Source organism: Kocuria sp. BT304, from assembly GCF_003290245.1.
Taxonomy (GTDB): Bacteria; Actinomycetota; Actinomycetes; order Actinomycetales; family Micrococcaceae; genus Kocuria; species Kocuria rhizophila_A.
In genome coordinates this window covers 1,317,377-1,432,719 of record NZ_CP030039.1, presented here as the reverse complement: position 1 = coordinate 1,432,719, position 115,343 = coordinate 1,317,377, and the positions used below count along the sequence as shown (strand labels likewise).

The window sequence follows — 115,343 nt, the reverse complement described above, 5'->3', positions numbered from 1 at the left end:
GCGCCACGGAGACCGTGCTGCGCTCCAGGGGGGTGGCCAGGCGCTGGACCATGGAGCGCAGGCGCGCCACGGCGTCGTGGTAGGCCTCGTCCACGTTCTCGTCCGTGCCGTTGAGGTTCACGGCGTTGGCCACGAGCAGCACCGAGCCGTCCTTGTTGTCGAGCACCGCCATGTCCGAGACCAGGTTCATGGCGAGCTCGGGCACGCGCAGGTCGTCCTCGGGCGGGTGGGGCAGCTTCTCCCAGTGCCGCACGGCCTCCCAGCCCACGAAGCCGACCATGCCACTGGTCAGGGGCGGGACGTCCTCGAACGGCTCGGTGTGCAGCAGCGCCATGGTCGCGCGCAGCGCCTCGAGGGGGTCACCGTCCGTGGGAGCGCCCGACGGCGCGTCGCCGAGCCAGTGCGCCTGCCCGTCCCGCGCGGTGAGGGTGGCCACGGAGCCCGCACCCACGAACGAGTAGCGGGACCACACCCCGCCCTCCGCGGCGGACTCCAGCAGGAACGTGCCGGGCCGCGCCGTCCCGTCCCGGGCGACGAGGGCGCGGTAGAGACCCACCGGGGTCAGCGCGTCCGCGAGCACGGTCATGCGCACCGGGACCACCCGGCGCGTGGCCGCGTGCTCCCGGAACTGCTCCAGGGTGGGGGTGATGGTGCCGAGCTCCTGCAATCTAGACCGCCTGTTCCGCGTGGAGGTCCCGCCCGTCGAAGCACGTGCGCGAACCCGTGTGGCATGCTGCGCCGGTCTGGTCCACCCGCACGAGCAGGGCGTCGCCGTCGCAGTCCAGGTGCACCGAGTGCACCCGCTGGATGTGTCCCGAGGTGTCCCCCTTGCGCCAGTACTCCTGGCGGGAGCGGGACCAGAACGTGACCCGGCCCTCCGTGAGGGTGCGGCGCAGGGCCTCGTCGTCCATCCAGCCGAGCATGAGCACCTCGCCGGTGTCGTGCTGCTGGACCACAGCGGCCACGAGGCCCGCGGCGTCGCGGGTCAGCCGCCGGGCGATCTCCGGGTCCAGGCCGCCGGTGGCGGGTGCGGGGTGCGTGCCGCTCATCAGCGCACCTCGTGGCCCGCGGCGCGCAGGGCCGCCTTGACGTCGCCGATCGCGTGGTCGGGCCCGAAGTGGAACACGGAGGCCGCGAGCACGGCGTCCGCGCCGGCGGCCACCGCCGGCGGGAAGTGCTCGGGGGAGCCCGCGCCGCCGGAGGCGATGAGGGGCACCCCCACCACCTCGCGGACCGCGGAGATCATCTCCAGGTCGAAGCCCTCGCGCGTGCCGTCCGCGTCCATGGAGTTCAGCAGGACCTCCCCCACCCCGCGCTCCTCGGCCTCACGGGCCCACTGCAGGGCGTCCAGGCCGGTGAGCGTGCGGCCACCGCGCGTGGTGACCTCGAAGCCCGAGGCCGTGTTCCCCGTGCGCCGCGCGTCCAGCGAGAGCACGAGCACCTGGCTGCCGAAGCGGCGCGTGATCTCGTCCACCACCTCGGGACGCTCCACCGCGGCGGTGTTGATCGACGCCTTGTCCGCACCGCAGCGCAGCAGCCGGTCCACGTCCTGCGGGGTGCGCACCCCGCCGCCCACGGTCAGGGGCACGAACATGGTCTCCGCCGTGCGCGAGACCACGTCGAACATCGTGTCCCGCTCGCCCGAGGACGCCGTGACGTCCAGGAAGGTCAGCTCGTCCGCACCCGCGAGGTCGTAGCGGGCGGCCAGCTCCACGGGGTCACCGGCGTCCCGCAGGTTCTCGAAGTTCACGCCCTTGACCACGCGCCCGGCATCCACGTCCAAGCACGGGATCACTCGCACCGCCACACCCATGGGCCTCGCCCCTTCCGTCCGTCGTTACTCGCTCGTCGTCCCGCCCGCGCCGTGCCCGGCGCGCGGTGGGGCTCGTCAGATCCGCGCCGCCTGGATCGGGGAGACCAGGATGGCGCGGGCGCCCACCTCGTAGAGCGCGTCCATGACCTTGTTGGTGTCCGCCTTGCGCACCATCGAGCGCACCGCCACGGCACCGTCGCGCCCCAGCGGGGAGATGGTGGGGCCCTCCATGCCGGGGGTGATCTCGGTGGCCGCGGGCAGCAGCTCCTCGCGGATGTCGTAGTCCATCATCACGTACTGCCGGGCCACCAGGACGCCCTGCAGCCGACGCCGCAGCACGCTCAGCCCCTCGGGCTCCGGTTCGTCACCGCGGCGGATCAGCAGCGCCTCGGAGGTCATGATGGGCTCGTCGAAGATTTCGAGTCCCGCGGCCCTCAGGGTGTTGCCCGTCTCCACGACGTCCGCGATCGCGTCCGCGACACCCAGGCGGATGGAGGACTCCACCGCGCCGTCCAGGCGCACCACCTCGGCGTCCACGCCCTGCTCGGCGAGGTGGCGCTCCAGCAGCACCTGGTAGCTCGTGGCGATCCGCTTGCCCTGCAGGTCCTGCACGGAGCCGAACTGCCCGAGCGGGCCCGCCAGGCGGAACGTGGAGCGGGCGAAGTCCAGGCACAGCTCCTCGGCGGCCTCGGCCCCGGAGTCCAGCAGCAGGTCCCGTCCGGTGATCCCGAGGTCCAGGGTGCCGCCGCCCACGTAGATGGCGATGTCCCGGGGGCGCAGGTAGAAGAACTCCACGCCGTTGTCGTTGTCCACGAGCACGAGCTCGCGGCTGCTGCGCCGCTGCCGGTACCCGGCCTCGGTGAGCATGGTGATGGCGGACTCGGACAGCGCGCCCTTGTTGGGCACGGCGACTCGCAGCATGGTGTTCCTCTCCGCGGGAGCGGTGTGGGTGGCAGGACGGCGGGACGCTGCGTCCCGGGGGCTCGCGGGGCGGCTCACAGGTGCGTGTAGACGTCCTCGAGGCTCATGCCCTTGGCGATCATCATGACCTGCACGTGGTAGAGCAGCTGGGAGATCTCCTCGGCGGCCTCGGCGTCCGACTCGTACTCGCACGCCATCCAGACCTCGGCGGCCTCCTCCACGACCTTCTTGCCAATGCCGTGCACGCCCGCGTCGAGCTCCGCGACGGTCTTGGAGCCCTCCGGTCGGCGGGCGGCCTTGGCACTGAGTTCGGTGAAGAGGTCTTCGAAGGTTTTCACCCTCCCAGGGTAATGGGTGTGTCCCCCTGCCCCGAACGCGGGCCCGCCGCCGGGGGATGCCGCTCATTACCCCAGGGTCAGTGCCGTGCTCAGTGCGGCGTGGGCGGCCTCGTAGCCCTTGTCCTCGTGGGAGCCCTCGAGCCCGGCCCGGTCCAGGCCCTGCTCCTCGGTGTCGCACGTGAGCAGCCCGAAGCCCACCGGGGTCCCGGTGCGCACGGACACCTCCGTGAGCCCTGAGGTGGCCGCGTGGCACACGTAGTCGAAGTGCGGGGTGCCCCCGCGGACGACGACGCCGAGCGCGACCACCGCGTCCACGTCACCCGCGAGCCGGCTCGCCGCGACGGGCAGCTCGAAGCTGCCGGGCACGCGCACCTGCACCACGTGCCCGGTACGGGCGTCCGCGAGCGCGCGCCGGGCGCCGTCGAGCAGCCCGTCCATGATGGTGGTGTGCCAGCTGGCGGCGACCACTGCGACGCGCAGCGTCGAGGCGTCGAGGGTCGTGGCGTCTGTGGTGGGTGCTCCGTGTCCGCTCATGAGTTCTCTCCTGGTGCGAGGTGGGTGAGGTGGTGGTGCATGCGGTCGCGCTTGGTGCGCAGGTAGTCGACGTTCTCTGTGCGGGGGCTGACCTCGTGGGCGAGCACGTCCGCCACGGTGATCCCGAGGGCCTCGAGCTTGCTGACCTTGTCCGGGTTGTTGGTCAGCAGCCGGACCGTGGTGAGGTTCATGGCCGTGAGGATGCGGGCGGCGGCCGTGTAGTCGCGGGCCTCGGCGGGCAGCCCCAGCATGGTGTTGGCGTCCACGGTGTCCGCCCCGGCGTCCTGGAGCTTGTAGGCCCGCAGCTTGTTCACGAGGCCGATGCCGCGGCCCTCGTGGTTGCGCAGGTACAGCACGGTGCCGCCGTGGGTGTGGATCCGCTCCAGCGCCAGGTGCAGCTGGGGTCCGCAGTCGCAGCGCCAGGACCCGAACACGTCCCCGGTGAGGCACTCGGAGTGCAGCCGCACGAGCGGCGCCAGCTTCTCCTCCCCCGCGGGCGGGGGCGCGGAGAGGGAGACGTGCTCGGTCGCGGGTGCCCCCGAGCGTTCCGGGACCCGCCAGCCGACCACGGAGAACGTGCCGTGGTCGGTGGGCACGGTCACCGGCTCGGAGTGCTCCAGCACCGGGGCGTGCGTGCCGCCCGGTGCCGCGCCCGCACGACGCCGCCCGCGTTCCTCGGTGCCCCGGCCCACGCCGTTCCGGACTCGGCTCATGCGCCGGCACCCCCCTGCGCACCGCTCACCGCGTCCGCGGCGGCGCGGCCGGCACCGTACCGTGCGTCGGACGCGGCCACGGGCGGGTCCTGCACGGTCGGGCGGGACCGCTCCCGGGCGACGTCGTCCCGGTCCGAGGCGTCCCGGTCGGGCGCGCACTGCTCAGCGGCGCGGCGGTCGGCGGCGTCGAGGTGGGCCACGAGGTCGGCGATGCTGATCATCACGAGTCCGTGCTCGTCCGCGAAGCGGCGCAGGGCGGGCGCGCGGCGGGGCTCACCGGCGTCGTCGACGATCTCGGCGATCGCGCCCACGGGCTCGCACCCGGCCAGGCGGGCGAGCTCCACGGCGGCCTCGGTGTGTCCGGGGCGCTCGCGCACGCCCCCGGGGACCGCGCGCAGCGGCAGGACGTGGCCGGGGCGGGTGAGGTCCGCGGCGGAGGTGCCCGGCTGGGCGAGCAGCCGGGCGGTCAGGGCGCGGTCCCGGGCGCTGATCCCGGTGGACACTCCCACCTTCGCGTCGCACGTCACGGTGTAGGCGGTGCCCTTGGCGTCCTCGTTGTGCGCGGTCATGGGAGGCAGGTCCAGCTGGTCCGCCCGCGGCCCGGTCATGGGCACGCACACGACCCCCGAGCTGTGGCGCACGGTGAAGCCCATGAGCGGCGGGCTCGCGTGCTGGGCGGCGAACACGAGGTCCCCCTCGTTCTCGCGGTCCTCATCGTCCACGACCACCACCGCGGCCCCCGAGGCGATGGCCGCGACCGCGTCCGGGACCGGGTCGAGCCGCACGGCCTGCGCCACCGGGGCCGCGCAGGCCGCGAGGCGCTCGGCGTACTTCGCGAGCACGTCCACCTCCAGGTTCACGGCCTCGCCCTCGGCCCGCGCCCCCAGGGTGGTGACCCGCAGGGTCTCCGGGATCACGCCCACCTCGAACCACGCCGGTGACTCGCCCGGTGCACTGACCGCCGTGACCGTGAGGGACACCCCGTCCACGGCGATCGAGCCCTTGACGGCGGTGTAGCGGGCGAGCTCCGCCGGCACCTCGACCCGCACCGTGTCCCACCCGGTGTGCCGCTCACGGTGGACCACGGTGCCCACGCCGTCCACGTGGCCCTGCACCACGTGCCCGTCCAGACGCTGGCCGGCCGCCGTGCAGCGCTCCACGTTCACGGTCTCGCCCGGGCCCAGCCGGCCCAGCGTGGTCAGGCGCAGGGTCTCCCCCATGACGTCCGCGGTGAACGTGGCCGCCCCCGCGTCCTCGCCGGGCACCGCGGTCAGGCACACCCCGTTCACGGCCAGCGAGCCGCCCCGGGGAAGATCCGCGACCAGCGCCCCCGCGCGCAGGTGGAGCCTGGCGGCGTCCTGCGCGAGCCGCTCCACGCGCTCCACGGTGGCCTGGGTTTCGACGATTCCTGTGAACACGAGCACTCTCCTCGGACCTCGCCGTGCCGGCGGCACGCTGCGGTCCTCCTGATCTGGTGGCGCCGTGGAACGGCGCCGTGGTCGGTGGTGGCGGGGCGGTGCGCACGCCGTCCCGGCGGGGTGGGGCGTCACCGGGGCGCGGCGTCACCCGGGTGGGACGTCAACGGGGTGCGGGGCGCAGGTGCCACCGCAGGTCCTCGCCCACGGCCGCGACGGGACCGTCCTGCACCCCCACGGGATCACCGCGCCACGACGACGCCGCCGCCAGCGTCGCGATGCCCAGCGCACCCACGGAGGCCGCGCCGTCGCCCAGCAGCAGCGGGGCCTGGTGGAGCCACAGCTCGTCCACGAGGTCCGCGGCGAGGAACGCGGCGGCGACCGTGGGCCCGCCCTCCACGAGCACGTGGGCCGCTCCCAGATCCCGCAGCCGCGTGAGCGCCTCCCGGGGGTCGTGAGTGCTCAGGTGGACGAACCGCCCGTCGAGCCCCTCGGCCGGGCCCGAAGTGGCCGGGGCGGAGGCGGCGGGAGTGGCGGTGACGGCGTCCGGTCTCGGTGCCAGGGACGGGGAGCCGGCCCCCGGGCCCGGCATCGAGGTCTCGGCGTCCGGGGCCTGCGCTGAGGTTTCGGTGGCCGCGCCCCACGTCGGGGCTGCGGAGCCCGCGTCCGTGCCCGGGACCGGGCCCCGTGAGGCGGTGTCGGCGGCCGTGGGGTCGTGCGCCGTGCCCACGCGGATTCGCGCCTCCGGGGGCACCGGCCTGGTGGACATCACCGCGCGCAGGGGCTGCCGTGCACACGGTGCCCCCTCGGCGTCGCGTGCCGTGAGGGCGGGGTCGTCGCCGCGCAGCGTGCCGCCACCCACGAGGATCGCGTCCACCCGGGTGCGCAGCGCGTGGCCCTCAGCCCGGGCCGGGAGCCCCGTGATCCACTGGCTCGTCCCGTCCGCCGCGGCCACCCGGCCGTCGAGGCTCTGGGCGATCTTGAGGCTCACGAACGGTCTGGCCTGCTCCCGGGCGCGCAGCCATCGCTCGTTGAGCTCCCGGGCCTCGTCGGCGAGGAGCCCGGCACGCACGTGGACGCCGTGGGAGCGCAGTGCCGCCCCTCCCCCGCGCGCCTCGGCCGTGGGGTCCGCGAGGGCGTAGACCACGCGGGGCACCCCGGCCGCCTCCACGGCCGCCGTGCACGGACCGGTGCGTCCCGTGTGGTGGCACGGCTCCAGCGTGACCACCAGGGTGGACCCCTCCAACGGGGTCCCTGCCGCACGGGCCTGCTGGAGCACGTCCACCTCGGCGTGGAGCGTGCCGGCCCCGCGGTGGTGCCCCACGTGCAGCAGCTGTCCGGTGGGTCCCAGCAGGGCCGCGCCCACCACGGGGTTCGCCCCGCGCACACCGCGGGCGGCCGCGGCCAGGGCGGCCCGCATCCCGGCGGTCTCGGCGGCCGTGAAGGTGGCATCGGACGCGGGGTCCACCGCCCGGTCGCGGGTCGTCCGGTCAGCCGTGGGCAGCACCTCGGGGGCGGCCGAATCAGGCGTCCCCTCCGCTGCCACCCCGGCAGCGGAGGACGGCGCGTGCCCACCCCGTGCGGAACCGCTGGGACCTGCGGGGGCCGGCCCCGCGGCGTCGTCGGCGGCGCTCACGGGCGGTCGTCCTTCACCGAGAGCTGCAGGTCCGGGAAGCCCGTGCCGATCGTGGCCGCCCGGCGCTGGCGCGTGTTGACGCGCCACCACACGAAGAAGCCCGCGAGCGTGAACCCCCCGTAGAACAGGTACATCAGGCCGGAGGCGTAGTAGCCCGCGGAGAACAGCAGGGGCACGCCCACTACATCCACGAGCACCCAGAACAGCCAGAACTCCACCCAGCCCCTGGCCATGCCGAGGGTGGCGAGCAGCGAGCCCATGAAGATCCAGGCGTCGGCCCACACGGGCTCGTAGGAGCCCAGGGCGCGAAACACAGGGGTCAGTGCGGCGGTGCCGAGCACCATGGCACCCACCAGCAGGATGCGCTGCCGGCCCGAGGCCCAGCGCGGGGTCACGGCCTCCTGCTGGGCACCCCGGGAGCGGCGCCACTGCACCCAGCCGTACACGGACACGGCGATGAACATGATCTGCCGCCCCGCCTGGCCCAGGAGGTTCACGGGATTGGGGGTCTCGAAGACCGCCCCCAGGAAGACCGTCAGCAGGATCGCGTTGCCCACGATCCCCACGGGCCACGCCCAGACCTTCCGGCGCATCCCACCCAGTGCGGACAGCAGCCCGAACACGTTGCCGAGCACCTCGCGCCACAGGATGAAGCCGTCGCCCACTCGCAGCTGCGCGTCGAACAACCAACGCAGGACGTCCACGGTGTCTCCTCTCAACCCGCCACGAATCAGTGGTTCCGGGGAGTCAGGAGCACGTGCACGGTGGGAGCCGTGCGGCGGACGGCACCACGGAAAAACCCTCAGGGGCCCACCCGCACTGCTGATGCGCCGCGGGATCGCGGTGCCCACGTGTACCTACCATCCAGACTGTACTGTCGGCACCGGAATTCCACCGGTTCGGCCGTTCACCCCGCACCAGCCGGACCACTGCCTCCTGGACGGAGGGGGTCCCGCGTGCACGGCGTTCACGGTTCGCGGACTGTCACCGCCGGTTCGGAATTGCACCGACCCCGGAACACGTTGCTCCTGCCAGTATGCCACGCGTCACCCACGCGCCGTGGCCGGGGTGGGAGGGGTTCGCCCTCAGCCCATGTGACGCCGTGCGGTGCCGCGCAGCGCCTCGATCGCCGCACCGGGATCCTCCGCGCCGTACACGGCCGAACCGGCCACGAAGGTGTCCGCGCCGGCCTCGGCCGCGCGCACGATCGTCTCCTCGGTGATCCCGCCGTCCACCTGCAGCGCCACGGTGCCGCCGTGCGCGCGCACGGCCTGCGCCGCCCGCCTCAGCTTGGGCAGCGTGACGTCCAGGAACTTCTGGCCGCCGAAGCCCGGTTCCACGGTCATCACGAGCAGCATGTCCAGCTCCGGGAGCAGGTCCAGGTACGGCTCGACGGGCGTGGCCGGGCGCACCGCGAGTCCCGCCTTCGCGCCCGCGGCCCGCAGCTCCCGGGCCAGCTTGACCGGGGCGGCCGCGGCCTCCGCGTGGAACGTCACGGACGCGCAGCCCGCCTCGGCGTACGCGGGCGCCCAGCGGTCCGGGTCCTCGATCATCAGGTGCAGGTCCAGCGGCACGGGCGAGACCGCCTGCAGCCGCTCGACCACGGGCAGGCCCAGGGTCAGGTTGGGGACGAAGTGGTTGTCCATCACGTCCACGTGGGCGGCGTCCGCGGTGCTGATGCGCTGCAGCTCCTCCCCCAGGTGGGAGAAGTCGGCGGAGAGGATGGACGGGTGGATGTCACAGCGGGTCATGGGGTTCCTCCTGCGTGGCGGGTCGAGTGGGCGGGACGAGTGGGCGCGCTGGCCCCCGGTCAGGCGGTGCGGCGCAGCGCGACCATGTACATCGCGTCGGTGCCGTGCACGTGCGGCCACAGCTGCACGCTCGTGCCGCCGCCGGGGACCTCGTGGCGCACGGCGCGGTCGCCGTCGAGGGCACCGGGAAGGGCGGCGCGTGCGGCGAGGTCTGCCGTGTCCAGCACCGTGACGTCCGTGCGCTCGTCCAGCAGGTCGTGCAGGACGTCGTGGGTCTCGGCGGTGTGCGGCGAGCACGTGGCATAGAGCACCACGCCCCCGGGGCGGGTGGCGTCCACCGCGGCGCGCAGCAGCTCCCGCTGGACGGTCGCGAGGTCCGCGACGTCGGACGGTGTGCGCCGCCACCGGGCCTCCGGGCGGCGCCGCAGCGCCCCCAGCCCGGTGCAGGGCACGTCCACGAGCACGCGGTCGAAGCCCCCCGGGTGCCAGCCGGGGACCTCACGGGCGTCACCGGTGCGCATCTCCCAGGCGTCGCGGGGCACGGGCTGCAGGGACTGGCGCACGAGCTCACCGCGGTGCTCGCTCACCTCGTTGGCGAGCAGGTGGGCCCCGCGCTCGTGGGCCAGTGCCGCGAGCAGTGCGGCCTTGCCACCGGGGCCGGCGCACAGGTCCGCCCAGCGCCCGGAGTCCTCGGTGACGTCTGCGGCGGCCAGCACCCGCGCCACGAGCTGCGAGCCGGCGTCCTGGACGCGCACCACGCCCTCTCGGGTGCCAGGGACGCGGTGCACGTCCCCGCCACCGCTCACGGCGCTTCCCGGGACGAGGTCCCCGGGCTCGGCACCGGCCTCGAGCGCACCCTCCAGGGACCCGAGCCCGGGCAGGGCCACGAGGTGCACGCGCGGTGCCTCGTTGTCCGCCTCCAGCAGGGCCGTGATCTCCTCGGGGTCCCGGCCGTTGGCACGCAGCGCGCGGCGCAGGGCCCGGATCTCCCACACGGGGTGGGCGTGGCGGATGCCCATGCGGCGCCACCGGTCGGGCTGCTCGGCCTCCAGGGCCCCGAACCACTCCTCCTGGCTGCGGCGGGCGACCTTGCGCAGCACCGCGTTGACGAGCCCGGCGGGCCCCTGCCCGATCTCCCCGCGCACGAGGCCCACCGTGGCGTCGAGCGCCGCGTGGTCTGGCACGCGCATGGCCAGCAGCTGGTGGGTGCCCAGCCGCAGGGCGTCCAGCACCGCGGGGTCCAGCTGCTCCAGGGGGCGGTCCACGCACTCGGCGAGCACGGCGTCCCACGTGCCGCTGAAGCGCATGGCCCCGTAGCCCAGCTCCGTGGCGAACGCGGCGTCCCGCCGGTCCAGGCGCAGCTCCCGCACCAGCGCGGGCAGCACCAGGTTGCCGTAGGCGTCCTCGGAGGTCACCGCCCGCAGCGCGCGGAACGCGGCCAGCCGGGCCGGATCGGACTGGCGGCGCCGCTGTCCCGGCGCCTGCGCGGAGTAGGCCCGCTCGTGCTGGGCCCGCCGGTTGCGCTCGTGGCCCTTGGCGTTGCGGCGCGAGCCGGTCGACGCCGCCCCGTCACGGTTCTCCCGGCCGCGGCGGTCACCGCTGCGGGCACCGCGCTCGCCGGGGCCGCCGCGACGGTCACCGGGTGCACCGGGGCGGTCCGTGGCGCCGCCCCGCCGGTTGGACGGACCACGACGGTCCGAGGAGCCGCGGCCTCGAGGGTTCTGCGAGCTGCCCGACCCGTGGGTGCTGCGGTCCTGACTCATGTGAACGCCACCTGTTCCCTGTGTTGTGTGCCCCGGGCCCAGTCCAGGGCCGACATGGGCTTCTTGCCGCCGGGCTGCACGCGGGTCAGTTCCACCGCGTAGGACCCGGTTCCCGCGTAGACCCGCTTCTCCCGGATCACCACGTGACCCGGGGCGATGCCCGTGACGCCGGGTGCGGGGACCACGCGGTCCACCTTGAGCCGCTGGCCCTCGAACTCCGTCCAAGCCCCGGGCTCGGGTGTCACGCCCTGGACGTGGTGCGCGACCGCCACCGCGGGGTGCTGCCACGTGATCCGGGCGTCCGCGCCCGTGAGCTTGGGGGCGGCGCTGGGCTCGCCCCGTTGGGCCTCGGGACGCACCGCCCCGGAGGCCACCCCCAGGAGGGACTCCGCGAGCAGCGGTGAGCCCTCGCGGGCCAGCCGCGCGAGCACGGTGCCGGCGGTGTCCTCCTCGCGGACCTCGTCCGTAAGGGTGCCCACCACGGGGCCCGTGTCCATGCCCTCGTCCAGGACGAACGTGGAGGCGCCCACCACGGTGTCACCCGCCATGAGCGCGCGCTGCACCGGTGCTGCCCCGCGCCACTGCGGGAGCAGGGAGAAGTGCAGGTTGACCCAGCCGTGCTCGAACACCTCCAGCGCCGGGCGGGGCAGCAGGGCGCCGTAGGCCACCACCGCACCGATCCGGGCGCCCGTGACCCGCAGGGCCTGCTGCACCTCGGGGGTCACGCGGTTGGCCTTGAGCACGGGCAGGCCCAGCTCCTCGGCGCGCCGCCCCACCGCGGAAGGGGTCATGACCCGCTTGCGGCCCACGGGCGCGTCCTCGCGCGTCAGCACGGCGCGCACCTCGATCCGGGGATCCTCGTGCAGCGCCTCCAGCGGTGCCACCGCGGTCTCCGGGGTGCCCGCGTAGACGATCGGCAGTGCGGTCCCGCTCATCGTGCACCTCCCGGGCGTCGGGTTTGCTCGGCCCCGTGCTGCGCGCGCGGTGCGCCGCCGGACGAACAAGCGCCGCGCCGTGTGCGGGACGCGCCCGGGCCGGAGGCGCGTCCGAACGCGGAACCGGGCCCCGCGGCGTCGTCGGAGGACCGAACGAACGAGGACGCCGCGGCCCCGGTGGCCCGTGGCGCGTCACCGGCGGGACGGGGGGCGACGCCGCGCTGCTCGTCCCGCTCCCGGGCGATCCGCTCGGCGGTGGCGCGGAAGGCCTCCCCGCGCAGCTGCCGCATGGCGTCCCTGCGGTGCTCGCCCTCCAGCCGATCCACGTAGAGCGTGCCCCGAAGGTGGTCGGTCTCGTGCTGGAAGCAGCGGGCCAGCAGACCGGTGGCGTCCCGGCGCACCGGGCGGCCGTGCATGTCCACGCCCGTGAGGGTGGCGCTGTCCATACGGGGCGTCTCGTAGGAGAGGCCGGGCACCGAGAGGCACCCCTCCCCGCCGTCCTGTGGCTCGTGGCCCACGCTCAACCGGGGGTTGACCACGTGGCCCTCGTCCCCCTCGATGCCCCACGTGAAGATCTGCAGCCCCACTCCCACCTGGGGCGCGGCCAGGCCGACACCGCCCACGGCGTACATGGTCTCGACCATGTCCCGCACGAGCGTGCGCAGGGACTCGTCGAACTGCGTGACCTCCTGGGCCGGGGTCCGCAGCACCGGGTCCCCGATGGTGCGGATGCGCAGAATACTCACCGTCTGATGCTCTCCTAGCGTGGATGGGGCGGGTGCGAACAGCGGACCTCAGTCTACGGCGGGCCCGGCCACGGTCCGGGCCGCGGTGCCCACCGGTGCGGACACCCGGCCCGTGGGCCGACCCTCGAGCGGCGGCGGGGCGATGCTGCGCAGCTGCGGGCCGGCCGCCTCCAGCTGCGCGGCGCGGGCCCACACCTTGGCCAGCGCGCAGAACTTGTACCAGTGGGCCGGCAGGTGCTCGCCCACCGCCTGGACGCTCAGCGCCTCCGTCTCGCCGATGGCCACGGCCATCAGGACCTCCGCATCCCCGTAGGGCCACGGCTCCCACTGCCCGGTGGCGGCGTCCACGAGCGACTCCTCGGCCTTGAGGCCCGCGACGAGCTGGGTGACCACCTTGGGGTCCGGGGCCTTCACGCGCCCGGTACGGTCCGTGCCCTTGGTCTTGTAGTCGATCAGGCACACCTTCCCGCCGATCCGCGCCACGAGGTCCAGGGTTCCGGCGTAGCCCACGGCGGAGTTCCACACCGTGATCTCCGCGGCCAGCGGCTCCGGGCGGTAGAGCTCCCACCACTGGTCCGCGCTGTCCGCGAACCGCGCCTCGTGGTGCTCCTCCAGGTCCGCACGGGCCCGCTCCACGTCGTGCTCGCGCCCCATGGCGCGCAGGGCCAGCTGCTCGCAGTAGTCGTGCACCCGGTCACCGCGCTGCGCGGCCTGGTCCCGGTGGCGCTCGGCGGCCTTGGCCGCGTGGTTGACCAGGGCACGGCGGCGGCGTGAGTCCCGCAGGGCCTCCGGCAGCTGCGGGTCCGTGGCCAGGGCCTGGGCCGCGCTGTAGCCGTACCAGCCGCCGAGGTCGTTCGCCTCGCAGCCGATGATCGTGGTGATGGAGGGCACCTCGAGATCCCCGCCCTCCCTGCGCGCGTACATGCGACCGGTGGGCGTGGACTGGGCCAAACGAGGTTGCGTCATGGGATCCAGCGTAGGAACGCGCGCAGACACGGACAGCGCGCAGCCCGGCCCCGGACGACGACGCCGCGGCGCGGGCGGGTGCCCCCGTCACCGAGCGCGCGGGGCCGGCGCAGCGGGCCGGAGCGGGGTGCGGAGCCGAACGGGGTGCGGAGCCGAACGGGGGTGCGGGCACGAAAAAACCCGGCCCCTTCCGGGACCGGGTTTCTCGTCGTTCCGTGCGCGATACTGGGATCGAACCAGTGACCTCTTCGGTGTGAACGAAGCGCGCTACCGCTGCGCCAATCGCGCTTGCAACGTTGAAAACTCTAGAACACATGATCCGGGATCGGCAAATCCGACCCGGATGTCCCACGGAACCCCGGCCGCCCCACCGTCGTCGGCGCGGACCGAACCCCGATTTGCCCGGGCCCCCGGGTGTGGGTAGTGTTCTTCCTCGTTGGCAACGCCCCGCAGGCCAGGCCCACCGGACGGAAACGACCGGAAGTCGCAGCAGGCGGGAAGCGCGAGAACCTGTGATAATGTTTCCGCTCGGAAGAACGGAACACGGCATCGCCGGGGACCGGATGACCAACAATGCGGACGTAGCTCAGCTGGTAGAGCATCACCTTGCCATGGTGAGGGTCGCGGGTTCGACTCCCGTCGTCCGCTCGCAGTTTTCGACCCCTGGTCGAGACCTGAGACCCTGTCCTCCAAGGATCTGGTCCCCGGTGGGGTGGCCGAGTGGTTAGGCAGCGGCCTGCAAAGCCGTCTACGCGGGTTCGAATCCCGTCTCCACCTCGGTGCAACCACCCCGTCCAGTGCACTGGACGGCGAGCGCGATTGGCGCAGCGGTAGCGCGCTTCCCTGACACGGAAGAGGTCACTGGTTCGATCCCAGTATCGCGCACCAGAGAAAAACCCCGGAACCGATGTTCCGGGGTTTTCTCATGCCCGGGGCATGTTCGGCCGCGGTTCCCACGGCCCGGCGCCGCCCATCGAGTGCGATGCGTGACCGAGGGCCCGCAGGATCCGGGTGAGCCAGTCGTAGCCGACCATCCCCAGCATGGCGCGCCGCACCACCACCTCCCTGGAGGGGGCCTCCGTTCCCGCCGCGCTGTTCGACGGCGTGGCCTCGTGCTGGGGCCCTCGCCGGTCACCCCAGCTGAACGAACAGGTCCTGGACGAGGGGTTCCTCGTTCGCCGGCTCCCCGGACGCAGCAGGGCGGTCCGGGCAGGGCGCGGCGGGGAATCCCGCCGAGATCGCCTGCGCAACCTCCAGACAGTCCACCACCGGGCGCCGCGGGTCGTCGATCAGTGTCACCAGGGCCCGCATCGCCGCGCTCGTGGCGGAAGGGCGTGCGAGCATCATCCGGGCGTACCGCAGACCCCGCGCCGCTCCCACCGGGGAGGCGTGAGCGGGGCGGGCACGACGCGGCCCGGCCGCCTCCGGCCGCGGGCGTTCGGTGGCCCCGGCGTCCAGTCGTCAGGCGTTCCGTGGCCCCGCGTCCAGCCGGGCGGCGATCAGTCGGCCGCGGCCTCCAGCACGCCGGCCGCCACCGCGAGGTCCTGCCAGCTCATCCCCACGCACTTGAACACGCGCGGCCGGTCCTCGGCCACGGCCGTGCGTCCCACGACGACGTCCGCGAGCGGCACGAGCGCGTCCTCCTGCAGCGCCCCGTGGGCGACTGCCTGGATCACGTCCCCCGCCTCCCGCAGCGCGGTCCCGCGGTCCTCCACGACCACCTGGGCGCGCTCCATCAGTGCGTCGTCCAGCTCCCGGGCGCCGGGCTCGTGGGATCCCATGGCGACGACGCACGCTGAGTCCCGGACCAGCGTCCCGTCGAACAGCGGCTGGGACGCCGAGGTCGCGCACACCACGATGTCCGCCGAGCCCACCTCGTCCGCGTCACCCGCACGGGCCGTCAGCCCGAGGGACCGTGCGTGCTCGAGGGCCGCCTCGACCTTCTCCGGGGACCGCCCGCACACGACCACCTCGTCCAGTGCCCTGACGTCCGCGAACGCCTCGATGTGGGACAGCGCCTGCGGACCGGTGCCGAACACCATCAGGGTGCGGGCCCCCGGGGCCGCCAGGTGCTCGGCGGCCAGTGCGGAGATCGCCGGTGTGCGCAGCGTGGTGAGCGCGTTGCCCTCCATCATGGCGCGCACGGTGAGGGTGGCGGTGTCCAGCAGCAGGTAGGTCGCCTGGATCCGTGGCAGGCCCCGCTGCGGGTTGCCCGGGGAGACCGAGGCCACCTTGACGCCGCTCCACGGCCCCAGCACGGAGGGCATGAGCAGCATCTGGCCCTCCCCCGCCGCCACGTTGTCACGGGCGGGATCCTCCTCGGGGCGGAAACCGCTCCGCAGGGTCTCGGCCAGCAGCTCGCGGGCCCGCCGCGGACTCACGGCGTCGAGGATCTGCCGGGCGGTAAACCACCGCGGTGTGCTCTCCGAGGTGCTCTGCTGGGGCTGGGTCATGCGGGGTTTCTCCTGAAGTGGTGGGACGGGCGGGCGCGCGCTCGGCGAACCCGGGGACGCCGCTGCCCCGCACGACGGGCCGGTCGAACGGGGCAGCGGAGCAGGGCGAGGCCCCCGGGGGACGCCACGCGGCGGCGTCGTCCCCCGTGCTCACCGACGACGACGGCGCGTCACAGCATGCAGGACACGCAGCCCTCGACCTCTGTGCCCTCGAGCGCCAGCTGGCGGATCCGCGAGTAGTACATGGTCTTGATGCCCTTGCGCCACGCGTAGATCTGCGCCCGGTTGATGTCCCGCGTGGTGGCGGTGTCCTTGAAGAACAGCGTCAGCGACAGGCCCTGGTCCACGTGCTGCGTGGCCGCGGCGTACGTGTCGATGATCTTCTCGAAGCCGATCTCGTACGCGTCCTGGAAGTACTCCAGGTTCTCGTCATTCATGAAGGGCGCCGGGTAGTACACGCGCCCCAGCTTGCCCTCCTTGCGGATCTCGATGCGCGAGGCGATCGGGTGGATCGAGGAGGTGGAGTTGTTGATGTACGAGATGGAACCCGTGGGCGGCACGGCCTGCAGGTTCTGGTTGTACATCCCGTCCGCCATGACCTTCTCGCGCAGCTCACGCCAGTCCTGCGCGGTGGGCAGCGCCACACCGGCGCGCGCAAAAAGCTCGCGGACGCGGGCGGTCGCAGGCTCCCACGTGCCGTCGACGTACTTGTCAAAGTACGTGCCGTTCGCATAGTCGGACTTCTCGAAGCCCACGAAGGACTCCCCGCGCTCCTTGGCGATCAGGTTCGACGCCCGGATCGCGTGGTACGTCACGGCGTAGAAGTACATGTTCGTGAAGTCCACGCCCTCCTCGGAACCGTAGAACACGTGCTCCTTGGCCAGGTACCCGTGCAGGTTCATCTGGCCCAGGCCCACCGCGTGGGACATCTGGTTGCCGCGGCGGATCGAGGGCACGGAGTCGATGTTGGACATGTCCGACACTGCGGTGAGGCCGCGGATCGCGGTCTCGATGCTCGCCCCGAAGTCCGGGGACTCCATGGCCATGGCGATGTTCATGGACCCCAGGTTGCACGAGATGTCCTTGCCCACCTCCGCATAGGTGAGGTCCTCGTTGTAGACCGAGGGCTCGGAGACCTGCAGGATCTCGGAGCACAGGTTGGACATGATGATCTTGCCGTCGATCGGGTTGGCGCGGTTCACCGTGTCCTCGAACATGATGTACGGGTAGCCGGACTCGAACTGCACCTCCGCGACGGTCTGGAAGAACTCGCGGGCGTTGATCTTGGTCTTCGTGATCCGAGAGTCGTCCACCATCTCGTGGTACTTCTCGCTCACGTTCACGTCCGCGAAGGGCATTCCGTAGATGCGCTCCACGTCGTACGGCGAGAACAGGTACATGTCCTGGTTCTTCTTCGCCAGCTCGAACGTGATGTCCGGGATGACGACGCCGAGCGAGAGGGTCTTGATGCGGATCTTCTCGTCCGCGTTCTCGCGCTTGGTGTCCAGGAAATTGAGGATGTCCGGGTGGTGGGCGTGCAGGTACACAGCACCCGCGCCCTGACGGGCCCCCAGCTGGTTCGCGTAGGAGAACGAGTCCTCCAGCAGCTTCATGACCGGGATGACGCCCGAGGACTGGTTCTCGATCATCTTGATCGGCGCACCGGACTCGCGCAGGTTCGTCAGCGCGAACGCCACACCGCCGCCGCGCTTGGACAGCTGCAGCGCCGAGTTGATGTTGCGCCCGATGGACTCCATGTTGTCCTCGAAGCGCACCAGGAAGCACGAGACCAGCTCGCCGCGCTGCTTCTTGCCCGCGTTGAGGAACGTGGGAGTGGCCGGCTGGAAGCGACCGGAGATGATCTCGCCCACCAGACGCTTCGCCAGGGTCTCGTCCCCGTCCGCGAGGTAGAGGGAGACCATGACCACGCGGTCCTCGAAGCGCTCCAGGTAGCGCTGTCCGTCGAACGTCTTCAGCGTGTAGGACGTGTAGAACTTGAACGCGCCCAGGAAGGTCTGGAAGCGGAACTTGTAGCCGTACGCCTGCTTGGACAGCTCCTTGATGAACTCCACGCTGTACTTCTCAAGCACCTCGGCCTCGTAGTACTGGTGGTCCACCAGGTACTTGAGCTTCTCCTCGAGGTCGTGGAAGAACACGGTGTTCTTGTTGACGTGCTGCAGGAAGTACTGCCGCGCGGCCTGACGGTCCGCCTCGAACTGGATGTTGCCCTCGGCGTCGTAGAGGTTCAGCAGGGCGTTGAGCTCGTGGTAGCCCAGACCCCGGTACTGCTCGGGGCACGTGGGATCCTCGTGACCGGGCTCGACGCTCACTCCCGGGGTTTCGTGAATGCTGGCCAAAACTCTTCCAATCCTTGGGTGACTTTTTCGACGTCCTCGTCCGTGCCCATGAGCTCGAACTTGTACAGCAGGGGGACCTGGCACTTGGTGGCCACCTTCTCCGCGGCCACGCAGAACAGCGGCCCGAAGTTGGTGTTGCCCGCTCCGATCACACCCTTGAGGTGGGCCCGAGAGGGGGCGTCGTTGAGGAACTTGACGACTTGCGGGGGGACCGATCCCGCTCCCCCGGGGCGACCGTAGCTGGGCACAGCGAGCACGAACGGCTCCTCGATCCGGGGAGGGGGTTCGGACGTCCTGAGGGGCAGCCGGATGGAGCGCACCGGCAGCTTGGCGATGAAACGGTCCGTGTTGCGGGTGACGGAGGAGAAGTACACCACCAGGGGTGCGTCCTCCCCCGCCGGCGCGGGATTCCGATCGTGTTCCCGCTCCTTCGCCCGGGCGAGAACCGAGGCAAGAGCACTCATGGGCGGATCACTTCGATTCTGGGGGGATCGTGTCCGGGGATCGTGCGTGCGGAGAGCGGTTCCCGGCAGGGTCCTGGAACCGTCTGCCGGGACCGCCTCCCGGGGCCGGCCGGTCTCCGGTGTCCGACCGGGCAACGGTCGGACGGTGACCGGTGAGCCGCCGGTCGGTGCGCGGCCGGTTCCCGGCGACCGGTCCACGAGCGGGCGAGGGAGCTGGATGCGCCACGACCGGCTGCGCGGGTGGCGGCTGGTGCGAGTCCTGCCGGTGAGCGAGCCCCGCCGGTGAACGAGCGCGGGGCCGGTGGGCGGGCAGCCGGTCAGTGGTGCCGCCCGAGGGCCGGGCGGTGGCGTCCGGCCCGGTGCTCGGCTCAGGCGGAGAGCAGCAGGGCCAGGGAGTTGATCTTGTCCGGGCGGAACCCGGACCAGTGCTCGGAACCGGTCTCCACCACGGGGACCTGCTGGTAGCCCAGACCCACCACGTGCTCGTACGCGGCGGTGTCCTCGGTGACATCCACCACCGTGTAGTCGATGCCCTTCTTGGTGAGGGCACGGTAGGTGGCGTTGCACTGGACGCACGACGGCTTGGAATACACGGTGACTGACATAGCCCATTCTCCTTGCGGGAAGTACCTTTTGCTCCGGCGTTCCCGGGGCCGTGGGGCTCGTGAACCGGGTGGTGCGCCAGACGATTGAACATCTGCGTCAATACTACATCTAGTGGCGCACATGGACAGGACACCCAACATGATGTGGTCACGTGTTCCACAGGGGGTCGCGTGTTTTCCCCCGTGTTGTCCACAGGACGGGGCGGCGCGGACCGCGTGATCCCGCGGTCCGCGCCGCGGTCGGTGTGGATAAGAGCTGTTCCGGAACTCACCGAAAAAGTTTTCGGCCGCCGCTGCGGGCGCACGGCCGGGTGGGCGCAGCGGCCCTCCGGACGGGCAGGGCGCACCTGCCGGAGCGGGCTCAGAGCAGCCCGGCGTCCCGCAGCTGGTCCGAGATGGAGGCGCCGTCGTTGGCCTCGAGCCACAGCACGCCCTCGGGCACCGTGACCTGGTGCCGGTCCGAGACGCGGGCGCCCGCGGCGAGCACGGCCTCGGTGGGTGAGAGGTTGCGGATCACGATGGCCGCCACGGACTCCGGGTGGCGCTGGGCGAAGCCCGAGTAGATCTGCGGGTCGTGCTGACCGTCGTCCCCGATGAGGATCCACTTCACGTGCGGGAAGTTGGTGGCCAGACGCTGCAGGTTCTGCACCTTGTGCTGTGCGCCCGAACGGAACCACCGCTCCGTGGTGGGCCCCCAGTCCGTGAGCAGCAGCGCACCCGCCGGGTAGGCGTTGCGGGTGAGGAAGCGGCGCAGCGTGGGGGCCACGTTCCACGCCCCCGTGGAGAGGTAGAGGAACGGGGCGTGCGGGTGGCTCCGTCGCAGCCGGTCCATCATGGTGGACATCCCCGGGGTGGGGGTGCGGGCGTGCTCGTTGGCCACGAAGGAGTTCCACGCCGCGAGCAGGGGCCTGGGCAGCGCCGTGACCATCACGGTGTCGTCGACGTCGCACACGACACCCAGGTGCTGCTGGTCCGAGACCACGGTGATGGTGGCCTCGGTGACGTCCGAGCCCTCCGCCTGCATGTAGATGGTGTGCACCCCCGGGGCCATGGAGACGTTGAGGTCCACGTCGATCACGCCCCCCTTGTCCGCCACGAAGTGGAACTCGTGGTCCCCCAGCCACACGTTCACGTGCGCGAAGGCGTAGGGGACGGAGGAGAAGGAGCGCCACCCGCGGATGGACTCGGCGGCGTCGTCGGTCTCGCCCACCAGCGAGCGGGTCTTGAGCAGCACACGCCCCAGGGCGCGGACGTAGCGGGGACTGCCGTAGCCGTCGAACGCGAGCATGGTGGGGATGTCCCCCCGCTGCACCGCACGCCCCTGCCGCCACCGCTGCAGCTTCTGGTCGAAGCGGTAACCGAGGTTGATGGCCTGCTCCGTGACCTGGTCCACGGACGGCAGCAGCTCCCCTGCACCGGTGTTCTTCGCCATGGCTCTCAGTGTTCCACAGCACTCGCGGTGTGCCGCACCGTGCCGTTGCGCGTCCGCGGTGTGTCATGGGCGGTGTCATCGCACACCCGCCCCGTGCCCGGACGCCTTCTGAGTGGTGGCCCGCGGCCCGCTGCCGTGCCCCCGGGGCTGCCGCGCCCGTGCCGGCCCGTCGCGCCGCGGCGGCCGCGAGGGGGTGGGGCACGATCCCAGCAGCGTGCGGGGGTCGGGGAGGGTCTCCGGGCGGGAGAGGTCCCAGGCCCGGACCGCCTGGATCCCGATCCCGCGGGGGCCCGTGCGTCGTGTGTGGCCGTGGACCAGCAGCAGCGTGGGAGCGAAGAGCACCTCCCCGGAGGCAGCCTGCGCCTCGTCGAAGAACGTGCAGTCCACCGCCCCCGAGCCGTCGTCCAGGGAGATGAAGACCACGCGTCTGCCGCTGCGCATGGGAGGGGTCATGGTGGAGACCCGCACACCGGCCACGACCACCTCGCTGCCGCTGCGCAGCCCCAGCAGGTCCTGCGCCCGTGTGGCACGGTAGGCGCGCACGAGCTCGGCATGGGAGTCCATGAGGTGGGCGCTGACCTCGATGTCCATGGTCTCCATCTCCGCCCGCACCCTCTCCTGCGGGGTGAGCTCGGGCAGCCGGGCTGGCAGGGACGTCAGGTCCACGTCCCCCAGGGGCAGTGCGAGCTGCCCCTGGCCCGGCCCGGTGCGTCCCGCGGACCCCCGGGCCGGGAGCTGCGCCCGGTCCGTCAGGAAGTGGACCATGTCCGCGCGGGAGGCACGGGTCCCGGAACCGTGCAGCAGCCCGTCGAGGGCCCCGGCCGTGGCGAGGCGCTGCAGGCTCCGCCGGGAGGGCCGGGCACGGGCGCGGACCGCGGCGAGGTTCTCGTAGGGCTGCCCCGCGAGGAGCCGCTCGATCTCGGCGGAGCTGACCCCGGTGATGGCACTCAGGGACATCCGGATCCCCCAGGCACCGTCCTGCGTGTGGGGGATCCCCGCGTCCAGGTCCCCGGAGACCACGGTGCCGGGCCGGGGCGTCACCGCTTCCACGCGGTGGTGCTCCCCGCTGCGGTTGACGTCCGGTCCCAGCACGGGGATGCCCATGCGGCGGGCCTCCCCCACGAGCAGCCGCGCCGGGTACATCCCAGGGTCGTGCTCCCACACCCCCGCCATGAAGGCCTCCGGGTGGTGCGTCTTCAACCACGCGGACTGGTAGGTGGGCACTGCGAAGGCCACCCCGTGGGCCTTGCAGAAGCCGAAGCTGCCGAACGCGTGGAGGATCTCCCACACGGTGTCGATGACGGCCCGCGTGTAGCCCCGGGCACGTGCGCCCTCCCGGAAGGCGGTCTCCACCGGCTCCTCGCCGGGGGAGCCCAGCAGGCGGCGCCAGACGTCGGCGCGGCCCAGGCCGCACCCGGTCATCCGGTCCATGATCCGCATGATCTGCTCGTGGTAGACGGCCACGCCGCGGGTCTCGGCGAGGACCTCCTCGAGGTCCGGGTGGGGGTACACGGGGGTGGACCAGCCGTGGCGGGCGTCCAGGTAGGGGCGGACCATGTTGGCCTGCATGGGCCCGGGGCGGAAGAGGGAGATGTCCACGACGAGGTCGTTGAACTCCTCGGGGCCCATCGTGCCGATGAGCTCGCGCTGCCCGGGGGACTCGATCTGGAAGCAGCCCAGGGTGTGGGTGGAGCTGATGAGGCGGAAGGTGTCGGGGTCGTCGCGGGGCATGGTGTCCAGGTCCGGGAGCGCCTCGTGGGGGTGCAGCCGTGCGACCTCCGCGACGGCGTGGGCGAGGGTGGACTGCATGCGCACGCCCAGGATGTCGAGCTTGATCAGCCCCATGGGGTCCATGTCGTGCTTGTCGTACTGGGACATGGGCAGCCCGATTCCGCTGGCCTGCACGGGGGTGCGGTCCAGCAGGGTGGTGTCGGAGAGGATCACCCCGCACGGGTGCATGGAGATGTGGCGGGGCAGCCGGTCGAGGCGCTCGGTGAGGTCCACCAGCAGGTCCATCTGCCGGTTGTCCCTGAGGCGCTGCGCGAGGGGAGCCAGCTCGGGGCGGCGGGAGATCTCCTCGCGCAGCGTGCCCCCCGGAACCCGCCACAGCTGACCCGCCACGTGGTCGACGTCCTGCGGGCCGAGGCCGAGGGCGAGTCCGGCGTCCCGGACGGCACCGCGGGAGCGGTAGGCGTTCTGCATGCTCATGAGGGTCACGCGGCGGGGACCGAAGCGTTCGAAGATCCGGCGGTAGACGTCGTGGCGGCGGGCGCTCTCCATGTCGATGTCGATGTCCGGGAGGTTGGGGCGCAGCGGTGAGAGGAAGCGCTCGAACACGAGGTCGTACTCGAGGGGGTCCGCGGGTGAGATCCCGAGCAGGTGCACCACCAGGGAGGAGACCCCGGAGCCGCGCGCGGCGTGGCGCACGTCCATGGCGCTCATCAGGTCCGAGACCTCTCCCACGGTGAGGAAGTACCCGGCGAACCCCAGCTGGGAGATCACGGACAGTTCGCGCTCGAGCCTCTCGCGCAGGGACTCCCTGTTGAGCCCGGGGACGGTGCGGTCCCAGTCCTCCCCGGCGTGCAGCCGGGCGAGACCGGCGTAGCAGCGCCGGGCGAGCTCGCGGTCCGGGTCCCCGCTGAGGCCGAGGACGGAGGCCTCCGGGATCATGGGGGTCCCGATGCCGAGGTCCCCCTGCGGGTCCAGGCGGCAGCGTTCGGCGAGGTGGTGGGTGTCCACGAGCAGCCGGGCGGGGGTGTCCCGGTCCACGCGGGCGGCGGTGACGATCTCGTGGGCGAGCCGTTCCATGCGCGGGCCGTCCTTGAGCCAGCCCTGGCCGTTGGGCTGCAGCACCCCACGGTCCGCCCCGGCGAGCTCGTCGAGGGACATGAGGGTGCGGGCGGCGTCGAGGACGTCCGCGGTGACGGCCTGCCCCGGGTGGGCGTAGCGCACGGCGTTGCTGAGCACCACGGGCACGTCCGCGGCGCGCCCGAGCTCGTAGAGGCGCACCGCGTGCCCCGTGCTCAGCGCCTCGCCCTGCGGCGCCAGGTGGGTGGTGGTCTCCACCACGAGGGCACCGGGTGGCAGCCGGGCACGCCAGCGGTTCAGGGCCTCCCGCGCGCCCCGGTAGTGCCGCCGGGCCAGCAGCCTGCCGGCGTCCGAGTCCGGCCCCACCAGCACCACGAGTCCGGGCTCCCCACTGCGGGCGGCGCGGTGCACGTGGCGCGCGAGCTGCGCGGCGGTGAGGCCGATGGGGCTGGCCGCGGCGCGGTCGTGGGAGCGGTGGGCGGCCGAGACCAGCCGGCACAGCGCCGCGTACCCGGACCCGCCGTCGTGCCCGGTGGCCAGCACCACCACCCGGCCGACCACCCGCGGCGCCGCCGTGCGCCGGCCCCCACGGGCCGCGGCAGACCCCGGGCGGACCGGGCCCGCACTCCCTGAGCCGGGGCCGCTCCCGTTCCCGCGTGCCGGAACGGGGTTCCCGCCCGGCCGCACGGCGCCGCCGCGCTGCGGTGTGCTCCCTGCACGCGGGCGCGCCCCGCCCGGTGCACCCGCGTGCTGCACGGGTTCCCGCAGCAGGGCGAGGTCCACCCCCAGCACGGGGGCGATCCCGTGCTCCTGACACGCCAGCACGTGCTTGACCGCACCGTAGAGACCGTCCCGGTCCGTGCACGCCAGGATCTCCGCGCCCTGCCCGGCGGCCGCCCGCGCGAGCTCCTCCGGGCGTGCCACGCCGTAGTGCGCACTGAACGCGGACGCCACGTGAAGATGAGGGAACCACATGCCCCTATTCGAAACTGTGTTCGAACATCTGTCAACCGAGGTGGGCACCTCCAACGGCGCCCCGGTGGGCTCCACGGCCACGGGATCACACACTGACACGCAGCAGCTGCCACTGCTCGGTGGCCTGGTTGCGTGTGAGCTCGAAGGTGCGGGCCACCGCCGCGCCCGCCTGGACGGCCTGGACCCGCCAGCGCTCCCGGTCCACCGCGCTGGTGCGGCTCTCGCGGGGCACGCGGGCCTCCACATCCCACCATTTCCGGCGTTCGAACCAGTGGATCACCGGTTCCAGCACGCGCTGCTCCCGGCCGTGGTAGACCAGTTCGCACGGGTTCCCCACGGCGTCGCAGCGCACCGAGACATCCTCCGGGGCAGGTTCTGCCCCCCACTCCCCCGCGGCCCCGGCCGCCTCGGGGTCGAGGGCGGCCCCGATCACGGGAACCGTGTCCCACGGGTCCTCGAAGCTCTCGATCTGCCGCATGTCCAGCACCGTCATGATGCGCCGTCCTCCCCAGGTGTTCGAACCTTTATTCGACTCCTGAGACGGTGCCAAGGCCGTCCGACACGCATAAGCGACCGCGCCCAGGGCATGCCCCCCACTCCCCCGGCCGTGCCATCGTCGGCACGCGCTCGGAGCCACGGTCGGACGTCACACGGAGGGCAGGTCCTCAGCGGGGCGCGGTCGGACACCACCGGGCGGGCACGTCCCCAGCACCGGCACGCCTCGGTGCGACCGACGTGGACGTGCTCAGGAGCGGGGGCGACCCCACCGGGCGGCCAGGTGCCACAGCTGCGTGAGGGGCAGCGGCTCGTACCGACCGCTACGAGCCGCCTCACCGATGATGCGCGCGTCGATGACGTGGCCGCGGGCGCCGAGCCGCGGCAGTTCTCATGGGTGCCGAGGGTCGTCAGGTCGAGGACGCGTCCTTCGTGCCGCTCGAGGGGGATCCGAAGTCGGCGGGCCGCCCCTCGACGCTCAGGGGTTCCACCGTGCAGAGCGGCATGTGCGGGGACCACACGGCATCCGGCGGCGTCCGCAGCATGCGCCCACCCCTGCCCGGATCCGGTCGGGGATGTGGCAGTCACGTCCTACGCGTGGTGCTCCGAGCGCATCAGGGCCACGGCGAGCACGGAGCTGAGGCAGCACGCCGCGAGGAAGGTGGCCGCGCCCCACGTGGCCCCGCCGGACGCGGTGATCAGGGCCGCAGCGACGAGCGGACTGAACCCAGCCACGACCGCCCCGTTGGTCTCGCGCGCCAGGGCGATGCCGCTGAAGCGCTCCGCCATGGGGAACAGCCCGGCCAGGAACGTGCCCTGCGCCCCGGAGGTGCACGCGACCACGAGTCCGTACCCCACGCCGATGGCCACGGTCGCGAGCACCGTGTCCCCGGACGCCAGCGCGCGGAACAGCGGGAAGGCTCCCAGTGCGCCGAGCAGGGATCCCACGGCCAGCACGGGTCGCGCCCCGAACCGGTCCGCGGCAAGTCCCCCCAGGGGAGTGGTCAGCACACCGCACACGGAGCCGATGCTCACCGCCAGCAGCGCCGAGCCGCGCGGCATGCTCACGGCCGGGGAGGTCATGAAGGACAGCGAGAACACGGCCAGGATGTAGTTCAGGGCGTTGTGACCGGCCAGCGCGAAGAACCCCGCGAGCACGGCCCTGGTGTGGTGGCGCAGCAGCTGCAGCAGCGGCACCTTGCGCCCCTGCCCCTGCTGCCGCGCCCGGGCCAGGGCTGCCTCGTACTCGGGACTCTCCTCGAGCTTGGCGCGGATGAACACCGCGAGCGCGAAGAGCACGGCCGAGGCCAGGAACGGGACGCGCCACGCCCAGGCGAGCAGGGCGTCGTCGCCCTGGGACGCCGCCCAGAGGAACGCGACGGACGCCAGCACGATGCCGGCGGGCGGTGCGAAGAGCACCAGGGAGGTGTAGAGGCCGCGGCGCCGGGGCGGGGCGAACTCGGCCACGAGGGTCATGGCCCCGGCGAGCTCGGCGCCCGCGCCCATGCCCTGCAGCAGCCGCAGCAGCACGAGCAGCACGGGGGCGGCCGCGCCGATGGCCAGGTGGATGGGCAGCAGGCCGATGCCCACGGTGGCCACGCCCATGAGGACCACCGTGAGCATCATCGCGGGGCGGCGCCCGTGGCGGTCCCCCACGTGCCCCACCAGGACGCCTCCGAGAGGACGCGCCACGAATCCCACGGCGAAGGTCGCGAACGCGGCAAGGGAGGCGCCTGCGGACGATCCCGCGAAGAAGAGCGGCCCGATCACGAGCCCCGCGGCGGTGCCGTAGAGCGCGTAGTCGTACCACTCGATCACGGTTCCCACGATGGCCGCGAAGAGTGCCCTGCCCGCGCCGGGGCGCGCCGATGTCCGTGCTGTGTCCTGGTTCACGGGCCCACCCTTCGACCCTGCCGGGACTGGGATGTGTCGCGCCTCACGTCAGCGGGCCGTGTCGGGGGACGACGCCGCCCGCGGACCTGACGAGCCCGCCGCGCCAGTCGTCCGCTCCCGGCGAGCCGCACGCCCCCACGGGCCCCGGCTGCAGCACCACATGCTGCGCCACCGCCCTGCGGCTCCACGCCCTTTGCCGTGCCGAGCGGCCGCGCGTCCCCGGCCCTGCGGGCGGCTACGCCTCGAAGATGGCACGCCCGAAGTGGTCCTCCGGGTCCTCCGAGAGCCCCGCCGGGACGGCGAAGAGCCCGGAGCCGGTGTGGCGCAGGTACTCGCTCAGGGCGTCCTGGCGCGCGAGTCTGTTCTGCATGGGCACGTAGCCCGTGGCGGGGTCCTTGACCATGGCGATGAAGAACAGCCCCACGTCCATGTTGCCCACCGAGTCGGTGCCGTCGGCGTAGTTGTAGCCGCGGCGCAGCATCTGCACCCCGCCGTTGCTGTCCGGGTGCGCGAGGCGCACGTGGGAGTCCACGGGGATGATGGGCTGGTGGCCGGATCCCGCCATGGAGAGGTCCACGGGGGTGAACTCCTCCCCGCCGGACAGCGGGGCACCGGTGCCCTTGGTGCGTCCGATGATCTTCTCCTGGCCCATGAGGGACTCCCGGTCCCAGGTCTCCAGGATCATCCGGATGCGGCGGGCCACCAGGTACGTGCCGCCGTCCAGCCAGGAGCCGTCCCGCACCCACACGTGCTGGTCGATCTGGTCGGGGTCCTCGGCCTTGAGGTTGGCCGTGCCGTCCTTGAACCCGAAGAGGTTGCGCGGGGTGGCCTGCTCCGTGGAGGTCGAGGAGGTGCGCCCGAAGCCCAGTTGCATCCACCGGGTGGACACGATCCCGAAGCCCATGCGGATCAGGTTGTGCACCGCGTGCACGGCCACCTGGGGGTCGTCCGCGCACGCCTGGATGCACAGGTCCCCGCCCGTGCGGTGCTCCTCGAGGCGGTCCCCCGGGAAGTGGGGCAGCTCGATCAGGGCCTCCGGCAGGTGCTCGGCCAGCCCGAAGCGGTCCTTGCCGGAACCGTCCCGGAACAGCGAGCGCCCGAAGCCCACGGTCACGGTGAGGTGGGCCGCGGAGAGGTCGTGGGCCTCCCCCGTGTCCTGGGGCGGGGCGTGGTCGGAGCCGCCGTCGAAGCCGTTCTCGGTGACGTCCAGGCCCTGGGTGATCCTCCGGCACGCCGCGGTCCATTTGCGCAGCAGCGCCACGAGCTCCGCGCGGTCCTTCGTGAGCACGTTCAGGGAGGCGAAGCACAGCCGGTCCTGGGCGGGGGTCACGATCCCGGCCTGGTGCGCGCCGTGGAAGGCCACGACGTCGTCGGGGGCCCGGGTGCCGAGGGCGTCCCCGACGGCGGCGACCGCCGGTGGGCCGGCGAGTCCCAGCCCGGCACCCACCGCGAGCGCACCGGCTCCGGTGCCGAACAGGGCGCGGCGGGACACGGCCCGCCGCGCGGGGACGTCCTGGTGCGGGGTGGCCACGGTCTACTCGACCACCTTGTCGGTCACGGTGGACAGCGGTTCGGACAGGGCGTTGACGGCGTCGGAGAGCTCCTTGACCTGGGCCTTGGTGAGCTGGTCGTAGGTCACGAAGCCGTCCCCGCGCCTGTGCTGGTCGAGCAGCTTCTGCAGCTCGGCGAAGCGGGTCTTCAGGGTGCTGTCCAGCTCGGGGTCCCGCTTCTGGAGCAGCGGCGAGAGGTCCTCCCAGGCGATGCGTGCGCCGTCCACGTTGCCCTGGAAGTCCCACAGGTCCGTGTGGGACCACGCCTCCTCCTCGCCGGTGACCTTGCCGGTGGCCACCTCGTCCAGCAGCTCCTTGGCGCCGTTGGAGAGCTGGTCCGCGGTGAAGGTGATGCCGCGGGTGCGTTCGTGGAGGGTCTTCGTGTCGCTCACGAGCTGCTCGCCGAGTGCGTCCCGGTCCTTCTGGGGCAGGGCGGTGTAACCGGTCCGGGGAGGCCAGAGGTCCTTCTCGATGCGGTGCCACCCGGTCCACGTCTGGCCCTCCTCGAGGTCCGCCTCGCGCAGGTCGAGCTTGGGGTCGAGGTCCCCGAAGGACTCGGCCACGGGCTCGATGCGCTCCCAGTGCATGCGCACGGGCGCGTAGAGCTCGCGGGCGCGGGCGTCGTCGCCGGCCCGGTAGGCCCGCGCGAACTCCTCGGTGCCGGAGAGCAGCTGCTCGCTCTGGTCCTTGACGTAGGAGGCGTACTGGGTGGTGGCCTGCTCCTTGAGCTGGCCGTCCTCAGCGTCCGCCGCGGACGCGCCGTCGCCGGCGGTCACGGTGAACTCGTGGCGGATCCCGTCCCCCACCATCCCGGGTTTGCACGCGGTGGAGTACGTCCCCTGGGGTGCGGAGACGGTGAGCGTGCGGTTCAGCCCGGGGGCGATGTTCTCCACCTCCCCCACGATGCGCAGCCCGTCCTTGCCCAGCAGGTAGAACTCGGTGACCTTGCTGCCCTCGTTCTTGACGTCGAAGCGCAGGGTGCCCGAGGGCGCCTCGGTGGCGGAGACCTTGCACTCGTCGTCGGTGCTCGTCACGGAGATCGCGCCGTCGCCCGCGCCGCCCGACGGGTCGTTGGGCTGGCACGCGGAGAGGCTGAGGAGCAGCCCGGTGGCGGTCACCAGGGCGGGAAGGGTCACGGCGGTACGGGGCATGGTGGTCCTCGGTCTCGGCCGTCGGCGACGGCGGGGTGGGTCTGAGATGGATGGGGCTGCGGTGGGTGGTTCCGTGCTGCTGCGGTTCCGTGCCTCTGTGGCTCGGGTGGCGGCCGCGGGGACGACGACGCCGCACGGTCGCCGCCCGCAGGTCACCGCCGGACGGCGCGGGGCCGGCCGGCGGAGGCTCAGGCGGAGGGTGCGGTGGCCGTGGCGGTGGTGTCCCGGGCCACGGCCACCCTGGTCGCGGGGCGGGTGCGGCCACCGCGCGAGCGCACCACGAACAGCGGCATGACCACCAGCACGTAGGCCCACCACACGCCGAACTCGAGCCACGTGGTGGCCGGTGAGAAGTTGAAGACGCCCTTGAGCAGCACCCCGTACCAGCTCGTGGGAGGGATCGCCGCGGAGACGTCGAAGGCCAGGGAGTGCAGTCCGGGCAGCACCCCGGCCTCCTGCAGGTCGTGGAAGCCGTAGGCGAGCACCCCGGCGGCGATGACCACCAGGAACCCGCCCGTCCAGCGGAAGAAGGTGGAGAGGTTGAGCCGGAGGAGCCCGCGGGTGATGGCCCACGCGATGAGCACGGCCACGAGGATGCCGAGCACCGCGGCCAGGGTGGGTCCGAGCATCCCGCCCGCCCCGCCGGTGGCGCGCGTGGCAGCCCACAGGAACAGTGCGGTCTCCAGGCCCTCGCGGCCCACCGCGAGCGCACCCAGAACCGCGATGCCCACGGCGGAGCCCTCGACCGCCACGGCGGCGCGGGACTCGAGCTCGTGCTTCATGTTCCGGGAGGCGGCCGCCATCCAGAAGATCATCCAGGTCACGAAGCCCACCGCCAGGATGGACAGGGAGCCCCCGATCAGCTCCTGGGCCTCGAACGTGAGAGTGGAGGGGCCGAAGGTGAGGACCGCTCCGAACGCGAGGGACACCGCGACCGCGGCCGCGACCCCGAGCCACAGGGGTCGCAGGGCGGCCGGGCGGCCCACCCGGTGGAGATAGCTGATGAGGATGGCCACGATCAGGGCCGCTTCGAGCCCTTCGCGCAGGCCGATCAGGAAGGTTTGGAACATGGCCCCGTCTCGTATTCCCCTAAGGTTAGGCACGCCTAACATCGATGGTGACACGGTAGCACGCGGCGGCCGGGGCGCCCGGGCCCCGGCGCGAGTGCGCGGTCGTGTGACGCGCCGGGGCCGTTCCGTCCGCTGGGCCGCCCGGCTACCCCGCGGCCCGTGCCACCGGGGCGAGCACCGCCCCCGTGACCCGCACGAGGTCCTGCGGGGCGAGCCCGACGTCGAAGCCGCGCCGACCGCCCGAGACGTACATCCGCTCCAGGCCACTCGCGCTCTCATCCACCACCGTGGGCAGCGTGGTGCGCTGGCCCAGGGGGCTGACCCCGCCGAGCACGTACCCCGTGAGGCGGTGCACGTCCGCCGGGTCCGCGAGCTGCGCCTTCTTCGCGCCGAGCGCGGCCGCCGCGGCCTTGAGGTCCGCCCGGGCGGCCACGGGCACCACGCAGACCCCGTGGCCTCCGTGGTCCAGGGACACCACGAGGGTCTTGAACACGCTGGCCGGGTCCAGCCCGAGGGCCTCGGCGGCCTCGTCCCCGTAGGAGCGCGCCGCGGGGTCGTGCTCATAGGGCAGCTCCTCGAACGGGACTCCCGCCTCGGTCAGGGCGTGGACGGCCGGTGTGGCCGAGGACCTGTGCTTCTTCGCCGCCATGCGCTGTGCTCTCCGTCCTCCGCCCCGTGCTGGGGCGGGCTCGGCGGGTCCCGGCTGCTGCGGGCACCCGCGGTGTGTCAGGTGGTGGTCTCCGGTGGATGGCCCCGGTATGTGACTCCGGTGCGTTGCTCCGGTGGGCGGGCCCACCCCGTGCCCCCCGCTCCGCAGGTGGCACGCGGCGTTCCCGGCCGACGACCCCGCAGAGTCCCTCGCAAGGGAACGGTCACGGCACCGGTTCCCGGCGTCGTGACCGGTCGGGCGGGTACTGTGGTGCCAGAACCGCACCGCGGGAAGGCACGTGAACCCGGTCCCCGAGCCTACGACCTCCCCGCGGCCACCGCAGCGGCCCCCGTCACGCAACACCCCGTCAACCACCCCCACCGGAACCTCCGGACGGCCCCCGCCGACTGGAGGACTCCTGCAGATCGAACACCCCCCGGACCGGAGGAACTCCGCCGGCCGGAGGCACTCCGCAAACTGGAAGAACGCCGCAAACTGGAAAACCTCGGCGAGCGGACCAGGCACGACCCCATCGCGCCACCCGAGTGCCGGACCGCCCGGACGGCACCGGGAGGCACGGCACCCGGGACACGCGGCACCGGGAGGCAGTACCTTCGGGCGGGCGCGGCTCCGGGCCCGAGTGCTTCTGGGCGGGCTTGGCGCGGAGGCACCAGCGGTCTCCGTGCTCCGGCGGAGGTCGACGGACGGACCGCCGCACCCGGTGGCGCCGCCCCGCCCGTCGGGGACCTGTCGGTCGGGAACCTGCCCGTCAGGGCTCCCTCCGTGGGGTTTCCGTCCGTGGAGTTCCCGTCCATCGGGGCCCGGGGCCCCGTGCGGAGTCCGGCTGCGGTGCTCATCCCCTCGACAACCCAGGAGGTCCGGGACGTTGGCCACCACCCTTCCCCCCACCACGGCCCTGGCGCGCTGGTCCTCCGGCGGTGCGCTCCCCCGCCGTCGCCTGATCGTCTTCCCCCACGCCGGTGCGGGTGCCCTGTCCGGGCGGGTGCTGCAGCGTCCGGGCACCGAGGTGCTCGTCCACCGCCGCCCCGGGCGCGAGTCCCGGGCGGGCGAGTCCACCCCCGTGAGCGTGGACTCGGTGGTGGCCGAGGCCCTCGCGCTGCTGCTGCCCGTGCTGGACGCGGACAACGTCCCCACCGTGGTGCTCGGCCACTCCTTCGGCGCGCTGCCTGCCGCCTGGTTCACGGCCGCGGTGGAGCGCGAGCGTCCCGCTCGGCTGCAGCGGACCGTGCTCTCGGCCAAGGCCGCTCCGCCCGCGCCGGATCCCGAGCTCGCACGCATCCTGGACGACGACGACGCCCTGGCCGCCTGGGTGGGCGGGCTCGGCGGGACCCCGGCGGAGCTGCTGGACGACCCCGAGCTGCGGGCCCTGGTGCTCGCGCCGCTGCGCGCGGACCTGCGGGCCTCCCTGGCCCACGCGGCCCCTCCGCCGCCGCTGCGCACGCCGCTGCTGCTGGTCCACGCCGAGGGCGACCCCGCGGCATCGGCAGCTGCCGTGGCAGGGTGGGCGCGCGCGGCGGACGCCGCGGTGGACACGCTCACGGTCCCGGGAGGCCACCACGGCCTGCTGGAGCACCCCGAGCTGCTGGAGCGCGCACTGGACGCACTGCCCGGGGGCATCCGGTGAGCGCGGGCACCACGGCGCTGCGGCAGCCCGTGTGGGCCACGCACCGGCGCCGGGTCCCGGGCGCTCCCCCGGACCTGACCCTGCACGTGCTGCCCGTCGCCGAGATCGCCCCCTGGGCCTTCACCGCGCTCGGGTGCCTCGGGGAGGAGGAGACGGCCCGGGCCGACACCGTGCGGGCCGAGCGGGCCCGTGAGCTGTTCCTCGTCTCGCACGTGGTGCTGCGCCACGTGCTCGCCCACCGCCTGGGGTGCCGCCCCCACGAGGTCCCCGTGCACCACGATCCCGTGACGGGCGCACCACGCGCGGTCCACGGCCGCGCGGGCGCGGTCGACGACGCCGCGCGGCAGGGTGCACCCGGCACGCCCCCGGACCCCGCCCCGCTGCAGCCGGTGCGCTTCTCGCTCTCGCGCACCGCGGGGTTCGTGGCGGTGGCGACCGCCCAGCGCCGCGTGGGGGTGGACGTGGAACGTGTCCAGAGCGACGTCGAGACGGACGTGCTGCTGGACGTGCTGCACCCCGAGGACCGCACGCGGCTCTCCCGGCTGCGCGGGCGGCGTCGTGCCGTGGCCGTGACCCGGGCGTGGGTGCGCGTCGAGGCGCTCGTCAAGGCGTGGGAGACGGGGCTGGCCCGGGACCCCTCGGGAATCCACGTGGGCCCCCGGACCCGCGCCGAGTACGGGCGGGACTGGGTGGTGGCGGACGCCCGCACCACCGCGCGCGAAAACACGCGCCTGGCCGTGGCGTGGCAGGCGGACTCCGACTCTCCACGCTGAGACCCGCCGGATAGCGCGCCCCTGCCGGGCCGTGGTCCCGGACCCGCACCACTGAAGCGGGGCCGGGCATGCGCACCACCGGCGAGCCCGGCACGCGCCGGGACCAGCCCGCACGCGCCGGACCCCCGGCACACACCGGGCCCCGGCGGGTGCCGGGGTCGGGTGCCGGGTGCCGGGTGCCGGGTGCCGGGATTGGGTCTACCGCGGCGGGGTCTCCGCCCGGCGCCGCCCCCGGCGGTCCGGGACCACCGCGGCCGCCGCGCCCTTGGACACCCGGGTGACCAGCCGCTCCAACGGTCCGTTGCCCACGGCCTGCTGCCACGCGACCGCGAAGAGCGCCGCGACGGCCACTTGCACCAGGAACCAGAACCAGGGCGTGGTGTCCGTCCACACGAAGGCCAGCAGCACCAAGTGGGACACGTAGAGCGTGAGGGTCATGGAGCCCATGGCCCCGAGCCACGTGAGCCACTTGCCGATCACCCGGCACAGCAGCAGGAACGCCCCCAGGGCCACCATGGCCAGCCCGGCGCTCTCGAGCAGCGCGAACGGGGTGTTCGTGTGCGGCCCGCTCAGCAGCAGCCACAGGTAGGAGGTGTCCGGCAGCTGGGGATCCGGCCCGTAGATCTGGATGTTCCACACGTCGTCCGCCGTCATCCACGGGGTCGCGTCCACCAGGGCGTTCTCGAGGTCGAAGCGCAGGAGCATGAGCAGGGACAAGCCCCGGGCGGCCGCGGCCAGCACCGCGCCCACGATCACCAGCAGCACCTGCACCCGGTCCCGGGACAGCGGCAGCCGGCCCAGGGCCATGCCCAGGCAGATGAACGTCATCCACGGCAGCGCGGGGTAGGTGCCGGTGAGGAACAGTTCCGCGAACACCGCGGTGGGATCCGTGAACAGCTCCGCGAACCCCGGGTTGCCGTACACGTGCGCGGGCAGCACGGACAGCGACCACTGCATCAAGAAGGGCGTCACCACGGCGAACAGCGCCGAGCACGTCAGCAGCCACCGCACGCTGAGCACCGTGAAGGGGATCGCCACCAGGAACATCAGACCGTAGTAGATGAGGATGTTGTAGACCGGCAGCTCCAGCAGGTTGATGCTCAGTCCGATCACGAACAGCACGAGCGCACGCACGAGGATGGACACCCGCGCCCGGGTGCCGTCCCGGCCCCGGCGCGGGTGGCGCCCGCCGGTCATGAACGCGAGGCTCACCCCGGCCAGCGTGGCGAACAGCGCGGCCGAGTGGCCCGCGAACAGCCGCCACTCCAGGGACGCCTCCCCGGTGGCCTCGGACACCGCCGGGAGCACGTGCACCGCGATCATGCCCACGAGCGCGAACCCGCGGGCGACGTCCACACCCATGATCCGCCGCCGGGTGCGGCGCCCGTCCGCGCTGGTCACGTTGCGCGTCACCGCGCCCTGCCGGGGCGCGGTGGTGGAGCGCGGCGGTGCGGTGACCACGGGGGTGGCTGCGGTCCACAGCTCGCTCTCCGCGGCGGTGCGCCCCTCGTCGCCCCGGTCCCCGAGCCACACCTCGCGCGGTGGGCGGGGTCCTGGCTGGGGCCGCTGCCCCGGTGGCAGGTCCCCCTCGGGCACGGTCTCGTGCAGACTCTGCTGGGTCATTCGGTGACTCCCTCGTGCTGGGCGGGGCGCGCCCCCGTGGTCAGGACTTCCGTGGCCGGGCCCGCCGCGCTGGACCCGGCGGGCCGCACGGCGGCAGGCTCGGCTACGGGCCCGGTGGCGGGCTCGGCTGACGACGACGCCGCGTGGGCGCCCCGGCGCGTGGCCGGTGCCGCGGTGGGCACCAACTGCGCGCTGACCACCTGGTCCCCGGGGGCGAGGTGGCGGATGGGGTTGCCGCCCCAGTTGCCGTCCGAGGGCACGGTCTCCTGGCGCATCACCAGGGACCCCGGGGCCACCGTGGTGCGCTCCTCGATGGTGGCACCCGGCAGCACGAAGGTGTTGGGCCCCAGGGTGGAGCCCCGGCGCATGGTCACGGGCTCCATGCGCATGATGCGGTCGTGGAACAGGTGGGTCTGCAGCACGGTGCCGCGGTTGACGGACACGTTGTCCTCGAGGCGGACCAGGTCGAACTCGGGCAGCCACCAGGTCTCGCACCACACGCCGCGGCCGATGTGCGATCCCATCAGCCGCGCCCAGGCGTTGAACATGGGCGACCCCACGCTGAGCCGGATCATGGAGGGCACGGCCAGGGACTCGGCGAACACGTCCGTGAGCTCGTTGCGCCACACGAACGAGCTGAACAGCGGCCGTTCGCCGGCGCGGAAGCGGCCCATCAGGGCCCACTTCACCAGCACCGGCACGAGGCACGCGAGCGTGCTGGCCGCGGTGAGCACCACGCCGGACCACGCGAACGCGGCCAGCACACCGGACCACCCCATCCCGTGGGACATGTAGATGCCCGTGAGCACGTACACGATCACCAGGTCCAGCCACGCCGAGACCATGGCGGGCAGGAAGCGGAAGGCCTCCACGAACGCGCGCGCCGCCTTGAGCCGGCGCTGCGGCTGGAACGTGGACTCCGCGTCCGCGTCCGTCCTGGCACGGGCGATCGGCTCCGCGGTGCGTCCGAGCCACGAGGAGCCGGTGGGCGCCCGGTGCGGCGCGGAGCTGAGCACCGCCACGAGGGCGTCGGCCGGCAGGTCCCGGTCCGGGCCCACGATCCCGGAGTTGCCCACGAAGGTGCGCTCGCCGATCACGGAGGTGCCCACGTGCAGCCAGCCGAAGCCCGCACGGTGGGACGTCACGAGCGAGTGGTCCGCGAGGAACGAGCCGTCCTTGAGGGTCGTGAGGTGGGGAATGGTCTCGGCCGTGGAGATCTCCACGTTGCGCCCCACGTTGGCGCCGAGCAGCCGCATGAACCACGGGGTGATGCACGAGGCGTAGAGCGGGTAGGTGGAGATCAGGGTGCGCTGCATGAGGGTCTCGGTGAGCCACATGGCCCATCCCACGGGGCCGACCTGCGGGAAGTAGCCGGGCACGATCGCGCCGGCCACCAGCCGCACCAGCGCCACCACCAGCAGCAGCCACACCACCGCGGTGACCACGGTGAACACCGGCACCCAGACCGCCACGATCGGGAACACGATCTCGTACTCCTGGATGGTGACCACCCGGGTCAGCACGATCAGGGCCCCGGGGATCAGCGCCAGGAAGGGCAGCAGACCCACCAGCAGCACACCCGCCGAGTACGCGAGGTGGGACGTGAAACGGCCCCACGTGCGCAGACCCCCCACCTGCTCGGGGGTGTCCGCGGGCCACGTGCGCCCGGCGTGGCCGTGGTGGCGCAGCGGGGAACCGCCCCACAGCTCGCCGTCCGGGATGCTGCGGCTCACGTGCGAGCCCGGCAGCACCTCGGCGCCGCTGCCCACCCGCATGCCGGGGTCCACCAGGGTGCGGGTGCCCACGCGGGCGTGGTCCCCGATCTCGATGGCCCCCACGTGGAAGACGTCACCGTCGAGCCAGTACCCCGAGAGGTCCGCCTCGAACTCGACGGTGGCGTGCTCGCCCACGCTCACCAGGCCCGTGACCGGCGGGGTGTTGTACAGGTGGGCGTCCGCGCCGATCCTGTTGCCGAACAGCCGGTGCAGCCCGCGCGCCATGGGCGTGCCCGTGAGCAGGTCGTACTTGTTGTAGACCACCACGCGCTCGGCCGCCCACACGCGCAGGTGGTTCCAGCCGCCGCGCGGGTAGTGCCCGGGCCGCAGACCGGCCGTGAGCAGCCGCACCACGGCGGCACCCACGAGCACCCGCCCGGGCAGGGAGAACATCACGAGCCAGCCCAGCACGAGCGGCAGCAGCGGCGGACGCGGCACCCATCCGGCGTCGGCCAGCACCGCGAGCAGCCAGACCACGATCAGCGAGCCCAGCACGTAGCGGAAGCCGTTGACCACGTTGAGCGCCAGCACGAACAGCCCCTGGAGCCAGCCCGCAGCCGCGGGGGTGGGGCGGGGGTCGCGCTTGACGTCGTGGGACTCCCCGAGGGTGGCCAGGTAGCCGGCCATCCCCTCCAGGGTGGGGTGGGCGTAGATCTTGGCGATCTCGGTGTCCGGGTGGGTCCGGCGCAGGGCCGAGACCAGCCGGGCGAGCGCCACGGAGCTGCCGCCCATGGCGAAGAAGTCGCTGTCCGCCGTGAACGGCAGCGGACCCAGCTGGTCCGCCCACAGTTCCGCGAGCCACGCGAGGTCTCCCGCCAGCGGCGCGGAGCCGTCCTCGGTGGTGTTCGGGAGCGGCCACGGCAGGGCCTTGCGGTCCACCTTGCCGGAGGTCTTCATGGGCAGCTCGTCCATGATGCACAGTGCGGGCACCATCTGCCCCGGGAGCCGCTCCACGAGCCAGCGCCGGGCCTCGGAGAGCTCCACCGATCCCTCGAACTCGGGCACCAGGTAGCCGGCGATCACGCTGCCGCCGCCGGGGGTCGAGTGCACGGCGCACGCGCCGAGCTTCACGCCCGGCACCCGGGTCATCTGGGTGTCGATCTCGCCGAGCTCGATGCGTCGGCCAGAGACCTTGACCTGGTCGTCGGCGCGGCCCGCGAACACGATCCCCTCCGGGTCCGCGCGCACCACGTCGCCGGAGCGGTAGGCGCGCTCCCACCCGAGCGACTCCAGGGGCGCGTACTTCTCGGCGTCCTTGGCGGGGTCCAGGTAGCGGCCCAGACCCACGCCGCCGATGATCAGCTCGCCGGTCTCGCCCCAGGCCACGGGCTCACCCTGGGCGTCCACGACGGCGAGCTCCCACCCGGGCACGGCCAGCCCGATCCGCACGGGCGCCTCCCCCGTGAGCAGGGCGCCCGTGGCGATCACGGTGGCCTCGGTGGGGCCGTAGGTGTTCCACACCTCGCGCCCGGGCCGCACCAGGTGCCGGGTCAGCTCGAGCGGGCACGCCTCCCCGCCGAAGATCAGCAGCCGCACGCGGTCCAGGGCCTCGCTGGGCCACAGGGACGCCAGCGTGGGCACGGTGGAGACCGCCGTGATCTGCCGGTCCACGATCCACTGGCCCAGGTCCGGACCGGAGCGCACGATGCTGCGCGGGGCGGGCACCAGGGTGGCCCCGTGGCGCCACGCGAGCCACATCTCCTCGCACGAGGCGTCGAACGCGACCGACAGCCCGGCCATCACACGGTCCCCGGGGGCGAGCGGGCGGCGCTGGAGGTACATCATGGCCTCCGCGTCCACGAGGGCCGCCGCCGAGCGGTGGCTGATCGCCACACCCTTGGGCTTGCCCGTGGACCCGGAGGTGAAGATGATCCAGGCGTCGTCGCGCGTGCGGGGGGTCTCCGTGCGCTCTCCGGTGCTCACGTCCGGACGTCGGGTCAGTTCGAGGCCCTGTCCGAAGACCGCGGCCACGCCGGCCTCCTCCCACACGGTGTGGGCGCGCTCGTCGGGGTCGTCCCAGTCCACGGGGACGTAGGCGGCGCCGGCGAACAGCGTGGCCAGGATGGCCACGTACAGGTCCACCCCGCCCGAGGGCACGCGCACGCCCACGCGGTCCCCGCGTCCGATGCCCAGGTCCCACAGCCGCTGCACGTGGGTCTCGATGCGGTCCTCGAGCTCCCCGTAGGGCACGAACTCGTGCTCGTCCTCCAGGGCGATCGCGTCCGGGAAGCGGGCCACCGTGTCCAGCACGATGTCCACGAGTGTGCGCGGTGGCGGCGGCTGCTGCACCGGGTACACCGCGCGGTCCGGGGCCGCGGCACCCGGGGCGGGCTCGGGTGCGGGCCCTGCGTTGAGATCATGACGGTCCACTGGTTCTTCGTTCCCCCTCGGCTGAGGACCTGACGCAGGGGGACGCGGACGCGGCCGGCGGAGTGCCCGCACGGCTGTGGCTGATCGGATCGTGTCTGCCGGGTCCCCCGACCCGGTGCGACGGCGCGTCACCCCCGTGCGCGCCCTGGTGCCCAGCGTTGCATCCCCCTGCCGGCCCAGTCTGTGCTCCACAGGATACGGCAGGGCGGAACGGGGGTGCAATGCTTCCCCAGATGCATGGAGATCACGGCGCTCGCGACCCGCGAGTGCGTCGGAACCTGCCCGCCCCGGCGCCGGCCCGTCCGCACCGCGACGTTCCCGTAACGAACGGCGTCAGCTCACCGGTGTCGCACCACCCCGGCGCCGATCGGCGTCGGCCCGTCAGCACCGCACCCCCCGTGCCGAACGTGTCGGCCCACTAGAGCCGCAGTGTCCCGGCTCAGCGCGTGGCCGTGGGAGAGGGCTCCTCCGCGCCGAGCAGCTCGTCGAGGATGGCGGCGTCGGGCATGTCGAAGTGGTCGCGCCCCTGCGCCACGTGCAGCCGGGTGCGCCGGAACCCGCGCTCCTCGTAGAACCGCTGCCCCTCGCGGGCGGCCCGCAGGGCGTCGAAGTCGGCGTTCGGGTCCGTGCCCACGTCGTTCGAGCCCGTGGCCCACCACAGGGGCAGGTCCTTCTTCTGTCGAGCCGTGGCGGGCTGCACCAGCGCGTCGGGCGCGCCGCCGCCACCGATCATCACAGCCCCACCGGTCACGAGGTCGCGGGCGCCACTGAGCACCCCGTAGGTCATCATCTCGGCACCACCGGAGTAGCCCATCCAGGTGACCCGGTCCCGGGCCACGGGAAGGTCGGTGAGCAGCTTCTCCTCCGTGAGCGCGCGCAGCCAGCGCAGGTTGGGCCCGATCTCCTGCCACCACGTGCGGTCCTCCGCGCCGTCCGGGGTCAGGGGCACCGCGAGCAGCGCGTTGTGCGACGCCGCGACCGCCGCGAGGCACGTGGTGCGGCCCCCGGGTTCGTAGAACTCGGCGCCGCCGTCCCCGTGCAGGTCCACCACGAGGCCCACGGGCCGGGAGGGGTCCACCCCGCCGTCCACCACGTGGAAGCTGCTGGTGGTGTCCCCGTGCGTGAAGCTCTGGTCCAGCCGGCCGAGGGCCCCGGCCTGGGTCTGGTCCCCGTCCGTCTCCTGCGTGGCGCGGGTGACGGTGTGGGGGCGGGCCCGGGGGTCGTCCGCGGCCAGTCCGTAGTGGGTGCAGTCGGTGGTGGGCACCGGGTCCGGGGCGCACGCGGTGAGCGCCGTGAGCACGGTGGTGGCCAGCAGCAGTGCCACCGCGACGACCGCCGCACTGCGACGCCTGAGCGGCGCCGCGGCGGACGGCGCGGGTCTTCTGGGCATGGCGGTCATGCTACTCCGCGCCCGGGCCCACCCCGACCGGCCGGCGAGCGTCCCGAGTAGGACGGCGAGCGCCCCGGCCAGCCCCGACCGTCCCCGCGCGTTCCATGACCGCCGTGCGGGCGCGCTGGGGGTCGGCACCCCGGGGTGCCGAGGTCCCCGGACACGGTCGGGCAGCCGGAGCACGGGTGTTCCCCGGGCCGGGTGCTGAGGCGGCGTCGAGCGCGGCGGCGTCCGATACCGTGGCCCGGTGCCCCGTCCCAGTTCCCGCCCCGTCCCCGGAGGAGTCCCGTGACCTCACCGGTGCTCTCCCGCCGGGCGGTGCTCACCGCCACCGGTCTCGTGTTCGTGGGCTCGGCGGCCATCCAGCTGTCCTCGGCGATCTCCTCCACGCTGTTCGCGTCCTACGGCACCGTGGGCACCAGTGCGCTGCGCATGCTGATCGCCGCCGCCCTGCTGCTGGTGCTCGTGCGCCCTCGGGTGCGCCGCCGTTCGCGCTCGGAGTGGCTCGGGATCGTGGGCTACGGTGCCGCGATGGCGGCCATGAACGTGAGTCTCTACGCGGCCGTCGACCGGCTCCCCCTGGGAGTGGCCGTGACGCTCGAGTTCCTGGGCCCGTGCGCGGTGGCCCTCGTGGCGGCCCGCAGGGTCAGGGAGGGTGCGTGCGCGCTGCTGTCCCTGGGCGGCGTCGTGCTGATCTCGGCGGGGCCCTCCGGGTACTTCGACGCGCTCGGCTACGCCGCGGGGCTGCTCGCCGCGGTCTTCTTCGGGCTGTACACGGTGTTCGCCGCGCGGGTCGGCGCGGCAGGGGGCGGTCTGGACGGCGTGGCCCTGTCCGTGGGCGTCGCGGCCCTGTGCACCGCGCCGTTCGCGGTGGCACGGGTCCCCGAGGTCACGGCACCGGACTGGGGGTGGCTCGCGGTCTCCGCCGTGCTCGGGGTGGCCGTCCCGGGCACGGTGGACGCGCTGGCCGGGCGGGTCACCTCCGCGCGGGTGATCGGCGTGCTCTTCGCGTTCGACCCCGCCCTGGGGGCCGTGGTGGGGCTCACCGTGCTGGGTGAGAGCCTGCGGCTCACTGCGCTGCTGGGCATCCTGCTGGTGGTCGCGGCGGGGGCGCTGCTCGTGTGGTTCTCCGGCTCCCCCGACGACGCCGCCGCGGGGCCGACTCCGGCGCCCTGACCGGGCGGGCGTCGGGTCCGCTCCGCCCGCCCACGGTGCGCGGAACCGCACCACCCCGGCCGACGGCCCGCCGAGGGCTGCGTGGCGGCAGGCGGCCCTGGCTGCAGGCGGTCACGCCTTCAGGCCGCACACGCCGGCCCTCCGCCGGGGCCGGACTTCGCGCACGGCGGCGGTCCCGGGCGGGACACGCGGCCCCGCCTGGAGCCCGGGTCCGCCCACGAGCCGGTGGGAGGCCCACGTGCCGCGCATCCGCACGCGCCGCTGGTACCCCTGCTTCTGGAACTGGTCGTGCCGGGAGACGACGAACGCGTCGGAGACGGCCATCTTGTACCAGAACCCGGAGTAGGTCAGCAGGTCGGGCTGGTGGATGGTGACCCTCATGTGCGCACGTGCCTCACGAGGGCGCACTGCTCCGCGTCGGCCACACCGCGCACCCGGCCGAGGCCCGCCGCGAGGTCCCGGATCGCGTTGATGGGGTGGTTCTCCCCCGGGGTCTCGGACTCGTAGCCCCGCCGACCGGGGACCCTTCTCGGCTCGGGGCCGCACGGATCGATCGGCACGGCTGCGCGGTACGGTGGGCCTGGCGTCGTCGTCGGCCGCCCGGGCCCACCGTCCCGGGCGGGGACACGCGCCCGTGCAGTCCGCCGACGAAGGAGAAGCGGTCGGAGATAGGCGAATGGACCTGGCCGCTCGTGATGGGCCTCGCCGGCGGGACGCTGCTGTCGCTGCCGGTGCTCGTCCCGCTGCTGGTCTGGCAGTACCGGCACTACGGCCGTCTGACCGTGCCTCGGCTGCTGGGTGCGCTGGCCGTCAGTCTCTACGCGGCGGGGCTGTTCGCGTACACCCTGCTCCCGCTGCCCGTGCCCGCCGAGCTGGACTGCACCGCGGCCACCGTGGCGTGGGCGATGCTGGTGCACGTCACGGGCTGGTAGCGACCCGGCCACACCGCGGAGGTGCTCGTCACGGTGCTGCTGCCGGGTCTGCTGTGGATCGTGGTCCCGGCGCTGTCCGACGCCGACGCCGCCGCCCGCGCGGCGTCCCTGCCTCCCCGCACCGTGTCCGCGGGGCAGGCGCTGGCCCGCGCCGCGTCGGTCGGCGGGGTCTACGTGGTGGGCCGGACCGCCGAGGCCCTGCTCCCGGCCACTGCGGCGGGGCTGCTGAGTCTGCTGATCGGCCTGTGGCTGCTGGTGGCGGTGGTCTCCGTGGTGCCCTCGCGCAACCACCGGGGTCTGTCCTGCGCGGTCACTGGTGTGGAGCTGGTGGACGCGCGGACCCTCGCCGCGCGGCAACCGCGCGGGCGCGACGCCCGGTAGGAACGGGCGGGCACGAAAAATCCCCTCCACCGTGATCGGTGGAGGGGATTCTTCCTGTGTGGTGGACGCAATGGAACGTTGCGGGAACAGGCGACCTCGGGTTGAGAGGCTGGTCTCCGCGTGGAATCAAGGCATCCGCGAGGATGCAGAGTCCGAGGACGGGGCCGATGACCCGCTGATCGGGGCGTCGGCGGAACCAAAGAAACGAACTCGAACACGGCTCACGGACACCGAAGTGGACGCTACGCGAACAGCCCGTGCGCAGGGCGTGAGCGTGAATGCGCTGGCGCGTCGGTTCGGGGTTCACCGGGGGACGGTGTGAGCGAACACGCGAAACTGGGTTGAGCCGGGCCGCGTTCGGCAGACGACGAGTTCACATGTTGAGCGGTAGCTGATTGTCGGCCTCCTCCTGATCCTCCGCGCCGCCATCCGTGAGTTTGCCGCAGAGTCGCCTGGCGCGCGTGATCGCGACGTAGATGATGCTGTGCTCCTCATCGAGTTCGTGCAGTCCCGACGCCAGTGTAGTGACCTGCGCACGAGACAGCACGACACCGACCCGATCCCACTCACGCCCCTTGGCCTGGAAGATTGTAAGACCGGGAACTACAGTCGGCTGGTTCAAGCGGGCAGCAAGCCGAGCCAGTTGAGCTTCAGCCGCGGCTTCCTTCTCGTCGGATAGCCGATTCGGCCGGCGGGCACCCAACGCCTTGATCGCCTCGCGAAGTTCATCGAGCACGGCAGCCGCCGATCTGCCTTCGCGTAGGCCAGCGATGAGGGGCGCGAAGACCTCCTCCTGCTCCGCAAAGAACCGGTCACGATCGAGTCCGAGCTTCGTGATCGCACCCTCGCGGCCGTAGGACTGAGCCCCCAGCCGTGATCGCGTGACCACATCGAGCAGGAGATTTAGAGCCGCATCTGTTGCGTTGTTCACGGTGTGAAAGGAGAGCGGGAGGATGTTGTCTCCAACAGACCACAGCTGTGTCCAATTCCGGGCGAGCGCGACGTCGATCTGTGAACTGTCGACCTCGGGCAGTGTCGCTCCGAGGCCGGCTCGCAGATCAACCGCGAGTTGAGGCATCTGTTCGCCGCGGAATCGGAATGACTCCGGTTGCTCGTACGCCTTGAACGGGTCGGAGGTGCCGCTCAGCAGCTCCTCGACAACCTCGGGTTTCGCGCCCCGCCACTTGTAGAGTGCCTGCCACGGGTCACCGATGAGGGTCACCGACAGGCCAACTTCCGCAGCAAGGTAGGCGACATAGAGGTCAAGATCATCTGCGTCGTACACCTCGTCGATCACCAGCGCGCGGTAGCTCTCTGACAACCAGTCCGCTGCGACCCGCTGGATATCGTCAAGTTTCAGGGCAGCCCGCAGGACACTGCGAACGTCCTCGTGGCTGACCGCACCGGTGTCGAGGACAGCTCGATGATCGGCCACACCGCCGATCCCTGGGCCGGGCTTCGCCACTTTGCGCCCCTTCGAGACGACATGTCCGTTCGTGTTCAGGCTGGCGAACCGTTCGTAGCTGGTGATCGGTAGGAACCGGTAACCCTTGAAGCCACGGTAGTCATCGCGGACATCGAGCGCCGTGATTCCGTTTGGCCAGGTGAGACGGCCGAGGCGGAGAAGTCGGGTCAGTAGGTCTATGTGGAGGTGATCGAAGGTCACGACTCGATGCGCGGGTCTGATGCAGTTTTCGCCCCAGCGAGCATGAATCCGGCGACGCAGTTCTACCGCAGCCGCGCGGTTGAACGTCAGGCCAAGGACACCACGAGTATCACCGCGCTGATAGCGAAGGTACCCATACCGCTCCGCCGCAATCGTCGTCTTGCCACTGCCAGGTGCGGACACGACGTTGACGAGTCGGTCCGGCGCCGCTGCGGCGAGTACCTGCGCATTGGTTAGTTGCATCATTGAGGAATCAGTCGGTGTCGTCCGCAGGAGTTGATGCCGGCTCCGTGCCGTCATAGAGCCACGCGAACATGTCGGCGATGTGAGTAGGCACCACGACCGTGCCAAGGCTCTTGTCGAGCTCCAGTGCGAGGGCGAGGGCGAACTTGCCCTTGTGTCGAGATTGGCTAACAAAGAACTGATCAACAGCGTCGGCGGTGACGGGGTCCGGCGCGTTGAGCTTGCACCCGAGGAAGGCTCGTTCGATGAGTTCTTCGTTCCCCTCGACGAGTGATGGTTCGAGCGTGGGCTGCGACCAGAAGAAGCGTGCTGAACTTCCATCGAGTTTCGAATGCCACGCGGGTGGCTGAGGATCGGGCAGCGGCGTGCCGCGCAGGTCCGTATCGGCGACAGCGGCGACGCGGGTAGCAAGTTCGTGACCCGGCGTCGCAAGGAGACGGATCGGCCACTGCCCGACCTTGTGACCGACAGGAAGAATCGAGAGTGCGTCTACGAATCCGACCTGGGTGGCATCGTCTCCTGCCCACGCGCGGCCGAGCAATCTGAGGATGCTGGCTTCTGTCACGCCCTCGACCACAAGCACTCTGTCGGCGAACAGGGCTGCTGACCGGGTTGCGTCGAGGTGCAGTCGAGTCTGTTGGAACAACTGAATCTTCAGCGCTTCTTTCACTGGCAGGTCGGCGACTCGGCGTGAGAGGGTGCGGTTCTCGGCGTCCTTTCGTACTACGACAAGTTCTTCGGGATCACAGGCGGCTGCGAGGTCGGCGGAGTGCGTGGTCACGATGACCTGGATGTCTGGGCGGTCGTCGACCAGCCGACGAAGATAGCGGATGAGCCCGTATTGAAGCTGTGGGTGGAGATGCGCCTCCGGTTCCTCAATCAGAACCGTCGCGTGGAAGAGTTCCGGGTAGAAGGAGTCTGCGTCCGCGTCAGCGGCCTCTGCGGTCTGGGCGAGCCTCTCCCGCGCGGCATCGGCAAGTTCGCCGTCGCTCGCCTCAGACGACGAACTTGTTTCGTCGTCAGCACCTTCCTGCGGCTCGTCGGGTAGCGGTGTGCTCCCGGCGTCGGGGATGCCGGCGAGAGTCACCGCGATGTGGAGCAGATTGACGTACCCCAGACTCGACACCTGCAATCTTCGAGCCTCGCCGCGGTCTGGGAGCAGGCCCACAAGCATCTCGAACACTCGGGCCAGGTAGGTATCGTCGACCGTCTGGGTGCCCACGAACGCATGGTGTTCGTGAACCCCGCCGCTGATGATCCGAAGGTTCTCGGCGATACGGTCTTCGACGTTTCCGACAAGCGGGTGCTTGATGAGGGAGCTGAGCATCCCTTCGGCCTGCGCACGTAGGGATCGAAGCCCGCCAGTCTCAGGGCGTCTCCGCTCGTCGGCGCGAAGCAGTTCGAGGAGGATGCGCGCATCGCGGCGAGAGAGATCATCGACCGGATTCCGCAACGCAGGAAGGTGGACAAGTCGAACGCTCTCGTACTCGGTCGCGGGCTCAACGGGTCGGCCAGCTCGGACCTGTCCGAGCGAGCGTTCCAGCGGACGGCCCCACTTCGGAGCGCCAAGACCTTGCCTTTTCCGATACTTGCCCAGCGCACCTTCGCGGGCCGCATCGGCCTCGAACTCATACTCAACGCGAACCGCACGCGGTGTAGCTCCCAACGCCGTTGCGTCTATCGGTGCGAGTCGAGGGAAACTGCGTGGATGTGCCAACGCGATCGCCTCGTTGATCGTCGTCTTCCCTGAGCCGTTCGCGCCAAGGATCAGCGAGAAGCGTTCGCTCAGCTCGCAGACGATTGGTGTGTTCGCGGAGGCGCGGTAACCCTCGACCTCTATCCGCTTCAGATACATACTCTGCGGGCTCAGTTCTTCTCGAAGCCGGAGCTGGGATCGAACTTGAGGACGCGGGCGTTCTCGCTGATGGTGCGGACTTCTGCCTCGTCGAAGCCTTCGGGCTTTGTGGCTTGGATGTCGATGGTGATCTCCAAGCGCGCACCTGCTCCGGAGAGTCGGTCGATGACTTCTCGGGTGACGTTGCCGATGTCGCGGGAGTAGCGGTCGGGGTCGATCTTGACCGAGCCGAAGAAGCGCGCAAGCGCTGCTTCGAGCGCAGACTCGGCCGGAGACAGCGCGTCGCTGTCGGACGCGGGCTGATGGGTTCCAGTCCATGCGAAGTCCACCGGGCCGACACCCTCGGCGCCGTCTTCTGTCTGCCGGGCTGCGGCTTCTCGGGCTGCTGCCCGGTCGGCGTCAATCTGTTCCTGCGCTTTGTCGGCGTCGATGAGCAGGGTGCTGTTCGTGACCTGGATGCTTGCGTTCGGGTCGGGCGGCACGACGAGGCCGCGGTAGCGGCCGGTGTCGGTGTCCTTGCCTGCCGCGATGCCGAAGCGTTCGCTGTCGACAAGGACGGTGGTCAGCGCTTGCTGGATCGCACCGTCGAGCACCTCGCGTCGAACGAGACGAGGCAGGTAGGTGTACCGGGTGAAGTATCCCCACAGCTCGCCAACGCTGATCTCGGCTGTGTCGCGCCAGAGCGCGCCGAGTTCGCCCCGCAGTGTGGCGCCGAGGATCGGCGCGCCGAAGTCGGTGACGAGCTGGTCCTCGCGCCCGAGCTTGGCGCTGACGCGCTCGGCCAGCGAGCGGCCGCCGGAGTCGGGCACCCTGTCGGCGACAAGTTCGAACGGTTTGGTCGGGTCGAACTGCTCAGGGTAGACCGCCCACACGAAGGTGTCGCGGATACGGTCGGAGACGGTCTGATCGAGCCGGGAGACCCAGTCGTCGGTCTGCTTGCGCTGCTGCGCCGAGAGGTTCAGGCTGTCGCTCGTTGCCTGCACACGCTTCCAGCCGAGGTAACTGCGGGTAGCGGCTTCGAGGCTTTCCAGTTCGCTCTTGTCTGCGAGCAGGAAGATCAGCGTGTTGCGGTGGATGCGCTGGCTCGCGCCCTTGCTCTCGATAGCGTCACGGACCCAAGCGTGCGCCGCCGAATCGGCGCCGTCCTGCTTGCGGCGAGCATGCCGCGGATGAGCGATCACCAGGCGCGTGTCCTGAAGATCGGGAATGTCCGCCGAGGACGACGGCGCGATGTGCACGCGGTCGAACACGCCCCGCGCCTTCTCTTCCCCTTGGAGGCGGCGGCTGATCTCGTTCCACACCGTCTCGACATCCTCGCGGAGCCGCTCGGCGTAGTCGTTCGCGGTCTTCGTAACCGACGGTTGGGTGTCGAACCAGTAGTGGCCCTGCTCTTCGTAGAAGTACGTCGAGCGCTGCGCGAGCAGCTCAACGGCACTGCCGAAGTTCCCGAGCGTGTCGCCCGGGATCGCGGTGCCGAGCCAGAGGTACTGCTTGTCGAGCCCCTTGCGGCTGCTCTTGATCCTGGGGGCAGCGCCCATGAAGATCGAGCGCGCGATGCGCTGGGTAACGAACCGCTGGCCCAGGTTCGGGCGGTCGAGGTCGATCTGCTGAGCGGTCGATCCGGGGCCGTCGATGTCGGAGTCGATGATCGGCTTCCACTGGTCTTCGAGGTACTGCGTCAGGTCCGTGTTCACGGTCGTCGCATCCAGGGGCACGTTGCCGGGCAGGATCAGCGGTGAGGTGTCGTTGGATGCCCACAGTTCGTGCACGATCGACGAGACGAGCTTCAGCACACCGCGGGTGCGTTGGAATCGCTCCAGCGTTGACCAGTCCTCATACAACCGGTCGAGCAGTTCGGGATGCAGGGGGTAGGAGGCGCGGATGCGCTTCTCGTAGTCATCGTTCGGTAACGCCGCGTCGCGAGGGAATAGTGCGGTGTTGTTCCGGTAGAGGTTCGCGAAGCTGCGCGCGACGGCAGAGATGGTGGTGAGTCCCTCGGCGTTCGGTGCTTGGAACAGGCGGCGGCGCACGATCTCGAACGACTCGTCCTTGCTCGACGGCCGCCACTGGTCCGCGACGCGGCGGATCACGTTCTGGAGGCGTTCGAGCGCGAGCTGCCCGTTCGCGCCACCGATCTCAATGTCGCTGCCGCGCCCTTCGGTGCCGGTGTCGGAGGCCGGGATCGACACGACGAGCATCACGCCCGGTACCGAGCGCACGATCTCGGTCAGGGACTGCGCGAAGGTGAACTGCGTCTCGAACGACCCCGACGGTAGTTCTTTGTCGGTGACGAGCTGGCGCGCGTAGGCGACCCATTCGTCGATCAGGATCAGCGACGGCGAGTAGCGCACGATCAGAGTGCGCAAGGCCTCACCGGGGTTGGTGCCAGCGCGATCGTCCTCGGCGATCAGGTCGTAGGCTTCACGCCCGCCGAGCTGCCACGCGAGTTCACCCCAGAGCGTGCGAACCTCGGTGCCGTCGTCCTTGATGATCGGCGAGCCGGCCTTCAGGTAGGTGCCGACGAGCGCGACCCGGCGGACATCGAGCGCGCCGAGGTCGGGGTTGCCGTTCGCTGCGATGAGTTCCTGAAGCTCCTGCGGGAAGTCCTTGACCGGGGTGCCGCTGAACAGGTGGTAGAGCGCCAGCATCGAGTGGGTCTTGCCGCCGCCGAAGTTGGTTTGAAGGTTCACCACTGGGCTGGCGCCTGCTTCGCCGTTCAGGCGGCGAAGTGCGCGCGACAGCAGGTCACGCAGCCCCTCGGTGAGATAGGTGCGAGTGAAGAACTCGACCGGATCGCCGTACTCGGGGCTCGTCGCTTGACCCGTGTGGACAAGGTGAAGGTCGGCCGCAAACTCCGAGGCAGTGAACGCGCCGCGCGCCACATCATCGTGAGGCCGGATCACCTCACGCCACGGCCGAAGCCCAGAGCCCGGATCGAGGGACACCTTCGTACGCTTGACCTGCTTGCGGGTCTGATCCTCGAACACCGTGCGCTGGAGATCGACGCGCAACTTCCGCACGTCCTCGGCGGAATCCACCGCGCCGACGGCGTGGAGCAGCCGCTCAATAGTGTCCAGCGCGCGGGCGGCGTCGTCGGAGCTGAAGGGCTCGTTGTGCGCCCACAGGTTCCGGGTCTCCCGCAGCTCGGACGCGAATCCCTGCTGGGCGCGGGAGAGCACGTCCTTGAACTGGTAGCCCTGCTCCGTGATGGCGCGAAGCTGCACCTGTACATCGTGCTTCGTCAAGGTGCGCAGCGGCCCGCCCCGGCGCTGGGCATCCTCCTTCGCCCACGCGGCCGGCCAGTCAGCGGTCTTGTAGGCCCGCGTCATGACCTCATCGACCTCGTCGAGCAGCCCCTCGGAGAGCAGGTCGAAAGCCTTGCCCACTCGATCTCGGTTGTTCATCGCCATCGCTGTCTCCTATGACCTACTGCCTACGACCATCGAGGGCGCTCCCCACAACGGCCAATCCCTGCTACTCATCACTGTCGTCGTCTCCGCCTGCTGCGATCTGTCTACGAGCGAGCCGTTCCTGGGCCTCTCGGTAGATTTCCCTGATCTTGGCCTCAAGCTCGGCCTTTGGCGGCAGGGCCGTCCAGTACTCCGCCACGACAATCCCGTCCTTATGCATCTCCAGCAGCTCGATCTGGTCGCGGCTCGCCTCGGTACACAGGATCAGACCGATGGGTGGGTTTTCATCCGACTGGCGCTCGTGCCGATCCAGCCACTTGAGATAAAAGTTCATCTGCCCCTGGTAGCTCGGCTTGAACTTGCCAACCTTCAACTCCACCGCGATCAACCGGCGCAGCGGGCGCGAGTAGAACAGCAAATCGAGGTAGTAGTCGTCGCCGTCGAACGTCATACGCTTCTGGCGCTCAACGAACGCCCACCCCCGCCCCACCTCCAACAGGAAGGACTCCATGTCACGGCGGAGCGCGGCTTCGAGGTCCCGCTCCAAGAAGGTGTCGGCGAGCCCCAGCATGTCCAGCAGCATCGGATCACGGAAGGCATCGAGTGGCACCGCCGATCCCTCTGGAATCTGCGAGTCAGCGATCTCCCGACGCTCGAAGGCTTTGCGCTCGATGGCCCGGCGCAGATCACGAACGCCAAGTCGGCGCTCGATGGTCTCCTTCACATAGAACGCTCTCGCCTCGGGACTCGAAACCGGCAACAGTGTCTTGAAGTGGGTCCAACTCACTTGTCGCCCCAGTGAGGCGACAAGTTCGACGTCCGGGAAGGCCTGCGAGAACTGAACCATGCGGTAGAGGTTGGCCCGCTCGAAACCTCGACCGTACCGAGCGGTCAGTTGTCGCCCCAGTGAGGCGACAACTTCCTGGTCGTGCCCGGCACGGTCTTCGTGAAGCACGGCCACGTCGATCATCCGCCCGATGTACCAGTTCCGCAGCGTCAAGGTCGCGTTCACCTGCGCGGCCGCGAACGACTGCGCCTGATCGATCAACGCAGACACCCGCTCCACGAGATCGCCGCCTTCGGCGCTGACAGACTCCGCGATGGCACGGAACGGAGAAAGGCCATGGTCAGATTGGTGCCTCAGCGTGGCACCAATCTGGGCTCCGTCCGGGTTCCGAGCCATGACCTAATCCTCGTCCTCATCGAAGTCGAACTCCTCCTGCGACGAACGCGGCGTCGCGGCGAACTTGCGCGCCTGCTCGTTCACGTCGCCCCAGGCGCTCACCAGACCGTTGAACAGGATCGCGTCCTTCGTGTCCTTCTTCTTCTCCGCCTCGTGGAACAGCAGGAACCCCAGCTCCTTCACCGCATCCAGGTTCACGCGCGTCTGCACCGACGGCAGCAGCTCCGCCACCTTGTCGGCACCATCCTTCGCCATCACCGCAGCGAGACGGACGGTCGCTTCCCACACGCTGACACGATCGTCGGAGGTCGCATCCCAGTGTCCATCGAGCTGCGCTGGCGGGAGGAGCCGAGCCTTGCCGCCCTTCGCCTCGAAAATGCCGCCGCGCTCCAGAGCACCGATCGATGTGTCAGAGGAACGCGCCAGCTGGTCGGCGATACCGGAGCTCTCTTGCGTCCAGCCGTACTGCCGGTACCACTTGACCGCGAATCGCGTATCTGGATCGAAGTCAGACTCTTGCTCGCCGAGCACTTCATCCAAAGTGGAATTGATCAGCAGCAGCGCGTCTTTCACGCTCATATCAGAGCCGTCTGCTTCGCGAACCCGTGAGAATCGCGAGAAGACTGCGATGCCGGGACCGATGGCCGCCTGTGCCAGATCGACCGGCGCAATTGAGCCCTGAATAAGCGTGCGGAGCGCCTCCGGTAACTCCGACTTCAGTGTGGCCACGAACGCGCGTCGAGTCGTCGCGCTCGCAGTGGCAGCACGCGGTCGGCAGGCCAAGAGAATCGAGGATGCAAGCGCATTCGTCCCGACACTCACCATACGGCCAGCGCGCTCGCTTCGCATCGGCCACGTTGCGTTGACCTCCCACCCCGACTCGATGAGCCCACTGAGGAGCGTGTGCCAGCCTGTCGAAGATGTTCCCGTGTCTCTGGTGTCCTGCTGCTTATACGCGTAGTAGACAGTCATCGGAATGCCCGGCTCCGCACCTTCTCGGATGCGTCGGAAGACCTGATTGAAGCCCTCGACGAAGAACCTCTCAGCACCGTCACGGCCACCGTGTCTATTGGGGTTCGCGACGAGCTCTCCCTCCTTCGGGGTGAGGAGAGTTCCAAGAACATCCGGGTGAATGTCACCAAGCGACCGACGTAGCCAAACGTAGAAGAAATCCGAAAGGTCGGAGTACCCAATGTTGTCGTAGTAGGGCGGGTCTGTGCTCACAACATAGTTGGCGTAGTCGCGGGTTGCCGCGTTGGCTTGCTGGACGCGCCCCGGTTCGGAACTAGTTCCGATTGGCATGGCTGCCACGCCCGCCGCAACCCAATCGACGTGAGTATAGAAGTGGCCAACAGAGTTCGAGAAGGGATTGATCTCGACATAGTCCCAGACCATAGGGAGGGCTTGTCGAGCGAAGGTGTCTCGAACGCCTTCGATCCCTGAAATCCAACTACAGATCGAAGACGACCAGTCGGATAGCTTGCTAAGAGCAAAGGCTAGGTAGGTCGCAACCGCATCCCCGTAGGCCACGGCCCCGGCCCCGGCCCCGGCCCCGGCGGAGGCAAAGCTCTTGCCCTCCGGCATGCCTTGCGCGAGTGCATCATCGATCGCCTTCTCGCGGGCCTTCGCGATGAGGTCGCTGATGGTGGTGAGAGCAAGCAACTGTCGGTTCGTGAACGCATCCGCCCAGGTGGGCATGCCGTACATCGGCAGCCGATCCACATCGTGGTTCCGAGTTGGAATCAGTTGATCAGGCACGTTATCTGGGCGCCCAACGAGAGCGGCATTGACGTGCTCTTGGCTTGGTTCTATGTAGAGTCGGCGGCGCTCACCCTCTGCGACCACCGCGATCAGGTGCACGCCGAGACGTCCAGCCTTTGCCTCAGCTCGGATGTAGTCGTTGTCAATTACGGTGCCATCACCGAGTGCAACGGCGTTCCCACGCCTCATCGTGCCGTCGTCTTCTTTGGTGGGCCCGTGCTTGTCGTTGCGGATCGTGTACTTTACGACTCCGTCTACGACCTTCGCTTCGATCCAAGCCTCCTTGCCCTTCTTCTTGCTTAGCCACCAAGATCGAACCAAGGGCGTCTCGATTGGATTGAACGGATTCGGGCTCCGTACGGTGCGCGCCCAGAGCCACGCGATGACAGTATGTTCGGTCCCTCCTGGGGCTGTCACCTTCGGATACCTGTCACCGATCTGCGCGAATGCCTCGTCCCTGAGCCAAGCGCCATACTTGCGAACGTCCTCCGCCAACCCCTGCGCGCCGACCCAGTCAACGGAAAGGGCCTCTGCATCGGGATGAACTGGCGGTTGATTGGCGAACCGCGTAGGAATCTCCAGCAGGCCGCGCGTCTTGAGTACCGCGACTGGGTTTAAGTCCGACGCGAACGTGTCTAGCCCGAGTCGCTGGGCCTCTAGCGGGATCGCACCCCCACCCGCGAATGGGTCGAGAAAACGCAGTTGACGATCTGAGGTGGATCGGCGAATCTCACGTCTCGCCTGATCCAGCACGGCCTCGTTGTTCGAGTTCTCCCACTTTGAAAGCTCAGATACCAGAGCGTGGAGTCGAGCTCGCTCAGCGTCCTGCTCCTCGGAGCTCGGAAACTCCTCGGGCCGCGAAGAGGGATCATCCACCAGTTGTGCAAACAGCACGGCGCGCGCAGCCGCAAGCGGCCTTGGTGCCCAATACAGGTGCATAGTCGATGGGTGCCCCTTGCGGGGAACAGACTTCTCATGCTGTGCAGCATCATTGATGGCCTGGAGCGGCAGCGAGACTTCGATGAGCTTCTTCTTCGGTGCGGTCACGGTACTTCTCTCGCTGGCGTTGGTCTGGTTGTCGGTGGTGTGGGTCATCGCGGTGGTCCTCCGCGTTCCCAGTAGTCGCGCCAGACCTCGTTGTAGGAGCGGGTGGTCGCGGATGGTTCGAGGTGCGCAAATGCGTCGGAGACGTAGCGCAGTTGATCCTGCTCCTGGCCGCTGGTCGATACTTCGACCAGCGCGAGTCGGTGCCGGTTTCCCTGGGTCTGGGCGAAGGTGATCTCGTTGGTGGTGATCGTGAAGGTGTCGGAGCCCTCGATCCGTCCCTTGACCTCGATGTAGTGGACGAAGCCCTGGTCGTCGGAGGACTGGATGTCGTAGCCGGGATTGTTGCGCGGCATCTCGACCGGCTCACGTCCGAGCGCACGCTCAGCGGCGAGCACAGCGTCAACGGCTCGGCGTTCGACTTCCTCGGTCTGTCGAGCGAAGGTCTGCGGCACGGGGGCATCGTCGGTGCTAAGGAGGTCGCTGGGGATGACGAGCGCGGCACCACGGATCACGGCGGGCACAGCAACGAGGTTGGTGGCCTCGTCGAGCTGTTCGAGCCGGTGGTTGAGGCGTTCGTCGAGTTGGCGTGCGCGGACGAGTGCGGTCTCTGCGCGGAGTCTGCCGGCGGTTCCTGCGCGTTCGAGTGCTTCGAGTCGGTTGTGTTCGCGGTCCCAGTGGTTGATTTCGGCCAGCAGCCGATCTTTCACCTGTGCTCGGGTTCGCGCGGTTTCGATGTCGAGTCGGGTCTTGATCTCGTCCATGCGGGGCTGGAGGCCTTCACGGTAGGCCCAGGCGCGCACGATCTTCTCGTGGTTCTGCCGCGCCCAGTCACTGCCGACGATCTCGGTGATGGCTTCGGCTTCGCTCGGTTCGGGCCGGTCGTAGTCGAGGTAGGGCGGTGCCGCGGAGACGGTGACGGTGCCATCTTGTTCGAGGAGGGGGTAGTCGAAGTGGTGGGAGACGGTGTCGGCGTCAGCCGCAGTGTTCTCGATGCGCTGCTCGACGCTGAACATCAGCATTGGGGCGTCGGTCTGCTTGGTGCGGCGGTCGACGAGGACGGTGCCTCGCTTGAGGGTGGGGCCGAGGTCGTCGATGGTGGCTTCGATCACGGCGTGCAGCAGTGGGTGTCCGGGGGCGATGAGGGAGGCGTCGGAGAGTCCGTCGGGGTGCATGCGTGCGAGTTCGAAGGTGATGCGCTCGTACTGTTCAGCAACGGGTGCCCACCGATTGAGGCGGCGCGCGGTATCGATCACTCGGGCGGGGACGCGGGTGATCTCGTAGCGGCCTTTCTCGCGCTTGCGGATGCGCCCGCCGAGGCGTGTGAGCGCGGGGATGAAGAATGCGGCGATGTAGCCGGGCTGGAGTCGGCGTTCGCGGGCCTTCTCCATCCGTGCCCGGACTTCGTCGAGGTTGAGCGCGGAGAACATCTCGGGGTGGAGCGCTCGTTCGGCGAGCATCTCATCGAGTCCGTGTGAGACTCCGGCGTCGATGATTCGGTCGAGCTTGGTCTTGACCTGGGGCTGGTCGCCGTAGCGGATCGCTTCGATCAGCAGGTCACGCAGTGAGCGTTCCTGGAAGGCGTCGGTGTCGCCGAGCACGTTGAACAGGTTGCCGTTGTAGGCGATCGACATCTGGTCGATCTTCGCCAGCAGCCGGGTGAACACGTTGCCCTCGCGGGTGTCTCTCGCGACCATGTTCCACAGGTGGCAGACCTCGCGCTGGCCGATGCGGTGGATGCGGCCGAAGCGCTGCTCGATGCGGTTCGGGTTCCATGGCAGGTCGTAGTTGACCATCAGGTGTGCGCGTTGAAGGTTCAATCCTTCACCGGCGGCGTCGGTGGCGAGCAGGACCACGGTGTCGGGGTTGTGGGTGAAACGTTCACGGGCGAGCTTGCGATCCTCTCGGCGGGTGCCGCCGTGAATCGTGATGACCGAGTCCGCGCGCCCGAACTGCGCGGTGATCTTGGCTTGCAGGTAGTCGAGCGTGTCGCGGTGCTCGGTGAAGATGATGATCTTGCGCGCGTCGCCGGAACCGTCGCGGGTCAGGAGCTGCTCGTCGAGGATGGTGCGCAGTTGCACCCACTTCTTGTCATCGTCTTGCAGCCTGACCCGGCGGGCGACCGTGATGAGGTCTTCGAGGATCGCGATCTCAGCCCGCAACTCGGGGATCGTCTGCGCAGCCGTGGCCAGATCGACAACCTGGTCGGCTTGCGCCTCGAACCGGGCACGTTCGTCGTCGGTGGTTTCCTCGTCGAAGTCCTCGAAGTCTTCAATCGAGAACGCCGGGAGAGCAGCATCGTCGATCGGTAGCTGGGCGACAGTGCCGGTCAAGCGGGCCGTTTCGGTGACACGCTGCATCTCGCGCAGCTTCGTGTCGAGGCGCTGTTGGCGTCGTTCCAGAGATCGCAGGATTGCTTCCGGGCTGGAGGCCAGGCGTCGCTGGAGCACGGTGAGCGCGAAGCCGACGTTGTTGCCGCGCTTCTTGTCGCCAGCCTGAGCGATCCGTTCGGCGCGTCCCATCTCGGTGCGGACGTAGTCGGTGACCAGCTCGTAGAGTTCCCGCTCGGCGGGGCTGAGCTCGTACTCGACGGTGTAGGCCTTGCGTTCGGGGAACAGTGGCTTGCCCTCGAACGTGAGCAGGTCTTCCTTCACCATGCGGCGCATCAGTCCGTGGGTGTCGGTGCGGTGCACGCCTTGGCGGTACTGGCCCTCGAAGCGGTCGCGGTCCAGCAGCGACATGAACAGCTGGAAGTCTTCTTCCTTGCCCGCGTGCGGGGTCGCTGTCATCAACAGGAAGTTGTGCGCGGTCTCGGCCAGCAGGCGTCCGAGCTTGAACCGCTTGGTCTCATCGACCTCGCCCGCCCACGACGAGTAGTGCGCCGACATGCGATGGGCCTCGTCCACGATGGCGACGTCCCAGGTGACCTCGCCGAGCTGCTCGATCAGGTCTTCGTTGCGCGATAGCTGGTCCATGCGGGCGATCAGGAACGGGTGCTCGGCGAAGACGTTGCGGCCCTGGGCGTCATCGACCATCTGGCGGCTGAACACCTCGAAGCGCAGGTCGAACTTCTGCGACAGTTCTTCACGCCACTGTTCGACCAGACCACCGGGAGCGACGATGATCGCGCGCTCGCAGTCCGAGCGCAGGATCAGCTCCTTCAGGTACAGGCCGGCCATGATCGTCTTGCCTGCGCCGGGGTCGTCCGCGAGCAGGAACCGCAGCGGGATGCGCGGCAGCAGCTCCTCGTAGACCGCGCGAATCTGGTGTGGCAGCGGGTCAACGTCGGAGCTGTTGACCGCGACCATCGGGTCGTACAGTGCGGCGTACTTGATGCGCAGGGCTTCGGCAGCGAGCCGGAACTCGTCCGGGTCTGCGTCGTAGGCCGGAGCAGAGTCGAAGTCGCCTGCGATCTCGAAGCGCGCCGCGTCGGCATCGGTGATTGCGCGGGCTCCACTGCGGCCGGAATCGTCGCGGTAGAAGACCTCGAACAGTCCGGCGTCGATGGGGTCGATGGCGATCAGCGTGACGGTCTGGCCCGGCACCAGGCCTCGGAGGCGCTGGCCCGCGCGCAGGGTTGCGAGCGTCAACGTCTCATCGGTTGTTGCTTCTGTCACGGGATGCCTCCTTCCGGTTTTGGGCAGTGGATCAGGATATACCCGGCCTCCGACATTCCTGCCGGTCCGGGGCCGTGCCGCTCAGTCAGGCTCCGCATCATCGCGTGCCGCAGCACCACCTCGCCTCACCCAGTCGTCGATCTCGCTGGCTTGGAACTTCCAGAGGCGCCCGATCTTGTGCGCGGGCATGGCTTTCTCGGCGATCCAGGTGTAGACGGTGTCTTTGGTGACCCCGACGTGGGCGGCGATGTCGTCAGCAGACAGCCAAGGCTCAGGCACTCAAGTCCTCCAGAGTGGGATCGACCGGATATGAACGGTTTGATCCGATCCTACTCGGGGAAACCCCGGTCTACATGGAAGAACTCGGCTGAGTGTGGCGTGGAGACGGGTGGCTGTCGGTGTTCTTCCGTAACCTTGTCTCATGGAAGACCTCGTGCTCACCGCAAGCGACGATCACGTCGCACGCCTCGCTCACGAGGGTGACCCTGTACGCGCGATCATCGAGCTGATCTGGAACGCCGTCGACGCTGAGGCGACGAACGTCGTCGTCACGATGGAACGCAGTTCGATGGATGCCATCGATCGGGTGCGCGTCGAGGACGATGGCCACGGCATTACCTCCGACGAGGTGGCCTCGACGTTCGGTCGCATCGGGGGCTCCTGGAAGTCGTTGAGTGAGAAGTCCAAGAACGGAAAGAGGTATCTTCATGGCCAGCTGGGCGAGGGACGATTGCGCGCCTTCGCACTAGGCTCTCGCGTGAGCTGGGTCAGCATTAGCGACAACGCGATCGGACAGCGCGAACAGATCACGATCACCGGCAGCCGGAGCAACCGCGACCGGTTTCGCTGGGAAGCCACACCTTCAATCGCAGCCTCAACCGGCACAGTCGTCACAGCGCACAACGACGAACAGCGGACGCTGAGCGCGCTCGAAGCAGACGACGTGCTCCCGACCCTGCGATCACACTTCGCGCCGCTCCTCCTCAACGACCAGTCGCTGGCGATCACTTACGACGGTTCTGCGCTCGACCCATCGCAAGAAGTGGTCAATGACACGGCATCACCGCTTCCATTCGGAGAGAACGGAGAGAACGAAGCCTTCCTGCGGATCATCGAGTGGCGCTCGGGTAAGCATCGAGCCGTCTCCTTCGGTCCTGATGCAGACCACTTCCCGTTCGAGACCTCCGGCACTGCCTTCGAGAACCAGTTCACCTACTCCGCTTACGTGACATGGGACAAGCTCGGCATCGATGAACTCGCTGCACTCGGGCTCGGCGATATGGCCCCCGACGCCGTTGGGGAACTGTGGACGGCTGCAAGGGAGGCGATCCGCGATCACTTCAACGCGCGCCGTCGCGAACGGCGTCGCGAACAGGTGGAGCACTGGAAGGAAACGGGGGTGTACCCGTACAAGAGTGAGCCAGCGAACGAGACTGAGCGCGCGGAGCGTGCCGTGTTCGATGTCGTTTCCGGCACACTCGTTCCCCACATCTCCAAGACCAAGAAGCAAGCGCAGTTGACGCTCGAACTCCTTCGCGACGCGATTCGTCACGACCCGGGGAAGCTGACAACGATCCTGCATGAGGTCGTCGCCCTCAACGACGCTGACCGTGACACCCTCACAAAGCTGCTCAGCGAGACCACGCTGTCCGCGATCATCCGTTCTGCCAACGTCGTCGCGAGCCGACACAAGTTCCTGGTCGCACTGGAGCATCTACTCTTCGATCCAGACGACTCCGGGAAAGTTGGGGAGCGCGACCACCTCCACAAGGTGCTCGAACACGAATTATGGGTCTTCGGCGAGTCCTACCACCTCATGAGCACCGAGCGAAGCCTGACAGAACTCCTGCGCAACCACCTCAAGCTCGACGGGCTGCCCACGAAGGACATCGAGACGGTTCGTCGCTGGGACGGAAAGACAGGCCGGACCGACCTCCATCTTGCCGCCAAGAACAAGGAGCATGACCGGATCAGGCACCTCGTGGTGGAACTGAAAGCACCTGGCATCACAGCCTCACGCAAGGAACTCGATCAGGTCGAGGACTACGCGAATGCGATCCTGTCCACCGCGGCCTTCACCGGCGACCGGACGAGTTGGGACCTCATTCTGGTCGTCACCGACTACGACGACCTCGTACGGCGACGCATCAAGGGCGATGACTTCGAGATCGGCCTGTTCTTCGACCCCCAGAAGGAACAAGGACGCCCTCTCGTACGTGCCCATGTCCGTCGGTGGCGCGACGTGATCGACGAGAACAAGCGTCGGCTGGAGTTCATGACCAATGCTCTCGAACACGACCCTTCGATCACCGAGGGCCTCCAGTACGTGCGGACGGAGTATGAGGATCTTCTACCCGAAGAACTTCGCGCAACTACGGAAACTGCGAACTGATCCCACCCACGAGGAACTATCAAGAGCCCCATTTCATCCTCTGGCACGCTGATCCCCAACTTGTGGCGGTGCGCTCACCGACCCAAGGATGGCCCCTCGCGGCTCGGACCTCTGTCGTGTGTATGCGATCGAGAATCGAGCTGTCGTTGGCGCTCGTTCAGGGCACGATCTGCTGCTTAGTGCTGTGCCTGCTCGGCAGCACGGGTCTGCACGATGCGGCGAACTGCTTCATCTGGAGTGAGCGCTCGTAGGGTCTGGGACTGCTGCACGGAGAGGTGTCAGTTGCGGTTAGGCCGCCAGGGTGACGGTCGGGTTCATGATGGTCTCGTATTCGATGGGGGTCAACCGGCCCAGGCGGGCCTGCCGCCGGCGCCGGTGGTAGGTCCGTTCGATCCAGGTGGTGATCGCGATGCGCAGCTCATCGCGGGTTCGCCAGCGGCGGCGGTCCAGGACGTTCTTCTGCAGCAGCGCGAAGAAGGACTCCATCGCTGCGTTATCACCCGCGGCCCCGACCTGGCCCATCGATCCGAGCAGGTGGTGCTCGTTCAGGGCGTGCACGAATGACCTGGCGCGGAACTGCGATCCCCGGTCCGAGTGGACGATGCAACCGGCCACTTCACCCCGACGCGTGACCGCGCTGACCAGCGCGTTCACCGCGAGACGAGCCTTCATTCGGGAGTCCATCGAGTAGCCCACGATCCGCCCGGAGAAGACATCCTTGATCGCACAGAGATAGAGCTTTCCCTCCTCCGGAGTGCTCCGTAATGTCGGTGAGCCAGAGCTCGTTGACGTCATCTGCGGCGAAATCGCGTTTCACGAGGTCCTCGTGGACCGGGGGACCGGGGCGCTTCCCGTTCTTCCCACGCTTCTTGCCGAAGACCGACCACCACTGGTTGTCGCGGCAGATCCGCCACGCCGTCCGCTCGCACATCACCTCGCCGGCCGCGTGGGCCTCGACGGTCAGGAACCGCGATCCGAACTCCGGGTCATCCCGGTGGGCGTCGAACAGGGCGTTCGCCCGATACGCCGCCCGGAGTTCCGAGGCTGTGACCCGGTGTTTCCGCCACCGGTAGTACGGCTGACGGGAGAGCTTCAAGACCCGCAAGGACACCGCGACGGGGATCCCGTCACCGGCGAGCTCGCTCACGAGCGGGTAGAACCTTTTCCCGGCAGATTCGCCTGTGAGAGGTAGGCGGCCGCGCGCCGCAGGACCTCGTTCTCCTGCTCCAGCAACCGGATCCTCTTGCGAGCATCACGCAGCTCGGAGGATTCGTCACGGGTCTTGCCGGGACGGGCACCGTCCTCGACATCTGCTTGGCGCATCCAGTTCGTCAGGCACGACTCGGAGATCCCGAAGTCCTTCGCGATCGCCGAGAGCCTCTGGCCAGGTTCACGGTTCCTCGCGACTCGCACGACGTCATCACGGAACTCTTGGGGGTAGGGAGCGGGCATGGTCCACATCCTTCCCTGCAGCGCTCTGAGGCACCACAGATGATGTGACACCTCCCCGTGCAGCAGTCCCCTACGCGGGCGTGATCCGTTACAAGGGTGCGTTGCATCCTGGCGCGCACGAACCGCTCATCGACCCGGCGTTATTCGATCAGGTGCAATCGCTCCTGCACGCACGCCGCGCGAAGATGACCCGCCACGTCCAGCACGCCCACCACTTGAAAGGTCTGCTCTACTGCGGCACTTGCGGGTCGCGGATGCTGCTGGACTTCGCCACCAACCCACGCGGCACAACCTTCGCCTACTTCATCTGCTCCGGCCGCGCCGCGAAGAAAACGAACTGCACCCGTAGGGCAGTTCCCGTCGCGGTCGCGGAACGCCTGGTCGCAGACTCCTACGCCCGAATCACGATCAGCGACGCCACCTATCAACGCCTCACCGCCGACGTAGACGCGGCGTTCGATAAGCGCAACGCTGGCCAGGATCAGGAACTGGCGGACCTGACCGCGAACAGGGCCCGGCTGGAAGCGGAATCCGACAAGCTGTTGGCGGCGCACTTCGCCGACGCCATCGACCTCACAACGTTGAAGCGCCACCAAGACCGCATACGCACCGGCCTTGCCGACGTGAACCGTCGCCTCGCCGAACACAGCGAGCACCACACCGGAGGCCGCGCATTCCTCCACGACTCGCTCCGACTACTCACTGATGCGCACCACGCCTACGCGTACTCCGGTGACGCCGACAGGCGGCTCGCGAATCAGGCGTTCTACACGCGGCTCGACATCACCGACGACGAACAGTTGCGACCACGCCTCGCGGAACCGTTCGCGACGATCTTCCGCGAAGCACACGAGAGCGGCGATGAAGGCAAGGAAGCGAAACGGGAACGCACCACATCTTTCGATGTCGCGTGTTCCCGTAAGACACTTTGGGTGGAGCTAAGGGGACTCGAACCCCTGACCCCCTGCATGCCATGCAGGTGCGCTACCAGCTGCGCCATAGCCCCGTGCGTCCCGCGAAACTCTACCACGCTTCCGTCACTGCCCATTCACCCGGATTCTACGTCCGGGCTGCCGTGCAACGGCGTCTGCGTTTCCGGTTTCCCGTCAACGACTCGATCATCCTAGACAGGATGCTCCGGCGCGTGCAAATCGCCGGAGGCGGCCTCTCAGACCGCGCGCGCGGCGTCGTCGTCGGCCGACCCCGCGGCGTCCGGGCGGCCCGGCGCGGGCAGCTGGACGTCGATGGCCGGGCAGTCGCCCCACAGCCGTTCGAGGGCGTAGAACTCGCGGTCCTCGTCGTGCAGCACGTGGATCACGGCGTCCCCGAAGTCGAGCAGCACCCATCGGCCCTCGCCCTTGCCCTCGCGGCGCAGGGGGCGGCGGTCGAAGCGCTCGATCAGCGCCTCCTCCACAGCGTCCACCACGGCGGAGACCTGGCGCTCGTTGGGTGCGGAGGCGACCATGAACACGTCCGTGATGGCCAGGCTCTCGGAGACGTCGAACGCGACGACGTTCTCCGCCTTCTTCTGGTCCGCCGCCAGGGCTGCGGCGCGGACGAGGTCGATGGATTCGGTGGTGGCAGTCACGGAGGTGCGCTGTCCTTTCGGGGTGGGGCTAGAGAATGAACATGATCAGGACGACCGCCAGGGCGGCGATCACCACGAGCAGCAGGGCCAGCAGCACGCGCGTGCCGGAGGCCACGCGGGTGTAGGCACGGGGCTCGAGCAGGTCGAGGCCCTCGGCGTCCACGGCACGCACCGGGGACGCCGGTGCCGGGTCCGAGGTGGTCCCGCGGGACTCCGTGACGGGGTGGGAGGTCTCAGGCGCTGCAGCGGACCGGGGTTGCCCACCGGTGCCGTGCGCCGGGGCGTCCTCGGCGGGCGCGGACGTCCCGGTCGACGACGCCACCCGTGCGGGGTGCGGGGCGAGGACCGGGATCGAGGTGGTCTCGGTGACGGGTCCGTAGTGCACGGCCGAGGCGGGCAGGGAGGCGGGGTCCGCCAGGCGAGCGCCGAGCTCCACTCCCCCGCCGGCTCCCGCGGCCGCACCCGGGAAGGTGATGGTCACGTACTCGCTCTGTGCGGGCGGCGGGGTGGGCCGGTCGTCGCCCGCGGCACCGTCACCCGGGGCACCCGGGCCCTCCGACTGGGCACCCGGGCCGTCCGGCTGGGCGGCCACGGCACGGTCGGCGTCCCTGCGGTCCTGCTCGTTCGCGGCCGCCGCGCGCACCGCGAGCTCGGCGAGCCGACGCTGCGTGGCGAGCAGGGCGTCGTCGACCTCCGCGCCGCCGGTTCGGCGTTCCGCCTCCTGGACCTGCTGGGCGTGCTCGGCCATCTCCCGCTGCAGGCGCGCGAGCCGACGCGGTCCCAGCGGCTTGACCGGCTGCTCCTGGTGCGGGGTGTCCAGCTCGATCATGGGGGCCGGGGGCGAGATCCGCTCGTGCTCGCCCGTGGCGGGGTGCGTGGTCCAGGGGCAGTCCGGGGTGGTCCCGTCGCCGTTCTCGGGGGGTGTGCTCACGAGGTGCTCCTCTGGTCCGGGCGGGGGTGCCCGGACGGATCCGTGGGGGCGGAAGGGCGCGGCGCGGTGGCGTCCGCAGGGGTGTGGCCGCCCGCGGAGGGCTGCTCCGCGTCGCGGTACAGGCCGTACTTGTTGATGTACTGCACCACGCCGTCCGGCACCAGGTACCAGACCGGTTTGCCCTCGGCCACCCGGGCCCGGCAGTCCGTGGACGAGATGGCCATGGCGGGCACGTTGAGCAGGGACACGCTCTCGGAGCCCACGGGTGCGGAGAGCACGTGGCCGGGGCGGGTGACGCCCACGAAGCAGGCCAGCCGCCACAGCTCCTCGGCACCCTTCCACGTGAGGATCTCCGCCATGGCGTCCGCGCCGGTGATGAAGAACAGCTCGGCCTCGGGGCGCTGGCGGTGCAGGTCGCGCAGGGTGTCGATCGTGTAGGTGGGGCCGTGGCGGTCCACGTCCACCCGTGACACCGTGAATCGCGGGTTGGACGCGGTGGCCACCACGGTCATCAGGTAGCGGTGCTCCGCGTCCGTGACCTGCTGGCCGGCCTTCTGCCACGGCTCACCCGTGGGCACGAAGACCACCTCGTCCAGGTCGAAGACCGCCGCGACCTCCGAGGCCGCCACGAGGTGCCCGTGGTGGATGGGGTCGAACGTACCGCCCATCACCCCCAGCCGGGTCCTGCCCGGGGTGCGCGGGGGGATGTTCAGCTCCGTCTCGGCCGCGACCATCGAGGCATTCGTGGGGTTCACTCCAGCGGGGCCCGGGGTCAGTGGCGGGGCGCGGCGTGCACGCTGTCGAGCATGGCCTGCTCGTCCGCGGGCAGCGCGGCGGGATCGTGGTACTCGCCGACCGCCGGGGCCTTGCCGCGGGACGAGAAGGACATGGCGGCCACGAGTCCCAGCACGAACAGCGCGAACGCCACGGCGCCGAACACCGGGGCCATGGCATGCAGCTGCTCGTTGATGCTGTGGGACTCCTCGGCGGCCACGAGGGTGGCGTTGGACAACAGGGGCAGCGAGCTCATGTGGTTCCCTTCTCGGTCCGGCGGGGCCGGTGTGGTGGTGCGGAGGACGTCTGTGCGGTCACGTCCGTTCCATGGTACGTCTCAGGGGCGCACGTGCCCGTCACCCTGGACCAGCCACTTGGTGGTGGTCAGCTCCTCCAGGCCCATGGGTCCGCGCGCGTGCATCTTCTGGGTGGAGATCCCGATCTCCGCACCGAGGCCCAGCTGGCCGCCGTCCGTGAAGCGCGTGGACGCGTTGACCATCACGGCCGCGGCGTCCACCTCGGCGGAGAAGCGCTCGGCATTCGCGAGGTCGTTGGTGATGATGGCCTCCGTGTGCCCGGTGGAGTGGCGGCGGATGTGCTCCATGGCCTCGTCCAGCCCGTCCACGACCTTCACGGCCATGTCCATGTCGAGGTACTCGGTGTCCCAGTCCTCGTCCGTGGCCTTGAGGTGGTCGGATCCCGGGGGCAGCAGGGCCGCGGCGCGGTCGTCCACGTGCAGGGTCACCCCGGCCTTGTCGAGGGCCGCGAGCACCTCGCGGGAGGCCTCCTCGGCCGCGCCGTGCAGCAGCAGTGTCTCCGCGGAGTTGCACGTGGAGGTGCGGTGGGTCTTGGAGTTCACCACCAGCCGAGTGGCCATCTCCACGGGGGCGGAGGCGTCCACGAACACGTGCACGTTGCCCTCGCCCGTCTCAATCACCGGCACCGTGGCGTTGGTGACCACGGACTGGATGAGACCGTGGCCGCCGCGCGGGATGAGCACGTCCACCTTGCCGCGGGCACCCATCAGGGCGTTCGCGCCCTCCCGGCCGTAGTCGTCCACGGTCTGCACGCAGTCCACGGGCAGCTTGGCGTCCGCGAGGGCGTCCCGCAGGACGCCCACCAGCGCGCGGTTGGAGTCGAACGCGGCCGATCCGCCGCGCAGCAGCACGGCGTTGCCGGACTTCACGGCGATCCCGGCGATGTCCACGGTCACGTTGGGCCGCGCCTCGTAGATCACGCCCACCACGCCCATGGGCACGCGCACCTGGCGCATCCGCAGGCCGTTCGCCAGGGTCTGGCCCCGCACCACGGAGCCCACGGGATCGGGCAGGGTCGCCAGCTCGCGCAGGGCGTCGGCCAGGCCGGTGATGCGCGCGGCGTCGAGCTTGAGCCGGTCCAGCAGCGCGGCGGACGTCCCCGCCTCGCGGCCACGCTCGAGGTCCCGGGCGTTCGCCTCGAGGATGGTCTCGCGACGGGCCTCGATGCGATCCGCCATGAGGTTCAGGGCGCGGTCCTTCCAGGCGCGCGGGGCCTTGGCGAGCGTGCGCGCGGCAACCCGGGCGTCGTCGGCCATGAGACCGACGCCGGTCACGGGGTCGTCGCCAAAGGTCTCCTGCGCGGTCAGTACGGACGTGTTCTCTGCCATGGTTCCTCCTGCGGGTCGGTCGTGGGTGGTCTGCGGCGGTCCCGACGGCGCACCGCGCCGTGGCTGCCGAGCGCTGCGGCCTCAGCCGCAGCGGGTCACTTCAGGGTGGTGCGGGCCGAGCGCGGGCGCAGGTTCACGAGGTTGTCCACGTGCACGAGCTCGCGGGCGTAGTCCTCCCCGAACTCCTCCCCGAGCTCGTACGTGCGCTTGCCGAGCATCCCCGGGATCTCGTCCGAGCCGTAGTTCACGAGCCCGTGGCCCACCTCGGTGCCGGCGGCGTCCACCATGGACACGGGGTCCCCGGCGCTGAACGTCCCGTCCACCGCGGTCACACCCGCCGCGAGCAGCGAGCGCCGCCCCCGGATGGCCTCCACGGCGCCGTCGTCCAGGGTCAGGGTGCCCTTGATGTCCGCGAGGTGCGCGAGCCACAGCAGGCGCACGTTGCGCCGCCCGCCGGTCGTGGCGAACCACGTGCCCACGTCGTCGCCAGCCAGGGCGCTCTCGATGTTCGCCGCGGAGGTCACGAGCGCCGGGATGCCTGACGCCGCCGCGATGCGCGCCGCCTGCACCTTGGTCACCATGCCACCGGAGCCCACGCCGGCGCGGCCCACGGTGCCGATCTCGACGCCCTCGAGGTCCGCGATGGGGTCCGTGACGGTGGCGATCCGCTCCCCGCCGTCCTTGGGCGGGCGGGTGTAGAGCGCGTCCACGTCCGAGAGCAGCAGCAGCGCGTCCGCCTTGATCAGGTGGGCCACCAGAGCCGCGATCCGGTCGTTGTCGCCGAACTTGATCTCGTGGGTAGCCACGGCGTCGTTCTCGTTGACGATCGGCAGGATCCCCAGGTCCAGCAGCCGTTCGATCTGGCGGTGCGCGTTCTTGTACTGCGAGTGGCGCATGAGGTCCTCGGCGGTCACGAGCACCTGCCCCACCGTGACGTCGTAGCGCGCGAAGTGCTCGGTGTAGCGGGAGATCAGCAGACCCTGGCCCACCGACGCCGCGGCCTGCTTGGTCGCGAGGTCCTTGGGGCGCTTGGACAGCCCCAGCGGCTGCAGCCCCGCGGTGATCGCACCCGAGGACACGAACACCACCTCCACACCCTGGGCCTTGATGCGTCCGAGGGCGTCCACGATCGAGCGCAGGGCGTTCTCGTCGATGGAGTTCTCGATGGAGGTCAGGGACGAGGAGCCCACCTTCACGACCACGCGGCGGGCCTTGGGCAGCTCCTCCCGGCTCTCGACGGCCGAGCGCCGGTTCTTGCCGCGGCTCTCGGTGCTGAGCTGGATCGCGGACTTCGAGGCCTGCTGCTCCACGGCGGAGACGTCGATGGTCTCGGTGGGGGTCTTCTCGTGGTGGGTCACTTCTCGTTCGTCTCCTTCGTCTCGGACGTGCGGCGGCGATCTCGTGCGTCCACGGACTCGGTCCAGATCCCGGCGCGGCGCTCCTGCTCGAGCTCCGCGCGGGCCTCGGACTTCGCGTCCATGCGGTCGTAGAACTGTTCCCGCTTCTCGCGGCGGGTGGGGCGGGAGGTCTCCTCGAGGCGCAGGTCCGAGCCGCGGGGCCCGCCCAGCAGCTCGGCGCCGCCCACCATCGTGGGCTCCCAGTCGAAGACCACGCCGTTCTCCTCGGGCCCGATCAGCACGGCGTTGCCCGGCTTGGCCCCGATCCGGAACAGCTCGTCCTCGATGCCGAGCTTGGCGAAGCGGTCCGCGAGGTAGCCCACGGCCTCGTCGTTGTTGAAGTCCGTCTGCAGCACCCAGCGCTCGGGCTTCTCCCCGCGCACGTGGTACAGCGGCTCCTCGGCGCGGTCCTCGCGCGTGATCACGAACTCCCTGCGGTCCCGGCCACGACGACGCCGCACGGGCTCGGGCTGCAGCACGGGCACCGTCTGCCGTTGCTGCTCCCGCTGCTCCTCCTGGGCCCTGGCCTCGGAGACCAGTGCCGCCATCGCGAAGCTCAGCTCCCGCAGCCCCTCGTGGGAGGCCGTGGAGATCTCGAAGACCGGGTAGCCGCGCTGCTCCAGCTCGGCCCGCACGAAGTCCGCGAGCTCCCGGGCCTCGGGGACGTCCACCTTGTTGAGGACCACCAGGCGGGGCCGCTGCGTGAGCGGGATCGAGGAGGGGTCCTCGTCCGCGATGTCCTGAGCGTAGTGGGCCAGCTCCTCCTCCAGTGCGTCGAGGTCCGTGAGGGGGTCCCGGCCGGGCTCCAGGGTGGCGCAGTCGATCACGTGCACCAGGGCGGCGCAGCGCTCCACGTGGCGCAGGAACTCGAGGCCCAGCCCCTTGCCCTCGGAGGCTCCCGGGATCAGCCCGGGCACGTCCGCCACGGTGAAGCGGGTGTCCCCGGCCTGGACCACGCCCAGGTTGGGGACGAGCGTGGTGAAGGGGTAGTCGGCGATCTTGGGCCGGGCCGCGCTCATGGCGGCGATCAGGCTGGACTTGCCGGCGGAGGGGAAGCCCACGAGCGCGATGTCCGCGATGGACTTCAGCTCGAGCTCCACCTCCTGCTCCTCGCCCGGGGTGCCGAGCAGCGCGAAGCCGGGGGCCTTGCGCTTGGGGGACGCGAGAGCCGCGTTGCCGCGCCCGCCCTGACCGCCCGCGGCCAGCACGTACTCGCTGCCCTCGCCGAGCAGGTCCGCGAGCACGTTGCCCTCGCGGTCCTTGACCACGGTGCCGTCCGGCACGGACAGCACGAGGTCCTGACCCTTGAAGCCGTGGCGCATGTCCCCCTTGCCGGGCTCCCCGTTGGGGGCCTTCTGGTGGGGCGCGTGGTGGAAGCCGAGCAGCGTGGTGGACTGCCCGTCCACGCGCAGGATCACGGAACCGCCGTCCCCGCCGTTGCCGCCGTCCGGCCCGCCCAGGGGCTTGAACTTCTCACGTTTGACGGACACGCAGCCGTGGCCGCCGTTGCCGCCCGTGGCGTGGACGATGACGCGATCAATAAAACTGGCCACGTGGCTCCTCGAGGTCGTGGTCGTCCGCGGCGCGGGCGGACCGGTGCTGTGCTCAAAAGACTAGAGGGTGAGCGCGTGACGCGCCCACCCTCCAGTGGTCGTCGCCACGTGGACGTGGCGGCGGGTGGACCCAGGGGTCCGAAGAATCTACTACTCGGCGGTCTGGATGTTGACCACGCGGCGGCCACGACGGGTGCCGAACTCGACGACACCGGCGGCCAGGGCGAACAGGGTGTCGTCCTTGCCGCGGCCCATGTTCAGGCCCGGGTGGAAGTGGGTCCCGCGCTGGCGGACGATGATCTCGCCGGCGTTGACGGACTGGCCGCCGAAGCGCTTGACACCCAGGTACTGGGCGTTGGAGTCACGGCCGTTGCGAGTGGAGCTCGCACCCTTCTTGTGTGCCATGGTGTGTGCCTACCTTCGTTGGAAATGTACGGGGGACCGGATCAGGCGTCGATGCCGGTGATCTTGACCGTGGTCAGCTCGGCGCGGAAACCCTGACGCTTCTTGTAGCCGGTCTTGTTCTTGTACTTCATGATCGAGATCTTGGGACCGCGCAGGTCCTCGATGATCTCGGCCGTGACCTTGACGTCGGCCAGGGTCTTGGAGTCGGAGGTGACCTTGTCCCCATCGACCAGCAGCAGCGCAGGAAGCTCTACGGTGCTGCCTGCCTCGCCGGCGACGCGGTCAAGGGTCACGAGGTCTCCTACGGAAACCTTCTCCTGGCGGCCGCCTGCGCGGACAATCGCGTACACCACTTGGGAACTCACTTCTCTCGACATCTATGGACTGCGTGTATTGGTCGGGTGCACTCCTGGAGGACTGCGAATGTCGAGACATCACGCCGCAGTGGTTCATGACCGACCGCATTCCGCGTGGCTATCGCATCAAAACAGGATGTTCACCCGAGTGTGCCGCTTTCCGTGCGCGTGGGAATGACTACGACGCACTCCGGTGTCCGGCACCGACAGCCCAGAGTACCTGATCCCCGGAAGTCACGCCACTCACGCGCCCTGCCCGCCGCGCTGCGCGGACTGGTCGAAGAACGCGAGTTCGAGCCGGCAGGCCCGCAGGTAGGCGCGTCGCATGGCCTCGCGGGTGGCGGGGTCCGCGCTCGACGCCGCCCGGTCCACGATCTCGCGCACGGCCTCCGTGGCGGCCTGGAAGGCGGGGTCCGCGTAGGTCTGCAGCCAGTCCGCGTACGGGTGCCCGTCCAGCCCCGCGGCCCGGGCCCGCGCCGAGAGCTCCGAGCCCACGTGGGCGTAGAGCCAGTAGCACGGCAGCACCGCAGCGGCCCCCACCGCGAAGCCGTCCTGTCCCGTGCGCGCGAGCAGGAAGTCCGCGTACGCGCTCGTGGTCTCCGAGGGCGGCAGCGGCTTCCGGTCCCCGAGCCGCGCGCGGTGCAGGGCGGACTCCCCCGTGACCACGGCGGCGGACGCGCTCGCGAACAGCTCACGGGAGTCCTCGTCCGGTGCGGAGGCGGCCAGCAGCGCCAGGGCCCGGGAGTAGAACTCGAGGTACTGCATGTCCTGGTCCAGGTAGAACTCGAACGCCTCCCGGTCCAGGGTGCCGTCCCCCAGGGCCACCACGAAGGGCAGCGCCGCGATCCGTTCCCGGACCGGAGCGCTCTCGTCCCACAGCTCGTCCGTGAACGGCCGCCCCTGCCCGGAGCCCAGCCCGGCGGCGTCCTCCGCGCACGCCCCGGCTAAGAAGGTGGGGTCCGTGACGAGGTCCTGGACGTGGTGGAAGTGGTGGACCGGGCCGTTGCCGTGGCCCACGTGCAGGGTGTCCGCCGCGCGCAGCGCCCCGCGCAGCCACTGGCGGGCGGTGTCGATGCCCTGCGCCCAGTCCCCCGTGCGGGCCACCACCGTGGCCACCGCGGAGGACAGCGAGCAGCCCGTGCCGTGCGTGTTGCGGGTGACCACGCGCGCTCCCGCGTACTGCGCGGCGGGTTCGGCCCGGCCGGGAACCACGAGGGCGTCCGGCGTGGTGTCCCCCGCGAGGTGCCCGCCCTTGACGAGCACGCGCGTGCCGAAGGTCTCCGCCACGGCACGGCCCTGCGCGAGGGCCTCGTCCCACGTGGTGGCCACGGGCCGTTCCGCGAGCACGGCCAGCTCGGGAAGGTTGGGGGTGATGAGGTCCGCGTGGTGCAGGATCCCGCGCAGGGCGTCCTCGGCGTCGGGCTCCAGCAGCCGGCCCCCGGCGGTGGCCACCATCACCGGGTCGATCACAACCACCGGGGCACGTCCGGCCGCCAGCCAGCGGCCCACGGTCTCGATGGTCTCCACCGAGCCGAGCATGCCCACCTTCACGGCGTCCAGCTCCACGTCCTGCGCCACGGCGTCCAGCTGCGCCTGGAGCACGGACACGGGCGGGGTGTGCACGTCCACCACGCCCCGGGTGTTCTGCGCGACCACCGCCGTGATCACGCTCAGCCCGTAGCCGCCCATCGCGGCGATCGACTTCAGGTCCGCGGCGTGGCCCGCGCCGCCGGTGGGATCCGTTCCGGCGATCGACAGGACGCGCGGGGCGGGGGCAGGAGACGTGGCGATCACGACATTCCCTTCGCTAGTTCGAGCTAGATCAGGTTCGACGGGTGTGTTCTCAGCCGCTGGGCGGCACCCCGTGTCCGTGCCCGATCATGCCACAGGAGCGCCCGGATTCCTCCGAGCGCTCCTGTGGCCGGGCCGTGCACGACGCCACACGGTGGCGGTCGTCGCGCGGGTCTCAGTCCGCCTTGGGGGTCATGGTGATGTCCTGGGCCTTCACGCCCACCCCCACGATGGTCGGCTGCCCGTCCGAGGGCGCCGTGCGCACCGCGGTGGCCTCGGCGGTGAAACGGCTCGCGGCCCCCGCCGACGCCTCGTACTCGCGCGTCTCCACGCTCGCGGTGCCCGGTGCGGCGGCGGGTGCCACCGCACGGCGTGAACCACGACGCCGCCTGGCCGGGGTGCTCGGGGCGGCCTGCCCCGCGGCACCCGGTGCGTTCTGACCGGCCGCGCTGGGCGCGGTCCCGGCACCACCGGAGCGGCTGCTGCCGGACTGGTCGCGCCCGGACTGGTCTCGTCCGGTCTTGTCGTCCTCGGACCGACCGCTCCCGGACTGGCGGTTGCCCGCCCCGCCGTTCCTGGACCGGCCGCCTCCGGACTGGTCCCGCTGGGTGTCGCTGTCCTGCCCCGCCCCTGACTTTCCGCCCTGGGAGTCCGAGGAGCGGTCGGCGTCCTCGGCGGAGCCGCGCGCGCCCGTGGCGGCGCCGGGGGCCGTGGCCACCCGGCGGCCGCGGCGCTGACGGCCCGCACCACCCGAACGGGACCCGGATCCGGAACGGTCGCCGCCGGAGGTCTCCTCGCCCGAAGTGTCCTCACCGGAGAACGCCGCGGAGAGCGAGTCAAGGGTTAGGGACTCCTGTGCCGTGCCACGGTCCTGGTGGCCCTGCGGGAGCTCGACGACCTCGCCGCCGATGGTCAGCTGCGAGGCGGCGCCGCCGTCCTGGCCCTGGGTGTGGTCCTCGCGGGAGGTCTCCTGCGACGAACCGCCATCCTCACCCTGCTGGGTGCGGCCACGGCTGCGCTTGCCCCGGCGCTTCTTGCGACGGCGTCCGCCCTCGGACTCGCCGTGGCTCTCGTCCCCGGGGCCTCCCGCCGCCTGGTGGTCTCGCGCGGAGTCCGCGGCACCGGACGCGCTGCCCGAGGACGCGGCCGCGTCCCGGGAACCGTGCTGGGCGGCGTCGTCCTCGTGCGAGGAGGCCGCGGCGATGGTGGCGAACGCGGTGCGCGCGGCCTCGTCCCGGGCCTGCTGCTCGTCCGGGCTCTTGGAGCGCGCGGGCGAGGGCTGCTTTTCCTGCGGCTGGTGCTGCTGCTTCTGGCGCGAGCGCTTGCGGTCGTTGCGGTTGCCGCGGTGGTCCGGGGCGGACGCGGTGGAGCGGCCCTTGAGCGGGTGGTCGTGGACCAGCACGCCGCGCCCGGCGCACTCCTCGCACGGCTCGGAGAACACCTCCAGCAGCCCCGTGCCCATGCGCTTGCGCGTCATCTGCACGAGACCCAGGGAGGTCACCTCCGCCACCTGGTGCTTGGTGCGGTCGCGGCCCAGGCACTCCACGAGCCGGCGCAGCACGAGGTCCCGGTTGGACTCCAGGACCATGTCGATGAAGTCCACCACGATGATCCCGCCGATGTCCCGCAGCCGCAGCTGGCGCACGATCTCCTCGGCGGCCTCGAGGTTGTTCTTGGTGACGGTCTCCTCGAGGTTGCCGCCGGAACCGGTGAACTTGCCCGTGTTGACGTCCACCACGGTCATGGCCTCGGTGCGGTCGATCACGAGCGAGCCGCCGGAGGGCAGGAACACCTTGCGCTCCAGCGCCTTCTGGATCTGCTCCTCCACGCGCATGTGCTCGAAGAGGTCCTCGTCCTCGGTCCAGCGCTGCAGCCGGTCCAGCAGGTCCGGGGCCACGTAGGTCACGTAGGCCTCGATGTTGTCCCACGCCTGCTCGCCCTGGACCACCATGGCGGTGAAGTCCTCGTTGAACACGTCCCGGACGGTCTTGATGGTGAGGTCCGGCTCGGCGTAGAGCAGCTCCGGGGCGAGGGTCTTGGTGGAGCCGGCCTTCTCCTGGATCTGCTCCCACTGCGAGCGCAGCCGGTTGATGTCGTTGGTCAGCTCGGTCTCGGACGCCCCCTCGGCGGCGGTGCGCACGATCACGCCCGCGCCCTCGGGCAGCCGGTCCTTGAGGATCTTCTTGAGCCGCTGGCGCTCGACGTCCGGGAGCTTGCGGGAGATCCCGGTCATGGAGCCGCCGGGCACGTACACGAGGTAGCGCCCGGGCAGGGAGACCTGGCTGGTGAGCCGGGCGCCCTTGTGGCCCACGGGGTCCTTGGTGACCTGCACGAGCACGGTGTCCCCGGACTTCAGGGCGTTCTCGATCTTGCGGGGCTTGTGCCCCATCTCGGCGGCGTCCCAGTCCACCTCGCCGGCGTAGAGCACGGCGTTGCGCCCGCGGCCGATGTCCACGAACGCGGCCTCCATGGACGGCAGCACGTTCTGCACCTTGCCCACGTACACGTTGCCGATCAGTGAGTCCTGCGTGGTGTGGGAGACGAAGTGCTCCGCGAGGATGCCGTCCTCGAGCACGCCGATCTGGATCCGGTCCTCTTTCTGGCGGACCAGCATGGTGCGCTCCACGGACTCGCGGCGCGCCAGGAACTCGGCCTCGGTGATCACGTGGCGGCGGCGGCCGAACTGGCGGGACTCGCGGCGGCGCTGGCGCTTGGCCTCGAGGCGCGTGGAGCCCTTGACCCCGGTGACCTCGTCGCTGCTGGTGCCCTCGGACGCACCGCGCGGGGCGCGCACCCGGGTCACGGAGCCGTCGGAGTCGTCCACGAGCTCCATGTCCTCGTCACCACGACGACGCCGTCGGCGCCGCTTGCTCGACACGCTCGCGTCGTCGTCCTCGTCGCGGTCCCCGCGGGCGGCCTCCCGCTCCTGGGCGGCCACGCGCAGCCGGGCCTTCTGGGCCTCGGCGGCACGGCGGATCTCGTCCGGGTCCGGCGCCCGGAACAGCAGGGACGCGCCCGGGCCGAAGGCCCCGAAGTCCTGCTGCGTGGGGGGCTCGGTGCCCTCCGCCGCCGGGGCGTCCTCGGCGGCGGGTGAGTCGGTGCTGTCGGCGGCGGCGCCGTCCTCGGACGCGGCGTTCTGCGGCTCGGGGGCCGACGAGGCGGCGGCCTCGTCCGAGCTGCTGCCCGCTGACTGCGCGGCGGCCGCGGCCGCGGTGTCCGGTGCCGTGGTGGACTCCTCCGGCGGCGTGACGGGCGCCGTGGGGAGCTCTCCGGCGTCGATGGCGGCCGCGATGGCGATGGCGTCGCTCGTGCCGTCGACCGGGGCCGCGGTGGCCTCCTCCTCGGAGGTGGCGTGCGGTGTCTCGGCGTCCGGGGCCGGTGCGTCCCCGTCCGTGGTCGGCGAGGTGCGGGTGCCCTGCGGGTCCTGCACGTCCTGGGCGGCGGGCTCGGTGCCCTGTGCGGCGGCGGGCTGCGCGGCGGCGTCGTCCTGCGGCGACGCGGTGGGGGTCTCACCCGTGGCGGACCCGGGGGTCAGTGCGGAGGTGTCCTGTTCAGGTTCCATGTGAAGTTGTGCTCCTGCTCGGGGCACCGTCCGCACCCGGGCCCGAGGTGTGCTCGGTCGGTCGAGCCGGTGTTCTCCACACGGCCGCCGGAAGTCGGTGTCGTACCCACGGGCGCGGCATGTGTCACGCGCGCCGTCCGCGGGCCGGCGGATGCCCGAGTCGCTGGGTCCGTGGGACCGCGAACTTGAACCGGTGCGGACGCGCTCGATCCTGTGAGAGCCGCGGGTCCGCTCCGATGGTGGTCGGTGCTCCTGCCGGGCCGGTGTCCTCGCGTGCGGGCGAGGGCCGACCACTGGCAGTATCTCACAGTCGTCGCCTGTCACCGCACATCCGGGTGGTCCACGCCACAGCCCGGCCGGTCGCGTCCCGGCCCACCTCGGGGTGCCCGCGATCCGCCCTGCACCGCGCCCGTCCATGCCCGTGGTCTACGATCGGGCGCGTGAGCTCTGCATCCCGACCCTCCCCCGCCGCCCCCTCCGACAGCCACGCCACGGCCCCCGACCGCCCCGCGGCCGACGCCGCCGTGGCACCCGTGACGCGCCCCGACCGCACGTGGGCCGTGCTGACGGTGGTCCTCTCGCTCGTGGGCTTCGCGGCATCGGCCACGCTCGTGGCGGAGCGGCTGGCCATCTTCCAGGACGCCGGGCACCGCGCGAGCTGCGACCTCAACGCGTGGCTGTCGTGCGGGACCGTGATGCGCACTCCCCAGGCGGAGGTGTTCGGCTTCCCCAACCCGCTGATCGGCATCGTGGCCTACGCCGTGGTGCTCGCCGTGGCCGTGGGCGTGCTCGCGGGGGCGCGCTACGCCCGCTGGTTCTGGTGGCTGCTGTGGGCGGGAATCGCGGCGGGGTCCGTGTTCACCCTGTGGCTGTGGTGGCAGACCACGTTCCGGATCAACGCCCTGTGCCTCTACTGCATGGTCGTGTGGTGCGCGCAGACCTACCTGCTCGCCCACACGAGCGCCCGGATGCGCCGCGCGGGAATGCTCGGCGGTGCCGCCCGGGAGAGCGCAGGCTCCACGGCCTGGGCCTGGCTGCTCGGCACGGGGGTGCTCGTGGTCGTCTTCGGCGTGATCGCGGTGCGCTTCTCCACCGTGATCTTCGCCTGACACCCGCCCTGCCGGACCACGAGAACGGCGCGTGCCGAGCCCGGGAGCTCGAAACGCGCCGTGGTCGTGCGGTAGCTCAGGCGAACCAGATGCCGATCTCGCGCTCGGCGGACTCCGGAGAGTCCGAGCCGTGCACGAGGTTCTTCTGGACCTTCTCGCCCCAGTCCCGGCCCAGGTCCCCGCGGATGGTGCCCGGGGCGGCCGTGGTGGGCTCGGTGGCCCCGGCGAGGCTGCGGAAGCCCTCGATCACACGGTCGCCCTCGACCACCGCGGCGACCACCGGGCCCGAGAGCATGAACTGCACGAGCGGCTCGAAGAACGGCTTGCCCTGGTGCTCCGCGTAGTGCTGCTCCAGGATCTCCCGGGTGGCGTGCACCAGCTTGAGCTCGGCCAGGGTGTAGCCCTTGGCCTCGATGCGGGCGAGGATCTGGCCGGTCAGGCCGCGCTCGACGCCGTCCGGCTTGACGAGGACGAGAGTGCGCTGCGACATGGGGTCTCCTTGCGGTAGAGGTGGGGGTGGACGGGCCGTACGAGGGCCGGTCACCGGATTCCGGGTCGAGCCTAGCGAACGCGGCGGGCGCGTGCGGACCGCGCGCCGCGCCCGCTCACGGCAGGGGGTGCTCCGCCTCCCAGCGGCGCTGCTCCTCCGCGCGCTGCACGTTGTCGCGGTCCATACGTGCGCCCTTGACCACGGCGTACCACCACGCCAGCGCGCACAGCGCCCCGATCACGAACATTGCGGGCACCAGGAAACCGGTGGCGATCAGCACGAGCTGCAGCACCCACCCGGCGGCATAGCCCCACGGGCGGCGGAGCATCCCGCACAGCAGGATGAACAGCAGCGCGAGCACCGCCGCGCCGCCCATGAGCCACAGCTTGTGCGCGGTGCTCCAGTCCCGGGCCAGCAGCCCGAAGGCGGTGAGGGCCGCGAAGAACACGATGAACGCCTCGATGCTCAGCACGCTCGAGGCGAACATGGTCTTGACGGACCGCGGCTTCTTGGTCTGCCCGGGGCGCCACTCGCGCTGGGCCTTGGTCATGCGGGCCATGCGGCTCCTTCCAGGGGTGCGGACAGCAGGGGTGCGGTCGAGGGGTCACAGGCCGAGCAGCGCACGGGCCTCACCCACCACGGTGATGGAGCCGGTGACGAGCACCGCGCCGTCGAACTGCTCACGGGCGGCGGCGTCCTGGATGGCGGCGGAGCACGCGTCGTCGAGATGTTCGGCCACGTGCACGGCGTCCTCGTCGAAGCCCATGTCCACGGCGATCTCCGCGAGCTCCGCCGGGGGCACCGCCCGCGGGGAGTGGGACGCGGTGCACCACAGCTCCAGATCGAACTCGTGGTACTCGTCCGCGAGCACCCGCATCATGGTCTCCACGTCCTTGTCCCCCAGCACCCCGACCACCAGGTTGAGCTTGCTGAACGTGAACCCCTCCCGCACGGCCGCGGCGGAGGCCACGAGCCCGTGCGGGTTGTGGGCGGCGTCGAGGACCACGGGCGGAGCCTTGCGCGCGAGCTCGAGGCGACCGGGCGAGGACACCGCGCCCAGACCCTCGCTCACGAGCTCGGGGTTCAGCGGCTTCTCGCCACCGCCGAGCAGCGCCTCCACCGCGGCAATCGCGACCGCCGCGTTCTGCGCCTGGTGCGCGCCGAACAGCGGGAGCATCACGTCCGGGTACTCGCCCGCGAGGCCCTGGACGGTGATGACCTGCCCGCCCACGGCGGTGGTGCGCGCGGTCACGGAAAACTCCACGCCCTCGAAGCGGAAGGGGACTCCCAGCTCCTGCGCGCGCTCGAGCAGCACCTGGGCCGCACCCGGCTGCTGGGCGGAGCTCACGAGGAACCCGCCCGGCTTGACGATCCCGGCCTTCTCGCGGGCGATGTCCTCCACGGTGTCGCCGAGGATGTCCGTGTGGTCCAGGTCGATGGGCGTGACCACGGAGACCGCGGCGTCCGCCACGGTGGTGGCGTCCCACGAGCCGCCGATCCCGACCTCCAGGACCATCACGTCCACGGGCTCGTCCGCGAACACCGCGAACGCCAGCACCGTGAGGGTCTCGAAGTACGTCAGGCGCGGGGCCCCCTCGCCCTCCAGGTGACGGTCCACGAGGTCCAGGTACGGGGCGATCTCCGTGTAGATCCGCACGAAGGTCTCGTCGGAGACGGGCTCGCCGTCGATGCTGATCCGCTCGGTCACGCGCTCCAGGTGCGGGCTCGTGTAGCGGCCCACCCGCAGGTCGTGGGCGAGCAGCAGGGACTCGACCATGCGCGCCGTCGACGTCTTGCCGTTGGTCCCGGTCACCTGCACCACGGGGGCGCTGCGGTGCGGGTCCCCCAGCGCGGAGACCGCGAGCTGCATGGCGTCCAGGCGCGGCGCCATCCTGTGCTCCGGCGCCCGGGCCAGCAGCCCCTGGTAGATCTCCTCGACGGACGCGAAGTTCTCGTGCTCGGTGGCGCCGCTCATGCGTCCACCACCGCCACGGTGACGTCCAGGTTCGTGGCCTCCACCAGCTCCAGCTCCCGGGTGAGGGTCTCCCCCTGCACGAGCTCGCGGTGCGCGTCCACCGCGGCCAGCGTCGCGGCGTCGGCGTGGAGCGTGGTGCGGATCCGGTCCGAGACCACCAGCCCGGCGTCCTTGCGGGCCTGCTGGATCGCACGGACCATGTCCCGAGCCACGCCCTCGGCGCGCAGCTCGTCGGTCAGCTCGGTGTCCAGCACCAGGAAACCGCCGCCGGGCAGCACGGTGACGGCGCGCGCGGAGGACCCCGCGGCGTCGTCGACCACCGTGACCAGCTCGTACTCGCCCTCCTCCAGCGCCACCGAGCCGGCGACCACGCCGCCGTCCTCGGCCACGGACCAGTCGCCCGCCTTGGTGGCCCTGATGACCTGCTGCACCTGCTTGCCGAGCCGGGGACCGGCGGCGCGCGCGTTGACCTTGAGCTCCTGGGAGATGCCGTAGTCGGCGGCCGAGACCTCGTCCGCGTCCACCAGCGTGACGGACTTGAGGTTCAGCTCGTCCGCGACGATCTCCTGGAACGTGCCCGCGAGCGCCTGCGCCCCGGGCACGGCCACGGTCATGCCGGCGAGCGGCTGGCGCACGCGCAGGCTGCTGGCCTTGCGGAGTGCGGAGCCCGCGGAGCAGATGGCGCGCGTGCGCTCCATGGCGGTGAGCAGGGCCTCGTCCCGCGGGAACAGGGAGGCGTCGGGCCAGTCGGTCAGGTGCACCGAGCGCCCGCCGGTGAGCCCGCGCCAGATCTCCTCGGTGACCAGCGGCAGCAGCGGGGCGGCCACGCGGCACACGGTCTCGAGGCACGTGTAGAGCACGTCGAACGCCTCGGTGTCCTCCTCGAAGAAGCGCTCGCGGGACCGGCGCACGTACCAGTTGGTGAGCGTGTCCATGTAGGCGCGCAGGCGTTCGGCGGCGGCCCAGATGTCGTACTCGTCGAAGAGCCGCTTGGCGTCCGTGACCAGGGCGCCGGTCTCGGCCAGGATGTAGCGGTCCATCACGTGCTCGGCCTCGTACCGCGCCTGGGCGTCGTAGCCCTCTCCCCCGCGGGCGGCGTTCGTGTAGAGCCCGAAGAAGTGGTAGACGTTCCACAGCGGCAGGATCATCTGCCGCACGCCGTCACGGATGCCCTGCTCGGTGACCACCAGGTTCCCGCCGCGCAGGATGGGCGAGGACATCAGGAACCAGCGCATGGCGTCCGAGCCGTCCCGGTCCAGGACCTCGTTGACGTCCGGGTAGTTGCGCAGGGACTTGGACATCTTCTGTCCGTCCGAGCCCAGCACGATGCCGTGGGAGATCACGTTGCGGAACGCCGGGCGGTCGAAGAGCGCGGTGGCCAGGATGTGCAGCGTGTAGAACCAGCCGCGGGTCTGGCCGATGTACTCCACGATGAAGTCACCGGGGTTGTGGGTCTCGAACCACTCGCGGTTCTCCATGGGGTAGTGCACCTGCGCGTAGGGCATGGACCCGGAGTCGAACCACACGTCCAGCACCTCGGGAACGCGGCGCATCACGGACTTCCCCGTGGGGTCGTCCGGGTTGGGGCGGATCAGCTCGTCGATCCACGGCCGGTGCAGGTCCACCTCGCCGGCGGCATTGCGGGGCAGGCGACCGAAGTCCGCCTCAAGCTCCGCGAGGGATCCGTAGACGTCGCGGCGCGGGTGGTTGGGATCGTCCGACTCCCACACGGGGATCGGCGATCCCCAGTAGCGGTTGCGGGAGATGGACCAGTCCCGGGCGTTCTCCAGCCACTTGCCGAACTGGCCGTCCTTGACGTTGCCGGGGATCCAGTTGATCTGCTGGTTCAGCTCCAGCATGCGGTCCTTGATGGCCGTGACGCTCACGAACCACGAGGACACCGCGCGGTAGATCAGGGGGTTCCGGCAGCGCCAGCAGTGCGGGTAGGAGTGCTCGTAGGAGGCCTCGCGCAGCAGCGCGCCGCGGGCCCGCAGGTCCCGGATCACGGTGCGCGCCACCTCCTTGTCGAACACGTTGTGCCCGGCGAGCTCCGCGAGCGGCGCCCCGGCGGCCAGGGACTCGTCCGTGAAGAGGTCGTAGAAGCGCCCGCCCTCGTCCACGGAGAGCACCACGGGGATCTCGTGCTCGGCGCACACCAGCTGATCGTCCTCGCCGTAGGCCGGAGCCTGGTGCACGATGCCCGTGCCGTCCGTGGTGGTCACGTAGTCCGCCACGAGGATCTGCCAGGCCTTGGCGGTGCCGAAGCGCTCGTCGTCTGTGAAGTAGTCCCACAGCGGGGCGTAGCGGATGCCCGCGAGCTGCTCGCCCGTGTAGTGGGCGGTCACGGCCTCGCGCACGGCGGCGGCCGGGTCCTCGGCATCCCCGTAGCCGAGGTCCTTGGCGTAGCTGCCCGCGAGCTCCGCGGCCACGAGGAAGCGGCGTCCGGCCAGCTCCCCGGCTCCGGGCACCAGCACGTAGTCGATGGCGGGGCCCACCGCGAGCGCCTCGTTGGTGGGCAGGGTCCAGGGCGTGGTGGTCCACGCGATGGCCTCCGCGCCCGCGAGCTCCGCGGCGACCTCCGGGTGCGCGGCCCACGAGGTGTCCTCGGAGAGGCGGAACGCCACGGTCACGGAGGTGTCCTGGCGCATCTGGTAGACGTCGTCGTCCATGCGCAGCTCGTGGTTGGACAGCGGCGTCTCGTCCTTCCAGCAGTACGGCAGCACGCGGTAGCCGGAGTAGACCAGGCCCTTGTCGTCCAGGGCCTTGAACGCGCCGATCACGGACTCCATGTACTCCGGGTTCAGCGTCTTGTAGTCGTTGTCGAAGTCCACCCAGCGGGCCTGGCGGGTCACGTAGTCCTGCCACTCGGAGGCGTACTTCATCACGGAGGCGCGGCAGGCGTCGTTGAACGTGTCGATGCCCATGGCCTCGATGTCCTGCTTGTCCGTCATCCCGAGCTGCTTCATGGCCTCGAGCTCCGCGGGCAGCCCGTGGGTGTCCCAGCCGAAGCGTCGCTCCACGCGGCGACCCTGCTGGGTCTGGTAGCGGGCCACGAGGTCCTTGACGTAGCCGGTGAGCAGGTGCCCGTAGTGGGGCAGGCCGTTGGCAAAGGGAGGGCCGTCGTAGAAGACGAACTCGTTGGAGCCGTCCGTGCCGCTGTCGCGCTGGTCGATGCTCGCCTGGAAGGTGTCGTCACGCTTCCAGTAGTCGAGGACGCGCTCCTCGACCGCGGGCAGGCGCGGGGCCGCGGGGACGCCCTGGGCGTCGGGGTCGGTGCTCGCCTTGGGGTACACGAATGAGTCGGTCACGGTGCTCCATCCTGAGGTGCCGGTGGTTCAGGATGCGAGGACGCCCTGGCGCACGGGGCGCCGGTGGCGCGGTACCACCTCGCTTGTCCGCCGCGTTGCCGGGGATGCCGACGACGCCGCGAGCCGCTCATTGGGGGCTGTCACGGGCCCGAGTCGTCCGGTTCTACTGAGGCCCGCACGGGCCGGTTCTTCCGGAAGGGCTCCCCGGTGATGGCCGGATCCGCGCCCGCGCGCACGAAGCGCACGGGACCATGGTAGCGCGCCGGGCGGCGTCGTCCCCACCGGTGCCGGGAGATGCCCCTCAGCGTGGGCCCGGGCACCACGAACCCGGGGCCGCTCGCGGCAGGTGTCCGCGGCTGCCCCTGGGCGCGGTCAGGTTTTCGGGTCGGTGCGTCCGAGTTCCGCGACCCGCCCCACGAGGATCACCGCGGGCGCCCGCACCCCGCGCTCCTCCGCCGTGCGGGCGATGTCCTCCAGCGGCGCCAGCGTGGTGCGCTGGGTGGGGGTCCAGCCCCGTTCCACCACGGCCACGGGCAGGTCCCGGGGGTAGCCCGCGGCGAGCAGGGTCTGCGCCGTGCGCGCGAGTCCGCGCACGCCCATCATGAGGATCAGCGTGTGGCCCTCGCGGTACGGGACCTGGCGCAGCTCCTCGTGGGCGGTGATGACCGTGAAGCCGTGGGCCATGTCCCGGTGCGTCACGGGGATCCCGGCGGCCGCGGGCACGGAGATCGCGGAGGTGACCCCGGGGACCACTTCGGTGGCGATGCCGTGGGCGTGGCAGAACTCCACCTCCTCGCCGCCGCGGCCGAACACGTAAGGGTCCCCACCCTTGAGCCGCACCACCCGGCGCCCCGCCCGCGCCTGGTCCACGAGCGTCTGGTTGATCCGGTCCTGCGTGACCTTGTGGTAGCCGGCGCGCTTGCCCACGTCGATGATCTCCGCGTGCTCCGCGAGCGCCGGGAGCAGGTCCGTGGGGCCCAGCCGGTCGGCGACCACCACGTCCGCACCGGCCAGAAGGTGGCGGCCCCGTACCGTGAGGAGCCCGGGGTCACCCGGTCCACCTCCCACGAGGGCCACGGTTCCCGGCTGCTGGGCGTCCGGTTCGAGGTGGTCGCTGGACCGGGAACCGAGCTGCGCAGGGGCGTCGCCGATGCGTGACTCGTCAGCCGGGTCAGGGCGGGGGCCCGGCGCCACCGGGCCGCCGTGGTGCGGGGAGGGGCCCGCGGAGCTGGGGGGCGCGGGCCCGTCGGTCCCTCCTGGCAACGATGCGCCCTCCCGCGAGCGCCGCGCCCTGACCGGGATCTCCCCGGTCTCCAGGCGTGCCGCGATCCACGCGGCAACGCCCTTGGCACGCCGTGGGTCCCCGCCCGCGTTGACCGCCACGGTGACGCCGTGGGCGCGCGTCACGGCAGGGACCCACGCGCTGGACGCCGCGGCGTCGCCACCCGTGACGCAGAAGACCCGGTGCTGCTCGGCGGTGCGGGTCACGAGGTCCTGGACGGCGGGCGAGTCCGTGTGGGCGAGCACGAGCCACGCCCCGGCCACGTCCTCGGGGCGGAAGCCCCGGCGGTGCCACGTGAGCTCCCCATCCTCCGCGAGCGCCCGCAGGTCCTCGTGCGCGTCCGGCGCCACGAGCTCGACCGCAGCGCCCTCGGCGAGCAGCGCGGGGACCCGGCGCGCGGCCACCGGCCCAGCACCCACCACGAGCACCCGGCGGCCGGGGAGGTTCAGACCCAGGGGGTAGGTCATGGGCGGGGCACTCCTGAGGCGATGGCGGAACGGAAACCGCCATGCTACGTGCGGGTCCGTGGCCCCGTACCCGGGCCGTCACGGGGCGTCACACTCCCGCGGGCGCCCTCACTCGGTGGCAGCACCCTGCTTCCAGTAGCCCATGAACGAGATGTCCGCCTTGGGCACCCCGCCGCTCACACACATCCGGCGCATGGACTTCACGGCGGAGGACTCCGCCGCGAGGAACCAGTACGTGCCGCGGCCCTCGGGACGCGCCGTGGCCCACACGAACTCGGACTCGTCCTGCCAGGACGCCAGCTCCGTGTGGCCCACCGCCCAGTACCGGCGGGCGTGCTCCGCGAGCCGCTCCCACAGCCACAGCTCCAGGGCCAGGTTGCGCTCGCGGGTGCCGCGCGGCAGCCAGGTCCAGACCAGCTCGGTGCCGCCGTCCAGCACCACGCGGTGGGCGCCGGGCTCGTCGCACGACGCCGCCCGGGCCAGAGCGCGCGGACCCGCACCCGGGACGGCGTCGGCCTCCGCGGGGACCTCCACGGCCACGGTGATGGAGCTCGGGGGTTCGTACGCGCCGTCCACCGGGCGGTTGACCCGGACCCGCTGCTCCACGCCGTCCACGATCGCGGAGATCGCGGGCAGTGCCGTCTCGTCCCCCGCGACCACCACGTCCTGACCGGCCGCGCGACCGTCGTCCCACGCGGCCCACCAGGCAGAGTCCTCTGAGGGCACGAGCAGCCGCGCGGAGTCCCCGGCGCGGACCGAGTCCCCCCACGCGGCACCCGGGCCCATGCCGTGCTCGGGGTCCCCGTGCAGCACCACGTCGATCGCGAGCTCCGGCACCCGCTGCCCCGCGAGCTCCACCGTGGTGGCGTCCCGCACGGTGTAGGTGCGCATCCACCCGGCTTTCTCGCGCGGCGCGGCCATGAACTCGCGGCGCCACCGGGCCATGTCGGCGACGTCCACGTCCACCGCTCCACCGGCGGGCGAGATGAGCAGCTTGACGTAGGAGTCCGCCCGGGGGCCGGGGCCCTGCTCGCCCCACGGCATGGTCCTCAGCTGCTCCCCCGCCACGTGCACCCGCACGAGGTGCTCGCTGAGCTCCTCGCGCCGGGTGACCGTGGCGTCCACGCACGCCAGCTGGGTCATGCGGGCACCTCCCCGTTCTCCTCGTTCTCGTCCCGTGCGGCCGGGTGCGGCCGGGCCGTCCCGGTCCGTGACCCGGACGTGGGTCCGGTCGTCGTCCGACCCGCCGTTCTTGCCGTGGCATCCGCCGGGGTCTCGGCCCCCGCCATCCCCGTGGCTCGCGACCGGTCCGAGGACAGCGGGATCACCACGCGGGCGTCGGTCACGGGATCGTGCAGCACGCGGGCGGCCATGTCGAACACGCGACCGACCACCTCGTCGGTCATGACCTCCTCCGCCCCGCCGCGGGCCACCACCTCGCCGGCCTTCATGGCCACGAGCACGTCCGCGTAGCGCGCGGCCAGGGACAGCTCGTGCAGCACCATCACCAGGGTGATCCCCCGGGCACGCTGCAGCTCGCACAGGATGTCCAGGATCTCCACCTGCCGGGCGATGTCCAGATAGGTGGTGGGCTCGTCCAGCAGCAGCACGTCGGTCTGCTGAGCCAGGGCCAGGGCGATCCACACGCGCTGGCGCTGCCCCCCGGAGAGGTCCGTCACGTGGCGGTCCATGAGATCGCACAGACCGGTGAGCTCGAGCGCCTCGGCCACGGCGGCGTCGTCCTCCGCGCGCCAGCGCCCGAAGGCACCGCGGTGCGGGTGGCGACCGCGCGAGACCAGCTCCCGCACGCTCACCCCCTCCGGCGCCACGGGGTCCTGCGGCAGGAAGCCCACCGTCTGCGCAAAGCGGGTGCGGTGCCAGCCGCGGACGTCCTCCCCGCCCACGAGCACCTCGCCGGCGGTGGGTGTCAGCTGGCGCGCGCACGTGCGGAGCAGCGTGGACTTGCCGCAGCCGTTGGCGCCCACGAGCGCCGTGACGCGCCCCGCGGGGAACGTGACGTCCACGTCCGTGAGCACGGGCGCGCCCCCGTAGCCGGCCCGCAGTCCGCGCACGGCCACCTCGGACGACGCTGCCCGGTCGGTCCGCGCGGCGCTCGCCGCCGCTGCGGGCCGGGCATCGTGCCGCGGGCCCGTCATGGTCTCCCTGACCTCGTTCTCGGGGCTCATGCCTCCGCCTTTCCACGTCCGATGAGCAGCCACAGCAGCACGGGGGCACCGGCGGCCGCGGTGACGACACCCACGGGCAGTGCCAGATTGGGCAGCGCCTCGGCGGCCACGTAGTCCGAGACGACCATGAGCACCGCACCCACGAGGGCCGCGTGGTGCGCGTGCCCGGCCCCGCCGCCGATGCCGCGCGCAATGGGCGCGGCCATGAAGGACACGAACGCCACGGGCCCCACGGTGGCGGCGGCCACCGCCACCAGGGTCACCGCGAGGGCGAGCGCCGTGAGCCGCACACCCTGCACCCGCACGCCCAGGCCCGCCGCGAGCGCATCCCCGGTGCCGAGGGTGTCCACGGCGGGTATGAGCACCGCGCACACGGGCAGTAGCACGAGCAGGCAGAGCCCCACCTGCGCAATGTCCTGCCACGAGGCGGCGTTGAGCGAACCGGTGAGCCACTGCATCGCGTCCTGCGCGGCGTAGATGTTTGCACGGGTGAGCACGCCGTTGATGGCCGCCCCGGTGAGGGCGCCCCCGGCCACGCCGGTGAGCACGAGCTTGGCGATGCTGGCGTGCGTGCCCCCTGCGGCGAGGATGACTGCGAGCATGAGACCGAAGCCTCCCACGAGCGCGCTGACCGTCACCGCAGCTCCGGAGAGACCCGCGGTGATCGCGACCACCGCGCCGAGCCCCGCACCGGAGGAGACACCCATGATGTCCGGGGAGGCCAGCGGGTTGCGCAGCACGCGCTGGAACAGGTGGCCCGCGAGTCCGAAGGCGGTGCCCGTGAGGATTCCCAGGACCGTGCGGGGCAGGGTGATCTGCCACACGATGTAGTCCGCCGGCCCGTCGTAGTCGTGGGCCAGCACCGCGAGCAGGTCCGGAACCGCCACCACGTACTTGCCGAGCGCGATCCGGGCGAAGGACGCCACGGCCAGGACGAGCAGCAGCAGGAGTGTGACCCGCCGGGTGCGGCGACGCGTGCGAGCGCGGCCCGCGCGGACGGCGTCTACCGTCTGCGCACGGGACGGCAGCTGCAGTGCCGCGCTCATGCCGCCACCGTCTTCCCGCGAAGCACGGCCACGAGGGCCGGGGCGCCGATCACGACGAGGGCGATTCCCACCTGGATCTCCCGGTCCGGGACCAGCACGCGGGCCACGACGTCCGCGAGCAGCACGATGGTCGGTCCCGCGAGCAGGCACGCCGGGATCACCCGCCGGTAGGAGACACCCACGACCACGCGCACGGCGTGGGGCACGAGCAGCCCGCAGAACACGAGCGGGCCCACCAGCGCGGTGGACGTGCCCGCGAGCAGCACCACGGCCACACCGACCAGTCCGCGGGTCAGGGCCGGATGGGTTCCGAGCCCCCGACCCAGGGCGTCCCCGAGCGTGAGGGCGTCCAGGGACCGGGCCAGGCACCACCCGAGCACGAGACCCGCGACGACCACCGGGGCGGCCACCACCAGGAACGTGCCGTCCGGGCGGGTGAGCTCCCCCACCTGCCAGCGTCGGAAGGTGTCGAACGTGGCCTGGTGGCTCAGCAGGATCGCGCTCGTGAGCGCGGTGAGCCCTGCGGACACGGCCGCACCCGTGAGGGCCAGGGTCACGGGACGCGCCCCGCCGCGAGCGGCAGTGGCCAGCCCGTACACCGCGACCATGGCCACGGCCGAGCCCAGCGCGGCCAGCCACAGCTGGTTCGCCACACCCGACAGCCCGAACAGCGCACCCCCGGTCACCACCGCGAACGCGGCACCGGCCGTCAGCCCCAGAATTCCCGGGTCGCCGAGCGGGTTGCGGGTGGCGCCCTGCAGCAGAGCACCCGCCACGGACAGGGCCGCTCCGGTGAGCACCCCGGCGGCGGTGCGCCACACGCGGGACTCCACCACGGCGCCGTCGAGCGGGGGCACACCCGGCACGGCGCCGGGATCACCGCCGAAGACCTGCGGCACCACGCGCCACGTGCTCGCGAGGTCGATCGGGCGGGAGCCGCACGAGGCCGACAGGACCACCGCCACGAGGAGGACGACCGCCATGACGAGCCAGGGCAGGACCCTGCGCCCCGGGCGCCCCGCACGGGAGATGCGCGGGGCGTGGGTACCGGCGGTGGCGCCGGGGCCTGTGAGGGAGGTGCTGGCGGGCACGGAGGCTAGGCCCCCAGGGCGTTCTTGATCGCCGGGACGTGGGTGTCCAGGGCGTGGGGCATGGACAGCGGCGAGGACGAGTAGCCCGAGAGCACGTCCTGCTTGGTGGTCAGGAAAAGCCCGTGGCCGGCGGCGATCGCCGGGATGGTCTTGAGCACGGGGTCCGTGCGGAACTTCTCCGCCTGGGCGTCGTCCTCGGCGGCGGCCACGAACAGGTCGCTCGTGAGCTCGTCCGCGCGCTCCTTGGGCCACTCGCGCCAGAACTCCTTCTCCGAGACGTTCTTGGTGACCACGGGCGCCAGGGCCAGGCCCAGCTCGGTGAAGAAGCGGGGGCGCCCGTCCGAGGGGCCGTAGAAGCCCAGGGACTGCGAGACGTCCCCGTAGATGAAGCTCTTGCCCTTGGCGTCCCCGAGCTCCGCCGAGCGGTCCCGGATGAGCTTCTCCGTCTGCGCCACGAGGTCCTCGCCGGCCTGCGTGCGGCCCAGCGCCTTGGCGGTGAGCCGCTGCATGTCCTGCCACGAGTTCACCCACGGGCCCGTGGGATAGGCCACCGTGGGGGCGATCTTGGTCAGGCGCCCGTACTCCTCCTGGGTCACCCCGGAGTTCACGGCGATGATCAGGTCGGGGCTCAGCTGGGCGATCTCGGTGAAGTTCACGCCGTCGGACTCGTCCATGGTCTTCGGCGCCGTCCCGCCCAGCTCGGAGACCTTGGCGTCGAACCAGTCGGTGGCGCCCTTGTCGTTGCCGCCCCACGCCACCTTGGTCATGCCCACGGGGACCACGCCGAGCGCGGCGACGAAGTCCTGGGTGTTGCTCGCACCCACGCACACCACGCGCTCGGGGGCCTTCTCCACGCTGGTGGAGCCCAGAGCGTGCTTCACGGTCACGGGGAACGTGTCGGTGGGCGTGGAGGACGCCGAGGCACCCGGTGCGGCGTCCGAGCCACCGCCGTCCCGGGAGCCGGTGGAGCACGCCGCGAGCCCCATCAGGGAGGCCACGGCCAGGCCGGATCCGAGCAGGGAGCGGCGGCTGAGCTGACGACGGGTCTGGGAGGGGTCGCTGGACATGGCTCTCCTCGAGCGGTGAATTTGATAAGGCTTGCCTAACCTAATTCACCCGCTCGAAGGCCCGCAAGTGGGCTGTTCGCACCGCCGCGCACGTGCCGCGCATCGGCGCGGAACCACCGGTCAGGAGGTGGCGCGGATCACCTTGTGCGGTGCCGCCTGGGCCACGGGCTTGAGGGTCAGCGTGTCGATGTTCACGTGGTGCGGCAGCTCCACCGCGAACGCGCAGACCTCCGCGACGTCCTCCCCCGTGAGCGGCTCGGCCACGCCCGCGTAGACCTTCTCTGCGGCGGCCCGATCCCCACCCAGGCGGTTGAGGGAGAACTCGGGGGTGTGCACGAGCCCGGGCGCGATCTCCACCACCCGCACGTTGTGCTCGGCCTCCTCGAGCCGCAGCGCCTCGGTCATCGCGCGCTCGGCGTACTTGGCGGCGTTGTACCCGGCACCGCCCTCGTACGCCCGGATCGCGGCCAGGGAGGTGAGGTTCAGCACCGTGCCCCGCCCGTTGGCGCGCAGCGCGGGCAGGAACGCCCGGGTCACCCGCAGGGTGCCCAGCACGTTGACCTCGTACATCCACTGCCAGCCCTCGGGGTCCGCGTCCGCCACGGAGTCCGTGCCGCGCGCCCCGCCGGAGATGTTGAGCACCGTGTCCACCGTGCCCTGCTCGGCGAGCACGCGGTCCCGCAGCGCGTCCACCTGATTCTGATCGGTCACGTCCGTGGGCGCGGCGATCGCCCCGGTCTGCTCCGCCAGCTCGGCGAGCCGCTCCTCGCGCCGGGCCACGGCGTACACCGTCCACCCGCTCGCGCGCAGCCGCCGCACCGTGGCCTCGCCGATCCCGGTGCTCGCTCCCGAGACCACCGCGACCTTGCCCGCCCCCGCCGTGCCGGGGGTGCCGTATGCCGATTCCCTGTTCTGCGTCATGACCCGCAGTCTACGGAGCACGACGCCGCACGGCCTGGTCCGTGGGCCAGCGAGCGTTCCCGGGTCGGAGACCGGGGCAACGACCCGGCAGCGTGTGCCGCACCGCCCGAGCTCGCTCGCCCCGGACCCGGACCCGGACCCGGTGACGGGGACCGGACGGCGTCCGGCGGGCAGCGCCCCGGGCGGTGTCGCGCCCCCGGTGGCGACCGTCCGGCGTCGTGCGGGCAGCGCCCCGGGGCGGCGAGGTGACCGGCAGCGGCGACCGGGCGGCGTCGTGCTCCGCACGGGGCGGGCGGCGTCGTCCCCCGGGGATTCGAAGCGGAGAAAAACCCCGTGAGAGACTGGGCGCATGGCACATGAGACGACGGGTACAGACACGCCCGAGACCCCTGACCACGCAGCGACCACCGCCGCGGTGACCGTTCCCGAGAAGCCGGCCCTGGAGGGCCTGGAGGAGAAGTACGCCGCGCAGTGGCGCGAGAACGGGACCTACGCGTTCCGCGAGGACACGGACCGGGAGTCCGTGTACTCGATCGACACTCCCCCGCCCACGGCGTCCGGCTCCCTGCACGTGGGACACATGTTCTCCTACACGCAGACGGACGTGATCGCGCGGTTCCAGCGCATGAGCGGCAAGAACGTGTTCTACCCGCTGGGCTGGGACGACAACGGCCTGCCCACCGAGCGCCGTGTGCAGAACTACTACGGCGTGCGCTGCGAGCCCGGCCGCCCGTACGTGGAGGGGTACCGTCCGCCCGAGAAGCCCGCCAAGAACCAGCGGGACTGGGACGTGGTCTCCCGCCAGAACTTCATCGAGCTGTGCGAAGAGCTCGCCGTGGAGGACGAGAAGGTCTTCGAGCACCTGTTCTCCACGCTGGGCCTGTCCGTGGACTGGAACCGCACCTACCGCACGATCGACGCGCACTCCCGCAAGGTCTCGCAGCTCGCGTTCCTCAAGGACTACGAGGCCGGCAACGCCTACATGGCCGAGGCGCCCACCATGTGGGACGTGACCTTCCGCACCGCCGTGGCCCAGGCCGAGCTGGAGGACCGGGAGCGCGAGGGCGCCTACCACCGCGTCTCGTTCCACCGCCCGGACGGCGAGAAGGTGTTCATCGAGACCACCCGCCCCGAGCTGCTTCCCGCCTGCGTGGCCCTGGTGGCCCACCCGGACGACGAGCGCTACCAGCACCTGTTCGGCACCACCGTGCGCTCCGCCCTGTTCGACGTGGAGGTGGAGGTCAAGGCGCACCCGCTGGCCAAGCCGGACAAGGGCTCGGGCATCGCGATGATCTGCACGTTCGGCGACCTCACGGACGTGACGTGGTGGCGCGAGCTGGACCTGCCCACGCGGGCCCTGATCGGACGTGACGGCCGTTTCCAGGCCGAGCAGCCCGAGTGGATCGCGGACGGCGCCCCCGCCGAGCGCTACGCGGAGGTGGCCGGCAAGACCGTGTTCTCCGCGCAGAAGGCCGTGGTGGACATGCTCCGCGAGTCCGGGGACCTGGACGGCGAACCGAAGAAGATCATGCACCCGGTGAATTTCTACGAGAAGGGCGACAAGCCCCTCGAGGTGGTCACCTCCCGCCAGTGGTACATCCGCAACGGCGGCCGGGACGCCGAGCGCCGCGACGTGCTGATCCAGCGCGGCCGGGAAATGGCCTGGCACCCCTCCTTCATGCGCTCGCGCTACGAGAACTGGATCGAGGGCCTCAACGGGGACTGGCTGATCTCCCGCCAGCGCTTCTTCGGCGTGCCCTTCCCGGTCTGGTACCCGCTGGACGCCTCCGGCGAGCCGGACTACGAGCACCCCGTGCTGCCCTCCCCCGAGCAGCTGCCGGTGGACCCCGCCGCGGACACCGCCCCGGGCTACACCGAGGAGCAGCGGGACCAGCCCGGCGGGTTCATGGCGGACCCGGACGTGCTGGACACCTGGGCCACCTCCTCCCTGACCCCGCAGATCGCCACGGGCTGGGGCGTCGACGAGGAGCTGCACGACAAGACCTTCCCCATGGACCTGCGCCCGCAGGGCCACGACATCATCCGCACGTGGCTGTTCTCCACCGTGGTGCGCGCCGAGACGCTCGCCGGGACCGTGCCGTGGACCAACACGGCGCTGTCCGGGTGGATCCTGGACCCGGACCGCAAGAAGATGTCCAAGTCCAAGGGCAACGTGGTGGTCCCCACGGACGTGCTCGAGAAGTACGGCGCGGACGCCGTGCGCTACTGGGCGGCCTCCGCGCGCCTGGGCGCGGACACCGCGTACGACGAGGGGCAGATGAAGATCGGGCGCCGCCTGGCCATCAAGCTGCTCAACGCGTCCAAGTTCGTGCTGGCCCAGGGCGTCACCGAGGCCTCCGTGCTGGGCTCCGGCACGGACGCCTCCGTGGTGACCAACGGTCTGGACCGCTCCCTGCTGGCCCAGCTGGCCACGGTGGTGGAGCGCGCCACCGCCGCGTTCCGCGAGTACGAGTACGCCCGGGCGCTGCAGCTGATCGAGTCCTTCTTCTGGACGTTCACGGACGACTACGTGGAGCTCGTGAAGGACCGCGCCTACGGTTCCCGCGGGGCCGAGGCGCAGGCGTCCGTGCACGCCGCCCTGGCCACCACCCTGGACACCGTGCTGCGGCTCTTCGCGCCGTTCATCCCGTTCGCCACCGAAGAGGTCTGGTCCTGGTGGCGCACCGGCTCGGTGCACCGCTCATCCTGGCCCGTGACGGACGGCTACGCCGGTCTCGCGGCCGAGGGCGACCCCGAGGTACTCACCGTGGTGGGCGAGGCCCTGTCCGGGCTGCGCAAGTCCAAGTCCGAGGCCAAGGTCAAGCAGCGCACCGCGGTGCTCTCCGCCACCGTCTCCGCCCCCGCCGCACAGCTGGAGCAGCTGCGGGCCGGACTGGACGACCTCAAGGCAGCGGGCAACGCTGCGGACCTCACGCTCTCCCCCGCCGAGGGTGAGCTCAGCGTGAGCGACGTGGCGCTGGAGCAGACCGAGCAGGCCTGACCCCCGGCGAACGACGTCCGTGTCGACCGACGACGCGTCGGAGAGCGACCCGGTGACCTCGACAGGCCACCGGGTCGCTCTCCGCATGAACCACCGACTCCTCCCCGCGTGGGGAGCCCCCCCCTTACACCAGAAAGCTCGGTCCAATGAAGAAGTCCCTCTCCCTCGCTGCCGTGGTCCTCCTCGCGCTCACCGGTTGCTCTGCCGGTCAGAACGGGACCGGCTCCTCGCAGGAGGCCTCCGACCACGGCACGTACGAGGGCGTGACGAACTGGGAGGGCTCCGGAGACGACGGCGTGGCGTTCAGGGCCACAGCGGACGTGGCAGCCCCGGCCGGGGTCGAGGAAGCACGCACGCTCATGAAGAAGTCGGAGACGCCTCTGCACTTCCTCGCCGTGACAGTGGACAACATCCACGGCACGCAACCGGTCAGTGCCAGCAGCGCCTCCTTCACCACTCCCGAGGGCGAGCTCATCGAATACACGATGGTCGGCGACTACCTCAACGACTACGACGCCGCGGAGAGCGAGAGCGGTGACGCCGAGAACCGGGTCATCGACGTGCACAACGCGTTCTCCAGCGACGAGTACGAGGTGGTCGCGGGACAAAAGAAGACGGTGGTGCTCGCCTCGGACCACGACTACCCGCACGACGTCACGCACGCCACCGTCAACGGGACGACGTCGCTCGCGCCGTCCGAGACCTCTGCCGAGACCGACAAGGCCACGGGAGCCCCCGAGCCCAGCGAGGCCGTGGGCAGCAACGACAAACTGGCCGACCTCAACGGGACCACGTTGAAGGGCAATGACATCAACTTCCGGATCTTCAGCCCCAACGCGCAGAAGGACCTCAACGCCGCAATGCCTGCGCAGCTGAAGGGTGCCTGGGGCGCGCTGTGCTCCAACGCCGCCACCGAGGAGCAGCTGAAAGAGACGGGAGCCACCGCGAACGGGCACCATTGGCGACCCTTCCAGTATGCGGTGTCGGAGAGTGGCGTGGGAGCCCTCAGCGGCAACGCCGACTACAAGGAGTACGAAGCCGCGTCTCTGGCAGAGATGTCCCACGGCGGGGTCTGCGCCGTGATCCAGTCACCCGACGAGTCCGCCGCCGCGGAAACCCACTTGGCGACCGTCGGCCACTACCTGGGCAACTCGACGCTGGAGAGCACTGTCGAGGTGAAGTGATTCCCACACCACTGGACGTGGAAGAACTGCCGGTGCTCAGCAGGGCCAAGTAGCGCCGCCGCAGTACGTTTTCCAGCCCCCCGTAGGTGATGATGAACGGGTGACTCTGCCCTCCGCGCCTCCCCGTTCCGGCGACTGCCGGTTCCTGCGACGGACCGGCCGCATCCTGCGCCGCGCGGTGCAGGTCGGCGTCGTCGGTCTCGTGCTGCTCACGGTTGCCAGCGTGGTGGGCAACGCCGTAACCACCCCGCCCGACGCCCTGGAACCCGACGCCGGGGCGTACACGGACGTGGGCGACGTCGCCGTGCACTACGAGCACTGGGCACCCACCGGACCGCGCCCGTCCGACGACGCCGCTCCCGTGGTCCTGCTCCCGGGTTTCGCCGAGTCCACGGTCGCCTTCCGGGCCGCGGCACCGCTGATCGCCGCGCAGGGCCGGGACGTCTACGCGTTCGACCTCCCCGGATTCGGCTACACCCGCGGCGGGGACACCGAGGACCTGCGGTCCCAGGCCGATCTCGTGGTGGGAACCATCCGTGCCCTGGGGATCGAGCGGCCCGTTCTCGTGGGCCACTCCCTCGGTGCTGCCGTGGCGGGCGGCACCGCGCTGTGGTACCCCGGGGCGGTGGGCGGCGTCGTCTTCGCGGACGGTGACGCCCAGGACCTCGACCTCGGGAACGGTGCGTGGCGGGAGCAGATCGCCCGCCTGCCGTACACCACGAGCCTCTACCGGATCGGCACACGCTGGACGTGGCTCAGCAGGGCAGGTCTGGCCGGTTCCTGTGGCTCGGCATGCACCGCGTTCGACGGCGCGGACGGCGCGAACCTGGCCCGGCAGTGGATGCGCCCGCTGACCCAGGGGGACGTGGAGCACCCGCTGCTGGGCAGCGCGGGGCGCAGCGGCATCCTGCACCTTGAGGAGCGCCAGATGCGCTCGATCACCGTGCCACGCGCCATCATCTGGGGCGCCGAGGACACCCGCTCCGGCGGTTCCCTGCAGGACACCCGGGGGCGTCTCGGCCACCCGCCCGAGCGCATCCTCGACGGCGCCGCCCACAACGTCATGAACGCCCGGCCCCGGGGCTTCGCCGACGCCGTGAGTGATCTCGCGGACGGCATGGCCGGGCGCTGACGGGACGGCCCACAGGGAGGTCCCGGACGCACCCGCCTCGCGCGGTGGGGCCTGCGAGGAACTCTGTCGGCCGGGGCCGTCGGATGCCCGGGCTGGCAACGCCAAGGACCCCGCCCCGGAGGCCGTTGCCGGCCGCCGGGGCGGGGTCCTTCACACGCGGTGCAGAGGTGGACTCAGCTGAAGTCCGGGCCCTTCTCGCGCCCACGCTTGAGCTCGTAGAAGCCGGGGTAGGACGCCAGCGCCAGGGCGCCGTCCCAGACCTTGCCGGCCTCCTCGCCCTTGGGCGCCGGGGTGAACACGGGACCGAAGAAGCCCAGGCCGTTCACGGCGATGCACGGGGTGCCGATGTCCTGACCCGCCACGGCACGGGCCTCGTCCGTGGACGCCCGGATGGCGTCGTCGTACTCGGTGGAGTTCTTGGCCGCGGCGAGGTCTGCCGGCAGACCGACCTCCGCGAGGGACTCGGTGATGATCGCCTCGAGGTCCTCCATGCCACCGGGGTGACGACGGGAGCCCATGGCGTCGTAGAGCTTCTTGTAGTACTCGCCGCCGTGCTGCTCGGCCGCAGCCTGGATCACGCGCACGAGCCACATGGACTCGTCGTGGCCGTGGTGGTGGTTATCGGGGTTGTCCTCGTTGAGGATGCCCAGCGAGATGATCTTCCAGTCCACGTCCACGTCCCGGATGCGCACGACCTCCTCCATCCAGCGGGAGGTCATCCACGCCCACGGGCACAGGGGGTCGAACCAGAAATCGACCTGCTGCTTCTCAGACATACTGAATCCTTTCGTGCGTTCTCCGCGTTCTCACGCGGACTTGTGACGTCGCCGCTCGGCCTCGATCATCTCGTGCGTGAAGATCTCGGGGTCCGCCAGCTTGGCCACGGCGTCCTCGGTGACGAGTACGGCCGTGACATCCTCGCGCCCGGGCAGGTCGAACATCACCGGCATGAGGATGTCCTCCAAGATCGCGCGCAGCCCGCGGGCCCCCGTGCCGCGTTCCAGCGCGAGCTCGGCAATGGCCTCGAGTGCTTGAGGGTCGAACGTGAGCTCCACGCCGTCCAGCTGGAACAGCTTGCGGTACTGCTTGACCAGGGCGTTGCGGGGCTCCGTGAGGATCCGGACCATGTCCGCCACCGAGAGCTTGGACAGCGTAGCCACCACCGGCAGCCGCCCGATGAACTCCGGGATCAACCCGAACTTCAGCAGGTCCTCCGGCTGGACCTGCCCGGCGATGTCCACGTCCGCGGTGTCCCTGATGGGCGATCCGAAGCCGATACCCTTCTTGCCCGTGCGCTGCTGCACGATCTCCTCGAGCCCGGCGAACGCGCCGGCCACGATGAACAGCACGTTGGTGGTGTCGATGTGCAGGAACTCCTGCTGGGGGTGCTTGCGGCCGCCCTGCGGGGGCACCGAGGCCACCGTGCCCTCGAGGATCTTCAGGAGCGCCTGCTGGACCCCTTCGCCCGAAACATCACGCGTGATCGAGGGGTTCTCCGATTTGCGAGAAATCTTGTCGATCTCGTCGATGTAAATAATCCCCTGCTCCGCCTTCTTGAGATCGAAATCAGCGGCCTGGATGAGTTTGAGAAGAATGTTCTCCACGTCTTCACCGACGTACCCCGCTTCCGTGAGGGAGGTGGCATCCGCGACCGCGAAGGGCACGTCCAACTTCTTGGCCAGGGACTGCGCCAGGTAGGTCTTGCCCGAACCGGTGGGGCCCACCAGAAGGATGTTGGACTTGGCCACCTCGATGGCTTCCTCGTCGCCCTCCGCGCCGGCCAGTGACAGCGTGTGCCCCGAGACCCCGGCGCGGATGCGCTTGTAGTGGTTGTACACCGCCACGGCCAGCGAGCGCTTGGCGGGCTCCTGCCCGATCACGTACTCCTGGAGGTGGTCGTAGACCTGCTTCGGGCGGGGAAGCTCCGTCTGGTCCGCCTCGGTGACCTCGGTGAGCTCCTCCTCGATAATCTCGTTGCACAGCTCGATGCACTCGTCGCAGATGTAGACGCGTGGGCCCGCGATGAGCTTGCGCACCTGCTTCTGGCTCTTGCCGCAGAAGGAGCATTTGAGCAGGTCAACGCTCTCTCCGATGCGCGCCATGTTCAGCCTCACAGTTCGTCGTGGCGGATGCTGGGACCACTCTAGGCGAGCCGCTCTCGGCTCGCCCAATCATGCCGTGACGCGACGCGGCCACGGTGCGCACCGCGGGGTGCGCACCGTGGCCGCGGTCGAGTCGACCGGCGCCCGGCTCAGGCCTGGGTGACCGTGGAGGGCTTGTTGATCTTGCGGGAGTCCAGGACCTGGTCGATGATCCCGTACTCCTGCGCCTCCTTGGCGGTGAGGATCTTGTCGCGCTCGATGTCGCGGTTGATGTCCTCCACGTTCTTGTTGGTGTGCAGCGCCATGGTCTCCTCGAGCCACGTGCGCATGCGCATGATCTCATTGGCCTGGATCTCGATGTCCGAGGCCTGACCGCCGCCCTGGCCCTCCATGGCCGGCTGGTGGATCAGCACGCGCGCGTTGGGCAGCGCGAGGCGCTTGCCGGGGGTGCCGCCGGCCAGCAGCACGGAGGCCGCCGAGGCTGCCTGGCCCAGGCACACGGTCTGGATCTCCGGGCGGATGTACTGCATGGTGTCGTAGATGGCCGTCATGGCCGTGAACGAGCCGCCCGGGGAGTTGATGTACATGGTGATGTCCCGGTCCGGGTCCTGGGACTCGAGCACCAGCAGCTGCGCCATGATGTCGTCAGCGGAGGTGTCGTCCACCTGGACACCCAGGAAGATGATGCGGTCCTCGAACAGCTTGGTGTAGGGGTTCTGGCGGCGGTAGCCGTACGGGGTGCGTTCCTCGAAGTCGGGGATCACGTAGCGGCTGGTGGGCAGCTGCGGTGCAGTGGCGTGAGGGAGGTTCATTGATCCGTCCTGAGAAGTCTTTGGATGTGGGGTGGAGGAGCGCACGCCGCTACTGGGCGTCCTTCATGGTGCCGCCGCCACCGGTCACGTTGCTCGCGGACTGCGCGATGTGGTCGAAGAAGCCGTACTCCAGGGCGCGCTGGGCGTCGAACCAGTTGTCGCGGTCGTTGTCGCGCAGGATGGTCTCGAGCGTCTGCCCGGTCTGCTCCGCGGTGAGCTCCGCGAGGCGCTGCTTCATGGAGAGGATCAGCTCGGCCTGCACGCGGATGTCCGAGGCCGTGCCGCCCATCCCGCCCGAGGGCTGGTGCATCAGGATCCGGGCGTTGGGGGTCGCGTAGCGCTTGCCCTTGGCCCCGGAGGAGAGCAGGAACTGACCCATGGACGCGGCCAGGCCGGTGGCCACGGTCACCACGTCGTTGGGGATCAGCTGCATGGTGTCGTAGATGGCCATGCCCGCGGTCACGGAGCCGCCCGGGGAGTTGATGTACAGGAAGATGTCCGCCTCGGGGTCCTCGGCGGAGAGCAGCAGCATCTGCGAGCAGATGAGGTTGGCGTTGGTGTCGCGCACCTCGGAGCCCAGCCAGATGATGCGCTCCTTGAGCAGTCGGTTGTAGACGTAGTCGTCCTGACCACCCGGCGCCATGTCCTCCATACGCGGAGTGGCCGGCGCGGCACCGTACGGCTGAATGGGAGTGGAGGTCATGAATGCCCTCTTTCTGCTGGACGGGTTCCGGTGGCGCACCGGCAACCCATGAACACTTGCTGTCTCAGAAGCGTAGTGGCCGACCCCCGCGCACGCGTCCGGTGGTGCACCCTGTTCGCTCGCGGCGCATGGTGGCACGCGGACAGCGAAACGCCGCGACCACCGCCCCGTGAGGGGTGTGGTCGCGGCGTCGGCGACGGCGTCCGCACGGGGTGCGGCGCCGGGGCTCACTCGGTCGCGGAGGCCTCGGTCTCGACCTCGTCGGTCTCGGCGTCGTCGCCGGTGCCCACGAAGCTGGACAGGTCCACGGTCTCGCCGTTGGAGTCGGTGACCGTGGCGGTCTCCAGGACCTTGGCCAGGGCCTTGCGGCGGCGGACCTCGCCCACCATCATCCCGGCCTGGCCGGAACCGTCGAGCATCTGCGCGAACTGGTTCGGGTCCATGCCGTACTGCTGGGACATGTTGATGATGTAGTCGATCAGCTCGGACTGCTCCACGCCGACCTCTTCGGCCTCGGCCACGGCGTCCAGGATGATCTCGTTGCGGAACGCGTTCTCCGCGTTCTGGCGGACCTCGGCGCGGTGCTCCTCGGTGTCGTGGCCCGGCTCCGCGGAGGCCTGGGCCTGCTCGGAGTCGAAGTGCTGGGCGAGCTGGTCTTCGATGACCTTCTCGGGCACGGGGACCTCGATGAGCTCCACGAGCTTGTCGAGGACCTTGTCCCGGGCCTCGATGCCCTGCTCCACCACGGCGGACTCGGCGGCCTGCTTCTTGAGGTCCTCCTTGAGCTCGGCAATGGTGTCGAACTCGGAGGCCAGCTGGGCGAACTCGTCGTCGGCCTCGGGCAGCTCGCGCTCCTTGACCGCGGTGACCTTGACCTTGACGGTGGCCTCGGCGCCGGAGTGCTCGCCGCCGGCCAGGGTGGTCTCGAACGTGGCGTCCTCGCCCGCGGAGAGGCCGGTCACGGCCTCGTCGATGCCCTCGAGCATGGTGCCGGAACCCACCTCGTAGGAGAGGTCGTTGGCGGCGTCGACCTCCTCGCCGTCCACCAGCGCCTGCAGGTCCAGGGTCACGTGGTCACCCTCGGCTGCCGGGCGGTCCACGGTCTTGAGGGTGCCGAAGCGGGCGCGCAGCTCGTCCAGCGCCTTCTGCTCGTCCTCGGCGGTGGCCTCACGGGCCTCCACCTGGATCTCCAGGCCCTTGTAGTCGGGCAGCTCGATCTCGGGGCGGATGGCCACGGAGATCTCCACCTTGGTGTCGGCCTCGCGGTCGTTCTCCTCGGGCTTGGAGAGCACCTCCACCTGGGGCTGGGACAGCGGGGTCAGCTCGTTCTCGGTGAGCGCCTGCTGGTAGAAGGCGTTGAGCCCCTCGTTGAGGGCGTTCTCCACCACGAAGTCGAAGCCCACGCGCTGGTCGATGAGCTTGGAGGGAACCTTGCCCTTGCGGAAGCCGGGGATCTGGATCTGGTTGGCCAGCTCCTTGTAGGTCTCCTGCACGAAGGGCTTCAGATCCGTGTACGCGATGTCAATCGTGATCTTCGCCTCGGTGGGATTGAGTTTCTCGACGGCGCTCTTCACTTCCGCTGTACTCCTGGGGTCGTTGGGTGCTTACGGCAACGGACCGGGGTCGGTCCGGTGGGTCGACGGGCACTGCGGCACGGGTGCCGCAGTGCCCAGACGTCGGGGTGACAGGACTCGAACCTGCGATCTCCTGCTCCCAAAGCAGGCGCGCTAGCCACTGCGCTACACCCCGTGCTCGCGTGCCCGGGAAACGAGCCGCGTTCGCTCCGCTCTCGGGCGGGACGAGGGCGCCGGACCACCTCACGGCGAGCCGACAACTGTCCACTCTATCGTGTCGCGGGGCCACGCCCGGAATTCCCGGGTGCGCGCGTCCGGTCGGGTGGCACCCCCTGTGGGCCTCGTGTACTCTTTTCACGTCCCCGGGGGCGTAGCTCAATGGTAGAGCCCCAGTCTTCCAAACTGGCTACGCGGGTTCGATTCCCGTCGCCCCCTCCAGACCCTGAGAGAACCCCGCAGCGCCCGTCGCCGCGGGGTTCTCTGCGTCCCGGCTCCGCTTCACGGGACAGTGTCGGGTGGACCCGGGCTCCACACCCCGCTCCGTCTTGCGGAACCGTCCCGGGCTCCACGTCAGCCGAATCCCATGAGCCTCGCACCCCACGGCCAGCGACGCCGCACGGTCACCGCGCCGGGCCCGCCGACTGTGATGCGCATCGTAACGCGGCGAGCTTCCAGCACCGGTATGCGGCGCACTTGGCGGTCTTTGGAAGATGCCTCTTGCCGTCGAGCGCGATGCTGGTGCCTTGGTGTTCGCGCGGATGGGCGAGGAGTTCGTGTTTGCGACGCTCGTGCCGCCCCTACGCGGCCGCGTTCGGTGTCTGCGGGACGTCCCCACTGGTGCATTGATAACCCACGAAAGAAGCGAGGTCGCCTCTTTAAACCACCCGATTTGGTACCTCCGCGACTGCATTCTGGTGCCCGAGCGCCGACGGCACGATACGACCGGCTAGGTGCCGTGGGACCTGACAGTCACGAACTGGCGGCCTAGCACGATCAGGTGCAGGCCGGCACCGCGCGTGGAACGGTTTTCCAGGGACGATTCCGTGGGCGTTCCAGACCTAGCTCCGGTCCCGCTCGGAAGGCCCGTCCAGCGGTCGTGCTCAGGTGACGGTGTCCTCCTGCCGGGCATTACGCAGTGGTGAGAACACAATGATGAGAGCGGCGAGGAAGAATACACCAGCGCCGATTCCGATCGTCAGGTGGTAGCCGAAAAACGTCAGCATCAGACCCGTCAGGAGCGCCCCGAAAAAGAACACGATGCGGTTCACCGTACGGATGGTGGCGTTCATCCGACCCTGGATCCCGTCGGGCACGACCGATTGGCGGTAGGAGATCTCGTTGGTGTCTTCAATGCCCATAGCGAGGCAATACAGGAACTGTGCGGCGACGACGACGGTGAGGGCGATAGCTGTACTGCTCTGGGCCAGCGGCGTCAGCGCAAGCGTGAGCCACGGGATCACGACCAGGATGCGCCCCAACAAGATCGATCGCCCGGCGCCCAGCCAAGAACCAGCACGGGGGGCGATAATAGCGCCGATGAAGCCGCCGACACCCCCGGCCGCCAGGGCGACGCCGAACGCCCACGCCGGGAGGGCCAGCTCACGTAAGGCGTAGACGGCGAACACGGTAGTGACGATGCTGTTGCCGAGGAACCAAACGTGGACCGAGAGCGCGAGAGGTCGCAGAGTCCGGTGTCGGTAGGTGTACTGCATCCCCTCGATGATGTCGTGCCCCACATACCGTCCCGGCGGGCGAGGCTCGGGCTTGGGCTCTTTGACCTTAATCCGCGCCTGCAGCACGGCGGCGACCACATTGACAGCCGTTTCAAACACAAACAGGAGAGGCGCCCCGATGAGGTTCAGGAGCACACCGCCAAGTGGTGGACCGGCAGTTTGCGCCACAGTTCCGCTCTGACCGAGTCGCGCATTCGCCATCACCAGTGACCCACGTGGAACGATGCGTGGGAGCAACGGCTGCGCGGCGGAGTCGGAGAACAGCGTGAGGACCCCTAGAACAAGGATGACCGCGCCCAGAGACCAGAAGTTCAGCGCGCCCGTGAGGAGCAGCACCGGGACCACTGCAAGCGTCACCGCGCGTCCAACGGTCATAAGCACCAGGGTTCGTTGACGACGCCAGCGGTCCATGAGAGCGCCGACGATAAATCCCAACACGAGATACGGTGCAACGCCGAGAGCGTTCAGGATGCTGATCTGCATTGGGGTCGCGTGCACGGTGGTGACGATGAGCACCTGGAACGCGACCCCTGCGATCGCGCCCCCGAAAGTACGGATCGTCGTAGCACTCCAGAACAACGCGAATGAAGGCTGGCGGAGGACCTCCCGCGCCCGTCCGAGGGGCACTGGTGCGCTGGCAAGAACCTCGTTGTTCATGCCCATGACTATATCCGCGGAGTTTTCCCACGGCTGTCGCGCCTTCGCCCGTGCGGAAATTTTCTTGATCCTGACCCGCCACTGGAAACGCCTCAGCCGCGCACTCGACCCCAAGGCTTCAGCGATGCCCAGGCCATCGCCACGATCGAACGCATCACCCAAGGCACCTTCCGCTTCCTCGAACGCATCTTCCCCCAGATCGGACACATCCTGAAGATCAACCAACTCGACACAATCACCGTCGACGTCATCGAGGCAGCCGCCAGCACCCGCATCACCAGCTAACGCCACATGTTCCCACCAGAAGCCCGCCATTCAACGGTCAACTTCACACCCGTCGACCTCCCCGAGCGTCTGGCCCCCGTGCTCACGCCTGACAGCTCGGGCACCAGTACAGGCCCCGCCCGTTCAGGTCCTGCTTCAGCACCGTGGCCCCGCACCGGCGGCATGGTTGGTCTTGGCGGTGGTACACGTAGTTGGCGTGCTCGGGCCACGCCTCGGCCTCCGGGACACCGGGGCGGTCCTCGGGGTCCGTGGTGATGATCCGCCCCAGCCGCACGCCCACGTGCATGAGCGCTACGTTCTCCTCCCACAGCCCCAGCAGGTCCTCGCGGGTGTGCGAGGTCCCGGGGGTCGTGGGGTCCACCCCGCGGCGGAAGAGGGACTCCGCGCGGAAGATGTTGCCGATCCCCGCGACCACGTGCTGCTCCATGAGCAGCACTCCGACCGGGCGCCGACTGCGTCCGGCGGCGGCCACGAAGGGCTCGGGATCCGCCTCCGGGTCCAGGGGGTCCGGGCCGAGCTTGGCCTCCGCGGCCCTGGCCTCGGCCGGGGTCTCCGCGGCGCACAGCGTGGGACCGCGCAGGTCCGCCCACCCGTGCTCCCCCGCAAGACGCACGCGCACCGCGCCCACGGGGGCGTCGGGGACCACGCGCCCGGCGGCGTCGTGCACCACGGGTCCCGCCGCGGAGCCGGTCTCCCGCTCCCCCAGCCGCCGCGGCGCGCCGATGGCCGACGCCGCGGCGAACGTCTCGTCCCCCGCGAAGCTCCACGCGCCGTAGATCCCCAGGTGCGACCGCAGCACGAGCACGTCCGAGGAGTCCCCCGGGGCGGTGAAGTCCAGGTAGAGGTGCTTGCCGTGGGCCCGCGAGCGCGTCAGCACGCGCCCGTCCAGCAGCGCGGCCCCGGCGGCGAAGCGGCCCTGCGGGCTGGAGACGCGCAGCTGCTGGCCCTCGAAGAGGTCCGCGAGCTGGCGCGCGAGACGGTGGACGGAGTGGCCCTCGGGCACGGGTGCGGGCCCCGCTCAGTTCGCCGTGAAGGGGCGGGGCGTGATCGCGGACAACCTGCCCGCGACGTCCCCGGTGCGCTCGTACTCGCCCAGCTGGGCGATGCGGCGCACGTGGCGCTCGTCCCCGGAGAACGGCTCGGCCATGAAGGTCAGGGCGAGCTGCAGGGCCTCGTCCGTCTCGTGCTGCCGCCCGCCGATGGCCATGACCTGGGCGTCGTTGTGCTCGCGCGCGAGCTTGGCGGTGTCCTGGTTCCACACGAGGGCGGCACGAATGCCCTCCACCTTGTTGGCGGCCATCTGCTCGCCGTTGCCGGAGCCGCCCAGCACGATGCCCAGCGAGTCGAGGCCGTTCGCGCGGTCCTCCCGCACGCCCAGGGCGGCGCTGATGCAGAACGCAGGGTAGTCGTCCGCCGGGTCGTACTCCTGCGGTCCGTGGTCGATCATCTCGTACCCGTGCTCGGTGAGCTTCTGCATGAGGTGGTGGGAGAGGTCGAGGCCGGCGTGGTCAGTGGCGATGTGCACGCGCATGGTGTCAGCAGCTCCTGGTCGGGGTTGCGGCCGTACGCGGCCGCGGGGTCGAGGTACGAGAGCCCACTGTATCGCCGGGCCGGGTGAGCGGGGCACCCGCGGGCCGGGACGACACGCCCGCACGGTGATCTCCCGCCACACAGACGGCCGCGCGGGGACGCACGGCGGTGTGGTCCCCGCGCGGAGTGTGGCGACTGCAATAATGGCCGAATGCGCCGCGCGCGCATGGACTTGTCGTCGAGGAGAGGAACGCCGTCGTGCCCGGAACCAACCTGACCCGTGCGGAGGCCGCAGAACGCGCGCAGACCCTGGCGGTCGAGTCCTATCGGGTGGCACTGGAGCTCACCGGGGATCCGGAGACCTTCCGCGTGCACACCACGGTGGACTTCACCGCCACCCCGGGCAGCAGCTCGTTCATCGACGCCATCACGGCCTCCGTGGAGTCCGTGACCCTCAACGGCGCGTCCCTGGACCCCGCCGAGGTCAGCGACGGTGAGCGGATCCAGCTGCCGGGCCTCGCGCAGCGCAACGAGCTGGTGGTCGAGTCCACCATGCGCTACATGAACACCGGCGAGGGCCTGCACCGCTTCGTGGACCCCGCGGACGGGCAGGTGTACCTCTACTCGCAGTTCGAGGTCGCGGACACCCGGCGGATGTTCCCGGTGTTCGAGCAGCCGGACCTGAAGGCCACGTTCCAGTTCTCCGTAACCGCCCCCGCCGACTGGGCGGTGGTGTCCAACCAGCCGAGCCCCGAGCCGGTGGCCGTGTCCGACGGCGTGGCCCGCTGGGACTTCTCCCCCACCCCGGTGATGTCCTGCTACGTGACCGCGCTGATCGCGGGCCCGTACGTGAGCACCCACGACAGCCTGGTCTCCTCGGACGGGCGCACCATCGAGCTGGGCCTGTTCGCCCGCCGCTCCCTGTTCGAGTACGTGGACGCCGAGGAGATGTTCGAGGTCACCAAGCAGGGCTTCGAGTTCTTCGAGTCCCAGTTCGGGGTGCCCTACCCCTTCGAGAAGTACGACCAGCTCTTCGTGCCGCAGTTCAACGCCGGCGCCATGGAGAACGCGGGCGCGGTGACGTTCGTGGAGTCCTACGTCTTCCGCTCCAAGCCGGCGCAGGCCCGCGTGGAGCGCCGCGCGATCACCGTTCTGCACGAGCTGGCGCACATGTGGTTCGGGGACCTCGTGACCATGCGCTGGTGGAACGACCTGTGGCTCAACGAGTCCTTCGCCGAGTACATGTCCACCCTGGCGTGCGCGCAGAACACCCGGTACACCAACGCGTGGACCACGTTCGCGGCCGGGGAGAAGTCCTGGGGCTACGAGCAGGACCAGCTGCCCACCACCCACCCCATCAAGGCCGAGATCCCGGACCTCGAGGCGGTGCTCGTGAACTTCGACGGCATCACCTACGCCAAGGGCGCCTCGGTGCTCAAGCAACTCGTGGCCTGGGTGGGCCAGGAGGAGTTCATGGCGGGACTCAACCGCTACTTCGGCAAGCACGCGTGGTCCAACACGGAGCTCTCGGACCTCATGGTCGAGCTCGAGGCGGCCAGCGGGCGCGACCTCACCGACTGGTCCGCACGCTGGCTCGAGACCGCGGGCGTGAACACCCTGGTGCCGCGGGTCGAGGCCGACGACGACGGCGTCATCACGTCCTTCCGCATCGAGCAGCTGGGCCAGGAGGGCCACCCCACCCTGCGGCCCCACCGCGTGGCCGTGGGCTTCTACGACCACCGCGAGGACACCGGGCTGCTGAGCCGCACGTTCCGCGTGGAGCTGGACGTGGACGGCGAGTTCACCGACGTCCCGCAGCTCGTGGGCCGCGAGCGCCCGGACCTGGTGCTGCTCAACGACGACGACCTCGCCTACGCCAAGATCCGCCTGGACGAGTGCTCCCTGGCCACGGCCACCACCCACCTCGGGGACTTCGAGGAGTCCCTGCCCCGCTCGCTCGTGTGGGCCGCGGCGTGGGACTCCGTGCACGACGGCGTGAGCCCCGCGAGCGACTACGTGGACCTCGTGCTCTCCAACGTGGGCCACGAGACGGACTCCACGGCCGTGCAGGTGCAGCTGCGCCAGCTGGACGTGGCCCTGGACCGCTACCTCGCGCCCGAGCACGCGGACGAGGTACGCGCGCGGGCCGCGGCGCAGCTGTGGGACCTCACGGCCGCCGCGGAGGCCGGCTCCGACCACCAGTGGCAGTTCTTCCGGGCGTTCCTGCGCCGGGCCTGCACGCAGGAGCAGTTCGACCGCGTGGCCGGCTTCGCCCGGGGCGAGGGCGTCCCGCAGGGCGTGGAGCTGGACACCGACACCCGCTGGTCCGTGCTCACCGCACTCGTGGCCGCGGGCCGTGCGGGCACCGAGGAGATCGAGGCGGCTCTGCGCGAAGACAACACCGAGACGGGTGCGATCGCCGCGGCCACCGCCCGCGCCGCGGTGCCCACCCCCGAGGCCAAGGCGCAGACCTGGCAGCTCGTGGTCGAGCAGGGCGCCCTGCCCAACTCCCAGCAGCAGGCCGCCATCGCGGGGTTCTTCCGGGTCCACGACGACGCCCTGCTCGCCCCCTACGCCGCCCGCTACTTCGCGGAAGTCACGGGGGTGTGGCGGGAACGCACCCACGAGCTCGCCCAGCAGGTGGCCGTGGGGCTCTTCCCGCGCCACGCCACGCAGCAGACCGTGGACGACGCCCAGCGCTTCCTGGACTCCCTCGACCCGGCCCTGAGCGGGCTGCGGCGCATCGTGCTGGAGCGCCAGGACGCCGCGCGCCGGGCCGTGCGCGCCCAGCAGGTCGACGCCGCGGCCACCGGCACGACCGGCGGCTCCGGCCGATGACGGCCGATCCCACCGGCGGCGGAGACCACCGGGACCCCCGCGGGCCGGTCGCCGCGGAGCACGGCTCCGAGTCCGGTGCGGCCCCCGCACCGGACTCCCCGCTCCCCGGTGCCGCGCCCTCCGCACCCCGCGGGGACGCGGGCGCGGCACGTGGCCGGGAGCAGGAGCCCGTCAGTCCCGGAGCGTTCTCGGACGCCGCCGCCCCGGCGGGGCGGCGCGCGTTCACCCTCGGCGCAGTGGGCTCGCGCTCCGCGGGCCCGCCCGTGACCCAGCCGCCCCAGCAGGTGGGCGATGCGCGCGAGGCGGCCGAGGCGGCGTCGTCGGACTCTTTCTACGCCCAGGTGGGCGGGCACGCGACGTTCGAGAAACTCACCCGGGAGTTCTACGCGCGCGTGGCCGAGGACCCGGACTTCAAGGCCCTGTACCCGGAGCAGGACCTCGGCCCGGCCGAGGAGCGGCTGCGGATGTTCCTGGAGCAGTACTGGGGCGGGCCCACCACGTACTCGGAGCAGCGGGGTCACCCGCGGCTGCGGATGCGCCACGCCCCCTTCCCCGTGGACACGTGGGCGCGCGAGACCTGGCTGGCGCACATGCGCGCGGCCATGGACACCCTCGAGCTGTCCCCGCTGCACGACGGGATCATGTGGGACTACTTCGACCGCGCGGCCCACGCCATGGTGAACCGTCCGGGCTGAGATGCCCTGGGCAGCGCTCTCGGGCTGGCACCGCGGCCGCCCCGACGCAGGGGCGGCAGAACCACGGCGTCCGGGGGACCGGCGGCGGCTCAGCGGGGCAGTTTGACGAGCACGTGGCCCGCGCCCGTGCTCAGCCGGGCCCACTGCCCGGTCTGCTCCACGGCCACCCGCACGGTCGGCTCCGCGGACGGGATGAAGCCCAGCACGTCGAGGGCGAAGGCGGCGCCGTCCGGGATCTCGGGACCGTCCAGCGGCCCCCAGTCCGAGGACGCGCCCCACACCCGCGACCGCACCTTCTGCACCACGGGGGCTCCTGCGTCCGGGGGCACGGTGTCCGCGACCGCCTGGACGCCCCGGCGGGCGACCTCGTGCACGCGGTGGGAGGCCACCGTGCCCGCGGCACTCCACCCGGTGCGCGGCGCCACGATCCCCGCCCACGCGGCCGAGACCTGCTGCGGGGGTGCGCTCAGGAACACGGGCGAGGGCTGCGCGGGCTCGGGCTCCGCCGCGACGCGCGCGAGCCGGTCGGTGATCGCGGAGGCCGCCACCGTGAGGTCCAGGTCGCAGGACTGCGCGAGCCCCATGGTGCGCAGCCCCAGCACCACGGGGGCGGTGTCCAGCAGGCCCGCGGGGTGGATCACGGAGACCCACGCGGCGAGCACGCGGTCCAGGCCCTGCAGCCGCACCGCGGCCTGGGGGTCCACGGAACGGGCGCGGCTCACGTAGGTGGCCAGGTCCGCAGCGTCCTGGCGGTCGAGCAGGGTGAAGCCCGCGGCGGCGGGATCTTGAGGGGTGCTCACTGCGCGTGGGAGTACTTGACGTCGTCCTCCAGGGAACCCAGCAGCGCGCGGTGGTCCTCCGAGAGCTTGACACTGCGGCCGGTGTCCGGGTCCATCACCACGATCACGGACTCCCCCTCCGCGTACACGTGGGAGCCGTCCTCCTCCTGCAGGCGGTAGGAGATGGTGAACGAGGAGCCCCCGATGCGCGAGATCCACGTGCGCACGAACACCGGATCCATGCGGAAGAACAGCTGCTCCTTGTAGTCCACGCTCTGGTGGGCCACCACGGTGCGCAGCTCCCCCACGGACTCGCGGAACGTGGTGTCCTCCGGGACACCGTGGTCCGGGTCCTTTGTGACGGGCGAGGCGGTGAGCCGCACACGGGCGTCCTCGAAGTAGCGCAGCATGGTCACGTTGTTGATGTGCCCGTACTGGTCCTGGTCGAAGAATCGCATCTGCACGGGGACGTTGAGGGAAGTCATGGTTCCATCACACCACATCCACCCGCCGGTTTAGAGTGGGTCCATGACTCTGGACCCGACGCAAGACCCCGTGGACGCCCTCATCCGGATGCTCGATCTGGCCGACGGCGGCGGCGCACGCACCACGGAGGACATCTTCGTGGGCCGCACCATCACCACCCCCCGCGCCCGCGTCTACGGCGGGCAGGTGCTCGCGCAGGCCTCGATGGCCGCGATGCGCACCGTGGACCCGGACCGCGCGATCCACTCGCTGCACGCCTACTTCCTGCGTGGCGGGGACATCGAGCTGCCCATCACGTTCGGGGTGGAGCGCGTGCGCGACGGCCGGTCCTTCTCCGCGCGCCGGATCCACGCCTACCAGGAGGGCAAGACCATCCTGTCGATGATCGCGTCCTTCCAGGAGCCCGCCCAGGGGCTCGAGCACCAGGACGAGATGCCGCAGGACGTGCCGGACCCCGAGTCCCTGCCCTCCCTGCGGGAGACCTTCGGCGCCCTGAACATCCCCGAGGCGCGTGCCCAGGCCTTCGAGCGCCCGTTCGACATGCGCTACATCACCGAGCCGCTGTTCCTGCCGTGGCAGGGCCCGCACGACTCCTACAACGCGGTGTGGGTCAAGGCGCTCGCACCGCTGCCGGACGACCCTGCGATCCACCGCGCGGCCCTCGCGTACGTCTCCGACTACACGATGATGGAGCCCATCCTGCGCCGTCACGGCCGGTCCTGGGGCGAGCGCGGCATGAACGTGGCCTCCCTGGACCACGCGATGTGGTGGCACCGCTACGCCCGCGCGGACGAGTGGATCCTCTACACCCAGACCTCCCCGAGCGCGTCCTCGGCGCGCGGGCTGTCGATCGGCAAGATGTTCACCCGGGACGGCACCATGATCGCCACCACGGTGCAGGAGGGCATGATGCGCCTGCCCGAGTTCCACTGAGCGGTTCCGCTCGGAGGACGACGACGCCGCGGGGCCGCTCCTGCGGCGTCGTCGTCCTGTGCGCCACCCGACCCCGGCGACGTGTGACAGCGCGTGCCGCCGGCTCGCGGGGGGAGCATTGGTGCGGCCGCTCCCGGGGCGGTCCCGTGACCTGGCGGCCCAGCGGTCCCCCGCGCGAGGGCGCCTCGCCCGGGGACGCCCGCGAGCGGCGTCGTGACCGCGTGCAGCACTGCCCGCGGCGTCGACGCCGGAACGGAACCGGTCAGTGCGCGCGGGCGAGCAGCGGGTGCGTGCGGCACACGAGCACGCCGGCGGCCGCGGCGAGCAGACCCGCTACGAGGGCCGTGCCGTAGCCGGCCGCACCCGCGACCGAGAGTCCCGCCGAGGCGCCGATCGTGCCGCCCAGCATGGCGATGGAGCTCAGCAGCGTGAAGTCCGCGCCGGCGTGGCCGGGCCGCGCCAGGTCCAGGTTCACGGCGTACATGCCCGTGTTCATGATCGTGTAGCCCGCGAGCACGCAGCACGCGCCGAGGATCCCCAGCAGCACCTCCGCGCCGTGGGGCAGCGCGATCCCGTCCCACATCACGGGCACGAAGCACAGCGCCCCCGCGAGCTGGACCGCTCCGCCGAGCAGCAGCGTGACGCCGCGGCCGTGGCGGCTGCAGAGCTGCCCGCCCAGCAGCGCCGCCGCGAGGGCCGGGGCCGCGGCGATCACGGAGGTCACGGTGCCGATGAAGGCCAGGGACCAGCCCGCGTCCACGAGGGCGGGGGTCACGAGCGACCACACCGCCGCGGAGCCCAGGGTCACGAGCGGCACACCCACCAGGGCCCACCGCTTGGCGCCGGGCACCGAGAGCACGCCGAACATGGCCGAGAGCCCGCCGATCGCGGGCTCTGTGGCCGTGCGCTCGGCCTCCCGGTGGCGCAGCACCGGCACCATAGCCACGGCCGTGCACAGGGCGAGCAGCAGCACGGCGGCGCGCCAGCCCCACGCGTCGTAGACCAGCAGCGCCAGACCGCCCCCGACCACGGTGCCGATGTAGCTCGCGCCCACCTGCACACCCGCGCCGAGGTCGTGCTCGTGGGACTGCAGCCCGCGCACGGACAGCGCGTCCGCGGCGATGTCCTGCGTCGCGGAGAACATCACGAACGCCGCGGCCAGCAGGATCACGGCCCACAGCCCGTCCTGCGGGTCCGAGATCAGGGCCATGGCCAGCAGGGACAGCACCATCAGGGGCTGCAGCACCAGCAGCCAGGAGCGGTAGTGGCCGGTGGTGCGCGCCGGGGACCACCGGTCCAGCAACGGGGCCCACAAAAACTTCAGGGGCCACACGAGGGCCAGCAGCTGCAGCATCCCCAGGGTCCCGAGGTCCGTCCCGCCGTCCCGCAGGATGCCCACGAGCCCGGTCGAGAGGAACGAGGCCCCGATGAACTGCGTGGTGTACAGCGCCCACAGCAGCACCCAGAACGGGCGGGTGGCGCGGACGGGGGCCTCCGTGGGTTCCACCGCGGTGACGGTGCTCATGCGTTCCTCCAGTACGCCGTGGCGTCGATGTTCGTGCGCGGGACGCCGTAGCGGGTCCGCAGGGTGGAGCTGAGCCGACGGTTCTCCTGCGCCTCCACGGCGATCCAGAACCGGTCCGACTCGGTGGGCCGGCGGGAGTCCCAGTCCGCGAGCACGGCGTCCGCCATGCTGGCGTGCTCGCCGCGGTGGGGCACGCGGCGCACGGTGTGGTGGGCGCACGCCGCGACCGGCAGGGACTCGTCCGCCGCGTTGCGGTAGCCGAACCAGACCTCCACGTCCTGGGAGCTCAGCTCGGGCAGCATCGCATTCATCGCGGGCAGGCTCGCGGGGTCGGCCACGATCACGGTGCGCCCCGGGAAGTCCGAGCCCAGCACCGGCGCGGGAGCGTCCTCGGAGGCGCGGCGAGGGCTGCGCTTGGGCTGCCACGGCGGGGTGCTGCCCAGCAGGGACGCCCGGATGCTGTCACCGGGCTCGCACGTGCGCGCCCAGTCGGACGCCGCCCCCTCGTGCAGGGCGAACTCGAGGTCGAACAGGCCCTGCTCGGGGCGCGGGTTGGTCACCGTGAACGCCCGCTGGTGGTCCTTGCCCTCGGACGTGAACCACAGCCGCAGCCACAGGGTGGGGAACGGCGTGTGCCGGACCAGGAAGCCCTCGTCCCGCACGGTGATCCGGGTGTACGTCTCGCTCACCGGCTCGCGGCCCACCACGGTGAGCACCGTCTCGGATGCTCCCAGGGCGCGGACGGCCAGTCGTTCCCAGTGGGGCATGGGAGTCTCTCCTCGGTGGTCTGCTGGATCGCGGGTGCATCACACGTGGTTCCGCGATGTCCGGTGCTTAGGTTAGCCTAACCTCTCGGCCAATAAGATACCGATTCGTATCCTATTGCCTTCTCCGCGTGTCTCCAACGGAAAGCGATCACCGCTCCATGAGCTCTTCCCTGCTGCACCAGGACACCGTGACCGACCTCGTGAGGGACGTCACCGCGGCGTCCGCCGCCGGGGCGGCCCGTATGGCCGCCGCACGTCAGCCCCACGAGCCCTCGGTCCACGAGGACCTCACGGGCGCCGTGTCCCGGATCGACCTCGACGCGCCACTGGGCGACTTCGACGCGACGCTCGACGAGCTGGACTCCACCTGGCTGCGCCACGCCGTGTGGTTCCACCACCCGCGCACGCTCGCCCACCTCAACTGCCCCGTGGCCGTGCCCGCGGTGGCCGCCGAGACCCTGGCCGCGGCGGTCAACGTGTCCCTGGACACGTGGGACCAGTCCACGGCGGCCACCGCGATGGAGCGCTCGCTGCTCGCGTGGACCGCCGGGCGCATCGGCTTCCCGGACGCCGCAGACGGGATGTTCACCCCGGGCGGCACCACCTCCAACCTGCAGGCCCTGATGCTGGCCCGGGACGAGTGCCTCGAACGCTCCGCCCAGACCCCGGGCGCCCCACCCCGGCCTGTGCGGGCCGCCCGGCTGCGCATCCTGGCCGGCGCGGAGGGCCACTTCTCCGTGGTCACCGCCGCCCGCATCCTGGGCCTCGACGACGACTGCGTGATCCCCGTGCCGGTGGACTCCCGGGGTGCCCTGTCCGTGCCCGCCCTGGAACGGGTGCTCGCGGACCTGGACTCCCAGTCCCTGGAGCCCATGGCCGTGGTGGCGACCGCCGGGACCACGGACCGAGGGGTGGTGGACCCCCTGGAGCAGATCGGACGGGTGTGCGGCGAGCGCGGGATCTGGCTGCACGTGGACGCCGCCTACGGGGGTGGCCTGCTGGTCTCCCCCGCCCACCGGTCCATGCTGGACGGCATCGAGCGGGCCGACTCCGTGACCGTGGACTTCCACAAGACGTGGTTCCAGCCGGTCGCGTGCTCCGCCGTGGTGGTGCGCGACGGGCGCACGCTGCGCCACTGCACGCACCACGCGGCGTACCTCAACCCCGCAGACACCCCCGAGCCCAACCAGGTGGACCGCTCCCTGCAGACCACCCGCCGCTTCGACGCCCTCAAGCTCTGGGTCACCCTGCGCACCCTCGGCCCGGACGCGATCGGTGAGATGTTCGACACGGTGATCGACCTCGCGGCCCGTGTGGCGGAGGAGCTGCGCGAGGACCCGCGCTTCGAGCTCGTGTGCGATCCGAGCCTGAGCACGGTGCTGTTCCGCTGGCTGCCCCCGCAGGACTGCGCCGATCCCCGCCCGGACCCGTGGGTGCGGGCGGTCCGCCGCGCCGTGTGGGACTCCGGGCAGGCCACCGTGGCCGAGACGGAGATCGCCGGGCGCCCGTGCCTCAAGCTCACGCTGCTCAACCCGCAGACCA

Annotated in this window: 87 protein-coding genes, 7 tRNA genes, 2 pseudogenes and 2 riboswitches (2 of these 98 running past the window's edge); of the genes and pseudogenes, 19 read left to right on the top strand and 77 right to left on the bottom strand. The window is 70.9% G+C overall.

What is annotated here, in order from left to right:
* The 16 genes from DNL27_RS06450 to DNL27_RS06370 form a co-directional block, all read right to left on the bottom strand.
* Positions 1 to 667: the 5' end (the start) of an anthranilate synthase component I gene (locus DNL27_RS06450; RefSeq protein ID WP_012398245.1), read on the bottom strand. 884 nt of this gene lie to the left of the window's left edge; the window shows 667 of its 1,551 coding nt (coding positions 1-667); it begins with the start codon at positions 665 to 667; its stop codon lies beyond the left edge, outside the window.
* A 1-nt stretch (position 668) separates the two neighbouring features.
* Positions 669 to 1,049, bottom strand: coding sequence for a phosphoribosyl-AMP cyclohydrolase (gene hisI / locus DNL27_RS06445; protein ID WP_112235044.1), 381 nt, complete (start codon positions 1,047 to 1,049; stop codon positions 669 to 671).
* Positions 1,049 to 1,813: an imidazole glycerol phosphate synthase subunit HisF gene (gene hisF, locus DNL27_RS06440; RefSeq protein WP_112235043.1), complete on the bottom strand. Its 765-nt coding sequence runs from the start codon at positions 1,811 to 1,813 to the stop codon at positions 1,049 to 1,051. The genes hisI and hisF overlap by 1 nt, the downstream gene beginning before the upstream one ends.
* A gap of 75 nt (positions 1,814 to 1,888) precedes the next feature.
* Positions 1,889 to 2,734 (bottom strand): ATP phosphoribosyltransferase, encoded by an 846-nt coding sequence (hisG, locus tag DNL27_RS06435; RefSeq protein ID WP_112235042.1) that lies wholly within the window; start codon positions 2,732 to 2,734, stop codon positions 1,889 to 1,891.
* Between the two features lie 74 nt (positions 2,735 to 2,808).
* Positions 2,809 to 3,072, bottom strand: a complete 264-nt coding sequence (locus DNL27_RS06430) for a phosphoribosyl-ATP diphosphatase (RefSeq protein WP_112235041.1) — start codon at positions 3,070 to 3,072, stop codon at positions 2,809 to 2,811.
* A gap of 66 nt (positions 3,073 to 3,138) precedes the next feature.
* A complete protein-coding gene (ribH, locus tag DNL27_RS06425; protein WP_112235040.1) occupies positions 3,139 to 3,606 on the bottom strand; it encodes a 6,7-dimethyl-8-ribityllumazine synthase in 468 nt (155 codons plus the stop codon).
* Positions 3,603 to 4,319: a GTP cyclohydrolase II gene (locus DNL27_RS06420; protein WP_112235039.1), complete on the bottom strand. Its 717-nt coding sequence runs from the start codon at positions 4,317 to 4,319 to the stop codon at positions 3,603 to 3,605. Before DNL27_RS06420 ends, ribH begins: the two co-directional genes overlap by 4 nt.
* A complete protein-coding gene (gene ribB / locus DNL27_RS06415; RefSeq protein WP_112235038.1) occupies positions 4,316 to 5,737 on the bottom strand; it encodes a 3,4-dihydroxy-2-butanone-4-phosphate synthase in 1,422 nt (473 codons plus the stop codon). The genes DNL27_RS06420 and ribB overlap by 4 nt, the downstream gene beginning before the upstream one ends.
* 160 nt (positions 5,738 to 5,897) lie before the next feature.
* The gene (gene ribD, locus DNL27_RS12435) at positions 5,898 to 7,370 is read right to left on the bottom strand and encodes a bifunctional diaminohydroxyphosphoribosylaminopyrimidine deaminase/5-amino-6-(5-phosphoribosylamino)uracil reductase RibD (RefSeq protein ID WP_239494256.1); all 1,473 of its coding nucleotides are present in this window, start codon (positions 7,368 to 7,370) and stop codon (positions 5,898 to 5,900) included.
* A complete protein-coding gene (pnuC, locus tag DNL27_RS06400; protein ID WP_041297351.1) occupies positions 7,367 to 8,074 on the bottom strand; it encodes a nicotinamide riboside transporter PnuC in 708 nt (235 codons plus the stop codon). The genes ribD and pnuC overlap by 4 nt, the downstream gene beginning before the upstream one ends.
* Positions 8,075 to 8,218: 144 nt before the next feature.
* Positions 8,219 to 8,394, bottom strand: a riboswitch (FMN riboswitch).
* Positions 8,395 to 8,455: 61 nt separating this feature from the next.
* On the bottom strand, positions 8,456 to 9,121 hold the full coding sequence (gene rpe / locus DNL27_RS06395; protein ID WP_112235037.1) for a ribulose-phosphate 3-epimerase: 666 nt from the start codon (positions 9,119 to 9,121) through the stop codon (positions 8,456 to 8,458).
* A 59-nt stretch (positions 9,122 to 9,180) separates the two neighbouring features.
* Complete coding sequence (locus DNL27_RS06390; protein WP_112235036.1) at positions 9,181 to 10,884, bottom strand: RsmB/NOP family class I SAM-dependent RNA methyltransferase; 1,704 nt, start codon at positions 10,882 to 10,884, stop codon at positions 9,181 to 9,183.
* The gene (locus DNL27_RS06385) at positions 10,881 to 11,804 is read right to left on the bottom strand and encodes a methionyl-tRNA formyltransferase (protein WP_112235780.1); all 924 of its coding nucleotides are present in this window, start codon (positions 11,802 to 11,804) and stop codon (positions 10,881 to 10,883) included. Before DNL27_RS06385 ends, DNL27_RS06390 begins: the two co-directional genes overlap by 4 nt.
* Before the next feature lie 11 nt (positions 11,805 to 11,815).
* Positions 11,816 to 12,565, bottom strand: coding sequence for a peptide deformylase (def, locus tag DNL27_RS06380; RefSeq protein ID WP_112235035.1), 750 nt, complete (start codon positions 12,563 to 12,565; stop codon positions 11,816 to 11,818).
* Between the two features lie 48 nt (positions 12,566 to 12,613).
* Positions 12,614 to 13,531 (bottom strand): cytochrome, encoded by a 918-nt coding sequence (locus tag DNL27_RS06375; RefSeq protein WP_112235034.1) that lies wholly within the window; start codon positions 13,529 to 13,531, stop codon positions 12,614 to 12,616.
* 216 nt (positions 13,532 to 13,747) lie between these two features.
* A tRNA-Val gene (locus DNL27_RS06370) sits at positions 13,748 to 13,819 on the bottom strand.
* Positions 13,820 to 14,106: 287 nt separating this feature from the next.
* On the opposite strand from DNL27_RS06370, the gene DNL27_RS06365 reads away from it, so the two are divergent.
* From DNL27_RS06365 to DNL27_RS06355, 3 genes are all read left to right on the top strand, one after another.
* Positions 14,107 to 14,179 (top strand) — tRNA-Gly (locus tag DNL27_RS06365).
* Between the two features lie 58 nt (positions 14,180 to 14,237).
* Positions 14,238 to 14,308 (top strand) — tRNA-Cys (locus tag DNL27_RS06360).
* Between the two features lie 36 nt (positions 14,309 to 14,344).
* Positions 14,345 to 14,419 (top strand) — tRNA-Val (locus DNL27_RS06355).
* Between the two features lie 611 nt (positions 14,420 to 15,030).
* On the opposite strand, the gene DNL27_RS06345 is transcribed toward DNL27_RS06355, so the two are convergent.
* From DNL27_RS06345 to ybaK, 12 genes are all read right to left on the bottom strand, one after another.
* A complete protein-coding gene (locus tag DNL27_RS06345) occupies positions 15,031 to 15,984 on the bottom strand; it encodes an ornithine cyclodeaminase family protein (protein ID WP_112235032.1) in 954 nt (317 codons plus the stop codon).
* A gap of 170 nt (positions 15,985 to 16,154) precedes the next feature.
* Positions 16,155 to 18,314 carry a class 1b ribonucleoside-diphosphate reductase subunit alpha gene (gene nrdE / locus DNL27_RS06340; protein WP_112235031.1) on the bottom strand — a complete coding sequence of 720 codons (2,160 nt, stop codon included), beginning with the start codon at positions 18,312 to 18,314 and terminating at the stop codon, positions 16,155 to 16,157.
* A complete protein-coding gene (gene nrdI, locus DNL27_RS06335; protein WP_229565607.1) occupies positions 18,311 to 18,805 on the bottom strand; it encodes a class Ib ribonucleoside-diphosphate reductase assembly flavoprotein NrdI in 495 nt (164 codons plus the stop codon). The genes nrdE and nrdI overlap by 4 nt, the downstream gene beginning before the upstream one ends.
* A gap of 368 nt (positions 18,806 to 19,173) precedes the next feature.
* Positions 19,174 to 19,410: a glutaredoxin-like protein NrdH gene (nrdH, locus tag DNL27_RS06330; protein WP_012398226.1), complete on the bottom strand. Its 237-nt coding sequence runs from the start codon at positions 19,408 to 19,410 to the stop codon at positions 19,174 to 19,176.
* A gap of 361 nt (positions 19,411 to 19,771) precedes the next feature.
* Entirely contained in the window at positions 19,772 to 20,842 is a 1,071-nt protein-coding gene (locus DNL27_RS06325; protein WP_112235030.1) for an App1 family protein, read from the bottom strand.
* A 75-nt stretch (positions 20,843 to 20,917) separates the two neighbouring features.
* Positions 20,918 to 24,625, bottom strand: coding sequence for a DNA polymerase III subunit alpha (locus tag DNL27_RS06320; RefSeq protein WP_112235029.1), 3,708 nt, complete (start codon positions 24,623 to 24,625; stop codon positions 20,918 to 20,920).
* An 85-nt stretch (positions 24,626 to 24,710) separates the two neighbouring features.
* Positions 24,711 to 25,118 carry a DUF6504 family protein gene (locus DNL27_RS06315; protein WP_050738042.1) on the bottom strand — a complete coding sequence of 136 codons (408 nt, stop codon included), beginning with the start codon at positions 25,116 to 25,118 and terminating at the stop codon, positions 24,711 to 24,713.
* Positions 25,119 to 25,711: 593 nt separating this feature from the next.
* Entirely contained in the window at positions 25,712 to 27,013 is a 1,302-nt protein-coding gene (locus tag DNL27_RS06310) for an MFS transporter (RefSeq protein ID WP_112235028.1), read from the bottom strand.
* 235 nt (positions 27,014 to 27,248) lie between these two features.
* Positions 27,249 to 28,544: an iron uptake transporter deferrochelatase/peroxidase subunit gene (gene efeB, locus DNL27_RS06305; protein ID WP_012398220.1), complete on the bottom strand. Its 1,296-nt coding sequence runs from the start codon at positions 28,542 to 28,544 to the stop codon at positions 27,249 to 27,251.
* A gap of 3 nt (positions 28,545 to 28,547) precedes the next feature.
* The gene (gene efeO / locus DNL27_RS06300; protein ID WP_204360281.1) at positions 28,548 to 29,714 is read right to left on the bottom strand and encodes an iron uptake system protein EfeO; all 1,167 of its coding nucleotides are present in this window, start codon (positions 29,712 to 29,714) and stop codon (positions 28,548 to 28,550) included.
* 188 nt (positions 29,715 to 29,902) lie between these two features.
* Positions 29,903 to 30,784, bottom strand: coding sequence for an iron uptake transporter permease EfeU (efeU, locus tag DNL27_RS06295; protein ID WP_012398218.1), 882 nt, complete (start codon positions 30,782 to 30,784; stop codon positions 29,903 to 29,905).
* Between the two features lie 145 nt (positions 30,785 to 30,929).
* Entirely contained in the window at positions 30,930 to 31,433 is a 504-nt protein-coding gene (ybaK, locus tag DNL27_RS06290) for a Cys-tRNA(Pro) deacylase (protein WP_012398217.1), read from the bottom strand.
* A gap of 886 nt (positions 31,434 to 32,319) precedes the next feature.
* Between ybaK and DNL27_RS06285 the strand changes: the two genes are divergently transcribed.
* Entirely contained in the window at positions 32,320 to 33,078 is a 759-nt protein-coding gene (locus tag DNL27_RS06285; RefSeq protein ID WP_112235027.1) for a thioesterase II family protein, read from the top strand.
* On the top strand, positions 33,075 to 33,851 hold the full coding sequence (locus tag DNL27_RS06280; protein ID WP_112235026.1) for a 4'-phosphopantetheinyl transferase superfamily protein: 777 nt from the start codon (positions 33,075 to 33,077) through the stop codon (positions 33,849 to 33,851). Before DNL27_RS06285 ends, DNL27_RS06280 begins: the two co-directional genes overlap by 4 nt.
* 198 nt (positions 33,852 to 34,049) lie before the next feature.
* Here the strand turns inward: DNL27_RS06280 and DNL27_RS06275 are convergent, their stop codons facing one another.
* The 3 genes from DNL27_RS06275 to DNL27_RS06265 all read right to left on the bottom strand — a co-directional run bounded on the left by DNL27_RS06275 (position 34,050) and on the right by DNL27_RS06265 (position 41,009).
* Positions 34,050 to 35,474, bottom strand: a complete 1,425-nt coding sequence (locus DNL27_RS06275) for a DUF418 domain-containing protein (RefSeq protein WP_234449171.1) — start codon at positions 35,472 to 35,474, stop codon at positions 34,050 to 34,052.
* A complete protein-coding gene (locus DNL27_RS06270; protein ID WP_112235025.1) occupies positions 35,471 to 39,619 on the bottom strand; it encodes a Pls/PosA family non-ribosomal peptide synthetase in 4,149 nt (1,382 codons plus the stop codon). The genes DNL27_RS06275 and DNL27_RS06270 overlap by 4 nt, the downstream gene beginning before the upstream one ends.
* 439 nt (positions 39,620 to 40,058) lie before the next feature.
* Positions 40,059 to 41,009, bottom strand: coding sequence for a hypothetical protein (locus DNL27_RS06265; protein WP_226905886.1), 951 nt, complete (start codon positions 41,007 to 41,009; stop codon positions 40,059 to 40,061).
* Positions 41,010 to 41,297: 288 nt separating this feature from the next.
* On the opposite strand from DNL27_RS06265, the gene DNL27_RS06260 reads away from it, so the two are divergent.
* Positions 41,298 to 42,185 carry a DMT family transporter gene (locus DNL27_RS06260; RefSeq protein ID WP_112235024.1) on the top strand — a complete coding sequence of 296 codons (888 nt, stop codon included), beginning with the start codon at positions 41,298 to 41,300 and terminating at the stop codon, positions 42,183 to 42,185.
* A 111-nt stretch (positions 42,186 to 42,296) separates the two neighbouring features.
* On the opposite strand, the gene DNL27_RS06255 is transcribed toward DNL27_RS06260, so the two are convergent.
* Together DNL27_RS06255 and DNL27_RS06250 are read right to left on the bottom strand one after the other, a co-directional pair.
* Positions 42,297 to 42,566 carry a WbqC family protein gene (locus tag DNL27_RS06255; protein WP_112235023.1) on the bottom strand — a complete coding sequence of 90 codons (270 nt, stop codon included), beginning with the start codon at positions 42,564 to 42,566 and terminating at the stop codon, positions 42,297 to 42,299.
* Positions 42,563 to 42,745 (bottom strand): hypothetical protein, encoded by a 183-nt coding sequence (locus DNL27_RS06250; RefSeq protein WP_112235022.1) that lies wholly within the window; start codon positions 42,743 to 42,745, stop codon positions 42,563 to 42,565. The genes DNL27_RS06255 and DNL27_RS06250 overlap by 4 nt, the downstream gene beginning before the upstream one ends.
* Positions 42,746 to 42,877: 132 nt before the next feature.
* Between DNL27_RS06250 and DNL27_RS06245 the strand changes: the two genes are divergently transcribed.
* Positions 42,878 to 43,117 (top strand): hypothetical protein, encoded by a 240-nt coding sequence (locus DNL27_RS06245; RefSeq protein WP_162627104.1) that lies wholly within the window; start codon positions 42,878 to 42,880, stop codon positions 43,115 to 43,117.
* Positions 43,118 to 43,138: 21 nt separating this feature from the next.
* Entirely contained in the window at positions 43,139 to 43,498 is a 360-nt protein-coding gene (locus DNL27_RS06240; RefSeq protein WP_112235020.1) for a hypothetical protein, read from the top strand.
* Positions 43,499 to 43,871: 373 nt separating this feature from the next.
* Here the strand turns inward: DNL27_RS06240 and DNL27_RS12135 are convergent, their stop codons facing one another.
* The 7 genes from DNL27_RS12135 to DNL27_RS06200 form a co-directional block, all read right to left on the bottom strand.
* The gene (locus tag DNL27_RS12135; RefSeq protein ID WP_162627103.1) at positions 43,872 to 45,410 is read right to left on the bottom strand and encodes a UvrD-helicase domain-containing protein; all 1,539 of its coding nucleotides are present in this window, start codon (positions 45,408 to 45,410) and stop codon (positions 43,872 to 43,874) included.
* A gap of 7 nt (positions 45,411 to 45,417) precedes the next feature.
* Positions 45,418 to 47,262 carry an ATP-dependent endonuclease gene (locus tag DNL27_RS06225; protein ID WP_112235019.1) on the bottom strand — a complete coding sequence of 615 codons (1,845 nt, stop codon included), beginning with the start codon at positions 47,260 to 47,262 and terminating at the stop codon, positions 45,418 to 45,420.
* Between the two features lie 11 nt (positions 47,263 to 47,273).
* The gene (locus DNL27_RS06220) at positions 47,274 to 50,672 is read right to left on the bottom strand and encodes a DUF499 domain-containing protein (RefSeq protein ID WP_112235018.1); all 3,399 of its coding nucleotides are present in this window, start codon (positions 50,670 to 50,672) and stop codon (positions 47,274 to 47,276) included.
* 64 nt (positions 50,673 to 50,736) lie between these two features.
* On the bottom strand, positions 50,737 to 51,855 hold the full coding sequence (locus DNL27_RS06215; RefSeq protein ID WP_112235017.1) for a YhcG family protein: 1,119 nt from the start codon (positions 51,853 to 51,855) through the stop codon (positions 50,737 to 50,739).
* 3 nt (positions 51,856 to 51,858) lie between these two features.
* Positions 51,859 to 54,711 carry a DUF1156 domain-containing protein gene (locus tag DNL27_RS06210; RefSeq protein ID WP_112235016.1) on the bottom strand — a complete coding sequence of 951 codons (2,853 nt, stop codon included), beginning with the start codon at positions 54,709 to 54,711 and terminating at the stop codon, positions 51,859 to 51,861.
* Positions 54,708 to 58,277: a helicase-related protein gene (locus tag DNL27_RS06205; RefSeq protein ID WP_112235015.1), complete on the bottom strand. Its 3,570-nt coding sequence runs from the start codon at positions 58,275 to 58,277 to the stop codon at positions 54,708 to 54,710. Before DNL27_RS06205 ends, DNL27_RS06210 begins: the two co-directional genes overlap by 4 nt.
* 81 nt (positions 58,278 to 58,358) lie before the next feature.
* The gene (locus DNL27_RS06200; protein WP_112235014.1) at positions 58,359 to 58,556 is read right to left on the bottom strand and encodes a helix-turn-helix domain-containing protein; all 198 of its coding nucleotides are present in this window, start codon (positions 58,554 to 58,556) and stop codon (positions 58,359 to 58,361) included.
* A 142-nt stretch (positions 58,557 to 58,698) separates the two neighbouring features.
* Here DNL27_RS06200 and DNL27_RS06195 point away from each other — a divergent pair, with 142 nt between their 5' ends.
* Positions 58,699 to 60,669 (top strand): ATP-binding protein, encoded by a 1,971-nt coding sequence (locus tag DNL27_RS06195; RefSeq protein WP_112235013.1) that lies wholly within the window; start codon positions 58,699 to 58,701, stop codon positions 60,667 to 60,669.
* A 288-nt stretch (positions 60,670 to 60,957) separates the two neighbouring features.
* Here DNL27_RS06195 and DNL27_RS06190 read toward each other — a convergent pair.
* Positions 60,958 to 62,121, bottom strand: a pseudogene (locus DNL27_RS06190) (IS3 family transposase).
* Positions 62,122 to 62,306: 185 nt separating this feature from the next.
* On the opposite strand from DNL27_RS06190, the pseudogene DNL27_RS12625 reads away from it, so the two are divergent.
* A pseudogene (locus DNL27_RS12625) lies at positions 62,307 to 62,450 on the top strand (recombinase zinc beta ribbon domain-containing protein); the annotation flags it as partial.
* A gap of 604 nt (positions 62,451 to 63,054) precedes the next feature.
* Here DNL27_RS12625 and DNL27_RS06180 read toward each other — a convergent pair.
* The 12 genes from DNL27_RS06180 to DNL27_RS06125 form a co-directional block, all read right to left on the bottom strand.
* Positions 63,055 to 63,127 (bottom strand) — tRNA-Ala (locus DNL27_RS06180).
* Positions 63,128 to 63,289: 162 nt separating this feature from the next.
* A complete protein-coding gene (gene rsfS, locus DNL27_RS06175) occupies positions 63,290 to 63,709 on the bottom strand; it encodes a ribosome silencing factor (RefSeq protein ID WP_112235012.1) in 420 nt (139 codons plus the stop codon).
* 28 nt (positions 63,710 to 63,737) lie between these two features.
* Entirely contained in the window at positions 63,738 to 64,640 is a 903-nt protein-coding gene (locus DNL27_RS06170; protein ID WP_112235011.1) for a hypothetical protein, read from the bottom strand.
* Entirely contained in the window at positions 64,637 to 65,374 is a 738-nt protein-coding gene (nadD, locus tag DNL27_RS06165; RefSeq protein WP_239494472.1) for a nicotinate-nucleotide adenylyltransferase, read from the bottom strand. Before nadD ends, DNL27_RS06170 begins: the two co-directional genes overlap by 4 nt.
* 38 nt (positions 65,375 to 65,412) lie before the next feature.
* Positions 65,413 to 65,670: a hypothetical protein gene (locus DNL27_RS06160; protein WP_112235009.1), complete on the bottom strand. Its 258-nt coding sequence runs from the start codon at positions 65,668 to 65,670 to the stop codon at positions 65,413 to 65,415.
* Between the two features lie 81 nt (positions 65,671 to 65,751).
* Positions 65,752 to 67,059 (bottom strand): glutamate-5-semialdehyde dehydrogenase, encoded by a 1,308-nt coding sequence (locus tag DNL27_RS06155; RefSeq protein ID WP_058954816.1) that lies wholly within the window; start codon positions 67,057 to 67,059, stop codon positions 65,752 to 65,754.
* A gap of 95 nt (positions 67,060 to 67,154) precedes the next feature.
* Entirely contained in the window at positions 67,155 to 68,417 is a 1,263-nt protein-coding gene (gene proB, locus DNL27_RS06150) for a glutamate 5-kinase (protein ID WP_197408461.1), read from the bottom strand.
* Positions 68,414 to 70,009, bottom strand: coding sequence for a GTPase ObgE (obgE, locus tag DNL27_RS06145; protein WP_112235008.1), 1,596 nt, complete (start codon positions 70,007 to 70,009; stop codon positions 68,414 to 68,416). Before obgE ends, proB begins: the two co-directional genes overlap by 4 nt.
* 150 nt (positions 70,010 to 70,159) lie before the next feature.
* Positions 70,160 to 70,414, bottom strand: a complete 255-nt coding sequence (gene rpmA / locus DNL27_RS06140) for a 50S ribosomal protein L27 (protein ID WP_012398199.1) — start codon at positions 70,412 to 70,414, stop codon at positions 70,160 to 70,162.
* A gap of 41 nt (positions 70,415 to 70,455) precedes the next feature.
* Positions 70,456 to 70,767, bottom strand: coding sequence for a 50S ribosomal protein L21 (gene rplU / locus DNL27_RS06135; protein ID WP_012398198.1), 312 nt, complete (start codon positions 70,765 to 70,767; stop codon positions 70,456 to 70,458).
* Positions 70,768 to 71,013: 246 nt separating this feature from the next.
* A complete protein-coding gene (locus DNL27_RS06130) occupies positions 71,014 to 72,564 on the bottom strand; it encodes a bifunctional hydroxymethylpyrimidine kinase/phosphomethylpyrimidine kinase (protein WP_112235007.1) in 1,551 nt (516 codons plus the stop codon).
* Positions 72,552 to 72,645, bottom strand: a riboswitch (TPP riboswitch). (Overlaps the previous gene by 13 nt.)
* Before the next feature lie 91 nt (positions 72,646 to 72,736).
* Positions 72,737 to 76,123 (bottom strand): Rne/Rng family ribonuclease, encoded by a 3,387-nt coding sequence (locus tag DNL27_RS06125; protein WP_112235006.1) that lies wholly within the window; start codon positions 76,121 to 76,123, stop codon positions 72,737 to 72,739.
* A 440-nt stretch (positions 76,124 to 76,563) separates the two neighbouring features.
* On the opposite strand from DNL27_RS06125, the gene DNL27_RS06120 reads away from it, so the two are divergent.
* The gene (locus tag DNL27_RS06120; RefSeq protein WP_226905887.1) at positions 76,564 to 77,232 is read left to right on the top strand and encodes a vitamin K epoxide reductase family protein; all 669 of its coding nucleotides are present in this window, start codon (positions 76,564 to 76,566) and stop codon (positions 77,230 to 77,232) included.
* A 76-nt stretch (positions 77,233 to 77,308) separates the two neighbouring features.
* Here the strand turns inward: DNL27_RS06120 and ndk are convergent, their stop codons facing one another.
* From ndk to DNL27_RS06065, 11 genes are all read right to left on the bottom strand, one after another.
* Positions 77,309 to 77,722, bottom strand: a complete 414-nt coding sequence (ndk, locus tag DNL27_RS06115) for a nucleoside-diphosphate kinase (protein ID WP_012398194.1) — start codon at positions 77,720 to 77,722, stop codon at positions 77,309 to 77,311.
* A gap of 115 nt (positions 77,723 to 77,837) precedes the next feature.
* Positions 77,838 to 78,281 (bottom strand): DUF4233 domain-containing protein, encoded by a 444-nt coding sequence (locus DNL27_RS06110; protein WP_012398193.1) that lies wholly within the window; start codon positions 78,279 to 78,281, stop codon positions 77,838 to 77,840.
* A gap of 45 nt (positions 78,282 to 78,326) precedes the next feature.
* Positions 78,327 to 79,697 (bottom strand): folylpolyglutamate synthase/dihydrofolate synthase family protein, encoded by a 1,371-nt coding sequence (locus DNL27_RS06105; RefSeq protein WP_012398192.1) that lies wholly within the window; start codon positions 79,695 to 79,697, stop codon positions 78,327 to 78,329.
* Positions 79,694 to 83,005, bottom strand: coding sequence for an isoleucine--tRNA ligase (ileS, locus tag DNL27_RS06100; RefSeq protein ID WP_112235005.1), 3,312 nt, complete (start codon positions 83,003 to 83,005; stop codon positions 79,694 to 79,696). Before ileS ends, DNL27_RS06105 begins: the two co-directional genes overlap by 4 nt.
* A 372-nt stretch (positions 83,006 to 83,377) precedes the next feature.
* Positions 83,378 to 84,754, bottom strand: coding sequence for a uroporphyrinogen-III C-methyltransferase (cobA, locus tag DNL27_RS06095; protein ID WP_112235004.1), 1,377 nt, complete (start codon positions 84,752 to 84,754; stop codon positions 83,378 to 83,380).
* 108 nt (positions 84,755 to 84,862) lie between these two features.
* Complete coding sequence (locus DNL27_RS06090) at positions 84,863 to 85,897, bottom strand: siderophore-interacting protein (RefSeq protein WP_112235003.1); 1,035 nt, start codon at positions 85,895 to 85,897, stop codon at positions 84,863 to 84,865.
* Positions 85,894 to 86,940, bottom strand: a complete 1,047-nt coding sequence (locus tag DNL27_RS06085; protein ID WP_239494471.1) for an ABC transporter ATP-binding protein — start codon at positions 86,938 to 86,940, stop codon at positions 85,894 to 85,896. The genes DNL27_RS06090 and DNL27_RS06085 overlap by 4 nt, the downstream gene beginning before the upstream one ends.
* Positions 86,937 to 87,986 carry an iron chelate uptake ABC transporter family permease subunit gene (locus DNL27_RS06080; RefSeq protein WP_112235002.1) on the bottom strand — a complete coding sequence of 350 codons (1,050 nt, stop codon included), beginning with the start codon at positions 87,984 to 87,986 and terminating at the stop codon, positions 86,937 to 86,939. The genes DNL27_RS06085 and DNL27_RS06080 overlap by 4 nt, the downstream gene beginning before the upstream one ends.
* Positions 87,983 to 88,969 (bottom strand): iron ABC transporter permease, encoded by a 987-nt coding sequence (locus tag DNL27_RS06075; RefSeq protein ID WP_239494470.1) that lies wholly within the window; start codon positions 88,967 to 88,969, stop codon positions 87,983 to 87,985. Before DNL27_RS06075 ends, DNL27_RS06080 begins: the two co-directional genes overlap by 4 nt.
* Before the next feature lie 113 nt (positions 88,970 to 89,082).
* Positions 89,083 to 90,144: an ABC transporter substrate-binding protein gene (locus DNL27_RS06070; RefSeq protein WP_112235000.1), complete on the bottom strand. Its 1,062-nt coding sequence runs from the start codon at positions 90,142 to 90,144 to the stop codon at positions 89,083 to 89,085.
* Between the two features lie 120 nt (positions 90,145 to 90,264).
* Positions 90,265 to 91,065 (bottom strand): SDR family oxidoreductase, encoded by an 801-nt coding sequence (locus tag DNL27_RS06065; protein WP_112234999.1) that lies wholly within the window; start codon positions 91,063 to 91,065, stop codon positions 90,265 to 90,267.
* Positions 91,066 to 91,414: 349 nt separating this feature from the next.
* On the opposite strand from DNL27_RS06065, the gene valS reads away from it, so the two are divergent.
* The 3 genes from valS (at position 91,415) to DNL27_RS06050 (ending at position 96,382) form a co-directional block, all read left to right on the top strand.
* A complete protein-coding gene (valS, locus tag DNL27_RS06060) occupies positions 91,415 to 94,066 on the top strand; it encodes a valine--tRNA ligase (RefSeq protein ID WP_112234998.1) in 2,652 nt (883 codons plus the stop codon).
* A 146-nt stretch (positions 94,067 to 94,212) separates the two neighbouring features.
* Positions 94,213 to 95,250 carry a hypothetical protein gene (locus DNL27_RS06055; RefSeq protein WP_112234997.1) on the top strand — a complete coding sequence of 346 codons (1,038 nt, stop codon included), beginning with the start codon at positions 94,213 to 94,215 and terminating at the stop codon, positions 95,248 to 95,250.
* A 100-nt stretch (positions 95,251 to 95,350) separates the two neighbouring features.
* Positions 95,351 to 96,382: an alpha/beta fold hydrolase gene (locus DNL27_RS06050; protein WP_112234996.1), complete on the top strand. Its 1,032-nt coding sequence runs from the start codon at positions 95,351 to 95,353 to the stop codon at positions 96,380 to 96,382.
* Positions 96,383 to 96,555: 173 nt separating this feature from the next.
* Here the strand turns inward: DNL27_RS06050 and DNL27_RS06045 are convergent, their stop codons facing one another.
* From DNL27_RS06045 to DNL27_RS06020, 6 genes are all read right to left on the bottom strand, one after another.
* Entirely contained in the window at positions 96,556 to 97,158 is a 603-nt protein-coding gene (locus tag DNL27_RS06045) for a DsbA family protein (RefSeq protein ID WP_112234995.1), read from the bottom strand.
* A gap of 30 nt (positions 97,159 to 97,188) precedes the next feature.
* Positions 97,189 to 98,484, bottom strand: a complete 1,296-nt coding sequence (gene clpX / locus DNL27_RS06040; RefSeq protein ID WP_112234994.1) for an ATP-dependent Clp protease ATP-binding subunit ClpX — start codon at positions 98,482 to 98,484, stop codon at positions 97,189 to 97,191.
* 149 nt (positions 98,485 to 98,633) lie between these two features.
* Complete coding sequence (locus tag DNL27_RS06035; protein ID WP_012398177.1) at positions 98,634 to 99,296, bottom strand: ATP-dependent Clp protease proteolytic subunit; 663 nt, start codon at positions 99,294 to 99,296, stop codon at positions 98,634 to 98,636.
* 49 nt (positions 99,297 to 99,345) lie between these two features.
* Positions 99,346 to 99,999 carry an ATP-dependent Clp protease proteolytic subunit gene (locus DNL27_RS06030; protein ID WP_012398176.1) on the bottom strand — a complete coding sequence of 218 codons (654 nt, stop codon included), beginning with the start codon at positions 99,997 to 99,999 and terminating at the stop codon, positions 99,346 to 99,348.
* Between the two features lie 227 nt (positions 100,000 to 100,226).
* Positions 100,227 to 101,573: a trigger factor gene (tig, locus tag DNL27_RS06025; protein WP_012398175.1), complete on the bottom strand. Its 1,347-nt coding sequence runs from the start codon at positions 101,571 to 101,573 to the stop codon at positions 100,227 to 100,229.
* A gap of 102 nt (positions 101,574 to 101,675) precedes the next feature.
* A tRNA-Pro gene (locus DNL27_RS06020) sits at positions 101,676 to 101,748 on the bottom strand.
* 189 nt (positions 101,749 to 101,937) lie between these two features.
* Here DNL27_RS06020 and DNL27_RS06015 point away from each other — a divergent pair.
* Positions 101,938 to 102,011: transfer RNA gene (locus tag DNL27_RS06015), tRNA-Gly, on the top strand.
* A gap of 662 nt (positions 102,012 to 102,673) precedes the next feature.
* On the opposite strand, the gene DNL27_RS06010 is transcribed toward DNL27_RS06015, so the two are convergent.
* From DNL27_RS06010 to DNL27_RS06000, 3 genes are read right to left on the bottom strand one after another with little or no spacing between them, the layout of a single operon-like run.
* Complete coding sequence (locus DNL27_RS06010) at positions 102,674 to 104,278, bottom strand: MFS transporter (protein WP_239494469.1); 1,605 nt, start codon at positions 104,276 to 104,278, stop codon at positions 102,674 to 102,676.
* A 52-nt stretch (positions 104,279 to 104,330) separates the two neighbouring features.
* Positions 104,331 to 105,251 carry an Fpg/Nei family DNA glycosylase gene (locus DNL27_RS06005; RefSeq protein WP_112234993.1) on the bottom strand — a complete coding sequence of 307 codons (921 nt, stop codon included), beginning with the start codon at positions 105,249 to 105,251 and terminating at the stop codon, positions 104,331 to 104,333.
* 15 nt (positions 105,252 to 105,266) lie between these two features.
* The gene (locus DNL27_RS06000) at positions 105,267 to 105,779 is read right to left on the bottom strand and encodes a ribose-5-phosphate isomerase (protein WP_112234992.1); all 513 of its coding nucleotides are present in this window, start codon (positions 105,777 to 105,779) and stop codon (positions 105,267 to 105,269) included.
* Between the two features lie 257 nt (positions 105,780 to 106,036).
* Here DNL27_RS06000 and pepN point away from each other — a divergent pair, with 257 nt between their 5' ends.
* Positions 106,037 to 108,616: an aminopeptidase N gene (gene pepN / locus DNL27_RS05995; protein ID WP_112234991.1), complete on the top strand. Its 2,580-nt coding sequence runs from the start codon at positions 106,037 to 106,039 to the stop codon at positions 108,614 to 108,616.
* A gap of 284 nt (positions 108,617 to 108,900) precedes the next feature.
* Positions 108,901 to 109,311 (top strand): globin, encoded by a 411-nt coding sequence (locus DNL27_RS12425; protein ID WP_012398171.1) that lies wholly within the window; start codon positions 108,901 to 108,903, stop codon positions 109,309 to 109,311.
* Positions 109,312 to 109,400: 89 nt separating this feature from the next.
* Here DNL27_RS12425 and DNL27_RS05985 read toward each other — a convergent pair whose 3' ends face one another.
* A complete protein-coding gene (locus tag DNL27_RS05985; protein WP_012398170.1) occupies positions 109,401 to 110,111 on the bottom strand; it encodes a hypothetical protein in 711 nt (236 codons plus the stop codon).
* Positions 110,108 to 110,575, bottom strand: a complete 468-nt coding sequence (locus DNL27_RS05980; protein ID WP_058954796.1) for a thioesterase family protein — start codon at positions 110,573 to 110,575, stop codon at positions 110,108 to 110,110. Before DNL27_RS05980 ends, DNL27_RS05985 begins: the two co-directional genes overlap by 4 nt.
* 43 nt (positions 110,576 to 110,618) lie before the next feature.
* On the opposite strand from DNL27_RS05980, the gene DNL27_RS05975 reads away from it, so the two are divergent.
* Positions 110,619 to 111,509 carry an acyl-CoA thioesterase II gene (locus DNL27_RS05975; RefSeq protein WP_012398168.1) on the top strand — a complete coding sequence of 297 codons (891 nt, stop codon included), beginning with the start codon at positions 110,619 to 110,621 and terminating at the stop codon, positions 111,507 to 111,509.
* Positions 111,510 to 111,771: 262 nt separating this feature from the next.
* Here DNL27_RS05975 and DNL27_RS05970 read toward each other — a convergent pair whose 3' ends face one another.
* Both DNL27_RS05970 and DNL27_RS05965 read right to left on the bottom strand, forming a co-directional pair.
* A complete protein-coding gene (locus DNL27_RS05970; protein ID WP_112234990.1) occupies positions 111,772 to 113,034 on the bottom strand; it encodes an MFS transporter in 1,263 nt (420 codons plus the stop codon).
* A complete protein-coding gene (locus DNL27_RS05965) occupies positions 113,031 to 113,801 on the bottom strand; it encodes a siderophore-interacting protein (RefSeq protein ID WP_112234989.1) in 771 nt (256 codons plus the stop codon). Before DNL27_RS05965 ends, DNL27_RS05970 begins: the two co-directional genes overlap by 4 nt.
* Before the next feature lie 158 nt (positions 113,802 to 113,959).
* Here DNL27_RS05965 and DNL27_RS05960 point away from each other — a divergent pair, with 158 nt between their 5' ends.
* Positions 113,960 to 115,343 carry the 5' portion of a pyridoxal-dependent decarboxylase gene (locus DNL27_RS05960; RefSeq protein WP_112234988.1) on the top strand. It continues 92 nt past the right edge of the window, so the window shows 1,384 of its 1,476 coding nt (coding positions 1-1,384); its start codon is at positions 113,960 to 113,962; the stop codon falls past the right edge of the window.

What these genes read in the sequence shown, in the direction of transcription:
- hisI (WP_112235044.1), bottom strand. Translation starts at nt 1,049, where the DNA reads ATGAGCGGCACGCACCCCGCACCCGCCACCGGCGGCCTGGACCCGGAG.
- hisF (WP_112235043.1), bottom strand. Translation starts at nt 1,813, where the DNA reads ATGGGTGTGGCGGTGCGAGTGATCCCGTGCTTGGACGTGGATGCCGGG.
- hisG (WP_112235042.1), bottom strand. Translation starts at nt 2,734, where the DNA reads ATGCTGCGAGTCGCCGTGCCCAACAAGGGCGCGCTGTCCGAGTCCGCC.
- ribH (WP_112235040.1), bottom strand. Translation starts at nt 3,606, where the DNA reads ATGAGCGGACACGGAGCACCCACCACAGACGCCACGACCCTCGACGCC.
- DNL27_RS06420 (WP_112235039.1), bottom strand. Translation starts at nt 4,319, where the DNA reads ATGAGCCGAGTCCGGAACGGCGTGGGCCGGGGCACCGAGGAACGCGGG.
- rpe (WP_112235037.1), bottom strand. Translation starts at nt 9,121, where the DNA reads ATGACCCGCTGTGACATCCACCCGTCCATCCTCTCCGCCGACTTCTCC.
- DNL27_RS06390 (WP_112235036.1), bottom strand. Translation starts at nt 10,884, where the DNA reads ATGAGTCAGGACCGCAGCACCCACGGGTCGGGCAGCTCGCAGAACCCT.
- DNL27_RS06375 (WP_112235034.1), bottom strand. Translation starts at nt 13,531, where the DNA reads ATGACGCAACCTCGTTTGGCCCAGTCCACGCCCACCGGTCGCATGTAC.
- DNL27_RS06345 (WP_112235032.1), bottom strand. Translation starts at nt 15,984, where the DNA reads ATGACCCAGCCCCAGCAGAGCACCTCGGAGAGCACACCGCGGTGGTTT.
- nrdI (WP_229565607.1), bottom strand. Translation starts at nt 18,805, where the DNA reads ATGAGTGCTCTTGCCTCGGTTCTCGCCCGGGCGAAGGAGCGGGAACAC.
- nrdH (WP_012398226.1), bottom strand. Translation starts at nt 19,410, where the DNA reads ATGTCAGTCACCGTGTATTCCAAGCCGTCGTGCGTCCAGTGCAACGCC.
- DNL27_RS06325 (WP_112235030.1), bottom strand. Translation starts at nt 20,842, where the DNA reads ATGGCGAAGAACACCGGTGCAGGGGAGCTGCTGCCGTCCGTGGACCAG.
- DNL27_RS06320 (WP_112235029.1), bottom strand. Translation starts at nt 24,625, where the DNA reads ATGTGGTTCCCTCATCTTCACGTGGCGTCCGCGTTCAGTGCGCACTAC.
- DNL27_RS06315 (WP_050738042.1), bottom strand. Translation starts at nt 25,118, where the DNA reads ATGACGGTGCTGGACATGCGGCAGATCGAGAGCTTCGAGGACCCGTGG.
- efeO (WP_204360281.1), bottom strand. Translation starts at nt 29,714, where the DNA reads ATGCCCCGTACCGCCGTGACCCTTCCCGCCCTGGTGACCGCCACCGGG.
- efeU (WP_012398218.1), bottom strand. Translation starts at nt 30,784, where the DNA reads ATGTTCCAAACCTTCCTGATCGGCCTGCGCGAAGGGCTCGAAGCGGCC.
- ybaK (WP_012398217.1), bottom strand. Translation starts at nt 31,433, where the DNA reads ATGGCGGCGAAGAAGCACAGGTCCTCGGCCACACCGGCCGTCCACGCC.
- DNL27_RS06275 (WP_234449171.1), bottom strand. Translation starts at nt 35,474, where the DNA reads ATGACCCAGCAGAGTCTGCACGAGACCGTGCCCGAGGGGGACCTGCCA.
- DNL27_RS06265 (WP_226905886.1), bottom strand. Translation starts at nt 41,009, where the DNA reads ATGCCCAGAAGACCCGCGCCGTCCGCCGCGGCGCCGCTCAGGCGTCGC.
- DNL27_RS06255 (WP_112235023.1), bottom strand. Translation starts at nt 42,566, where the DNA reads ATGAGGGTCACCATCCACCAGCCCGACCTGCTGACCTACTCCGGGTTC.
- DNL27_RS12135 (WP_162627103.1), bottom strand. Translation starts at nt 45,410, where the DNA reads ATGATGCAACTAACCAATGCGCAGGTACTCGCCGCAGCGGCGCCGGAC.
- DNL27_RS06225 (WP_112235019.1), bottom strand. Translation starts at nt 47,262, where the DNA reads ATGTATCTGAAGCGGATAGAGGTCGAGGGTTACCGCGCCTCCGCGAAC.
- DNL27_RS06220 (WP_112235018.1), bottom strand. Translation starts at nt 50,672, where the DNA reads ATGGCGATGAACAACCGAGATCGAGTGGGCAAGGCTTTCGACCTGCTC.
- DNL27_RS06215 (WP_112235017.1), bottom strand. Translation starts at nt 51,855, where the DNA reads ATGGCTCGGAACCCGGACGGAGCCCAGATTGGTGCCACGCTGAGGCAC.
- DNL27_RS06210 (WP_112235016.1), bottom strand. Translation starts at nt 54,711, where the DNA reads ATGACCCACACCACCGACAACCAGACCAACGCCAGCGAGAGAAGTACC.
- DNL27_RS06195 (WP_112235013.1), top strand. Translation starts at nt 58,699, where the DNA reads ATGGAAGACCTCGTGCTCACCGCAAGCGACGATCACGTCGCACGCCTC.
- nadD (WP_239494472.1), bottom strand. Translation starts at nt 65,374, where the DNA reads ATGGTCGCGGCCGAGACGGAGCTGAACATCCCCCCGCGCACCCCGGGC.
- DNL27_RS06160 (WP_112235009.1), bottom strand. Translation starts at nt 65,670, where the DNA reads ATGAGCTCGCTGCCCCTGTTGTCCAACGCCACCCTCGTGGCCGCCGAG.
- DNL27_RS06155 (WP_058954816.1), bottom strand. Translation starts at nt 67,059, where the DNA reads ATGGCAGAGAACACGTCCGTACTGACCGCGCAGGAGACCTTTGGCGAC.
- rpmA (WP_012398199.1), bottom strand. Translation starts at nt 70,414, where the DNA reads ATGGCACACAAGAAGGGTGCGAGCTCCACTCGCAACGGCCGTGACTCC.
- DNL27_RS06125 (WP_112235006.1), bottom strand. Translation starts at nt 76,123, where the DNA reads ATGGAACCTGAACAGGACACCTCCGCACTGACCCCCGGGTCCGCCACG.
- ndk (WP_012398194.1), bottom strand. Translation starts at nt 77,722, where the DNA reads ATGTCGCAGCGCACTCTCGTCCTCGTCAAGCCGGACGGCGTCGAGCGC.
- DNL27_RS06110 (WP_012398193.1), bottom strand. Translation starts at nt 78,281, where the DNA reads ATGGCCCGCATGACCAAGGCCCAGCGCGAGTGGCGCCCCGGGCAGACC.
- DNL27_RS06105 (WP_012398192.1), bottom strand. Translation starts at nt 79,697, where the DNA reads ATGAGCGGCGCCACCGAGCACGAGAACTTCGCGTCCGTCGAGGAGATC.
- cobA (WP_112235004.1), bottom strand. Translation starts at nt 84,754, where the DNA reads ATGACCTACCCCCTGGGTCTGAACCTCCCCGGCCGCCGGGTGCTCGTG.
- DNL27_RS06090 (WP_112235003.1), bottom strand. Translation starts at nt 85,897, where the DNA reads ATGACCCAGCTGGCGTGCGTGGACGCCACGGTCACCCGGCGCGAGGAG.
- DNL27_RS06085 (WP_239494471.1), bottom strand. Translation starts at nt 86,940, where the DNA reads ATGAGCCCCGAGAACGAGGTCAGGGAGACCATGACGGGCCCGCGGCAC.
- DNL27_RS06080 (WP_112235002.1), bottom strand. Translation starts at nt 87,986, where the DNA reads ATGAGCGCGGCACTGCAGCTGCCGTCCCGTGCGCAGACGGTAGACGCC.
- DNL27_RS06075 (WP_239494470.1), bottom strand. Translation starts at nt 88,969, where the DNA reads ATGGCGGTCGTCCTCCTCGTGGCGGTGGTCCTGTCGGCCTCGTGCGGC.
- DNL27_RS06070 (WP_112235000.1), bottom strand. Translation starts at nt 90,144, where the DNA reads ATGTCCAGCGACCCCTCCCAGACCCGTCGTCAGCTCAGCCGCCGCTCC.
- DNL27_RS06065 (WP_112234999.1), bottom strand. Translation starts at nt 91,065, where the DNA reads ATGACGCAGAACAGGGAATCGGCATACGGCACCCCCGGCACGGCGGGG.
- valS (WP_112234998.1), top strand. Translation starts at nt 91,415, where the DNA reads ATGGCACATGAGACGACGGGTACAGACACGCCCGAGACCCCTGACCAC.
- DNL27_RS06055 (WP_112234997.1), top strand. Translation starts at nt 94,213, where the DNA reads ATGAAGAAGTCCCTCTCCCTCGCTGCCGTGGTCCTCCTCGCGCTCACC.
- DNL27_RS06045 (WP_112234995.1), bottom strand. Translation starts at nt 97,158, where the DNA reads ATGTCTGAGAAGCAGCAGGTCGATTTCTGGTTCGACCCCCTGTGCCCG.
- clpX (WP_112234994.1), bottom strand. Translation starts at nt 98,484, where the DNA reads ATGGCGCGCATCGGAGAGAGCGTTGACCTGCTCAAATGCTCCTTCTGC.
- DNL27_RS06035 (WP_012398177.1), bottom strand. Translation starts at nt 99,296, where the DNA reads ATGAACCTCCCTCACGCCACTGCACCGCAGCTGCCCACCAGCCGCTAC.
- DNL27_RS06030 (WP_012398176.1), bottom strand. Translation starts at nt 99,999, where the DNA reads ATGACCTCCACTCCCATTCAGCCGTACGGTGCCGCGCCGGCCACTCCG.
- DNL27_RS06010 (WP_239494469.1), bottom strand. Translation starts at nt 104,278, where the DNA reads ATGGCGGGCTTCTGGTGGGAACATGTGGCGTTAGCTGGTGATGCGGGT.
- DNL27_RS06000 (WP_112234992.1), bottom strand. Translation starts at nt 105,779, where the DNA reads ATGCGCGTGCACATCGCCACTGACCACGCCGGCCTCGACCTCTCCCAC.
- DNL27_RS05980 (WP_058954796.1), bottom strand. Translation starts at nt 110,575, where the DNA reads ATGACTTCCCTCAACGTCCCCGTGCAGATGCGATTCTTCGACCAGGAC.
- DNL27_RS05975 (WP_012398168.1), top strand. Translation starts at nt 110,619, where the DNA reads ATGACTCTGGACCCGACGCAAGACCCCGTGGACGCCCTCATCCGGATG.
- DNL27_RS05970 (WP_112234990.1), bottom strand. Translation starts at nt 113,034, where the DNA reads ATGAGCACCGTCACCGCGGTGGAACCCACGGAGGCCCCCGTCCGCGCC.
- DNL27_RS05965 (WP_112234989.1), bottom strand. Translation starts at nt 113,801, where the DNA reads ATGCCCCACTGGGAACGACTGGCCGTCCGCGCCCTGGGAGCATCCGAG.